This is a genomic window from Plesiomonas sp. PI-19 (assembly GCF_021368255.1).
Taxonomy (GTDB): Bacteria; Pseudomonadota; Gammaproteobacteria; order Enterobacterales; family CAMTGL01; genus Plesiomonas; species Plesiomonas shigelloides.
The window spans coordinates 1-115,343 of record NZ_JAJNMQ010000001.1 but is presented as its reverse complement, the minus strand read 5'-3'; the positions used below and the strand labels follow the sequence as shown (position 1 = coordinate 115,343).

The following is a 115,343-nucleotide window of genomic DNA, read 5'->3' as shown; positions in this document are numbered from 1 at the left end:
ATCTGTACGCCAACGAAAAGCTCAAAGCGGCATTGCAAGCCCGTGGTGAAGTGGCCGGGATCGCCTCCGAAGAAGAGGATGACATCGTGGTGTTCGACGGAGATCGCGGTCGTAACGCCAAGTATGTGGTGCTGATGGATCCGCTCGACGGCTCCTCCAACATCGATGTCAACGTGTCGGTCGGTACCATTTTCTCGATTTACCGCCGCATCACGCCGATTGGCACTCCAGTGACCCGCGAAGACTTCCTGCAACCAGGGAATTGCCAAGTTGCGGCCGGCTATGTGGTTTACGGCTCATCCACCATGTTGGTGTACACCACCGGCTGTGGCGTGCATGGCTTTACCTACGATCCGAGCCTCGGGGTCTTTTGCCTGTCACACGAAAGTATCCGCATCCCGCACACCGGCACTATTTACTCGATCAACGAGGGTAACTACATCAAGTTCCCACTCGGGGTGAAAAAGTACATTAAGTACTGCCAAGATCACGATGCGCCAACCAAGCGCCCGTATACCTCACGCTATATCGGTTCACTGGTTGCGGATTTCCACCGCAATATGCTCAAAGGCGGGATCTACATCTACCCAAGCACCGCCAACAGCCCGAAAGGGAAATTGCGCCTGCTGTATGAATGCAACCCAATGGCCTTCTTGGCGGAGCAAGCCGGTGGCCGCGCCAGTGATGGCGAGCGGCGGATTTTGGATATCGTGCCGTCCGAATTGCACCAGCGCTGCCCGTTCTTCGTCGGCTCACACGCCATGATGGACGATGCTGAGCGCTTTATGCGCGATTTCCCCGATGCGCCGGCGCCACTCTAAATAAAATGCATAACCTGTTAGAGCCGGTCACCGCCTAACTAGTGTCCCCGATGCATTCCCCCGCAACAGGCTGCGCACGCAGCCTGTTTTGCCTCTGTCTATTTTAACCGGCCTCGCTATAATATTTTCGCTAACGATAACATTTTACAGCAAGGAATTTGACATGAGCTTAAGCAACGTGCCTGCCGGTAAGAGCCTGCCGGATGACATCTATGTAATCATCGAAATCCCGGCCAATGCCGATCCGATCAAATACGAAGTGGATAAAGAGTCCGGCGCGCTGTTTGTCGACCGTTTTATGTCCACCCCGATGTTCTACCCATGCAACTACGGCTATGTGAACCATACCCTGTCGCTGGATGGCGATCCGGTGGATGTGCTGGTGCCAACCCCGTATCCATTGCAACCAGGCTCAGTGATCCGCTGCCGCCCCGTTGGCGTGCTGAAGATGACTGACGAGTCAGGTGCCGATGCCAAAGTCGTGGCGGTACCACACAGCAAGCTGACCAAGCAGTACGATCACATTCAGGATGTGAACGATCTGCCTGAATTACTGCGTGCCCAGATCACTCACTTCTTCGAGCGCTACAAAGAGCTGGAAGCCGGTAAATGGGTGAAAGTGGAAGGTTGGGAAGGCGTGGACGCAGCCAAAGCGGAAATCCAAGAGTCTTTCGCACGCGCGCAAAAATAAGTCTTTCGCACGTAAGCTAAAAACAAAAACACCGCCAGTAGGCGGTGTTTTTTTATTGTGGCCATCCGCTCGATGCGCAAGCGGATGGCGGCGACGGTGAATGTTAGAACTCAAACTGGTAGATCAAATCCACCGCCTGATTCAATCCCGACACGGCTTGCAGATACAGACTTGGCATCAAGCGATAACGCAAGGTCAGCTCTGCCAGCGAGTCAAAGATCCCGACCCCGTACTTAATCTGCAGACCCGGCATGATATAGCCACTGATCACCACTTGGGAGTTATCTCCCACCCCTTGCGTATCCAGTGCCAGATCGCTGATCCCAAACGCCTGACCAATTTGCCCTACTAGCTGACTGCTTTGTGACAAGCCAATCCCAATCAAGGCAGAGGTCATCGCGCCGTTATCATTGGAGTTACCGTCATCCAATGGCTCGCCGCGCAGAATGTAAGACAGCGCTTCGGCCTGTGACATCGACGGCTCCGAGAAGATAGTCATCAGCGGGTTATCCGCCATGCCGGTGACTCGGATCCCGGCCACTACATCGTTTTGGATCGATTCTGGGTTACGGATCGCTTCGATGTTCAGCATCGGCTGCGTTGGCGGGCCAACAAACAGCAACTGCCCTTTACGAATCACCAAATCCTGCCCGAAGGAGCGGAAGCGGCCATCGGCCAGATACACCTGCCCACGCACTGATGGCCCTTGGGCATTTTGCAGTACGTGCAAGCTGCCTTTGAGCTGCGCCTTGAGACCAAAGGCATTCAGGCGCACATCATCGCCCAGCCGCACCATCAAGTCGGTATTCACCGCCATCGCAGGATTGCTTTCGTTGATGGGCTGCAGCTGGTTATTCAGCAACACCAAATCTGACGAGCTATCCACCGCACTTTCCGGCAGGCTATCAACTTCGATACGCGCCCACGGGATGCGCACCGAGCCAGTCAGCTCCATCGCTTTTGGCGTCGCTCGGAAGGTGAGATCGGGATTAACGTCCAGCCGCACCATCGGTGGCAATGCGATCCGCAGACGATTGGCGTTCGCGTTCAGCATCGCGCTCCACTGCTCTGGACGCTGCCAATCCGCCTCACCGGTGAGGTTCAACACCCCTTCCGGCGTTTGCAGCGCACCGTTCAAGTTCGAGCGCGCACCAGCAAAGCGAATGGTCAGGTTACCGCCGGTAATATCCACCGGCAGCCACGCACCAGTCAGCTGTGGATTTTGCAGCGCCAACTGACCTTGCAGCAACGGTCTATCCAGCACCCCGCCCAATTGCAGCTGGGCACCGATCATCCCTTCCGCTTTTTCGGTTTTCTCTAGCATCGGCGACAACAACGCCAGCGACAGCTGATTAATGTTCACATTACCGCTCAGGCGACGACGTCCCGCCAAGTCACTGATGTTGATTTGGCTATTGAAGCTGCCGTTGTCTTTAAGTTGTATGTCATTGCTCAGTTGCAAACGGCCATTTTCCAGGCGCAGATTAAGCCCCAACTGACTGATATCAATCGGTAAACGGCGGCCCATCAACCACTGGATCACCCGCAGATTGCTGCTACTCAAGTTCGCTCGCACCGTTGGTAAGCCACCATTGGCCTGCCAACGGAACTCCGCTTGGCCCTGCACCACACCTTTAACGCGGGTCTCATCGCCGAGTAGCTCTTTGAACATCGCCAGATCCAAACGGCGCAACTGCACGCGCCCTTGGCCGCTAACACCCGCGGTCATGGTCTGCGGGATGCACACTTCGGCATTCGGGTTAGTCAGACACAACGGACTGATGCTCACTTGCTGGCGGCTATGGGTGTACGCCAGCGCCACCGGCGCTTGCAGTGTCCATGGCCCCAACGGGGTCTGCGCCTGAGTCTGGCTCAAGGTACCGCGCCAGTTCATGCTATTGCGATCGAAGCTGCCGGTTAACCGCAAGCCGGCCGATACCGGTTCGCCTTGCAGGGTAAAGCGCAGCTGATGTTGCCGCTCACTACCGCTGGCATCCAGCTGAGCGCGGCTAACGGTCATGTCACCTTGGACCAGATTCTGCAAGTTGATGGCTACGCTACCCTGAATTTGCGACTGGCTCTTCACATCAGCCTTAGCTTGCAAACGGCCAATGGTCAGGTCTTGCCAACGTAATCCATTAGCTTGCAGATCCAGATTCACCGCCGGTGTCATCAAGGCTCCGCGTAGCACCACGTTACCATTCACCTGTCCACCGAGGCCCGGTAACAGGCCATCTAAGCGCGGTGCGTTAATCTGCGCATCCAGCTTCCACGTATCGCTGATCACGCCTTTGGCCTGCAGACGGTTGCCGCCGACATTCATGCGCAAATCAGAGATATTCCACCGGCCAGTGCTGCGGCCACTTAAGACGGCGTTGACGTCCAGCGGCTTATTCAGTGCCTGTCCGGTCAGATTTAAAATCGGTAAATCCACCGCCCATGCATCGCCTTGCAACTCCCCTTTGGTACTTAAACGACCATTGATGCGTGCAGGCCACTCTGGCCACTGCTGCGCAGTGTTGATGCCGGACAAATTCACATCCGCGCGCCATTTGAGCAGCTTACGCCAAGCCAAGGAGCCTTTGAGCTGCGCCGAGCCTTGCAAGGTATCGAGGCGCAGCAGCGAGATAGCCACGTGCTCCAAATCGCCGGCCGCTTTAAGTGCCACTTTACCTTGTGGAATGTCTTTGCCGCTGTAGCTGGCATTGAGGCTAGCGTTGTAATCACGCGCACTGCCAGAAAGCGCCAATGCCAGCCCTTGCACCCGATAATCGGGCTCACCTTGCAGCGGCCACGCCAGTTTAGGGCTACGCAAGGTCAGCTCTAGCGGCAAGCCGGCGGTCGCCAGCTCGGTCTGCGCATGCAAGTTAGCTTGCAGCGCGCCACTTAACTCCGCCTGCAACACCAACTTGTCATACAGCGCACCGCTCAAGGTCGCTTGCAGCTTTTGCGCTGGCCAGTCCGGCAATTTGAGCGAGCTCGACAGCTTCAGCTCCAAGGGCCACTTTTGCTGTAACCGAGCATAACCGGTCAGTTGTACGTCCCCTTGCGGAGCGCTGACCTGCAATTGCTTGAGGGTGACTTTATTACCTTGGGTACTGGCGCTGATCAGCAGATCATCGATGGTCTGCGGTGTGCCGGTATCAATCCGCAAATTTTTACCGTGGATCTGCGCAACCTCGATATCCAGCGGGATCACCACTGCCGGTAACTGTGCTAACAGCGGGGAAGCAAACAGCTGTTGCAACATCACCGCCGGATCGTCGCTCGTCGCCGCTTTCGCATCGCTTGGCGGTGTGGCAGCTGACTTGGCGGCAGCGGTTTTCTCTGCAACCGAACCCTCTTTTCCCTCTTTCGCGCTGCTCGCCGTATCGGCGGCTGGCGTGGCGAGGATCACCGCCAGATCGTTAAACTCGGTCGGTTGCAGGCTTAATGCTTCGCCGCGCCACTGGGCGCCACTGGTAAAATGGCCCAGAGAGATGCGAGTGCCATCCACCGTCACCTCAACATCATTAAGTTGTAGCAGACGCAATAACAACGGATACGGGGTACTTAGGCGGGTCAGAGGCTCAGAAGGAGTCGGCTCACTGGCGGGCAACAAGGCGGTATCCACCGCAACGCGCACTTTATCCACCGTCACCTGACGGATACACACTTCACTACGGCGCAAACAGCCCAATTGCAGTTGGAGCATGGCATCATCCACCGCCACATCGACGCCCGGCATCGTAAAGGACACCTGCTGCAGATGCAGACCACGACCCCAGTTACCGGAAAACTCGCCAATATGCAGGCCCGGCACCCAACGGTTGGCCCCATTAACCAGCAAACGTAAGCCAGACTCGGTGCCCAGCAACCCCGCCAGCGCCGCAATCAGCACCAGCAGCGTGATCAAAAAGCCAATACTCAGCTTCTTTAACGGATTCATAACTCAGGCCCCAGTGCTATGTAAATTTCCACGCCAGAGCTACCTTTGGCTAACGGATGGGCAATATCAAAACGAACCGGACCGAGTGGTGAGGCCCAACGCACCCCCATCCCGACCCCTGATTTCAGATCTTCTGGAATAAACTTGTTAGTGGCATAACCGGTGTCATAGAACATCGCGCCCCACCAGTTGCCGGTAAAGTTGTACTGGTATTCCAGTGAGCCGGTCGCCATACGCGATGCACCGGTGAGCTTGCCTTCGCTATCGACCGGAGAGATGGATTTGTATTTATAACCGCGAATACTGCGATCGCCACCGGCAAAGAAACGCAATGACGGCGGGACTTTGTCAAAATCGCTGCTCTCTAACCATCCAGCTTCCGCTCTTGCCACAAAACGGTGCTTAGAGGCATAGGTGCGGATCCACGTACTGCGCGCTTGTAACTGCAGCATATCGATATCGGACAACCACGCGGTGTTAGCATAGTTAATGCTGAACACTTCCGAGTCCCCCCAATACGGCATCAAACCACCGCGCGAACGGGTGCGGGCAAACTGAACGCCTGGGTACAGCAAGAAGGTATCGTGCTCTTGCAGACCTTGTTCGAATCGGCTGTAACTGACGTTCATGGTCAAGTTACGCTGCCAGCCCGAAGAGACATTCCAGAACGCGCCAACCGAAGCCGACAGCGACTGTTCATTGGTATCGTTATGGTTTTCGGCGTTATAGGCGGTAGTTAAGGTATAGAATTTTTGCAGCGGGCTCTCTTTGGTCGGAATACGGTAACCAAACTCCACTGATTGCTCTGGCTGGGAATAACGCACCAGCGTTTCCATGCTGTGTCCAAGAGCATTCACCCACGGTTTACGCCAGCGCATACTGGTTCGTACCCCGATATCGGTGGCAAAGCCCAAACCCAATTCCACGTTGTTCGGCGCTCTTGGCGTCACCGTCACAAACAGCGGTAGCTCCATGTTCTCACCCACTTTGGCAAACTGTGGGTCAATCACAATGTTGCGATACCAGTTGGTTTCCGACAGATTCTGGTTAAATTGCGCCAACGTCGCCGCCAGATACGGCTCGCCCACTTTGAACGGGATCAAGCCCTGCAGACGGTTTTCCCGGATTTGCGAGCCGGTAAAGGTCACCTCACCAAAGCGATAACGTCGGCCACTGTCAAATTGGATATTCCAAAAAGCCTCGTGCAGACCAGTAGCCACTTTTAGCTGGCTGACTTTTAAATCCGCCTTAAAGTAGCCACGCTCTAACGCTAACGAACGCAAACGGCTACGAAAGGCATCAAAATCGCCCTGATTTAAAATCGAACCAATTTTGGGTGTCGTCGTCAGCAGTTCGGTAAACGCCGGGTCTTGCCGCGCTTCCCCGATCAATTCGATATTGATGGCTTTAATTCTGACCGGCTCACCCGGATTGACGTGCGCCACCAGCAAGGAGCGCAAAGGGGCACTGCGCGGGATCAGCTCGAAGCGGATTTCGGGGTCAAAATAGCCCAGCGCTTTCAGACCATCTTCAATCCCAGTGCGAACTCGCCGTTTAAAGCGCGCATTGGCCGCGACCTCATCATCTTTAATGGTGGACAAGTGCGCACGCACGTTACGCTGCAACTCTCCGCTCAGCCCCTCTATCTGCAGTTTCACGGCGGCCATCGCCGGCACCGAGATAAGAGACAAGAATAAGAAGGTCCATAATTTTTTGCGCACAAATACCCCAACGGTGATAACGTTGATTAAATAAAAGTCAGCCGATGCCTTGTCGACAGCGCCCTGCGCACTCCCGCGCCGCTTTAGCGATGTCTAAAATAAACAACAATGTCATAACGAAAGTTACGGGGAATTTTATGACTTATGCACACCAACACACAATCATTAATCCAGAACAGGCGTTACCCGGCCGCTCACAGCCACTGCCGCATCATCAGCAGCACGCCATCTTAGGTCTTCCGTTACAACCTATTATCCCAGAACATTATGCCACGGCTTATTTTGCGATGGGCTGTTTCTGGGGTGTTGAACGCTTATTCTGGCAGCAACCGGGGGTGTATCACACCAGCGTCGGCTACATGGGCGGCTATACGCCAAACCCGACCTATCAAGAAGTGTGTACCGGCTTAACCGGTCATGCCGAGGCGGTACGGGTAATTTTTGATCCCGCCAGCATAAGTTACGCCGAGCTGCTGCAATTGTTCTGGGAGCGCCATGATCCCACTCAGGGAATGCGCCAAGGCAATGATCTCGGCACCCAGTACCGCTCAGCCCTCTATACTTGTGATGAGGCCCAGCAACAGCAAGCCGAGCAAAGTGCGCGCCACTATCAGCAAGCGCTAGCTGCTGCGGGACATCCCAATGCCATCAGTACCGAAATTCGCGCCGCAGGCCCGTTTTATCTGGCGGAAGATGAACACCAGCAATATTTGTTTAAACATCCGCATGGATACTGTGGCCTAGGTGGGACCGGCATTTGTTTTCCGGCAGGCGGTTGACAGCGCGCCTAGCTTCTGACTCGGCGGACAGCTATACTGCTTAGGTTGTTTAAGTTGGTTACTTTGTCTACAAAGTGGCTGCGATACTGGATCTTGTAGTAGGGATCATGGTGCGCATGACTTTAGTATCGACAACTATAAGGCCCGGTCATGCGGGCTATCATTACAGTTAAGGTCTCGTGAGAATGCTAGAAAATATACTGGCCATCGCACTGTTGATCGCAGCAAGTGCGTTTTTTTCGATCTCGGAAATCTCTCTTGCTGCATCACGGAAAATTAAATTAAAAGTTATGGCTGACGAAGGGAATATTCGCGCAGCCAAAGTGATTGCATTACAAGAGCAACCCGGCAACTTCTTTACCGTGGTGCAAATCGGCTTGAACGCCGTGGCCATCCTCGGCGGTATCATCGGCGACACCGCGTTTTCCCCGTATTTCGAAAGCTTGCTGGTACATTGGATGTCACCGGATCTAGCGGGAAAAATCGGCTTCCTGCTGTCTTTCTCCGTAGTCACCGGTGGTTTTATTCTGTTCGCTGACTTAATGCCAAAGCGTATTGGTATGGCCTCACCTGAAGCCGTTTCAACCCGAATTGTCGGTCCAATGCAATTTTGCATTAAGCTCTTCAAACCGCTGGTCTGGTTTTTCAACGGTTTGGCTAACTCCATCTTTAAACTGCTTAACGTACCGACCGCTCGTAAAGAAGACATCACTTCCGATGACATCTATACCGTGTTCGAACAAGGTGCCTTGGCAGGGGTGCTGGGTAAGCAAGAGCACCATCTGATTGAAAACGTGTTTGAGCTCGAATCACGTACAGTGCCATCTTCGATGACGCCACGCGAAGACATCATCTATTTTGATATTCGGGAAAGCGAAGAGAGCATCCGCGAGAAAATCTCCACCCACCCACACTCTAAGTTTTTGGTGTGTGACACCACCATCGATAACGTGGTCGGTTATGTCGACTCCAAAGACATGCTGATGCGGATTTTGAACGGCCAGAGCATTGCCCTGCATCAAGGTCTGCCGATGCACAATCCACAGTTTGTGCCGGATTCTCTGACCTTGTCGGAAACGCTGGAAAGCTTTAAAGGCAGCAGCGAAGATTTCGCGGTGATCTTAAACGAATACGCGCTGGTCGTCGGTATCATCACCTTAAATGACGTGATGAGCACGCTGATGGGCGATCTGGTCAATCAGAATCAGGAAGAGCTCATCGTTAAGCGCGATGAAAATACGTGGCTGATTGAAGGCACTACGCCGATTGATGACGTCATGCGTGCGCTGGATATCGATGAGTTCCCAGACTCCGATAACTACGAAACCATTGGCGGCTTCATGATGTATATGCTGCGTAAGATCCCGAAACGCACCGATTACACCATCTACGCCAACTACAAATTTGAAGTGGTCGATATCGATAACTTCAAAATTGATCAAATGCTGATCACCCGTCTGCCAAAAGATGTACCGCAAGACGAGCAGCACGAAGAAAGCAGTGATGGTGCGGAACAAGCCAAGGCAGCAGATAACGATTAGTTAGCTTATCGGCGCGGGTTTTCACGGCGCCGGTCTTTCTGCCCTAACGCAATGTCGGCTAGCACAGCATCGCGAACATAATCGGTTTACTACGCAAAAAGGCCATCCTCTCGGATGGCCTTTTTTATATTCGCGGGTGTTATCTACTGTCTGCTACCGCCAGCCTATTCTCTATAGGCTAGAAAGAGGCTCTCACGCCGCTTGCGTCTGCAATTCGGTGATCTGGCGGTTCACTTCATTCATCACCGTCAGATGCTGTTTGTCTTTGGTCTTGGGCAGCAAAATCTTGCCGTTATCAAACTCGAATGCGCCTACCCCCTTGATATACATGCGGCCGCGGAAAAAAACCTTCACATGGCGAGCAATCATTAAAGGATTGTAGCGTTGGAAAATGCGCATCATAGTTGACCTCCGTTCAAGTCTACCCAGTAACTGTCCTGCGGTGTGCCGAAAATCATTCTCAGCAACGGATAACATAACAGTAACACAAATGGTGTAAGTCGTCATCATGACCCCCGTAGGATAGTCATAATGAGCTGTCAGGTCTTTGATGATAGTCGGAAAATATTGCTGAAATTTTTCACTAAAACGATATTTTGTGAAGATTAACAAATTTCATGCCCAATTTTATCATGCAAAGAACGTCTCCTTCGACCGCCGCTGAATAAGAAAGTTGCCGCATAGCCACCTGCAATACCATTGCGGAATGTAACCTTTGCATAACCTTTTGTCGGATTTGCTGCCGAGGCATCGCGACAAATTTCCCCTCGCCTTCTATGCTATTCACAGGTCGGAGTAGTTGCCGAAAGATTGACATCCCGTGTCAAACAGGCAGAGTACCGGCTGAAGAGCATGTACAGAATTAATAAAATAATCTTTTATTTCATAAGGATAAGATAAGATGAAACTCTCTACTCTGCTGATGGCCTGTGTATCTTTGCTGCCTGCGCTGGCACTCGCCACACCGGTACAACTGAATCAGAGCTTGCCGGCAGCCACCGTCATCGACCAAGGGGAGCTGGTATTGCAAGGCAAAGAGATCAGCTACACCCCGTGGAACACCAACATGCTGCCGGGCAAAGTGCGAGTGGTGCAGGCGATTGCCGGTCGCACCGCCGCTAAAGAGATGAATGCGCCGTTTATCGAAGCCATCAAAGCCGCCAAGTTGCCGCATGACCGCTACCAGACCACCACCATCGTGAATGCGGACGATGCCATCATCGGTACCAGTGCCTTTGTGCGCAGCAGCCTGAAAGACAGCAAACAAGAGTTCCCATGGTCACAATTTATCTATGATGCCAACGGCGTAGTGCAACAAGCGTGGGAATTAGCGCCGAAGAGCTCCGCCATCATGGTGCTCAACCCTCAAGGTAAAGTGCTGTTCGTCAAACAAGGCGCGATGAGCAAAGCCGAAATTGACCAAGCCATGGCCCTGATCAAAAAAGAGTTGCAGCAGTAAGCTGACGCTCTTCTCCTCCATTAACATGCCCTCGCCGGTTGACGTTAACTATGGCGAGGGCGTGTATGCGTTACGCATGCAACGCCATTTCCATGTACTTAAAACACCCCATCATCAAGACGGTCTATTAACGCAGCAACGCTTAGCCAAGAAACTATTAACGAAGCAATTCTCGATAAAGGTGTTTTCGATGAAATGGTTTTTGTGCAAGTGAGTAGGTGATAAGGCGATTGGCTACAGCACTCAGGAAGGTGGCGCGATAAAATACGTGACAGGCATCAGCATCATGACATGGCTGACTATCAAGAAACGTCAGGCTATCAAGAAACTACGCGCATGGCCGCTACCTTTAACAGATAGAATCTAACCGATAGAATCGAGTCAAGCCGCTCTTGTAGACGGGTAGCCAAACTCAATAATTGAAATGCTGGGCCAGCATGACCAGTGAAAACACATACCCCAGCGCAATAGCAACGCCCCAAATATGCTTTTTCATTCTATCCACCCGTAATAAAACCATTTTTATTAGCAATTAATTAACATTAAGCGGATTTCGGTCATTTGACAACTTATTGTCAATGCAAAAATCCGGCAGGAAGCAAAGGACATGACCAGCGCAGAGCAGGCTGCCGGGCAGGAAAGCTCCGCATCCGCTAACGAACATACTGACAATAGCCGCCTTATCAGCGCACGCCAGCGCGCCATTGATCTTGCCATCAACCGGCATATCGACGGGAAAATATATCCGCAGCAACCGACTAAACTGGAACAGCGTCTGCAGCGCCGTCTGCAACAAGAGCAGCTACAGCGACAAGAAAATCTCGAGAAGATCATGCAGATTGCCGCCAGCTTGTGTCAGGACACCTTGGCGACAGAAAGCGATCCAGACTGGATCAGCAGCTTTTTACAGCTAGCACAAGAAACCCGGGGCGCGCCGATGCAGCGCCTGTGGGGGCGAATTTTAGCCCAAGAGATTGTGCAGCCGGGCAGCTTTTCGATTAAGGCGCTACGCACCTTGCGTGATATGACGCACCGCGAAGCCATGCTGTTTCAGCGCGCCTGTGCGGTTGCCTGCAGCTTTGGCGCCGATCTCTCGGCCAAGCGTATCATCACCGGGATCCGCCCGGGCAAAAACGGTCTCAAATCCCTCTTTCGCGCGCCCGCGCCTGAGCAGCTCAATTTGGGCAGCTTCAAGCTGCCGTTCAGCGCCCTGCTATTACTGCAAGAGCTGGGCTTATTGCTCGGCGGAGAGCTAGAATCAGGCAGTTTACTGCCAGAGCAGAACTATTCACTGCGTTTTGCCAGTACCGATTTGACGCTGACCACCCACGACACCGGCCATCGCCTTACCTACTACCGTTTCAGCCCGGTGGGTGAGGAGTTGTCACAATTGCTGATTGGCACATCACTGCCCGAGTACATTCAGTGCTTGAGCAGCTTGCTGGGTGCCCACCTAACGGTGACGCCACGCAGTGCCAATGTGAGTGTCTAAGCGGTGGCTGTATACATGGTGAGAGTGTCAGAGGCTCGAGTGTAAAAAACCGAGTGTGAAAAACTAAATTTAAAAATCGCAGGGTAAGTTGCCGGAGTGTAGAGCCGACATCGCCAAAGCATGCTCAACGATGCGCAACTACGCGCTCCGCTCACTCCACTCTGAGCTCTGGGCGCGTACCGTAAAACGCACTGAACGCCGCCCGCCAAGCGCGAACTTAGCGAGCGCATCCCCATGGCTTACTCGTGTGTAACCCGCAGCCGGTTAACAACAACCGCGTGCCCACGCCACCCGAACAATAAACGGTGGATTGGTTAAATCCTCTTGCTGGTTGTAGCGCAGCGGTTGGTTATCCAAAGTTTCCACCACCGCCCCTGCCGCTTCGGCAATGCAGTGACCGGCCGCGGTATCCCACGCCATGGTGCGACCAAAACGTGGATACAGCTGCGCTTGCCCTTCGGCCACCAGACAGAATTTCAAGGATGAACCGACCGAGGTCAGCTGATGCGGACCAAGCTCAGCCAGATAGGAGGCCAAACGCGGGTCTTGATGTGAACGGCTAGCTACCACCACCGGCGGCATCGCTTGCTGTACCTGCAACGGTTCACGCACGCCTTGCACGACGCGCCACGCTTGGCCACCTTCGGCCATGTACAGCTTATCCAGCGCCGGGGCATACACCACCGCCATCACCGGACGCCCCTCTTCAATCAGGGCAATATTGACGGTGAACTCACCGTTATGTTTGATAAATTCTTTAGTGCCATCCAGCGGGTCTACCAGCCAAAAACGTGGCCAGAGCCGACGCACCGACCAATCAATGTTGGCCGCTTCTTCGGATAACACCGGAATGGACGCCGTTAGCGCGGTCAATCCACGCACGATGATCTGGTGTGCGGCCAGATCCGCTTCGGTCAGCGGGGAGTCATCGGCTTTCTGTACCACAGTGACCTCACGCTGATAGGCTGCCATGATGGCATCGCCAGCTTCACGTGCGATCTTCTCCAACGCCTGTAACATAACTGTACCTCGCCTACCTGATGATGCCGCGCGCGCTCAGGGCCTCCAGCAAGGTCACCACCAGTTCATCCACGCTATGTTCAGCGCTCTGCAGATGAACCTCCGGATTTTGCGGGGCCTCATAAACGGCATCGATGCCCGTAAAGTCTTGAATCTGACCCGCGCGCGCCTTTTTGTACAGCCCTTTCACGTCGCGGCGTTCGCATTCCGTGAGCGGAGTATCGACAAACACCTCAATAAATTGATCCGGATCGACCTGCTGGCGCACACTATCGCGTTCCGCCCGTTGCGGCGAGATAAAGGCGGTCAGCACCACCAAGCCGGCATCCAGCATCAATTTACTCACTTCGCCAACGCGCCGGATATTCTCCTGCCGCTCGGCCAGTGAAAATCCCAAATCGGCGCACAGGCCATGACGCACGTTATCACCGTCCAGCAGATAGGTGCGAACTCCTTGTCGATACAGCGCCTGCTCCAACGCCCCCGCCAGCGTCGATTTCCCAGCCCCAGAAAGACCGGTAAACCAGACGATCGCCCCGCGATGGCCATTTAACTGCTCGCGCTGGCGGCGATCTATCACGTGAGCTTGCCAGATAGCGCCATGCGCGGTGGCAACGCCGGTCGGCAAGGTGGCGGCTAGATTAGGGGAAGGTTCGGTCGCGGACATCGCGCGCTCCTTGTGACAAAGTAATCCCATGAATTAAATCGCCGATATACCACACCCGGTGACGTGGCATATCGGCCATTGACGGTCTAATCAGGTCTGCTGATTGCCAGCGTTAATCCTGACTGATATCACGCACCTGCCAGTGCGGGTATTGACGGCGGATCAGTGCATTGAGCTCTAACTCAAACGCGCTGTAGTGCTGGCTACCACGTGCCGGCTCACCCAATACGCTATCCACCAACCCCGCGCCTACCGTGACATTGCTTAGGCGGTCAATAAAGATAAAGCTACCACTGTCTTGGCTGTGTCCATACGGCTCCAGCGCCAAAGGTTCACTGAAGACCAGTTCGACCTGCCCAATGCCATTTAACGGTAATTCGCTGGCGGCGTGGCGTTCATGGTTATTGATATCCACCTGATGACGAATGGCGGTGACCCGCGCTTGGGTCTTACGACCAGCCAGCTTGATGTCATAAATATCGCCAACTCGTAGCGGTTGCTCGGTCATCCACACCACATCGGCCGCCACCTGACGACTGACGCTTAGCGGATCGTCGGCCGCCACCAACAGATCGCCGCGGCTAATATCGACTTCGTCGCGCAGCACTAACGTCACCGCTTGCCCCGGCACCGCGTGGGTCAGGTCGCCGTCAAAGGTCACGATGCGCGCCACTTCGGTGCGCACCCCCGAGGGCAGCACTTTCACCGGCTGACCGACCCGCACCACACCTGAACCGACAGTGCCGGCATAGCCGCGAAAATCACGATCCGGGCGATTGACATACTGCACTGGGAAACGCAGCGCCGCCGCTGCCCGCTCGCGACTGACCTCAACGTTCTCCAGCACTTCCAGCAACGTCGGGCCATCAAACCAGCTCAACGCTTGCCCGCGCTGGACGACGTTATCGCCATCCAGTGCCGACAGCGGCAGTAAGGTGATCTGCAGCTGCGGATTGAGGCGGGCGGCAAAGGCTTGGTAATCGGCACTGATCCGCGCAAATACGGCTGGATCGTAACCCACCAGATCCATCTTATTGACCGCCACCACCAGATGCCGGATCCCCAGCAAATTGGCAATAAAGCTGTGGCGGCGGGTTTGTGCCAACACGCCTTTTCGCGCATCGATCAATAAGATCGCCAGATCGCAGGTGGACGCGCCGGTGGCCATATTACGGGTGTACTGCTCATGGCCAGGGGTATCGGCAATGATGAACTTACGCTTTTCGGTGGAGAAATAGCGGTACGCGACATCAATGGTGATCCCCTGCTCGCGCTCGGCTTGCAGGCCATCGACCAGCAGCGCCAGATCCAATTTTTCACCGGCAGTGCCTAAACGGCGGCTATCGGCATGCAGCGTATTGAGCTGATCTTCATAGATCTGGCGGGTATCATGCAGCAAGCGGCCGATTAAGGTGCTTTTACCATCATCGACACTACCACAGGTCAAAAAACGTAATAAGCCTTTGTGCTGCTGAGCCAGCAGGTAAGCCTCAACGCCATGCTCGGCAATTTGGGCGGCAATTGAACTGTTCATGCGTGGCTCCTTAGAAATATCCCTGGCGTTTTTTCAGCTCCATCGAGCCGGCCTGATCGCGGTCAATCAAGCGCCCTTGGCGCTCACTGCTGGTCGACAGCAGCATCTCTTCGATAATGGCAGTCAGCGTATCGGCCTGCGATTCAATGGCGCCGGTCAGCGGCCAGCAGCCCAAGGTGCGAAAGCGCACTTTACGCTGTTCGATGGTTTCACCCGCTTGCAGCTCAATCCGCTCATCATCCACCATCATCAGCATGCCATCGCGCTCCAGCACCGGGCGCTCTTTGGCCAGATATAACGGCACAATGTCGATGCCTTCCAGATAGATGTATTGCCAGATATCCAGCTCAGTCCAGTTAGAAAGAGGGAAGACCCGAATGCTCTCGCCTTTGTTAATTTGGCCGTTGTAATTGCGCCACAGCTCTGGGCGCTGGTTTTTCGGATCCCAGCGATGGAATTGATCGCGAAACGAGTAGATCCGCTCCTTGGCGCGCGATTTTTCCTCATCACGACGTGCGCCCCCGAAGGCGGCATCAAACCCGTATTTGTCCAGTGCTTGCTTAAGACCTTCGGTTTTCATCACATCGGTATGCTTGGCACTGCCGTGGGTAAACGGGTTGATGCCCAGCGCCACGCCCTGTGGATTACGGTGCACCAACAGTTCAAATCCGCACTCGCGCGCCATGCGATCGCGAAACTCATACATTTCACGAAACTTCCAACCGGTATCCACGTGCAGTAACGGAAAGGGAATTTTGCCCGGATAAAAGGCCTTACGCGCCAGATGCAGCATTACCGAGGAGTCTTTGCCGATGGAATATAGCATCACCGGATTGGCAAATTCGGCGGCCACTTCACGCAGGATATGGATGCTTTCGGCTTCCAGCTGCTGTAAATGCGTCAGTTGTGTTGCGTTCATGAGTTCGTCCTACCCCAGATTAACTACCGCAGGCCACAGCTCGCTGTGCGGCCGGCTGCCGAACCAGTGGAGAGAATCGGCCAAGGCCGCCACTTCTCCGATAATAATCAGTGCCGGTGCGCTGGCTTGCGCCGCCAACTGCGGCAACTGTTGCAGCTCGCCGCGCAATACCTGTTGGCTGCTACGCGTACCGTTGACGATAATCGCCACCGGGGTCTGCGCCGCACGGCCATGAGCCATCAGCTGCTGACTGATCTCTGCCGCTTTGAGCGTCCCCATATAAATGGCGAGCGTTTGCCGTCCACGCGCCAGTGTCGACCAGTCCAGTGCATCGCCATCTGGGCGACAGTGACCGGTAATAAACATCGCGGTTTGGGCATGTTCGCGGTGAGTCAGTGGAATCCCAGCATAGGCGGTAGCTCCTGCCGCCGCGGTGATCCCCGGAACCACCTGAAACGGGATCTGATGTGGCAACAGTGCTTCCAGCTCTTCGGCGCCGCGGCCAAAGATAAACGGATCGCCGCCTTTAAGACGCACCACGCGTTTTCCCTGTAGCGCCAAATCCACCAGCTTTTGATTGATCTCTGCTTGCGGCACCGAATGATCACCTGCCCGTTTGCCGACACAGATCTGCTCGGCATCGCGGCGGATCAAATCGCGGATCTCATCGGAGACCAGATAGTCGTACAGCACCACATCGGCCTGTTGCAGCACCTGTAAGGCGCGCAGCGTCAATAAACCCGGATCGCCCGGCCCAGCCCCAACCAAAAACACTTCCCCGCGCCCTTGCTCACGCTGGGCATGGGCCTTCAGCGCACGTGCCAGCTCTTGCTCGGCATCATCATCCCGCTCTTGCTGCACCAGTGAGGTAAAACGGCCACCAAACAAGGCTTCCCAAAAACGACGACGTTCGGTAATACCGTGCAGCGCCTGTTTCACCGGCTCACGCCAGCGATCCGCCAGTTGCGCCACGACGCCAAGACGTGAAGGCAGCAAGCTTTCCAATTTTTCGCGGATCAAACGCACCAGCACCGGCGCACTGCCGCCCGACGACACCGCGACCACAAACGGCGAGCGATCAATGATCGACGGCATGATGAAAGAGCACAGCGCCTTGTTATCCACCACATTGATCAGCACCGCGCGCGCCTCTGCAGCGCGACTGACGCGGTGATTGAGCAGCTCATCATCGGTCGCTGCCACTACCAGATACACATGTGCTAACTGCGTATCCGCAAACTCTTGCGCGATCCACTGCAGCGCGCCCTGCTCGGCGTGACGCTGCAATTCGGCCGTCAGGGTGCGGCTGACTATCTGCACTTGTGCGCCTGCGCGTAGCAATAACGCCACTTTGCGCTCAGCCACTTCACCGCCGCCCACCACTAACACCTTACGCCCTGCTAAGCGGGCAAAAACCGGTAAAAACTCCATCACTGCGGCCCCTGACATCCCTACGTATGCAAGCAATATAGAGGCTTATTGAGAGGCTCATAAATGATGATTTCATCTTTGCAATTCCGTTTTGTTCTAATACCGTTCGCCTTTAGTCAGCCCGCACGGTCACACGGCCAATGCGCTTCGCAAGACGCGCGCCCCATGCCACGATTCACGACAGAGTTACAGGATTGTTCGCGACCAACTTCACACTCCTATCGCGAGAAAACGCGGCATACATTGAGATTTGTTACCCTGTTCCGAGTTTTACCTTCCCTTATCTCAACAACCTACTGACTGACAGAGGAATCGCTATGTCTTTGTCCCGTTCTCCGCTGGCACTGGCCATTGCAGCCGGTTTGTTCTGTGCCGCTTCTGCCAATGCCGCCACCGTTGAACTGCGGGTGCTGGAAACTACCGACCTGCACAGCAACATGATGGATTATGACTACTACAAGGATAAGCCGACCGAGAAGTTCGGCCTGACCCGTACCGCTACGCTGATCGGTGAAGCCCGCAAAGAGGCCAAAAACAGTGTGTTGGTGGATAACGGCGACCTGATCCAAGGCAGCCCTATGGGGGACTATCAGGCCGCGAAAGGTCTGAAGAAAGGCGAACAACACCCCGTTTATAAGGCGATGAATCTGCTGGATTACCAAGTGGGTAACTTGGGTAACCACGAATTTAACTACGGTCTGGATTACCTGAAAACGGCATTAGCGGGCGCCGCCTTCCCGTACATCAACGCCAACGTGTTTGATGCCAAAACCGGTAAGCCACTGCTGCAGCAATACCTGATCAAAGACACCGAAGTGGTGGATAACGAGGGTAACAAGCAGACCATCAAAATCGGTTATATCGGCTTTGTACCGCCACAGATTATGGTGTGGGATAAAGCCAATCTGGAAGGCAAAGTCACTGTTAAAGATATCAAGCAGACCGCAGAAGAGCTGGTGCCGAAGATGCGTGCCGAAGGCGCGGATCTGGTGATTGCGATTCCGCACTCTGGCGTTTCAAGCGATCCGTATAAAGCGATGGCTGAAAACTCGGTCTATTACCTCTCTCAGGTTAAAGGTATCGATGCCATCATGTTCGGCCACTCCCATGGCGTGTTCCCGAGCAAAGATTTTGCCGCCCTGCCGGGCGTGGATCTGAGCAAAGGCACCATCAATGGCGTACCGGCGGTCATGCCGGGTCAGTGGGGTGACCATCTGGGCGTGGTCGATTTAACCCTGAACAACGATAAAGGCCAGTGGAGCATCACTGACTCCCGCGCCCAAGCGCGTCCTATTTTCGACAAAGCGGCCAACAAACCGCTGGTCGCAGCCGATGCCAAACTGACTGCCGCACTGGCTGCCGATCATAAAGGCACCCGTGATTTTGTCAGCAAGCCGATTGGTAAAGCCTCGGATAACATGTACAGCTTCTTGGCGCTGATTCAAGATGATCCAACCGTGCAGATCGTCAACAACGCTCAGAAAGCCTACGTTGAACACTTCGTGCAAGGCGATCCAGATCTGGATGGGATCCCAGTGCTGTCTGCCGCCGCACCATTTAAAGTGGGCGGACGTAAAAACGATCCATCCAGCTTCGTGGAAGTTGAGAAAGGTGAGCTGACCTTCCGTAACGCGGCCGATCTGTATCTGTACCCGAACACACTGGTGACCGTGAAGGTCAACGGTGCGCAGCTGAAAGATTGGCTGGAGTGCTCCGCCGGACAGTTCAACCAAATCGATCCGAACTCCAGCAAACCACAAGAGCTGATCAACTGGGACGGTTTCCGCACCTACAACTTCGACGTGATTGATGGCGTGAACTATCAAATTGACGTGACCCAACCGGCTCGTTTCGATGGTGAATGTAAGTTGATCAACCCAAGCTCGGAGCGAATTAAGGCACTGACCTTCAACGGCAAGCCGGTCGATCCAAAAGCGCAGTTCCTGATTGCAACCAACAACTACCGCGCCTACGGTGAGAAATTTGCCGGTACCGGTAGCCAGTATGTGGCCTTTGCCTCACCAGATGAAAACCGTCAGGTGCTGGCGAACTACATCAGCGAGCAGAGCAAGCAACAAGGTCAAGTGGTGCCAACAGCCGATAACAACTGGCGTTTAGCGCCAATCAACAGCAAAACCAAGCTGGATATCCGCTTTGAAACCTCACCAAGTGACAAGGCTAGCCAGTTCATCAAAGAACATGCGCAGTATCCAATGCAGCAAGTGGGTAAAGATGAAAACGGCTTTGCCCTGTATCAAGTGGATCTGAATGCCTCTGCGGCCAAGCAGTAAGCGAATAGGCTGACGAGCACTGACAAACGTGAGTCGTCGCCAGTAACAAAAAGGCCTTCCATGATGGAAGGCCTTTTTTATATTTCGATGTTCAATTACAGCGACATTCAATTACTGCGACTGGGCAAACGAGCCATCGGCCAGTCGGACAAAGACTACTGGCTTGCTGCCCGCCACCGCATCGAGCTGCAGCGCTTCCACCTCGCCCTTGGCATTGGTTTTCACCCGTACCGTTTGACCGGCTTTGACATTACTCAGCGGCTTATCCGCGGCCTGTGCCCGCGTCATGGCCATCAAATCCGGTAGCGGCAGGTTGCCGGAGCGGAACACTTGCGCCAAGGTTACGCCCTTACCCACTTGGTAGCTTTGCCAGCCAGCGCTGCTGGTTTTGGCGGCGCTTTCCACCGGCTTTTTCTCCGCCACTTTTTCAGGGGCTTTTTCCGGTGCTTTTTTGGCTACTTCACGCACTGGCGTTTCTTTTACTGAAGTTTCTTTGACTGCCGGTTTACTAACGCTACGCTCAGGCGCTCTTTCTGCCACCCGCGTAGGCGCTTTACTTTCCGCTTCACGGCGCACCGTGTTGCTTGGCGCCTGTGCCGCACGGGTTACCGGCGGTGAGCTCACCGGCACCGCTTCGCTGCGCTGCTCCAGATCTTCTGGCATCTCTTGCGGGATGCGACGATCCGGTTGCCGCTCAGACAATGCTTCCGGCGTCAGGGCCACCGGGGTGTTATCTTGCACACCCTCGGCCCCCGCCACCGGCAAAGCCGCTTCGCTTTGCTCTGGCGCCGATGAACCCGACGGCAACACAATCCCAAGCAGCACCACTAGCGCACTGACGGTGATCCAGCGGCGATGAAACGGCGATACCGGCCCAAGCCAGTTAAAGCGATCCGGCACATGCCACAACGCGACCAGCGCTGCACGCAACACGCCCGATAACCCCATCTCTGCCGGTGGGAGTTTGATATTCAGCGTCGGCCATTGCCAATCGGGCAACGACAATTTTTCCCGCCAATTAAAACGGGGCGCGCGCTGCTTGGGCGCGGCCTTGGCGGGGCGTTTTTTTCCCGGTCTTCCTACCGGTCCGCTATCTGTACGCAGGTCCACTTCATCTCCATGCACTAGACAAACCGCGATCGATTTATTTTTTCCTTTTCACAGAGAAAAGTCACGGTATTTACTATTAAAAATCGCATTTGCGACGCCTATTTTTGCCGGAATGCACCGGTACTGATATGCTCGCACCTCTGTGAGCAGTTTATCTGTAAGGAAAAGAAATGACAGCCTCAACCCTTAATACTATGGAAGCTCAGGCCAGCTATGGCATCGGTCTGCAAATTGGTCAGCAACTGGCCGAAAGCGGTCTGACCGGACTGGAGCTGGATGCCCTGACTCAGGGTCTGCGCGACTCACTGGAAGGCAATGCTCCGGCTGTTGCTGTCGATGTGGTTCACCGTGCGCTGCGTGAAATGCATGCTCGCGCAGATGAGGCGCGTCAAGCCAAGTATCAAGAAGCCGCGGCAGAAGGCGAAGCGTTCTTGGCGCAAAACGCCTCTCGCGAAGGCGTAACCTGCACTGGTAGCGGCCTGCAGTTCGAAGTGCTGCAGCAAGGCGACGGCCCAATCCCTGCGCGCACTGACCGTGTTCGTGTACATTACACCGGTAGCCTGCTGGACGGTACTGTATTTGATAGCTCGGTACAACGCGGCCAGCCAGCCGAGTTCCCAGTCAACGGCGTGATCGCCGGTTGGATTGAAGCGCTGACTCTGATGCCGGTTGGCTCTAAGTGGCGTTTGTATATCCCGCATCAGCTGGCCTACGGCGAGCGCGGTGCTGGTCACTCGATTCCGCCATGCAGCATGCTGCAGTTTGATGTAGAGCTGCTGGAGATCCTGTAAGGATCAGCAAGCGACATCGCTACGTTAAAAGCGATACTGCAAAAAAGCCGTGTGACTCACACGGCTTTTTATTGGTTTCTTTATTGGGAGTGAATTACACCACTGGCTCGACGTTTTCCGCTTTTTTCCCACGCTGGTCACTGACTTCGGTATAAGTGACCTGCTGACCTTCTTTTAGCGTGCGAAAACCGTTGCCCTGAATCGCAGAAAAGTGCACAAACACATCTTCCCCGCCAGCATTTTGAATAAACCCAAACCCTTTACTGTCATTGAACCACTTCACGGTTCCTTGCAACTTCGACATTGTCTTTCCCTATGTTCAAAACGGCATTTCTAAACGACATTTCTAAACGGAAGTGCTAAACGGTGCGTAGACTATCGTGACGCCCTACCATTCCGCAGCCACACATCGGCTGTCGGATGGGGCGCGCAAGCTTACATAGCAGCAAAGCGAAGATAGCCAAACAGAGTGTCATCCTAGCAACCTTGGTTAAAAAATACGCCGCGTCGCATCGCGTTTTACCGGTAAGTTCACTCCCCGCCGCCGAATTTGTGATCGCGTTAGATCCCCGAGCCTTGATCTTCCCCTGATTCATGCAGGCCGCACTCACGTTTCAAACCGAAAAAGCGCGTCTCTTCTTCGCTCATGCCCGGCTCCCATTTGCGCGTGGTATGAGTATCACCCACCGACAAATACCCTTGCTCCCACAGTGGATGATAGGGTAAGCCATGTTCAGTCAGATAACGGTGCACCTGCCGGTTATCCCAATCGACAATCGGCAAAAACTTAAAGCAGCCGCGCTGCACACTCAGCACCGGCAAACTGGCGCGGCTACTGGCCTGCGCGCGGCGTAAGCCAGCAAACCACGTCCCGACCTGCAATTGCTCGAGCGCGCGTTGCATCGGTTCGACTTTATTCAGTTGGTTATACTGCGCTAACCCATCCAAGCCTTGCTCCCACAAGCGGCCATAGCGCGCCTCTTGCCACGCCGGCGATAAGGGGCTGCGAAACACCTGCAAATTCAGCTGCAAGCGTTCGGTCAGGCTATCGATAAACTGGTATGTTTCGGCAAACAGATAGCCGGTGTCGGTGAGGATCACCGGAATAGTAGGCTTCTGCTGCACCAATAAGTGCAAGCTAACCGCCGCCTGAATACCAAAGCTGGAAGAAAGGACATGCGCTCCTGGCAGATGCTCAAAAGCCCACGCCACCCGCGCCGCTGCGGGTAACGCCAATAGAGCCTGATTGAGCGCCGCCAGTGCCTGTTCGCGCTCAGGCGGCGTTAAGGCCAGTAACTCAGCCAACGGCGGCACCGTCAGCTCAGTCAGGGTCGGCTGGCGCTCAGGCGACGTAGAAGATGAGTTAGACATAATGACCTGCGTCTCCTCACTCATAAAAAATTAATCATAAAAGTCACGAGCCGGATCGAGCACCGGGCGGATGATGCCTGTGCGGACAGTAAAATCGCCGAAACCTTCATCGTGCGTACGCTCAGCCGCCCAACGGGCAATCAGCGTATCCAAAATCGTTAAAATTTCGCTGTCGGTAATATTCTCGCGGTACATACGCGGAATACGGGTGCCTTCACGATTACCGCCCAGATGCAGGTTATAACGCCCCAGCGCTTTACCCACCAAGCCAATTTCGGCCAACAAGGCGCGGCCACAGCCATTCGGGCAACCGGTGACGCGCAGCACAATGCTCTCTTGCGCCACGCCGTGACGGGCCAAAATGGCTTCCACTTCACCGACCAAGCGCGGTAAGAAACGTTCGGCTTCCGCCATCGCCAATGGGCAGGTCGGGAACGAGACGCACGCCATCGCATTTTGCCGCAGCGGCGTTAAGCTATCGCTCATCAGGCCATGGCTACGCGCCAACTGCTCAATCTGCGCCTTATCGGCTTCCGCAACCCCCGCCACAATCAGGTTTTGATTGGCGGTGAGACGAAAATCACCGCGGTGAACGCGGGCAATGGCCGCCAAACCGGTTTTCAGCGGCTTTTGCGGATAATCCAAAATCCGCCCATTTTCGATATACAGCGTCAGGTGCCATTTGCCATCAATGCCTTGCACCCAACCGATGCGATCGCCGCGTCCGGTAAACGCATACTCGCGTGACGGCGCAAACTGCACCTGCGCGCGTTTTTCCACTTCGGCGCGAAAGTTATCCACTCCCACACGCTCGATGGTGTACTTGGTTTTGGCATTTTTGCGATTACTGCGGTTACCCCAATCGCGTTGGGTGGTCACCACCGCCTCGGCCACCGCCAAGGTTTGCTCGGGAGTGATAAAACCCAGATCGCTAGCTGTGCGCGCATAGGTCGATTTATCCCCAAAGGTAATGGATAAACCACCGCCGACCAGCACGTTAAAGCCCACCAACTTTCCTTGCTCGGCGATCGCCACAAAGCTCAAGTCATTGGCGTGCACGTCCACATCGTTTTGTGGCGGAATGACAACCGCAGTTTTGAATTTCCGCGGCAAATACGTTGCACCTAAAATCGGCTCAACATCCGTCGTAGCGACTTTCTCCTCATCCAGCCAGATCTCGGCATAAGCGCGAGTTTGCGGCAGCAGATGCTCGGAGATTTTACGTGCCCAATCCCACGCTTCTTGATGCAGCTGCGATTCAATCGGGTTGGAGGTGCACAGCACGTTACGGTTAACGTCATTGGCGGTTGCCAGCGCATCCAGCCCCAGCGCATGCAGCATCTGGTGCATCGGTTTGACGTTCGGCTTTAGCACGCCGTGAAACTGAAAGGTCTGGCGGTTGGTCAGTCGGATACTGCCGTACAGAGTGCTGTCGGCAGCGAAACGGTCGATCCCCAGCCACTGCTGCGGGGTAATCACGCCGCCCGGCAGACGGCAGCGCAGCATCATGGCATGACGCGGTTCGAGTTTTTGTTCAGCGCGCTCGGCGCGGATATCGCGGTCATCTTGCTGATACATGCCGTGAAAGCGGATCAGCAGGAAGTTATCGCCGTTAAAGCCACCGGTCAGGCCATCATGCAAATCGGCGGCAATGCTGCCACGCAGGAAATTACTGTCGCGCTTCATCCGCTCGGCATCGCTCAGTGGCCCATCGACCACCAGAGGGCCAGGATGCTTGCTGCTAAATTGATAGTCACTCATCAGTATACATCTCGCTGATAACGCTGCGCGGCGCGCAGTTCGTCCAGATACGCTTCACTCTGCGCGGCGTCCATGCCACCGTGCTGAGCCACTATGTCCAATAACGCTTGCTGTACATCATGCGCCATCTTGCTGGCATCGCCGCACACATACAGGTGCGCGCCTTGTTGTAACCACTGCCAGATCTCAGCGCCCTGCTCACGCAGGCGATCTTGTACATAAATTTTCTGCGCCTGATCGCGTGACCACGCCAGTGAGATGCGGCTGACGACGCCTTCTTTAACCCAACGCTGCCACTCCACCTGATACAAGAAATCTTCCGTAAAATGGGGGTTACCGAAAAAGAGCCAGTTTGGACCGCCGGCCCCCTCCGCCGCACGCTGCTGCATAAAGGCCCGAAACGGGGCTATCCCGGTACCAGGCCCTATCATGATCACCGGCGCATTCGGAGAACTGGGTAGGCGAAACTGATCATTGGGTTCGACAAACACCCGTAGGCTGTCCCCTTCTGATAAGCGCTCGCCCAGATAACCGGACGCCGCGCCCGTGCGGGTTTTATCCCCCTCCGCGTAACGCACCACGCCGACGGTCAGGTGCACCTCTTCCCCGACTTCGGCTTGCGAAGAGGCAATCGAGTACAGACGCGGCGTTAAGCGGCGCAGCAGCTCGACTAATTGCTGGGCGCTCAGCGCGGCAGGTATAGCGGCCAGCATGCTCGGCACCGAGTGACGCTGGGCATACGCTCGCAGCGCCGCTTTATCGTCGCGCAGTGCCAACAAGGTCGCATCGCCACTCAATTCGGCATAGGCGGCCACTACGGTGGGCGCATTTTGGCTCAGCTCCAGCTTTTCCCGCAGGGCATCGGCCAAGCGCAAAGGTTGTCCATCAAGGGTGACGAGTGCATCGGCAGGCAAGCCGGTCAGCTGCAAGAGCTCCGCTACCAGCGCCGGATCGTTATGTTGCCAAACACCTAAGGCATCCCCCGGCTGATAAGTCAGTCCGGTGCCAGCTAAATCCAGCTCGATATGCTGGATATCTTTGCTGGAATTACGCCCTGTGATTTTCTGCCGCGCTAGCAGCGACACCGTGCAAGGATTATCGCGCTGATAAACCGCACCGACTGCCGCCGATACTGGTGTTACCGCGCTAGACGGCGATTCGCCAGCAGCAGCGGCTAACGGCGCCAAGGCAGCTAGCACCTCTTGCTGCCAATGGCTGGCGGTAGCAGCAAAATCCACATCCGCATCCACCCTAGCAAGCAACGGCTGCGCACCTAACTCGCTTAAGCGGCGATCAAAGTCTTTGCCGGTCTGGCAAAAATGCTCGTAAGACGAATCTCCGAGCCCCAGCACCGCATAACGCAGATGCTCAAGCTTAGGCGCACGCGCCGAGAGTAAAAACTTGTGCAATCCCAACGCTTCTTCGGGCGGCTCGCCTTCACCATAGGTTGCCGCCACCACCAGCAATACCGACAGCTGTGCCAGCGTTTTGGTTTTCACGTCGCCGCTGCGCCAGTGCTCCACCTGCCAGCCTTGCGCTTGCAGCTGTTGCTGTAACTGCTCGGCCACACGGCGTGCATTGCCGGTTTGTGAGGCTGACCACAAGGTGATCAGCGGGCGAGCCGCGGCGGTCGTCACCGCGCCCTCGGCGGCCAGTGTTACAGAGGAAGATTGGCTGAGCGCCCATGTATAGCCTGACAGCCATGCCAGCTGCAGAGGAGACGCCTGCGCCAGCGTTTGTTGCAGTCGGCTTAGTTGTTCCGGAGGAAACGGCGCTCCGGTCGTCAGTAAATCCTTGGCACTCATGATCACGACATTCCTTATGAAGAGATGTCGTCAGATTACTCACTATTTAAAAGCGCGATAAAGAATCGATAGCAATGGTTAATAACCAAAAGAAATAAACGCGGAATAAGGAAAGGGAGACAAAGAACAGCGTCGAAGAAGGAGTGGGAGATACCCGTTGCCATAGGCGGAAAAAAACAGGGCGCTTGCACCAGCAAACGCCCTGTTCACGCATCGAGCGCGATGGCATCGTTAGAGATAACGGAGCCAGTCGCGACTAGGCGATAAAATTCTCGTGATCGGCGATTAGAAGCCGAAAGTCAGGCCGCCGTACCAACCGTTGGTATCCACGTCGCCCGCTTTGTTGCTTTCGTTGAAGTCCATCTTAGCCCACTGGTAACCGGCTTTCAGGTTGATAGCGCCCATGCGCATCGCCAGACCCAGCTGACCGTCGTAGCCCCAGGTGTTGTCGTAGAATGGCATGTTCAGCTCACCGGTCACCGCCAGTGGTGTGCCAGGAATGCGCAGTTCACCGGCAGAATAAGCCAGGAACATACCGTGCTCAACGTCATAACCACCAACGGTGTTGGTCTGCTTACGCCAGCCAGCACCCAGATCCACGTTGATCAGGCCGTTATCCAGCAGCTGGTAGTAGCCGATCGCGTCCAGCTTTTCTTGCTCCAGCACCATGCCATTCGAGCTGCCATCCAGATTCTGGTAGCGTACCAGCGCATTTGGCAGCAATGGAATTGGATGAACCACTTCCAGACCTACACGGTAGCCGTCAGCGCTGTTATCTTTGAAGCCGTGACCAGCGTCCAATGTGGCACCGGCGATAAATTCGGCACTACCACGAACAGCCAGAGAGTCGGCCATGGCCGGCGCGGCTACCAACATGGCAACCAGAGCTAAACTTTTTTTCATTTTACTTCCTTTACCCAACAACCAATCACCGCCACGCCAACACCCCTGTGCCGGCGTTTTTGCGGGAATCACACAAAAGTCCCCAAATTACGATTTTGGATGATGATGGCCAGCGGGTTTAACCTCGCGAGCGGTTGCCTGAATCTGAACCTGCTGACCGTTATCAAAGGTCAGGGTCAAGGGAACCTCAGTTCCTGCCGGCAACGGCTGGGTGAGCTGCAACAGCATGATATGCAAACTGCCCGGTTTGAGCATCAAGGTGCCCTTGGCCGGAATGGTAATTTGCTCCACCTTTTGCATATTCATCACCCCGTCTGGGCTGACCACCATATCGTGAAGCTCCACCTGTTTCGCAACCGGTGAGCTGACCGCAACCAGATAGCGCTCATCATCTTCCGGATTAAACAAGGTGGCAAAGGCCGCCGACATCTGCGCGCCCGGCACCGTCGCTCGAACATACGGTTCGGCAACCTGTACCTCGGCCTGCGCAAATCCAGCCGCCAGTAATAACAGCGAAATCAGTCCTGCTCGCATGATGAATTCCTTTTCCAGAATGTACGGTACGGTATTGGCGACGCATTTACCTATCGGTAGCGCTCTGTCATCGGCCAATCGTCTTCTGCCACTATTTTGTTTGGCAAATCAATGATGTTGCAAAATCAATGTTTGTCGTTCTGCATTGCTCGCTCCGTGTTTACAGAGCTACGTATGATGCCCATAGCCGCAGGGTCGCCATCATGCCATTAATGGTCAACCTCGACTAGCCGTGGCGTGCACAAAAACGGTGAAAAAACCACCGCAATCACTGCCTTAATCGATTAGCGTCGACGAAAATAGCGCTGGCTGGCCGGAGCTTTACTGCGCAGTAGCCAAACCACCACCACCGCCAGCAGTAACCACGGCAGCAGTTTCAATGCCAGCGCCAGCATGCCGCCCAGTAGCATCAACGCAAAACCGGCCAGCAACGCCAGTAACGCGCCCAGCACCGATAAACCGGTGGCCAGCAACACCACAAAAAAGCCTAAAACAAATAACAGTTCTAACATCATTGACCCCTTGCTGTACTCACAGCATCACCTGATGACCACGTGGGAAAGACAGCCTCGACGGCGTGCTTCCCATTCTCTTATCCATCTAGCTCTTATCCATCTAGGCAATCAAGTTTCATGCCAGCTAGAAGCTGGCATGTTAGTTTATCAATTCAATTAGTAATTCAATCAGTTAGCGTTATTCGCTGCGCACGGTCGCCGCTCGCGCTGCGCAATTTAACCACCTAGCGGTCAACTTGCTGCGCCATATCGTCAATTTCACCACCGCATAGCGTGTGGCAATCGCAGCTTAGCGGCGCACCATCGCCAGCGCTTGCTCCAACACAGGGATACCGGCCCCCGGCTTATGCGCATTTTCACTTAAGTGACGACGCCACTGACGCGCACCTGGAATGCCTTGGAAAATCCCCAGCATATGGCGGGTAATGTGGCCCAGATAAGTGCCTTTGCTCAGCTCGCGCTCGATGTACGGGTACATGGCCTCCACCGCGGCAATGCTGTCGGTGATCGCCGCACTCGGGTCAAACAGCTGTTGATCCACTTGCGTCAGAATGCTCGGGTTTTGGTACGCTTCGCGCCCCATCATCACGCCGTCGAGATGCTGCAGATGCTCGCGCGCCTCATCCAAGGTTTTAATACCGCCGTTAATGCCGATTTTCAGCTGCGGGAAGTCTTTTTTCAGCTGATAGACACGCGCGTAATCCAATGGCGGGATCTCACGGTTTTCTTTCGGACTCAGCCCTGACAGCCACGCTTTGCGCGCATGCACGATAAAGTTATCGCACTCGCCCGCACCAGCCACGGTCTGGATAAAGTCCACCAAAAAAGCATAGCTGTCTTGATCGTCAATCCCGATCCGAGTTTTGACCGTGACCGGAATCGAGACCTGATCGCGCATCGCTTTCACGCAATCGGCCACCAGCTGTGCATTGCCCATCAAGCAAGCACCGAACATGCCGTTTTGTACCCGATCCGATGGACAACCCACATTCAGGTTAATCTCATCGTAACCGCGTTGCTCGGCCAAACGTGCACACTGCGCCAGATCGGCCGGATTACTACCGCCCAACTGCAACACCACCGGATGCTCTTCCTCGTTATAGGCCAGATAGTCGCCCTTGCCATGAATAATGGCGCCCGTGGTGACCATCTCGGTGTACAGCTGGGTATGCTGACTCAGCTGACGATGGAAATAACGGCAATGACGATCGGTCCAATCCAGCATCGGGGCGACGCTGAAACGGCCAGCCCAATATTGAGGGTTGCCTTGCGGCTGTTCACGGTTTGACAAAGTCTGCGGCTCTCTTTCGGGTGGATAAAATAAGCGCGACAGTATAGCCCGAATTACCGCCATTGGGGAGGGAAGCACAAGGAAGTCCAGATCACGTCCCGATGTCGCGACCTAGCCGTGCTACACCCTGTCGCAGCAGGCCAGAGCACATACGGTCACAACGTGCCTAACTCCACAAAACTCACGGACTTTTCACCGCTAGCGGTCACTATTGCAGGCAGCGCCGTGCTACACTGGAAAGCGGTATCACTAGCGCAAATTGCAGATCGCAGGCATGAATCAGCAAGCCATTCAACGTTTACTTCAAAAAGCCCAGCAGTTATGTGAGCAACGCGGGGTGCGTTTAACCGCCCAGCGCCAGCAGGTGCTGCGCCTGCTCGCCGAGCAACCCGGCGCCATTACCGCTTACGATCTGCTCGACCGCCTGCGCGCCCGCGAGCCGCAAGCCAAGCCGCCGACCGTATACCGCGCACTGGATTTTCTACTGGAACAAGGCTTTGTGCACAAAGTGGAATCGGTGAATGCGTTTGTGCTGTGCAGTGGTTTTGAAGAGCATGTCCATCACAGTCAGCTGTTTATCTGCGATCAATGCGGCTCGGTGGATGAAAGTCGTGGCGGGGTGATAGAACAGGCCCTGAGCGAAGTGGCCGACAGCCTCGGATTTCAAATCAAGCACCGGATCGTCGAGGTGCATGGCACCTGTGCCCGTTGCCGCGCCCTTGGCTAACTCTCTTCGATGTCAGTTTCACCGCCCGCATATCCACCCGGCTCGGTATCACCAGACAGATAAAAAAAACCGGTCGACTGACCGGTTTTTTGCATCTTCCTTCTTGCGCTCGCTTCTTACGTTCACAAGCTAAGTGCAGACCTTAGATGCGCCACTCTTTGAAACGGTTAATCAAACCGTTGGTGGAAGAGTCGTGGCTATTGATGGCGTCTTTATCTTGCAGCTCAGGCAGGATGCGGTTCGCCAGCTGTTTACCCAGCTCTACGCCCCACTGATCGAAGCTGTAGATATTCAAAATAGCGCCTTGGGTGAAGATCTTGTGCTCATACAGTGCAATCAGCGCGCCTAAGCTATATGGCGTGATAGATCGCAGCAAGATGGAGTTGGTTGGGCGGTTACCTTCAAACACCTTGAATGGCACGATGTGCGCCACGTCCGCCGCCGATTTACCGGCCACAGCAAACTCTTCTTCCACTTCCGCAGCCGTTTTACCAAAGGCCAGCGCCTCGGTCTGGGCAAAGAAGTTAGACATCAGCTTAGCGTGGTGATCACCCAGCGGATTATGGCTCACCGCTGGCGCGATAAAGTCACACGGGATCATCTTGGTGCCTTGGTGGATCAGCTGATAGAACGCGTGCTGACCGTTGGTTCCCGGCTCACCCCAGATAATCGGGCCAGTTTGGTAATCCACCGGCTGACCGTTGCGATCCACATACTTACCGTTGGACTCCATGTTGCCCTGCTGGAAGTAAGCTGCAAAACGGTGCATGTACTGATCGTATGGCAAAATCGCTTCAGTTTCAGCGCCATAGAAATTGTTGTACCACAGGCCAATCAGCGCCAGCAGCACCGGCAGGTTGTGTGACAGCTCAGTTTCGGCGAAGTGACGGTCCATGGCGTGTGCGCCAGACAGCAGTTGCTCGAAATTATCAAAACCAATCGACAGCGCAATCGACAGACCGATCGCCGACCACAGGGAATAACGGCCGCCGACCCAATCCCAGAACTCGAACATGTTGGCGGTATCGATACCGAATGCCGCGACCGCGCTGGCATTGGTGGACAACGCAGCAAAGTGCTTGGCCACATGCGCTTGCTCATGGGCGCTTTGCAAGAACCACTCACGGGCGCTCAGGGCGTTGGTCATGGTCTCTTGCGTGGTGAAGGTCTTAGAGGCCACCAAGAACAGCGTGGTCTCGGGATCCAAACTCTTCAGCGTTTCGGCGATATGAGTGCCGTCCACGTTAGAAACAAAGTGCATGTTCAGGTGATTTTTGTACGGCTTAAGCGCCTCGGTCACCATGTAAGGGCCCAAGTCCGAACCACCGATACCGATATTCACCACATCGGTGATCGCTTTGCCGGTGTAACCGGTCCACTGACCGCTGATCACTTTGTCACAAAACGCTTTCATCTTAGCCAGTACCGCATTGACTTGCGGCATCACATCCTGACCATCGACCATGATTGGCGTGTTGCTACGGTTACGCAGCGCCACGTGCAGCACCGCCCGATCTTCGGTGCGGTTAATTTTGTCCCCACGGAACATGGCGGCAATCGCCTCTGGCAGCTTGGTCTCGTGCGCCAACGCCAACAGGTGCTGCATAGTTGATTGATTAATCAAGTTTTTTGAATAATCTAACAAAAACTGATCTTCAAATGTCGCGGAATATGCGTTAAAACGGAGGGGATCGTCAGCGAACAAATCGCGTAATGTTACATTACGCATGGATTGATAATGTTGCGTTAGTGCCTGCCACGCCGCAGTCTGAGTAGGATTAATCGAGTTCATTGTGATGCATCCATGTAGTGCTTGGTCGTTTATAACCATAGATTGGTTTAATTAAATAACAAATTCCGACGGATGACAGCTCAAATCACAGCTATGCAGCCGGGTTTGACGAAAGTTTACTACTCTGAGCGCAATCAATAACCAAGATCCCCCCAGACAGAGATTAGGATCACAGTTTTATTACTACAATTCGGTCCCGACCGCTTTGCAGCAGACAGGCGCAGGAGAAAAAAGCATGGGATCAGAAGACAGCGAGCATTTGCTGGATACCGAAATACAACTCTTTACCGGCAAAAAAACCGAAACCTTGCACGGACTGTGCAGCGCGATTTACAAAATGCCCAGCCAAGAGGCGGTTTACCTGAGCGAAACCGGCTTTCAAGGCGATGAACAAGCCGATCTGCGCCATCACGGCGGCCCTGATCGCGCCTTGCACTATTATCCGGCCGAACATTACGCCTACTGGCAAGCGTGCTACCCCGAAGTACCGCACTTCCATCCGAGTGGATTTGGCGAAAACCTCTCCGGCATCGGTCTGACTGAAGAAAACTGCCACGTTGGCGATATCTTTCGGCTCGGCGAAGCACGCGTGCAGATCAGCCAACCACGCTCACCGTGCTACAAACTGAATCTGCGCTTTGATGTGGTCGATTTGGCCTGTCAGATGCAAAAAAGTGGCCGTACCGGCTGGCTGCTGCGGGTACTGCAACCGGGTTGGGTCAAACCGGGGGATAAACTGATCCTAGAAGCCCATGGCAGCACACCGCTATCGCTGTACCACATGAACCACATCTTCTTTAATGAGCCGCTCAATCACGTCGGTTTAGTCGCGATGGCTGATTGCGCCGAACTGTCGGCCAGTTGGAAAGATAAAGTGGTGCAGCGCCTGCAAACCGGCTGGGTGGAAGATTGGAACCGCCGCTTATTCGGTCATGCCCTGTGGGCGCGGGAGCCGCACTCACCGCTCTGACGTGCTCAGCGGCACTGGGCATAAACCCTAAGCCACATGACCCGTGGCTCGTGACAACAAAAACAACACGCAGGAACAAAAACAAAAGCGCGCCCCTTGGAACTTGGGACGCGCTTTTTCTCGATATCTACGCACAGCTATCAGGAATTAGTCACCGACATACTGCATCTGCACTCGCGAGGTCAGCTTGGTCACCAGCTCATAGGTGATCACGCCGGTATGCTCGGCCACCTTTTCGCACGGTAAGCCTTCGCCCCACAGCGTGGCTTCATCGCCCACTTTGTCTTGCGAATCCGGCCCCAAGTCTACCGTCAGCATATCCATCGACACACGGCCCACTAACGGCACGATCCGGCCATTGAGCAGCACTGGGGTGCCGGTAGCCGCATCACGCGGATAGCCATCACCGTAGCCAATGGCGACCACGCCAATGCGCGTATCCCGCTCACTGATCCAGCAACCGCCGTAACCGACCGCCTCACCCGCTTTGTGCTCACGCACCGCAATCAGGCTGGATTTCAAGGTCATGGCCGGACGCAACCCATAATGAGAGGCATACGGCGTGCTAAATGGCGACACACCGTACATCACGATCCCAGGGCGTACCCAGTCGCGATGCGAGTCTGGCCACAGCAAAATGCCCCCCGATGCAGCAATCGACTGTGCACCGGGCTTACCAATGGTCAGACTGTCAAAGCAGGCCATCTGATCCAAGGTGGTGCTCACATGCGGCTCATCAGCGCGGCTAAAATGGCTCATGAAGCGCACCGGCTGCACCACATTCGGGCAGCGTGACAGGCGCAGATAGAACGCCTCAGCATGCTCTGGACGTACGCCTAAACGGTGCATGCCAGTATCGAGCTTCATCCATACCGTCACAGGACGCTCTAACTCAGATTGCTCCAGCGCTTCGAGCTGTTCAATACTGTGCACCACGGTATCGATGTTATTGGCGACCAACACCGGCAGGTCTTCGGCCGAGAAGAAACCCTCCAGCATCAAGATAGGTTTGACGATGCCACCAGAGCGCAGCGCCAGCGCTTCTTCCAGACGCGCTACCCCAAAACAGCCGGCTTGTTCTTTTACCGTATGCGCCACTTCCAGCAGGCCATGCCCGTAACCATTGGCCTTTACCACCGCAATAATGTTGCTGTTAGGAGCAAACGCTTTCACCTGCTCCAAATTATGTCGCAAAGCGCCGCGGTCAATCACTGCGGTAGCTGCTTTCATCTTGTCTAATCCTTAATACTCATCGTCATAGGCTGGGCCGGCATAGTTATCAAACCGCGACCACTGCCCTTGGAAAGCCAGACGTACAGAGCCAATCGGGCCGTTACGCTGCTTACCGATAATGATCTCGGCCACGCCTTTCAGATCACTGTTCTCGTGATAAACCTCATCACGATAAATAAACATAATCAGGTCGGCATCCTGCTCGATGGAGCCTGATTCACGCAAGTCCGAGTTCACCGGGCGCTTATCGGCCCGTTGTTCCAGACTCCGGTTCAGCTGCGACAGTGCCACCACCGGAACCTGCAACTCTTTCGCCAGCGCTTTGAGGGAGCGGGAAATTTCGGCAATTTCCAGCGTCCGGTTATCCGATAACGACGGTACCCGCATCAACTGCAAGTAGTCGACCATGATGAGGCTCAGGCCCCCGTGCTCACGGAAAATCCGCCGTGCTCGGGCGCGCAATTCGGTCGGGGTCAGACCGGAGGAGTCATCGATATACATGTTGCGCTTTTCCAGCAGCAGCCCCATGGTGCTAGAGATCCGCGCCCAATCCTCGTCATCGAGCTGGCCGGTACGGATCCGGGTTTGATCCACCCGCGACAATGACGCCAACATACGCATCATGATCTGTTCGGCAGGCATCTCCAGACTGAAAATCAGTACCGGTTTTTCCTGCATCATGGCCGCGTTTTCACACAAGTTCATCGCAAAGGTGGTTTTACCCATCGATGGACGCGCCGCCACGATAATCAAGTCTGACGACTGCAAACCGGCGGTCTTCTTATCCAGATCGGTAAAGCCGGTCGATACTCCTGTCACCCCGTCATGCGGGCGCTGATACAGCTGCTCGATACGGGATACGGTGTCTTCCAAGATTTGCTCGATGCTCTTCGGGCCATCATCTTTACTGGCACGGTTTTCGGCAATCTGGAACACTTTGGACTCAGCCAGATCGAGCAGATCTTCGCTGTTACGCCCCTGCGGATCGTAACCGGCATCGGCAATTTCGTGCGCTACCGCAATCATCTCACGCACAATCGCGCGCTCACGCACGATATCGGCATACGCGCCAATGTTGGCCGCACTCGGGGTGTTTTTCGACAGCTCCGCCAAATAGGCAAAGCCGCCCACATCTTCCAGCGAGCCTTGTAACTCTAACGATTCCGATAAGGTGATCAAATCGATAGGTCGGCTGCTCTCCAGCAAACGCTGCATCTGCTCGAAGATCAAACGATGGGGTTTGCTGTAAAAGTCCCGTGCGACCACGCGCTCGGCAACGTTATCCCACCGTTCGTTATCCAGCATCAATCCGCCCAGCACTGACTGCTCGGCTTCGAGGGAATGAGGTGGCAACTTGATGCCGTCAACCTGTGTATCTTTACGCGAGGGTTTTATTTGTTTGACCGCCATAGACGTTCGCTGTATCTGAGAGCGCCAGCCGCTGGCTGACAAAAATAGACTGAGCCTGCGAGTATAACGCGCGGACGCAGGATAGAAAATCCGTAATTAATGACGGATTGCAGACAAAGAAAAACGCCGGCATAAGCCGGCGTCTTCTTTAAACGAGGGAGCGAAACAATTAAGCTTCAGCTTCTACGTTTACAACTACAGTAGCGAATACTTCGCCGTGCAGTTGGAAGCGGATTTCGTGCTCACCAGTGGTACGCAGGGCACCATTGTCCAGACGAACTTCGCTCTTGCAAACTTCAACGCCTGCTGCGGTTACGGCATCAGCGATATCGCGAGTACCGATAGAACCGAACAGTTTGCCACCGTCACCAGCTTTAGAAACGATGGTTACGCGAGCCAGGTTGGTCAGAGCTTCAGCGCGTGCAGATGCAGCAACCAGAGTCTCAGCCAGTTTGGCTTCCAGTTCAGCGCGACGGGCTTCGAAGAACTCGATGTTCTTCTTAGTTGCCATCACTGCTTTACCCTGAGGCACCAGGTAGTTACGAGCGTAACCAGCCTTTACGTTTACCTTGTCACCAAGGCTGCCCAGGTTTGCAATTTTATCAAGCAGAATAACTTCCATTACCGTGTCCTCTTTAGAGTCTCAAAATACAGACAGTCGCCGATTACTGATGAGAATCAGTGTACGGCAGCAGAGCCAGGTAACGTGAACGCTTGATAGCGCGTGCCAGCTGACGCTGGTACTTAGCACGGGTACCTGTGATACGGCTAGGAACAATCTTGCCGCTTTCGGTAATGTAGTTCTTCAGAGTGAAGGTATCTTTGTAGTCGATCTCTTGAACGCCTTCCGCTGTGAAACGGCAGAACTTACGACGACGGAAATAACGTGCCATGTGGCTTGTCTCCTGAATCTATAAATTCGATCTGCTCGGCATGCAACACTAATTGGTTTAGCCCGTTTCGGGTCTGATGTTGGGTGATAAAACCACTTGCCATCAGGTTGCTGCCAACCGCTAATCTGTGAGTATTGGCTTGTGACGCTTGCCCACTGAGTACCACGACGATGCGGCACCAAGCTTGACGTTGAAATCCCGCTTCCTGCTGTACTGAACGATGTTCAAGTACGAACTGACAATGCGGAATTCCAGCGGGGCTGACGGATCGCTTGGGCGCCTTGCACACTGTGCCGGACAGAACCAGACGATTCGTTGTCATAGCGATAATTACTCAGCAGCTTCCTCTGCGCTGTCATCAGCACCAGCGAAATCTTCACGACGCTCACGACGCTCTTCTTTCGCTTTAGCCATTGGAGACGCTTCAGTTACTGCATGCTTAGTACGCATGATCAGGTTACGGATAACAGCGTCGTTGTAGCGGAAGTTGGTTTCCAGCTCGTCAATCACTTCCTGAGTCGCTTCTACGTTCATCAGAACATAGTGAGCTTTGTGCAGTTTGTTGATTGGGTAAGCCAGCTGACGACGACCCCAGTCTTCCAGACGGTGGATAGTACCACCAACTGCTTTGATAGAGCCGGTGTAGCGCTCGATCATGCCTGGAACCTGTTCGCTCTGGTCAGGATGAACCATAAATACGATTTCGTAATGACGCATCAATTGCTCCTTACGGATTATTCAGCCTCCGATCCGGGTCAGTCGCCAAGCCCGCGGAAGCAAGGAACGATTTTAAAGTACGACTGAATTTAAGCCGCAGAAGTGTACTGAACCAGGCGGGGGAATACAAGGATATTCGCGCTGCGCCAACAGAAAAGCGACAAAACAACGGCGGCGAAAACGTAAACCGACTGCGCAACAGTTGTACCGCGCGGCAGACAGCTACCGATAAATAAAAAATGCCGACGTCACCCTAAGGTCACATCGGCATCAGTTCCGGATTTAGCACGTGGCCAAAGACCGATTATTTAGCCGCTAAACGCTGACGCACCGCTTCAAACAGGCATACACCGGTTGCCACGGACACGTTCAGAGAAGAGACAGTACCAGCCATTGGGATGCTGATCAGCTCATCGCAGTGCTCACGGGTCAGACGGCGCATGCCATCGCCTTCCGCGCCCATCACAATCGCCAGCGGACCGGTCAGTTTGCTGTGGTACAGGTCATGAGTAGCTTCACCCGCTGTTCCCACCAGCCACACACCGCGCTCTTGCAGCATCCGCATGGTGCGCGCCAGATTGGTGACGCTAATCAGCGGCACGTGCTCTGCCGCACCACAGGCCACTTTACTAGCAATGGCGTTGAGCTTGGCGGAACGATCACGCGGGGCAATCACCGCGTGCACACCGGCCGCATCGGCGCTACGTAAGCAGGCGCCGAGGTTATGCGGATCGGTAACGCCATCCAAGATCAGCAGGAAAGGCACGTCAACGCGGTCGAGCAAATCACCCAAGTCATGCTCATCATACTGCTTGGCCTCGGTCACGCGCGCCACAATACCTTGGTGCACCGCACCGTCGGATTTGTTGTCCAGCACGGCGCGGTTGGCCAGCTGGATGCTGATGCCCAAACGACGCAGCTCGTTGAGCAGTGGACGCATGCGCTCATCTTCACGCCCCTTGAGCACGAATACATCGATAAAGCGCTCCGGATCAGACTCCAGCAGGGATTTGACGGCATGAATACCGAAAATAACATCACTCATGAACGATTATTTCTTCTTCCGGTTAGGTTTCTTGCTTCCGCCGGTACGGGACGGGCGGGATGACTTGACCACTTTGGACTTTTTCGGTCCGCGGCCTTCCGGTGCCTTGGTCGGTTCAAAGAACGGCGTCCCTTTGCCACCGCGGCTTTCTGCTTTGCGGTCAGCAATTTTCTTCAAGGCGTCTTTGGCCGCCTTACGGGCGGTCTTTCCAGCACCGCGCGGCTGGCGCTCAGTCTGGGTTAGCATAAAGTCTATCTTACGTTCATCCAGATGCACAGCCGCCACCTTGACCTGCACCGCATCGCCGAGGCGATAGATGTTGCCAAGGTTCTCGCCAATCAAGCGCTGACCGATAGCATCGTACTGATAGTAGTCGTTAGCCAGTGACGACACATGCACCAGACCATCGATAAACAGCTCATCCAGACGGACAAAGAAGCCAAAGCCGGTCACTGCTGCAATCACGCCGCGGAACTCTTCGCCCACGTGATCTTGCATGTACTCGCACTTGAGCCAATCGGAAACATCACGGGTGGCATCATCGGCACGGCGCTCGCACATCGAGCAGTGCTCGCCGAGCACATCCATATCGCTGTCGAGGTAGTGCCAGCCGCCTGTTGGCGTCCAACGCTCTTTGGCCTGTCCAGCTTGTTTAGCCAGCAGGTACTTGATCCCGCGGTGCAAAGACAAGTCCGGGTAACGGCGAATTGGCGAGGTAAAGTGCGCATAGGCTTCTAACGCCAAACCGAAGTGACCGCGGTTATCCGGATCGTAAATCGCCTGCTTCATGGAGCGCAGCAGCATGGTCTGGATCAGCTCATGGTCAGTACGCTCACGCACATCTTCCATCAGCTTGGCGTAATCGGCCGGCTCCGGTTTGATGCCACCGCCAAGGCTCAGTCCCAGCTCGCTTAAGAAACTGCGAAAACCGGTCAAACGCTCTTCGCCTGGCAAATCATGCACGCGGTACAACGCCGGCTCTTGGTATTTCTCCATAAAGCGCGCCGCCGAGATGTTGGCCAAGATCATGCACTCTTCGATGATCTTGTGTGCATCGTTACGCACCAGCGGCACAATGCGCTCAATACGGCGCTCAGCGTTGAAGATGAACTGGGTTTCTTCGGTTTCAAAATCAATCGCACCGCGTTGGTTGCGGTTTTTGCGCAGCATCTTGTACAGGCCATACAGCTCTTCCAAGTGCGGCACCAACGGCGCGTAATGCTCACGCAGCTCTTCATCCCCTTCCAGCATGCGCCAAACCTTGTTGTAGGTCAGACGAGCGTGGGAATTCATCACGGCTTCATAGAAGGTGTAAGAAGTGAGCTTACCGCGTGCAGAGATGGTCATTTCACACACCATACACAGGCGATCGACCTGCGGGTTAAGTGAACACAGACCGTTCGACAGCACTTCCGGCAGCATCGGGATCACTTGTGATGGGAAATACACCGAGGTGCCGCGGTTACGCGCTTCGTCATCCAGCGCGGTTTTTGGCCGCACATAGTAGCTGACATCGGCAATCGCGACCCACAGACGCCAACCCCCAGACGGGATCTGCTCGCAATAGACCGCGTCATCGAAGTCGCGTGCATCTTCACCATCGATAGTCACCAGTGGCAGCTCACGCAGGTCGATACGCCCTTGCTTAGCTTCTTCGGGGACTTCTTCGGTCAGCTTGCTGACTTGCTTTTCCACTGCCGCCGGCCAGACATGCGGAATATCGTGGTTACGCAAGGCAATTTGGATTTCCATGCCGGGTGCCATGTTCTCCCCCAGCACTTCGACAATTTTACCCACGGCATTGATGCGACGACCTGGACGCTGAGTCAGCTCGACCACCACCACGTGCCCCATGCGAGCACCGTGACGATCGTCAGGCGGGATCATAATATCTTGGCAGATCCGCTGATCATCCGGCACCACAAAACCGATGCCCTGATCCATAAAATAGCGCCCCACGATCTGCGCTTTGCGCGGCTCTAATACCCGCACCACACGCGCTTCGCGGCGACCACGGCGATCCATGCCCATCGGTTGGGCCATGATCACATCACCGTGCAACACCTGGCGCATCTGATCGTTAGGCAAGAACAGATCATCGCTCTGTCCTTCAACGCGGACAAAGCCATAGCCATCGCGGTGGCCAATCACCGTGCCACGCACCATATCCAGCCGCTCAGGCAAGGCATAGCATTGACGACGGGTGAACACCAGTTGTCCATCGCGCTCCATAGCGCGCAGACGACGGCGCATAGCTTCTTGTAATTCGTCGTCAGTTAGCCCAAGTTCTGCGCATAACTCATCGCGGGAGGCTGGCGCGGCGCGCTCGGCAAGGTGGGCCAGAATAAATTCTCGGCTTGGGATCGGATGCTCGTATTTTTCGGCTTCTCGTTCCAGAAATGGATCCTGCGACATAATCACTGTCCGGTTGGGGAGGGGTGTTCCGAGTATACCCTATTCTGACAAGTGTAACAGCTGACGTAACGGCAAGTTTTGACTGACCAAATCCGCCAACGTGAATTTGTCTAACTCAGCTAAAAACGCCGCTGACGCCTGCGCCAACACCTGCTTTAACCGGCACGCTGGGGTGATATGACAAAACTCGCTGCTACAGTTGACCAGCTGCAATGGCTCTAAACCACGCACCACATCGCCGACCCGAATTTGCTCGGCCGGTAGCCCTAATCTGATCCCGCCATTTTTGCCACGCACCGCTTCAACAATCCCCAACCGGCTGAGCTGGTTGATGATCTTCACCATATGGTTACGCGATACCCCATACACCTCGGTCACTTCCGTAATATTGGTCAGCTGGCCTTGTGGCAGCAACGCCATGTAAATCAATGCCCGCAAACCGTAATCGGTAAAACTGGTCAGTTGCACTGCATTTTTCTCCTGCGGCAAACGCATGTTAACCGGCGCACAAAGTTGCCCCGTTTCTGCGGATAATGATTGACCTTAAAGATATATTTAATATACAACTTACTCAGCATAAGTTGCATTATAACTATACCTTCATTAATTAGCTTCAATAAACGACACCTGCAGAGACAGACGTTATGTTAGATCCCAACATCATCGCTACCATCAAAGCCACCGCGCCCGCCGTGGCGGCCACCGGCCCAGCCCTGACGGCACACTTCTATGATCGCATGTTTGCTCACAATCCTGAATTGCAAAATATCTTCAACATGGCGCACCAATCCAGTGGCCGCCAGCGTGAAGCGCTGTTCAATGCGATTGTGGCCTATGCCAATAATATCGATAATCTGGCCGCCCTGCTGCCCGCGGTAGAGAAAATCGCGCAAAAACATGCCAGTTTCAACATTCAACCGGCGCAATACCAGATTGTCGGCGAGCATTTGCTGGCGACCATTCGCGAACTGCTCAATCCTGGCCAAGAAGTCTTGGATGCGTGGGGCGCGGCCTATCAGCTGCTGGCCGATATTTTTATCCAGCGCGAAAGCGCCATTTATGCCGAGCGCGCCACCGCGCAAGGCGGCTGGCACGGTACCCGAACGTTTCGGATCAGCCGTAAACACCCGGAAAGTGACGTGATCACCAGCTTGGTGCTGACGCCGGTTGATGGCCTGCCGGTGGTGGATTTCCTGCCAGGTCAGTATCTGGGGATTTATCTGCAGCCAGAATCGTTTACTTACCGCGAGATCCGCCAGTATTCGCTGTCGGCGGCGCCAAATGGCCGCGATTACCGCATCGCGGTCAAGCGTGAGCCGGGCGGCGTGGTCTCCAATTATTTGCATGATCAGGCGCAAGAAGGCGACTGTATCGACGTCGCGCCGCCATACGGCGACTTTTTCCTGCCGGCGCAAAGTGACACACCAGTGTGCTTGCTCTCGGCCGGTGTCGGACAAACGCCAATGCTGAGCATGTTGCAACATCTGGCGGCACGTGGTCATCAGCAACCGGTGCACTGGCTGCATGCGGCGGAAAACGGTGCCCAATTGGCGTTCAACGACGAAAGTCGCGCCCTATGCCACGCGCACGGCTTTTCCCACCATGTCTGGCTACGTGAGCCACTGGCCAGCGATCGTCAGGCGGAAGATTATCAGCATCAGGGCTTAATGGATCTGCAACCGCTGCGTGCAACACTGGATCAAGCGCAGATGCACTACTATTTCTGCGGTCCACTGGGCTTTATGCAGCATGTGGCGGCGCAACTGCAGCAATGGGGCGTGCCAGAAGAACGTATGCATTACGAGTGTTTTGGCCCGCACAAGGTGCTGTAACGTAACGCTGACCACGGTGGCGACAACACACTACGCACGACAACCACAGTAAACAAAACGGGAAGCTGCACGCTTCCCGTTGTTTTATCTCGGCATTGCTCGTAGAGCGCTCACCAAAAACCGTTCTGGCGGGTCGCGCGCTGGACCGCATTGGCCGGCATTCGAGCTGCTAAGGCAGCGCGCAGACGGCTGATCAGCTGATGCTGCGCTGGGGCTTGTACGATGGTTTCCGACAGCCAGCGGTAGGTATCTTCATAGTCGAGCGGACTGCCCTGATTGGCCACCAGCATTTGCGCAAGTTCAATACGCGCATGGGTATTGCCTAAACTTGCCGCTTCGCGGAAAAAACGCACCGCTTTATCGGCGTCGGCCTGCACAAAGCGCCCCTGTCGGTACAATTGTCCCAAACGCAAGAACGCAGCCGGCAGTGCTTGCTGCGCCGCTTGGCGCAAGTAATAAACGCCTAATTCGGGGTTTTGTGGGATGCATACCCCTTCGGTCAGCATGTCGCCCCACAAGAACTGGTAAGCGGGGTATTCGGCCTGACGCGCGCGCAGCTCGATATCCTGCACCAGCTGGCACTGGTCGGCCTGCACCTGTTTCAAGTGCTGCTCACTGTCAATTTCACGCAGTAATGCCTCTTGCTGATACACCTCAACCGGTGAACCACCATCGGCATACACTGCCGTGCTCAGCAGCAAACCTGCTGGCCACAACCACGCTAACCACCTGCGTTTCATGATCTGATCCCGTCACTGTTACTCTTTGCTTGTATCGGCCACTACACGCCAAACTTTACTGAACGGGCGCGCAATTCCCCCGCCCCTAAAACGCAACAAGCCGACCCGAAGGTCGGCTTGGAAACCAGGCAGTCTGTTTTACCGTGCCCGTTACAGCACGAAGCAAACCACCAACATCCTATTCTGTGAACGGATGATTATTCTGCGAATGGATGGCGCAGGATCATGGTCTGGTTACGATCCGGGCCAGTAGAGATGATGTCGACTGGCACTTCCGTCAGCTCTTCCAGACGGCGGATGTAATCGCGCGCGGCCTGTGGCAGCTGCTCAACGGAAGTGGCACCAAAGGTGCTCTCACTCCAACCTGGCATGGTTTCGTAGACTGGCTCGATACCTTCCCAGCCTTCAGCAGCCATTGGAGGAATGTCGGTCACACGGCCATCCGGCATGCGGTAGGCGGTACAGATCTTCACTTCTTTCAGGCCATCCAGCACGTCCAACTTGGTCAGACAGAAACCGGACATAGAGTTCAACGCAGCAGCACGGCGTACCGCAACAGCATCGAACCAACCGCAACGACGACGACGACCGGTGGTAGCGCCAAACTCGTTACCCTGCTTGCACAGGTACTCGCCCACGTCATCAAACAGCTCAGTTGGGAATGGACCGGCGCCCACACGGGTGGTGTACGCTTTCACAATCCCCATCACGTAGTCCAGATAACGCGGACCGAAGCCAGAGCCGGTCGCCACGCCACCGGCAGTGGTGTTGGAAGAGGTCACATACGGATAGGTACCGTGGTCAATGTCCAGCAGGGTGCCTTGCGCCCCTTCGAACATGATGAATTCACCGTTCTTACGCGCTTTTTCCAGCAGATCGGTGACATCCACCACCATGCTGGTCAGGATATCAGCAATCGCCATCACATCATCCAGCACGGTCTGGTAATCAATTGGCTCAACCTTGTACAGGTTCACCAGCTGGAAGTTGTGGTATTCCACCACGTCTTTCAGTTTGGCGGCAAAGCTTTCTTTGTCGAACAGATCGCCAACACGCAGGCCACGACGCGCCACTTTATCTTCGTACGCTGGGCCGATACCACGACCGGTGGTACCGATAGCTTTCGCACCACGCGCTTTCTCACGCGCCATGTCCAGTGCCACGTGGTATGGCAGGATCAGTGGGCAGGCTTCAGACAGCAGCAGACGCTCACGCACAGGAATACCGCGCGCTTCCAGCTCTTTCATTTCACGCATCAGCGCATCCGGTGCCAGCACCACGCCGTTGCCGATAATACTTTTCACGTTCTCACGCAGGATCCCAGACGGGATCAGATGCAGTACGGTTTTTTCACCGTCAATTACCAGAGTATGGCCTGCATTGTGACCGCCCTGATAGCGGACCACGTATTGTGCTTTTTCGGTCAGCAGGTCAACGACCTTACCTTTCCCTTCATCACCCCATTGGGTGCCGAGTACAACAACGTTTTTGCCCATGGTTCTTTATTCACCTGCAGTTAAAAGAGAAGTTTACCAAACTGAAAACCGGTATCCAGCATTAAAATACCGCTTCCGCGTTTTTGCACAATGTTTTGTCGACCAGTCACCGCTCGCGGCCATCACCGCAGCCGCGCAGTACTCAACGGCTGCACATGACATAAATGACCACGCCAGCCACCACCAGCGCGCCACCAATGCGGCGCAACATGGTCTGCGGCTGTGCCGCCAGCTGGGTCACCATGCTACGCCAGCGCTCTGGCCATAACATCGGCCCTAAGCCTTCGATAATCAGCACTAAACCCAAGGCCAACCAGATACTTTGATTCATTGCTCAAGGCTCCTACCTACCGGCCACCCCATCTCAATCGGTGACCCATAAGCGCTAAAAAAGAGACATAAAAAAGGACAAGACCCTGCGATCTTGTCCCCCTGTTAAGCGCCGTATTATGGCTTATTTTTGCGGCTGTGGCTGCGGTGACTGCATATATTGGAAGAAGTCACTGCCTGGCTTGATCACCAGCAAATCTTGCTTGCCACGGAAGCTATTTTCATACGCTTTCAAGCTACGAATGAAAGAGTAGAACTCCGGATCTTTGCTATACGCATCGGCATAGATCTTGGCGGCAGTAGCATCACCTTGACCGCGCAGCGTACGGGATTTACTTTCCGCTTCGGCTTGCATAACGGTGACTCGGCGATCCACATCGGCACGAATGATCTCAGCCTGCTCGCGGCCCTGTGAACGGTGTTCACGCGCCACGGCAGTACGCTCCGCACGCATCCGCTGATAGATGGAGTTAGAGACTTCAGCCGGCAGGTTAATTTGCTTCACCCGCACGTCTACCACCTCAATACCCAGATCTGCGGTGCTGTCAGCGCCGGTATTCAGCGCGGTACGCGCATCATCCATCAACTCGCCACGTGAACCGGAAACGATATCCTTAATGGTACGGCTACCGATTTCCGAGCGCAGACGGTCGCTGATTTTGCGTTTCAACAGCGCTTCCGCTTGCAGCATGTTGCCGCCGCCGGTCGCCAGATAGTAACGGCCAAAATCTTTGATCCGCCATTTGACGTAAGAGTCGACGATCAGATCTTTTTTCTCCGCGGTCACGAAACGATCAGCTTGATCGTCCATGGTTTGGACCCGCGCATCGAGCAGTTTCACGCTATCGATAAACGGCATCTTCAGATGCAGGCCCGGGTTATACACCTGCACCACATCTTGCCCATCACGCTTGACCTTGCCAAAGCGCAGCACGATCCCGCGCTCGCCCTCTTTCACCACAAACAGTGAGGAGGAGCCCAACAGCACGGCCACAATGACCGCCGGGATGATAAACTTCTTCATGCTTAGAATCTCCCCTGACGGTCTTGGCTGTTGACGTTGGTTCGGCTGTCTTGTCCTTGTCCTTCGGTACTGTTGTAAGTACCGGAGTTACGGCCGATCTCGTTCAACGACGGGACGCTAACGGCAGCGGCGGCAGCATCAGCTGCGCTTTGAGCACCGTCTTTCTTCATCAGGGAATCCGTTGGCAGCATCAGCACGTTATTGGCATTGGTATCCACCAACACCTTGTTGCTGTTGCTCAACACTTTTTCCATGGTATCGAGGTACATACGCTCACGGGTTACCTTAGGCGCCGCCTGATACTCTGGCAGCAGTGCATTGAAGCGATCCGCATCACCCTTGGCTTCCAGAATCACGCGCTCTTTATAAGCTTGTGCTTCTTCTTCAACCCGCTTCACGTTACCACGCGCTTTTGGCTCAACTTCACGCGCATAGGCTTCCGCTTCGCGGATGAAACGCTGTTCATCTTCTTGCGCCGCGATAGCGTCATCGAAAGCTTCTTTCACTTCTTCTGGCGGACGCGCTGACTGGAAGTTCACATCCAGCACCTGCAAGCCCATGTTGTATGGCGCGATGATTTGATCCAGCAGCACCCAAGTATCTTGACGAACCTTGGCACGGCCTCGGGTCAGCACTTCATCCATTTTGGTGTGACCGACGACATAACGCAGGGCGCTGTCAGTAGCCTGACGCAAGCTGTCATCAGGGTTGCTGACGCTAAACAGGTATTTGGCCGGGTCGGCGACTTTGTACTGCACGTTCATTTCCACGCGCACCACGTTTTCGTCCTGAGTCAGCATGAAACCCGATGCCGGTAACTCACGTACCGCCTCCACGTTCACCGGGGTGACCGATTCGATGAAGGTTGGCTTCCAGTTCAGGCCAGGCTGCACAATACGGTCATATTTGCCCAAGCGGGTGACTACGCCCCGTTCGGCTTCTTTAATCGTATAGAACCCGCTGACGCCCCATACCAAGACCGCAGCGGCTACCGCCAGCCCCACCAAACGCGGGGTGAACTTAAAGCCCTGACTGCTGCCCGGATTATTCGGGTCATCGTTGTTGTTCTTCCCGCCACCTAATTTCTTGCCAAGCTTGCGGAATACATCGTCCAGATCCGGAGGACCCTGATCGCGGCCACCACTGCGGTTACCCCAAGGGTCGCGGTCCTGTCCGTTGTTACCGGGCTGATTCCACGCCATCTCTTACTCCATTAACTAAAACGTGCCGTCAGGCACTACAATTTAAGCAGATACCTCGGTATGAATTGTCGCTTCCAACTCGGTTTCCTGCTTGCATAAACGACGCCAGTCTACCGCCGGCATTCGGATATTTAACCACAGGCTTCCGTCTTCCTCATCGATGCGTTCATCCACTAACGCGTCGAGCTGATACAGACGGCTGCGCAGACGCCACAGGCGCGGCGACAAATGCAGCTGATACTCCACAATATCCTGTGCCAGTAATTCACTGATCGCCTGAAACAGCAAATCCATACCGGCACCGGTATGGGCTGACACCCAGACGTGGGTTGGAACACCTTCGTCATTACGAGCAATGCGCGGTACGACCTCATCAATCAGGTCAATTTTGTTCATCACGCGCAAGACCGGAATTTCGTCGGCCTCAATCTCGTGCAGCACATGCTCCACGGCCTGAATGTTATCATCGATCCGCGGGTCGGCCGCATCAATCACATGCAGTAACAGTGTAGCTTCCTGCGTCTCTTGTAGCGTAGCTTTAAATGCGGAGACCAGATCGTGCGGCAAGTGACGGATAAAGCCCACCGTATCGGCCAATACCACCGGTCCAACATCGGTTACGTCAATCCGGCGCAACGTCGGATCCAGCGTGGCAAACAGCTGATCCGCTGCGTACACCCCAGCTTCGGTGATGGTGTTAAACAGGCTCGATTTACCGGCGTTGGTATAGCCAACTAACGACACCGTAGGGATCTCGGCACGATTTCGTGCGCGACGTCCTTGCTGGCGCTGCTTAGCGACTTTCTCCAATCGGCTCAAAATCACACGGACCCGCTCTTTAAGCAGACGACGGTCCGTTTCCAGTTGCGTTTCCCCCGGCCCACGTAGACCGATACCGCCTTTTTGTCGCTCCAGGTGTGTCCAACCGCGTACCAGACGTGTGGCTAAGTGGCGTAGCTGAGCGAGTTCAACTTGCAACTTACCTTCGTGAGTACGGGCGCGCTGGGCAAAAATATCCAGGATCAGACCGGTGCGATCAATGACGCGGCATTGACACAAACCTTCAAGGTTACGTTCTTGGGCGGGAGAGAGTGCGTGGTTAAACAGGATGACCGATGCACCAGTGGCGGCTACCGCCGCCGCGATCTCTTCGGCTTTACCTTCGCCGACGAAATACTTGGAATGCGGCGCACGGCGGCTACCGGTGATCACCTGCACCGCCGTAACACCCGCAGAGGATACCAGAGTCTCGAACTCTCTGAGATCCTCTACATCCCGCTCTTGCGGGAAATTGATGTGCACCAATATCGCCTGTTCACCAGCTTCATAACGATCAAACAAGCTAATGGCTCCTAAAGCCGGAATTATTCAGTGTCAGTCAGTTCTTGCGGTGCTGGAGTAGAACCCTGCGCGGCATGAGCTGTACCGGTGTGGCCACTGTTGCTGTGATGCGATACAGGGCGAGCCGGAACTACCGTTGAAATAGCATGCTTATAAACCATCTGGCTGACTGTGTTTTTCAGCAGGATCACAAACTGATCGAAAGATTCGATCTGGCCCTGCAGCTTGATACCGTTAACTAGATAAATAGAAACCGGAACGCGCTCACGGCGCAGTGCGTTCAAAAACGGGTCTTGCAGAGATTGCCCCTTAGCCATTTTCTCTTTTCCTTATTTGTTTGTTGTTGTAGCAATTATTCAATTAATTAATAGTGCACATGGGAGCATAGAAGATTGTACACAAACCATTATTCAACCTCTAATAGCTTTGATAACGATTTGTAACGCTTCTTGTGGCTGATCACTGTCTAGCCACGTTACTTCAGGCCAACCTCGCAACCATGTCATCTGCCGTTTCGCCAGTTGGCGGGTGGCACAAATACCCCGGTATGCCATTTCCTGTGCATCGTAATCACCGCGCAAATGTTCCCACATCTGCCGATAACCCACGCACCGGATCGATGGCAGATCCGGATTAAGATCGCCGCGCTCGAACAGCTTCCGTACTTCTTGTTCAAACCCTGCTTCCAGCATGTTCTGAAAGCGTATGGCGATACGTTCATGCAATTGCGCCCGCGTTGCCGGTGCAATTGCAAATTGCTGAACGCGATACGGGAGTTGATCTCCCTGAATTTGCGTCAGCTCTGTTAAAGTTTTACCTGAAATGGCAAAAACTTCCAATGCCCGACTTAAACGCTGCGGATCATTGGGATGGATCCGCGCCGCAGAGACCGGATCAATACGTTGCAAATCTTCATGCAAGGCAGCCCAACCACGGGTTGCGGCCGCCTGCTCGATCTCCGCCCGCACCACCGGATCGGCCGACGGTAACGGCGATAACCCTTCTAACAGGGCTTTAAAATATAACATAGTGCCGCCAACCAGCAGCGGGATCTTACCCGCGGCAGTGATCTCGGCCATTTCGCGCAGCGCATCGGCACGAAAATCGGCGGCAGAATAAGCCTGCGCCGGATCGCGGATGTCGATCAGCCGGTGTGGTGCTAGCGCCAACTCGTCAGCCGACGGCTTAGCGGTACCGATATCCATACCGCGATAGATCAGGGCGGAGTCCACACTGATCACTTCCACCGGCAGCTGTTGCCGTAAACGGATCGCCAGATCAGTTTTGCCTGATGCGGTCGGTCCCATCAAAAAGAGGGCTGGTGGTAATTTAGTCATGATGGTCAAATGCGGCCATCGCCGCCTCAAGTTGTACAGGTTTAATCAGTGTTTGGTATTCCTGCCGCACGCGTTCAGCACACAAGTGCTCGATATCCGCCACCAGGCTCACCGCCTGCGACAAGCTCCAACGCTCCTGCTCGTCCTTGAGTTGTTCGGCCAACCACGCCACCAGCAACGCTATGTCTATGGTTGGGTCAGCACAGAGTTTATTCAATAGATGCGGAATAATTTGTTGTAAGTTGTGATGCCGTAGCGGTAATGGTACTGCGCGTACCAAGACTTTGTTACGCTCAGAGCTGTATAAATCTAGCCCTAACTGCTGCAACAGCGCCTGCTGGCTACGAATACAGGTCACGTGCTCAGCGCTGAGCGTCAGTTGTAAGGGGATCAGCAGCGGCTGCGCTTTCAGTGGCTGTCCTTCTGGGGTTAGCTGAGCCTGCACGCGCCACAAGGCGGCGCGCGGTAAGCATAACAAGGCTAGCCCTTGGCTTTGCTCCAGCAGTAAAAAACGGCCATTGACCACACTCAGCGCCCGCCCCAGCGAGCCTTGCGGCGCTCGGCAATCATTCACTTCTGGTCGCGGCTCTGGGCGTTGAGCCGCAGTCGCCGGATGACCCCCTACCGAATTGGCAGAATCTGAACGGGGATCCGCCCCGGTCATGGCCACGACAGACGGCGCACTCGGAAACAGTGTCGCGGCGGTTGGCGATGCTGCCGTGGTGTCAGAAGTGTCAACTGGCGCAGGCTGCATCAGGCGAGCATAAGCCGCTGCCTGCTCGCGCGACACCGGTGCCGCTCCAGCGTACGAGCCAGTATAGCTACCATGACCACCATAACCAGCGCTACGCTCGCGCACGCTCGCCGGATGAGCCTCTGCCGACGCCGCACGCGCCGGTGGGGTATCGGTATATTCTCGCGGTGCATGCTCTCTCGATGCATAGTCGCTCGGCGTGCTGACCGCCGTAAACTCACTGCTGCCAGCAGCGGCGCGCGGCGTGGCATCTTGCAGAGCATCACGGGCAAAGTCAGCCGCATCAGAGGCAGCGGTTGCCGCTGGGCTGGCATGTTGTAACGCGGTCAGCACCGCTTGGTAGATAAAATCATGTACCAGACGCGCCTGATGGAAACGCACTTCATGTTTAGCCGGATGCACGTTCACATCCACCTGATGCGGGTCTAACTCCAGATACAGCACAAAAGCCGGATGCTCAGAGTCTTGCAACAAGGTTTGGTAAGCTTGTCGGATCGCATGATGGATCAGCTTATCGCGCATCATGCGGCCATTGACATAGCTGTACGCCATGTCATTTTGCGCCCGCGAGCCTTGCGGCGTACACACCCAACCGCTGATTTTCAGGTCGGCATGCTCCCACTCCACCGCGAGGGCATGTTGCAAAAACTCTTGTCCACACACTGCGGCTAAACGGCGCTCACGCTGCTCGGCATTCGCGGCGGCCCGATATTGGCGCAGCACTTTGCCGTTATGGCGCAAGATAAAGCTGACATCAAAACGCGCTAAGGCGATGCGGCGCACCACCTCATCGATATGCGCCAGCTCGGTCTTTTCGGTACGCAAAAACTTGCGCCGTGCGGGGGTGTTGAAAAACAGATCCAACACTTCCAGCGTAGTACCTACCGGATGAGCGGCCGGTTTCACCGTCACCTGCATATCTCGCCCTTCGGCGTATGCCTGCCACGCTTCGCTTTGCGCTGCGGTACGTGAGGTCAGCGTCAGACGCGATACCGAGCTGATACTGGCCAGCGCTTCGCCGCGAAATCCGAGACTGACAATCGCTTCCAGATCGTCGAGCGAGCTGATTTTACTGGTGGCATGGCGCGCCAACGCCAGCGCCAGTTGCTCTTTGTCGATACCACAACCGTCATCACGAATTCGGATCAACCGAGCACCGCCCTTTTCGATGTCGATTTCAATTCGGGTGGCTCCCGCATCCAGACTGTTTTCCACCAGCTCTTTAACCACCGACGAGGGGCGCTCAACCACTTCACCGGCGGCGATCTGGTTGGCTAATTGCGGAGGCAAGATCTGGATAGGCATAGTTACTCCTGCGGAATTTTCAGGCTCTGGCCGACATTCACCTGATCCGATTTCAGGTGGTTGTATTTACGCAGCTGCGACAAACCGACGCCATAGCGATCAGCGATCCCAGATAAGGTTTCACCGGCTTTGACCTTATGGTGACTTGGCCGCGCGCTTTCTTTGGTCTTACCGCCTGCCTTGCTGTGGTCTTGGTCGCTCTCTTTTGGCGCTGCACCATCTAACGGGATCTTCAGTTTTTGCCCGACCTGCACCTGATTGTTGTGCATCTGGTTGGCAAATTTGATGGTCTCCATCGAAACGGCGTAGCGCGCGGCAATCTTGCCCAGCGTGTCGCCACGCTGCACCTGATACACCTCTAACTTGCCGCGCGACGGCGCTTTGCTGCTGTCAGGTGCCAATTTACTGCTTACCGGTGCACTGGCTGCTTTGCCGGACGGCACTTTCAGTTTCTGCCCAACATTGACTTGATCGCGCTTGAGATTGTTCAAGCTGCGCAGCTCAGCCAGTGTGGTGTCGTATTTTTCCGCGATGCGCAGTAAGGTTTCACCACGCGTGACGGTATGAACGGTCGTAGCACTGGCCGCCGCACGACTTTCGACAACCGGCTCAGGCTGATCGACTACCGGTGGGCGTGGACGGCTCTCCGTGACCTCGGCCGAACTGCTGCTAGCCGCTGACGGCAATTTCAACTTCTGCCCGACCAACAGCTCACCGGACTTCATCCGGTTCAAGCGCTTCAAGGTCGCCACATCGGTATCATACTGCTCGGCAATGCGGGTCAGGGTTTCCCCACGTTTCACCACGTGTACCTGCGCTTTTGCCGCGCTACTGCTCACTTTAACCGGCGCTTTTTCGACAATCGGCCCTGGCTGATCAATATCGACCACCGGCGCTTTACTGCTGGCACTGCTACCGGCACTACTGCGTACTGGCTCTGGCTGGCTAACGCTGCTGCTCCGAGCTGGTGGCTGTGGCGCCGGAGTACTGCGTGCTGCCGGATGGTCACGGTAGTAACTGCGGATCCCGTGATAAATCGCGGTCGCCACTTTAGTTTGGTGCGAACTGCTACCTAACAAACGCTCTTCGGTAGGGTTTGAGATAAATCCGGTTTCCACCAGCAATGACGGAATATCCGGCGAACGCAATACGCCGAGGCTCGCGTGCTCTGGACGACGCTTGTGCAGTGGCGAAATCCGCCCCATTTCGCGCAGTACCCGAGATGCCACATCGTAGCCAACACGCTGCGAATGCCCGAACTGCAGATCCAGTACGGTCTGGCTCAGATAGCGGTCATTGTTGTTACCGGAGAGTACTTCACCGGCCCCACCGAGCAATTCGGATTGCTTTTCATGATCTTCCAGCCAGCGCCCCATCTCAGAGTTAGCGCGCCGGTTAGACAGCACCCACACCGAGGCACCTTTGGCACTGCGATTGGGCGCCGCATCCGCGTGAATAGAGACCAGCAGCTGCGCATCTTTACCGCGCGCAATCTCCGAGCGTCCGCCCACCGAAATAAAGTAATCGCGCTCACGGGTCATCACGGCTTTAAAGTTGCCGTCACGGTTAAGTAAGTCGCGCAATTTGGTGGCAATCGCAATCGTCACCTGCTTTTCGCGCAGGCCATTTTTGCCGATCGCACCGGGATCTTGTCCACCGTGGCCGGGGTCAATGGCGATCACGATCCGCTCGCTGCTACGCCCTGGCGTGCTGCGCAGCTCCTGACGGCTGTTGGTCGTCGCGCTGCTGCGGCTACTGCCGCTTTGTGGCTTGATGGTCAACACCACTTGGTATTTGTTGCCACCGCGTGACTCGGTCACCGCCTTGGCGTTGACTCGCTGCGATAACTCCATCACCAAACGCAATGTGCCGCCTTGTGGCGGCGTGCTGGTGCGGATGGTCTCCACCAATTTGCCGCGATAGCGCTTCGGCAGACTCATCTCTTTGCGCGTGTTACGCAGATCCAGCACCAGCCGATCCGGCCCGCTTAAGCTGAAATAGCCATAAGTGGGTTTGCCGGAGAAGCTCAAGGTCACCTGATTGCTGCCGCCGCTGCCGTCACGTACCGCAATATCCGTTAATACTGCCGCCCACAGCGGCAAGCCGATACTCCAGAGCAACAGCCCCAGAGCGAGTGGCCAGCGAGGTTTAATCCACATCCTTATTCGTCACTCAGGTGCTCAACCAGTTGTTGTCCGTATGGCGTGTTGGCCTGTAGCTGGGCTTGGCGTCCTTCACCGTCATAACGCAGAGTCAGGCTCAGATCCGGTGGCGGCAGGAACCCTTCGCCACGTTGCGGCCATTCCACCAGACACAAGGCGCGTTCGGTGAAATAATCACGGATCCCCATGAACTCCAGCTCTTCCGGATCGGCGAGGCGATACAGGTCAAAATGGTACACATTCCACTGGGGTAAGTTATACGGCTCGACCAGTGTGTAGGTCGGGCTTTTGACATTGCCAGCATGGCCGAGGGCTTGCAGGAAACCACGGCAAAAAGTGGTTTTACCGGCGCCTAAATCGCCATGCAGATACAACACAGTAGCCTGCGAACAGTGCAGTGCCAGACGGCGTCCCAGCTCTACGGTGGCAGCTTCATCCGCCAAATCAAAAGACACAGATTTCATCGTCATTGGTTATTAATTCTGATTGGATTATTTCTGGTTGGGATTCCCCAGCTGCCGCAGAACCGGTAATAAATCACTGGCCAGCATTCCGCGCATTCCCTGTAACGCACATTGGTCAGCCGCCGCGCCATGCAGTAATACTGCCGCGCAAGCCGCATCCTGTAAGGGATCAGCTGTACCTTCCGTAGCTTCGTTATGCAGATCATAGCATTGCCGCGCGTAAATACAGAGAGTCTGTGCCAAAAGCGCTGCACAAATGCCACACAAAACATCGCCGCTGCCACCGGAAGCCATTCCCGGATTTCCGACATCGGCTAGCGCAATATGTTCCCGATCCGCAATTAAGGTTCCGGCACCTTTGAGGATCACCACGCCGCCCCAGCGCTGTTGTAACTGGCGCACAGCGGCAAAACGGTCTTGTTCAATGTCGGCAATTGAGCAGCCTAACAGACGCGCAGCCTCCCCGGGATGCGGGGTCAGTATATGGTTAGCGCGATGACGCGGCTCAATATCCGCGCTGTGCTCTCCGGCTTGATTGGCTTGATTTAAAAAACGTAATGGATTGGAAGCCAGTACATTCAGCGCATCCGCATCCCAGATCGTCGGTTTACCCGCAGCCTGCACCGCCGCCACAATCTCCTGCGCCCAGGGGCCTTGCCCTAAGCCCGGCCCGCACGCAATCACGTCTGCCCACGCTAACGCTTCTTGCAGCGCGGCGGGAGTATAAACGTGAGCCATCACTTCTGGGCAGCGGATGAGCAATACCGGCACATGTTCGGCGCGCGTCAGTACCCGCACCAAGCCAGCACCGCTTCGCAGCGCCGCTTCTGCCGTCAAACACACCGCGCCGCCGGTACCCAGCTCACCGCCAAGCACCAACACCTTGCCATGCTCGCCTTTGTGGCTACAGGGCCTACGCGCCGGTAAATAGCGCGCTAAATCCGCATGCGATAGGCGCAGCCAAGGCGAAGAGTGAGTTGCCAGCCACGCATCAAGCCCAAGCGCGGCATAATACACCGCGCCGGTATAATCGCGCGCCTGACCGGTAAACAGCCCACGTTTGAGCGCCACCAGCGTTAACGTGGCCTTGGCGCGCACCGCAACACCAGCCACCGTGCCGCTGTCGGCCTGTAACCCCGACGGAATATCTAACGCCAGCACCGGCATAGAGTGAGTATTCACCCACTGGATAACCTTGGCCAATTCAGGGCGCACTGCGCCGCGCACACCAATGCCCAGCAGGGCATCCACCACCAAATCGGCTTGGGTGTCTAACCGCGCCAAATCATGTAGCAGATGGCCGCCTTGCGCCAACCACGCCTGCAATGCTTGCTGCGCCGGTTGCACCAGCGTTTGCCCCGCAAAGGGGGGCATGTAGACACTGACACGCACTCCCGCTTGAGCAGCCAGCGCCGCCAAGACCAGCCCATCGCCGCCGTTATTGCCGTTGCCGCATACAATCACCAGACTACGCAGGTCAGGGTAATGCTGCTCAATCCACTGCCACGCCGCGGCACCTGCGCGCTGCATCAGTTGCCACAATGAGATCCCCTGCGCCGCCGCGCCCTGCTGCTCGGCCCGACGGACCCACGCGGTATCGTATAAGGAATGTGGTAAACTGGACGCTATCTGTGCTGCTGCCTCTTCACAACGAATTGATCTATCCATGACATCATCATCCGCCACGCCTGCGGCCCCTGATTTGGTTCAGTTGGCCCAATCTATCAAGCAATGGGGTAAATCGCTAGGTTTCCAGCAGGTTGGCATTTGCCTGCCAGACTTGCGTGAACACGAGCCACGCCTACAAGCGTGGCTGGATAATCACTACCATGGTGAGATGGGGTGGATGGCGAGCCACGGCATGATGCGCGCACGCCCTAGCGAATTGCATCCCGGTACGCTGCGAGTGATCAGTGTGCGGATGAATTATCTCCCGCCCGATGCCCGTTTTGCTAAAGTGCTGCGCGATCCACTGAGCGGCTACATCAGCCGTTATGCGCTGGGGCGCGATTACCACAAATTGCTGCGCCAGCGTCTCAAACAGTTGGGCGAAAAAATCCAAGCCGAAGTCGGCGCATTAGGCTTTCGCCCGTTTGTAGACTCCGCCCCCATTTTGGAGCGACCTCTGGCCGCCAATGCCGGCCTTGGCTGGGTTGGTAAACACTCACTACTACTTAATCGTGAAGCAGGCTCTTGGTTTTTCTTGGGTGAGTTATTGGTGGACTTGCCGCTGCCGGTCGATGCACCGGTAGAGCAAGAGTGCGGGCGCTGCGTGGCCTGCATGACCACCTGTCCGACCGGCGCGATTGTTGCGCCCTATGTGGTCGATGCACGGCGCTGTATCAGCTATCTGACTATCGAATCAGACAGCGCTATTCCGCTCGAACTGCGCCGCGCGCTGGGTAACCGCATTTATGGCTGTGATGACTGCCAGCTAATCTGCCCGTGGAGCCGAGTCGCACCGCTGACCGAAGAAGCCGATTTTTCGCCGCGCGCGCATCTGCACACCCCGCAATTACTAACCCTATGGCAGTGGGATGAAGCCACCTTCTTGCGCCTGACCGAAGGCTCGCCGATTCGGCGCATCGGACATCGTCGCTGGCTGCGTAATCTGGCCGTAGCACTGGGTAACGCCCCGTATCAGGCCGACATCGTGCTGGCCTTGCAAAGTCGCTTAGGGGCGGATGAATTGGTGGATGAGCACATTCAGTGGGCGCTGGACGAACAGTGGCAAAAACGCAGCGCCTTAGCCATTAGCGTGCAACCAGCAACCGAACAAAACATCAACGCCAGTTCGGTGCAGACAACCCAACAGCGCCGTCTGGTGCGCGCCATCGAAAAAGGATTGCCACGCGACGCTTAATTTTCTCTGCAACGCCACCGCCGATAATTCCTACGCTTAGCCACAACCTATGCAACGCCCAATCCGCATCGGCGCGAAACGGATCACTAATTATTACAGTCGTGATTGACGGATGCACCGTAAGGCGTTCTTACACTGGGGATATGTGGATAACAATTTAAAGCAGGGCGTAAACCGACGCGCAGGCAAGTGGCCAGTTTTAGTGATGCAGCACAGGAAAATCCCGTGATTACGCAGGATTAGCGGCTTCCACGGGCAAAGTTCAGCATAAAAAGCTGACTTTCTGCAGTGGTTCAGTAGGCGTAAAGCTGTGGATAACTCTGTTTACAGGTGCGGCAACGCCACGCGCCACAGCGCATAGACCCGCTTGTGTATAACGGTCTGAACACAGAGGAAAACAGTTAAAGAATCCGCAGACGACAAAAAGCCCTCGAGGGCTATTCAGATTCGATTTTTTGTGACGAAGATAACGTGGAACCGGTGAGACGATTGGAGCGGGAAACGAGACTCGAACTCGCGACCCCGACCTTGGCAAGGTCGTGCTCTACCAACTGAGCTATTCCCGCATAACGGTAATCGTCTTGCTGCTGACATATCTTGATTGGAGCGGGAAACGAGACTCGAACTCGCGACCCCGACCTTGGCAAGGTCGTGCTCTACCAACTGAGCTATTCCCGCACGGTATGTCGGCATGCTCATCTTACACATCAGATTGGAGCGGGAAACGAGACTCGAACTCGCGACCCCGACCTTGGCAAGGTCGTGCTCTACCAACTGAGCTATTCCCGCATCGCAGAATGTGTAATCTGAGGTTTTACGTCGTGATGGCTGTCTGGAGCGGGAAACGAGACTCGAACTCGCGACCCCGACCTTGGCAAGGTCGTGCTCTACCAACTGAGCTATTCCCGCATTCACAGATAACAGACATCGGACGGTGTAAGTTTGGAGCGGGAAACGAGACTCGAACTCGCGACCCCGACCTTGGCAAGGTCGTGCTCTACCAACTGAGCTATTCCCGCATCACTTACACGGCGTAACAGCGAAGCACTCGAACAGGTCGAATTCATCATTGCTACGGGCTGCGAATTATACGGAGATTCCCCCGCGACGCAACCCCCTAAAGCAAAAAACTTGTCATCGCTAGCGCGTCTGCTGACAAATCGGCCAATCCGGATAATTTGCCAGCAAATTTTGCCGTCACGGCGCGCAAGTCACTTATAAACGGATGAAATTCTCACGGTAATAGCGTAGCTCCGCGATAGATTCACGGATGTCATCCAACGCCAAATGGGTGCCTTGCTTGCTAAAACCCGCCAGAATTTCAGGCTTCCAGCGACGCGCCAGCTCTTTTAAGGTACTGACATCCAGATAGCGGTAATGGAAGTACTGCTCCAGCAGCGGCATGTGGCGATACAAGAAGCGGCGATCTTGACCGATGCTGTTGCCACAAATCGGTGACGCGCCCGCAGGTACCCACTGCGCCAGAAAATCCAGCGTCTGCGCTTCGGCTTGTGCTTCGCTACAGGTGCTGGCGCGCACGCGGGCCACCAGACCACTTTCGGTATGGGTGCGGGTGCACCAGTCATCCATCCCCGCCAGAACATCGTCAGGCTGATGAATGGCAAGTACCGGCCCTTCGGCTAAAATGTTCAAGTGCTTGTCGGTCACAATGGTAGCGATCTCCAGCACTTTATCGGTATCCGGATTGAGTCCGGTCATTTCCATATCAATCCAGATTAAATTTTCTTTATCAGCGGCCATGGGCACTCCTGCATTTTTTCTCGCAAACTGCGTGTATGATACAGGGTTTAAACTCCCTGCGTGTAATTACCAAAGAGCAAATCACTTTGAGTAAGAAAAAGCTAACCCTCGGCCAACAACGCCGAGTCAATGCCAACCAGCAACGCCGGTTGAAGCAAAAAGACCAAAATCCGGAATGGGATGATGCCCTGCTCGGCGATGCCCAAGAAGGGGTAGTCATCAGCCGTTTCGGTATGCATGCCGACATCGAGGCCGCAGACGGCAGCCTGCACCGCTGTAACCTGCGCCGCGCCATCAACAGCTTGGTGGCCGGTGATAAAGTGGTTTGGCGGCCAGGCAAGGAGCATATTCACGGGATCAGCGGCGTGGTCGAGGCAGTGCATGAACGCCACTCGGTGCTCACCCGTCCAGATTTTTATGACGGCGTCAAAGCGGTCGCTGCCAACATCGATCAGATTGTGATCGTCTCGGCGGTAGTCCCTGAGCTGTCTACCGATATTATCGACCGTTATCTGGTAGCCTGCGAGCAGGTCAACATCGCGCCGCTGATTGTGCTGAACAAAGTCGATCTGCTGAGCGCCGAAGATCGCTTATGGGCGGTCGAAGCACTGGAGCAATACCACAGCATCGGCTATCGCATCTTGTGGGTGTCTTCCCATACCGGCGAAGGCATGGATGAGCTCAATGACGCCCTGCGCGAGCGCATCAACATTTTCGTGGGTCAATCAGGGGTAGGAAAATCCAGCCTGATCAACGCATTGCTGCCAGAGGCCAATGCCGGTACCGGCGCGGTATCAGATAACTCGGGTCTCGGTCAGCACACCACCACCGCCGCGCGTCTGTATCACCTGCTGGAAGGCGGCGACCTGATTGACTCCCCGGGGATCCGCGAATTCGGTCTGTGGCATCTGGATCCGGAGCAAGTTACCGAATCTTTCATCGAGTTTCGTGACTACCTCGGCCTGTGCAAATTCCGCGACTGCAAGCATGATAACGACCCAGGCTGCGCGATCCGCGAAGCCGTGGAGGCAGGCAAAATCAGCCAAACCCGTTACGACAGTTATCACCGCATTTTGGAAAGCATGCTGCTGGCCCGTGCCCGCCGCCATTTCCCACAGCGCGATAATTGACTCGGTGCGCCTCACCCTGCGCGGTGAGGCTGTCCTCTGCGTACGCTAAGCGGTGCGACACAGCGCTTAGCCGCGCGCAGTGTTAGCGCTGTCGCCTAAGTCGCATGCCATGCGCATCAGCATGACGTGATAAGAGAAATGGCGGGTATGACGCAGCTGACCGGCGCGGTCAACCTGCATCAACACTGACAAGGCGGCGGATTACGGGTAAAATGCGCGCCTTTTATGCATACGCACTGCGCACGCAGTCAGGCAACCTCGGATACATAACGAGGTTTCGCCCCATGACACTGCCCGCACAGACTCTAGGTGAACGGAGAAGCTACAGGTGTTCAACCAAGTAAAAATTGCACTGCAGTATCTGCTGCCAAAACAGCGGCTGACCCAACTGGCCGGCTGGGCGGCGGAAAAAAACGCCGGCGCGCTGACACACTGGGTGATCCGGCTGTTTGCCCGTCATTACGGCATCAACATGCAAGAAGCGCAAAAGAGCGATCTGAGCGCCTATGCCAGTTTCAACGAATTTTTCACCCGTCCGCTAAAACACAGCGCGCGTCCGATTGATTTTACGCACAACAGCCTGTGCCTGCCCGCTGACGGCATGATCAGCCAGATTGGCCCGCTGCGTGACGATCTGCTGCTGCAAGCCAAAGGCCACTACTATTCACTGGATGCGCTGCTGGCCGGCCAAACCGAGTGGGTACGACGTTTTCGTCATGGCGCCTTTGCCACCACTTACCTGTCTCCGCGCGATTATCACCGCGTGCATATGCCTTGTGACGGCACTCTGCGCGAGATGATTTACGTGCCGGGTGAGCTGTTTTCAGTGAATCCACTGACCGCGGAAAACGTGCCGGGGTTGTTTGCCCGTAACGAGCGAGTGATCTGCTTGTTTGATACCGCCGCCGGCCCAATGGCGCAGATTCTGGTTGGTGCCACCATCGTCGGCAGCATCGAAACCGTGTGGGCGGGAACCATTACCCCACCACGCCGTGGCGAGTTGCAGCGCTGGACCTATCCGGCCGCCGGTGACGAGCAAGCGGTACATCTGACCAAAGGTCAGGAAATGGGCCGTTTTAAGCTCGGCTCCACGGTAATCAACCTGTTTCCTGAAGGCAGTGTTGCATTTGAGTGCACATTACAGCAAGGTGTTACCACCCGCATGGGCGAGCGTTTTGCCCGGCTGCTGAGTGCCCCGAGTTCTGCTGAAGGTGACACCACCCTCGCATCCCCGCACTCCGGAGCCTGACTAACGCCAGCCTGCGGCTGAACGTTAACAGTATTTAGACCGTCGTTCGCGGCGGTCTTTGTTCCGCGAGGTCGCGCATGTCACGACACCCTTTACAGCGTTATTGTTCCCTCTTTTTGCTGCTGTGTGCCTTACTAGTCAACAGCCTGCCGCTACAGGCAGAGGTGTTGCAACCGGCAGACAAGCTGCAACAATCCATCGACACCACCGAAGCCGGTAATCTGCCCGATAAAAAAGCGATTTTAGAAAATCTGCAGACGGCACTGACTTGGCTGAAAACCCGTGATGAAGCGCAAAAGCGGCGCACGGAATATCAGGCGGCAATTGATAACTATCCCAACCTCACCAGCCAATTGCGCCAGCAGTTACAACAGCTACAGCGCAGCGCTAACAGTACCAGCCATACCCACAATGGCGCGGGGCTGACGACTGCCGAGCTTGAGCAGCAAATTTTGCAAACCAACAGCAAATTGCTGGGGGCGACGCGCGATCTGCAACAAGAAAGCGATCAAATTCAGGCCATCATCGATTCGCTGAACGATATTCCGACGCGGCAAAGTGAGGCGCGTACCGCCCTCAATCAGGCTGAGCAGCGCCTATCGACGCTGCCGCCAAGCAGCAATACCCCGTTGCAGCAATCGCAAGAGCAAGCGCTACGCGCCGAGGTAACTGCGCGCAAGGCGCAAGTAGATACCCTGGAGCTTGAGCAGCTGTCGGCCAACAACCGGTTGGAATTGGCACGCCTGCGCCAAGAGATCTCGCGCACGGAGCGCGATCAACTCGACAGCCGCCTGCAAGCCCTGCGCAATGCCTTTAACGAGCAGCGCCAGCAAGAAGCGCAGCAAGCGCTCAAGCAAAGTACTGCCTTAATTGAGCAAAGCGCCGATCTGCCTGCCTTTGTCACCGAACTGATTAACCAAAACCAGCAGTTGTCACAGGCGCTCAATCAACAGGCCAGCTTTTTAGAGCGCACCGCGGAAGCGCAGCGCAGCACCCAAGCGGACATCAATCAGGTCAAACAAGCGCTGAGCAGTATCCGTGAACAATCGCAGTGGTTATCGGTTTCCAACGCCCTCGGCGAGAGTTTGCGCTCACAAATTGCCAAACTGCCGAAAATGCCCAAACCACAGCAATTGGATCGGGAAATGGCGGATATTCGCGCCCAACGGCTGCAATATGATGAGATGCAAAATACGCCCCTGAGCGAAGAGCAGCTCACGCAAATTGAGGCGCTCCCGAAGAACCTGCGTAACATCTGGAACAGCCAGTATCAGACCCGCCATGACTTACTGACGTCGCTGATCACCGGCACCGATACCAGCATTCTGGAGCTGGCCAAACTGAAAGTGGCCACTAACCAACAAATCGATGTGCTGCGCGAAATTAAAGTCGCCACCAATCGCTATCTGTTCTGGTTGCCAGACTTGAACCCGATTGGCCTCGGCTTCCCACTCGCGGTGCTACACGATGTGCGCCAACTGGTGGCGATGGATGTGTTCGGTCAGATAGCGCAGGGTTTTGTCGCCAGCTTACATAGCGAAAGCCTCTTGTGGTTGCTGGCCGCTATCGGCGTGAGCATTGCCAGCCGTTACAGCATGGGCAACTACCGCCGTTTTCTGGACAAAGCCGCCAGCCGGGTAGGCAAAGTGACCTTAGACAGCTTCGGTCTGACGCTACGCACCTTGCTGTGGTCGGTGTGGGTTTCCCTACCCGCGCCGGTGCTGCTGGCTGCGGTGGGTTACAGTCTGCTCAATGCGTGGGCCTATCCGGTGGCCATCGCCTTTGGTGAAAGCCTGATCAATTTGGTTATCGTGATCAGCTTGTTCGTGATCACCGCCAATTTTGCCCGCGCCAAGGGGCTGTTCATCGTCCATTTTGGTTGGGACAGCAAGAAAGTGGGCCGCGCGATGCGCTATTACGCCGTGTCGCTGGCCAGCTTTGTGCCGCTGTGGTGTGTCGCCGATACCTTAAGCTCGCTTAACGATCGCCAGTTTAACGATACGCTGGTGCGACTGGCCTTTATTGGCCTGTGCATCGTGCTGATGGTGCTGACCGCCAGCTTGCGGCGCACCAAAGTGCCGCTGTACCTCAACGCACAGGGCTCGGGGCAGAACCTGATTAACTACTTGCTGTGGGGGGTGGTGTTAGCCACACCGCCACTGGCGATTTTGTTCACCTGCTTAGGCTATCTATCGACCTCACGGGCGCTGCTGGCGCGGGTGGAGGTCTCATTGGTGGTATGGCTGTTCTTATTGCTGTTCTACTACCTGACCCGTCGCTGGATGTGGATCCAACGTCGGCGCATCGCCTTTGAGCGAGCCAAGCAGCGCCGCTCTGAAATCTTGGCGCAACGAGCGCGCAATAACGATGATGAGCATGCCACCAGCAATGATGGTGCGCAGGACATGATTGAAGAGCCGGTGATCGATCTGGATGTGATCAGCGCCAAATCCTTGCAGCTGATGCGCTCGATGATCTCGCTGGCCGCCCTCGGCTCGCTGATGTTGATTTGGTCTGAGCTGCGCTCGGCGTTTGCCTTCTTGGATAACATCAACCTGTGGAATGTCATCGACATCACTAACGGCGTTGAAAGCGTCCAGCCGATTACGCTGGGCTCGCTGCTGCTGGCCGGTCTGGCGCTGATCATTACCGCCAAGATCATCCGTAACCTGCCAGCGCTGATGGAGCTGGCACTGTTACAGCATCTGGATCTGACCCCGGGAACCGGTTATGCCATTACCACTTTAACCAAGTACTCGATCATTTTATTCGGGGTGATGATCACCGCCTCGATGATTGGGGTGGATTGGGCTAAATTGCAGTGGTTAGTCGCGGCGCTCGGTGTTGGTCTTGGTTTTGGTTTGCAAGAGATCTTCGCCAACTTTATCTCTGGCCTGATTATTTTGTTTGAAAAGCCAATCCGCATTGGCGATACGGTGACGATTCGCGATCTGACCGGTACGGTGACCAAAATCAACACTCGAGCCACTACTATTGCCGATTGGGATCGCAAAGAGATCATTGTGCCGAACAAGGCCTTTATCACCGAGCAGTTCATCAACTGGTCGCTGTCCGATCCGATCACCCGCATCGTGCTGCGGATCCCCGCCCCGCAACATGCCGATACGCAACTCGTCACCAGTTTGATTGAGCAAGCCGCGCGAAATACACCGAATGCCTTGGAAACCCCAGCGCCCGAGGTGTATCTGGTCGACTTGCAGCAAGGGATCCCGCTCTATGAGATCCGCTTGTACGCGGCGGAAATGGGCCATCGGATGCCTATTCGCCATGAGCTGCACAAGCAGATCTTGGCTCTGTTCCACGCCCATGAACTGGAACTGCCGTATCCGCCAAGTCAGATTCGGGTTGAGAAGATGCCGGCCAGTGAAGCACTACGCCGCAGCGCGGTGAGTAATGTGATGACGATCTAACGGGTTGCCTTGCTCGCTAATTAGATTCACCAGCAAATGATAATGAGAACTCATTGCATTTAAGTAAGTTCTCCTTTATTGTACAAGGACTGCACAGAAATCGGTTTCAGCCCTTCCGTTTTCTGCCACGCTCTCCCCCGCATATTGCAATGCCAGACCACAGGTTTTTGCACCAGCTGGCACGGCAAAAATAAAAAAAACGGCGGTCCTGATGGACTGCCGTTTTTGTCTGCTCGCTATCAATAAACGATAAATTATCGCGCTTCAGCAACACTCACGCGATCGAAACCGGAAACGCCATCACTTCGCTGATATCTTCGGCATTTACTGCCACCATCAGCAAACGTTCAACGCCCAGCGCAACCCCTGAGCAATCCGGCATACCGGCGGCCACGGCGGCCATCAGACGCTCATCAATGGGGTAAGTCGGTAAGTTACGTGCCGCCCGCTTGATATTTTCCTGCTCTAAGCGTTTGCGCAGCTCTTCAATGTCACTCAGCTCATGGAAGCCGTCTGCCAGCTCCATGGCGTGATAAAACACCTGAAAACGCTCAGCAACGCGGTGATCTTCCGAGCTGATTTGCGCCAGCTCCGCCTGATTGGCTGGGAAGTGATACACAAAAACCGGTTTCTCTTGGCCCAGATTCGGCACCACTTCGCGCTGGAACAGCACGTGCAGCAGGCAATCGCGCTCTTCCCCTTCTAGCAGATCTGTTAGCCCTTTAGCTTCAACCAGCTCAGCCAACACCGCTTTATCTGCTGACAGCGGGTCAATATCCAAATGACGCAAGAAGGCTTGTTGATAAGAAAGACTTTCCGCCGGTTCACAGTCGAGGATCTGCTGCAGCAGATCGTCCACTTCATTCATCAGACGGTACATATCAAAGCACGGCCGGTACCATTCCAAGATGGTAAATTCCGGATTATGTCGGCTATCGGCATCCTTGTTACGAAATGAGCGACCTAACTGGAAAATCGGACCGCTTCCCGCGGCCAGCAGGCGTTTCATGTGATATTCAGGATTGGTGACCAGATACAGTTTCTGGCTTTCACAATCATCACAGCCTTGGTATTCCAGTTGAAACGGAAATTGGTATACATCCGCTAAGGTAGTCTGACTCATTGCCGGCGTTTCGACTTCCAGCACACCCCGATCAGCAAAGAAACGACGCACATCTGCCAGCATGGAGGCACGCTTTAGCAGATTGCTCATTGGCGCTGAAGGCTGCCAGTTCACCGATTCGCTCATGATTTCCTCTGGATAAACACTCGTAATTGGTGCCGCAGTCTACCCGCGAGTCCGTCATCAGACAAATCCTTGGCGGCATTTCCTCTGTCTGACCATCATTTAAATGTAAAAATTCCGCCGTGGGGTTTCGCTTTAGTGAAAAAATGAAGCGCTAATGTAAATTAATTCTTAAATTCACTATTTTTGTGACTCCGTGCGGTTTTTTGCGCTCGATCACGAAATCAAATCTTGCTCACTCTTTCGAGTGAGTAAACTCTCAAAACAGGTAACTAAATCAAGTTTTGTTACAGGTGCGATGACTACAATAGCCGCGCTGAAACCGAGGATTTCCCCCTTATTTATTTTTTTTAATCCCGACGACTATAATTTGTCCAATATTTCGGAGGAATGCTGTGCAGACCTTTACCGCAGACATCGCTATCATTGGTGCGGGTGGTGCGGGCTTGCGTGCCGCAATTGCCGCAGCCGAAGCCAACCCTAATCTGAAGATCGCGTTGGTATCCAAGGTATACCCTATGCGCAGTCACACCGTTGCAGCCGAAGGTGGCTCCGCAGCGGTAGCACTGGATCATGACAGCTACGACAACCACTTCAACGATACCGTATCCGGTGGTGATTGGCTGTGTGAACAAGACGTAGTCGAATACTTCGTTAAACACTCACCGATTGAGATGACCCAACTGGAGCAGTGGGGTTGTCCGTGGAGCCGTCGTCCGGATGGTTCTGTAAACGTACGTCGCTTCGGCGGTATGAAAATTGAGCGTACTTGGTTTGCTGCGGATAAGTCCGGCTTCCATATGCTGCATACCCTGTTCCAGACGTCTATCCAATATCCACAAATCCAGCGCTTTGACGAGCACTTCGTACTGGACCTGCTGGTAGACAACGGCGAAGCCCGTGGTCTGGTCGCAATGAACATGATGGAAGGTACACTGGTACAGATCCGCGCCAACAGCGTGATCCTGGCTACCGGTGGTGCCGGCCGTGTTTACCGTTACAACACCAACGGCGGTATCGTAACTGGTGATGGTATGGCGATGGCTTACCGTCATGGCGTACCTCTGCGTGACATGGAATTCGTTCAGTACCACCCAACCGGTCTGCCGGGCTCAGGTATCCTGATGACCGAAGGCTGCCGTGGTGAAGGTGGTATTCTGGTGAACAAAGACGGCTACCGTTACCTGCAAGACTACGGTCTGGGACCAGAAACCCCAGTCGGTCAGCCGAAGAACAAGTACATGGAACTGGGTCCACGTGACAAAGTTTCTCAGGCGTTCTGGCACGAGTGGCGCGCAGGCCGCACCATCTCTACCCCTCTGGGCGATGCGGTACATCTGGACCTGCGTCATCTGGGTGCTAAGTACCTCAACGAGCGTCTGCCGTTCATCTGTGAACTGGCGAAAGCTTACGTGGGCGTGGATCCGGTTAAAGAGCCAATCCCAGTACGTCCAGCCGTACACTACACCATGGGTGGTATCGAAACCGATAACCAGTGCGAAACCCGCATTAAGGGTCTGTTCGCCGTGGGTGAGTGTTCTTCTGTGGGTCTGCACGGTGCGAACCGTCTGGGTTCTAACTCACTGGCTGAAATCGTGGTATTCGGTCGTCTGGCCGGTGAAAATGCCGTGGCACGCGCCGCTGAAATGGGCGAAGCCAACGATGCAGCTCTGAATGCACAAGCCAAAGACATCGAAAACCGTCTGCACAGCGTTCTGAATCAGGAAGGTAATGAGTCCTGGTCGAAGATCCGTGACGAGATGGGCATGTCTATGGAAGAAGGTTGCGGTATCTACCGTACCGAAGATCTGATGCAAGCCACCGTTGATAAGCTGGCTGAGCTGAAAGAACGTATCAAGAAAGTGTCTATCAAAGACCGCTCCAGTGTGTTCAACACTGATCTGCTGTACGCCATCGAAGTGGGTTACAGCCTGGACGTGGCCGATGCCATGGCGAACTCTGCGCTGGCGCGTAAAGAGTCTCGTGGTGCGCACCAGCGTCTGGACGAAGGCTATACCGAGCGTGATGACGTGAACTTCCTGAAGCATACTCTGGCCTTCCGTAGCGAAGACGGCGGCGCGCCGCGTCTGGAATACAGCGATGTATGCATCACCAAGTCCCAGCCTGCCAAGCGTGTATACGGCGCTGAAGCAGAAGACCAAGAAAAGCAGAAGAAGGAGCAGGCATAATGGCAAGCCGTACTCTGAAGATGGAAGTGATGCGCTACAATCCTGAACAGGATACCGCGCCTTATTTCCAGACCTTTGATGTACCTTACGACAACGCCACTTCCCTGCTGGATGCGTTAGGCTATATCAAAGACAACCTCGACAGCGATCTGTCTTACCGTTGGTCCTGCCGTATGGCCATCTGCGGCTCTTGCGGCATGATGGTTAACAACGTGCCTAAGCTGGCTTGTAAGACTTTCCTGCGTGACTACGCCGACGAAGGCATGCGCATCGAAGCGCTGGCCAACTTCCCGATCGAGCGTGACCTAGTGGTTGACATGACTCACTTCATCGAGAGTCTGGAATCCATCAAGCCATACATCATCGGTAATGACCGTAAAGTGTCTGAAGGTCCAAACGTTCAGACCCCGGCTCAGCTGGAGAAATACCGTCAGTTCTCTATGTGCATCAACTGTGGTCTGTGCTACGCAGCCTGCCCACAGTTTGGCCTGAACCCAGAGTTCGTAGGTCCTGGTGTACTGGCACTGGCACAGCGTTACAACACTGACAGCCGTGACCACGGTCAAGCTGAGCGTATGCCAGTTCTGAACGGCAAAAACGGTGTGTGGAGCTGTACGTTCGTCGGTTATTGCTCTGAAGTGTGTCCGAAGCACGTTGACCCAGCCGCTGCTATCCAGCAGGGCAAGGTAGAAAGTGCCAAAGACTTCATGATCGCCATGCTGAAGCCACAGTGAGGAAAGAAATGAGCACTATCTCCAAACGTAAACCTTATGTTCGCGAGATGAAAGCGAACTGGTGGCAGAAACTGGGCTTTTACAAGTTCTACATGATCCGTGAAGGCAGCGCTGTACCAACCGTATGGTTCGGTCTGGTTCTGCTGTACGGCATGTTTGCTCTGCGCGGTGGTGTAGACAGCTGGTATAGCTTTGTCGGCTTCCTGCAAAACCCTATCGTTCTGCTGCTGAACCTGATTGCTCTGGGGATGACCCTGCTGCACACCGCAACCTGGTTCAACCTAGCACCGAAGGCACAGATGATCATCATTAATGATGAAAAACTGCCTGAGAGCAAAATTGTTAAAGCACTGTGGGCAGTAATGGTGGCATTCACTATTTTTGCCCTGGCTATCGTACTGATTTAAGGAAGGAAGAGGATGAAACCATCAATCCCTCAGCGTTCTGACGAACCGGTATTTTGGGGCCTGTTCGGTGCGGGCGGTATGTGGAGCGCCATCGTTTCTCCGGTGATCATCCTGCTGGTCGGCATCATGCTGCCACTGGGTATGCTGCCGGATGGCGCGATGAGCTACGAGCGCGTACTGGGCTTTGCTCAGAGCATCATCGGTCGTCTGTTCATGCTGGGTATGCTGATCCTGCCTATCTGGTGTGGTATGCACCGTATCCACCACGCGATGCACGATCTGAAAGTGCACGTACCGGCGGGTAAACTGGTGTTTTACGGTCTGTCTGCGATCTACAGCCTGCTGGCGCTGATCGTGGTATTCACGCTGTAATCCTACCTGCGAGGCGAAACGTGCTGGCCACGGTTCGCCTCGACATGCGTTCGATATCCGCGCGCTCTCCGTGAGAGATAAAAATACCCGGCGTTGCCGGGTATTTTTTTATCCTTATCCTTGCTATACCTAAACCAGAGATACTGAAAGCTGTACGGCACTGATGCTGTGCGTGACTCTCATCTTGCTTAGGCATTTTGCTAAGGATAGGCCAATGCTGTCACCTCGCTCCCTGCTCTCCGCCGCCACCTTGTGGTTAACCGCACTGTTAACCGCCTGTACGCAAGTTCCGCCCGGCGCCAAGCCGATTCAACAACTGGATCTGACGCGCTATCAAGGTACGTGGTACGAAATTGCGCGCCTCGACCACTCGTTCGAGCGCGGCCTGACCCACGTTACAGCCGACTATCTGCCGCGTGATGATGGCGGGATCCGCGTCATCAACCGTGGGTTTGACCCCGCGAAACAGCGCTGGCAAGTTGCTGAGGGCAAAGCCTATTCACTGGCGCCCGATATGCCGGGCTCACTGAAAGTCTCCTTTTTCGGCCCGTTTTACGGCGGCTACCATATCCTTAAGCTGTCTGACGACTACCGCTATGCGCTGATCAGCGGCCCAAGCCATGAATACCTGTGGATCTTGGCCCGCACGCCAACTCTGCCCGCCGCCGAGCTCGACGCACTCTTACAGCAAGCCAAAGCGGCCGGTTTTGCCACCGACGCCCTGATTTTTACCGACCAGCGCACTCCGCGACCACAAAGTGAACCGGCAAGCACACCAGCATCCTAAACCAAGCGACAGCGCCGCGCGCCAGTCATCCCTTGCCAGACAAGGATAAAACAGGCATCGCGGCGCACTCACCGACATCAATAATAAAGTTCAGGAATGGTGGCCATCAGCAGTGGGGAATCCACCACCGGACCGGTCAACGAAGATATTCGCGCAACTCAACTACTGAATTTCAGCCCCAAGATCCCGCACACAATCAGCACCAAACTGCCGACCCGCACCAAAGAGGCGGACTCGCCAAACAAAATGATGCCCATGATGGCCGTTCCGACCGCGCCGATACCAGTCCACACCGCATAAGCGCTGCCTGCCGGTAACTGACGCATCGCCATCGCTAGCAACACCATGCTGCCACTGATGGTTAAGGCAAAAATCACCGTCGGCAACGGACGGCTAAACCCATGGCTGGCTTTTAAGGCCAGCGCCCAACACACTTCAAAGATACCTGCAATCACCAGGTATACCCACGCCATAGTCCTACACTCCTCCATGGCATTCTTCGGGGTCGTCCCCATACGAAAGGCAGTCATACCGGGTCGTCCCGGGACTGAATAGACAACGTGCGACTCTGGGCCGCACGAGAAAGAAACTAGCAATGCTGACGCGAAGAGTCGAGGTCGCTAGGTAGATTGCGCCGGCGCAGCGCATAAAGCAAGCCGGGGATCAGTAACAAGGCGGCCACCGCTGCGGCCACTACTGCTGGCCAGTTGCCGCTTCCCCACCAGTACAGCAGATAAAAACCGCCAGCGGCAGAGCCAAAATAGTAGAACATTAAATACAGCGCGCTGGCCATCGCACGCCCTTCACCGGCATGCTTACCGACCCATGCGCTGGCTAATGAGTGCAGCAGGAAAAAACCGATACTATTAATCAACAGTCCGGCAATGATCACCCACAGCTGCAAACTCAACGTCAGCAATGTGCCACCCAGCAAACACCCTACGCCCAGCGCCATCCCCGCCGGAACTGAATAACGTACGCTCCAATGGCCGGCTAAACTGGCCGACACCGTGCCGCTTAAATAGCATAAAAACAGCAATGACAACGCACTGGCTGGCAGATGCCACGGCGCGCCGTGTAAGCGAAAAGTCAGTACCGAAAACAGATTGATGAAAATACCAAACGCCAGCATGCTGATTAAAAACACCGGCCACAGATAAGGATTGCGTAGGTGGCGCAACAAGGTGCCAAACAGTGCGCGCGGCCGTAAGGCTTGTGCACGAAAATGCTGCGGTTTAGGTAATAACATGGCCACCAGCGACACGCCAGCCGCGGTGAGTAGCGCCAGAGTCCACACCGTGGCTTCAATGCCAAACCACTGTGACATCCCTCCGCCAATCAAACGCCCCGCAATTCCGCCCACCGAATTGGCGGCCACATAACTGCCCACCGCCCGCATAAAGGCTTTGGACTCAAACTCTTCGGCCATGTAGGCCACCGCCACGGCAGGAAAACCGGCCAGCCCAATGCCTTGAATCACCCGCAGCACAATCCAGCTGCTGAGACTCTGCGCCAACAGCAGCGCCAGCGCCGTCCCTAACGACAGCCCTAAGCTACACAGCATGATGCGACGCCGACCGAGCGCATCGGCGGCGATCGCCCACGGCAGCAAACTCAGGCTTAACCCGAGCGACGCGCCAGCAAAGATGCCATTCACCTCGCTAGCACTGGCACCGAACTGCGCCGCCAGCAGCGGCAACATCGGTTGTGGTGCGTACAAATTACAAAAGACCAGAAAAGAGGATAACGCCAGCGCGGCGGTGGCGCGCCGGTAATCGCGGCTTCCCTGCGTGATCATGTTGTGTCCTTACCTCGGGGCGACCGATACTTTCAGTGCGCCAAATCACTGCACCCAGTCCGTCACTATAATGGTTATAATCTCAGCAGAATATGCGTCAGGGCAGATTTTACCGATTCCGCTCTCACCACAAGGAACGATGATGCCACACACGACTCCCGTGACCACGCCTGAACAAGACGAACGGCCACGTCCGCTCACGCCGCAACTGCTGAGCGCGGCCGAGCAGCAACAGATCCTGCAACCCGGACAAGCCGCGGCGCTATGGCAGTTTGTCTGCCAACAAGCACCGACGCCGAGCCCGCGTTTTACTATCGCGCAGGTGCTGTACACCTTAGGCGGCTTGCTGGCGATTGGCGCGATGACCGTCTTTATGCAGCAAAGTTGGTCACGCTTTGGCCCACTGACCTACAGCGCGTTGTCCGCCGCTTTACTGCTGATTGCGTTACTGTTAGCTGAAGTGCTGCACCGGCGTCGCTACCCATTGCCAGCGGCCTTATGCGCTACGGTCGTGATGCTGACCGCGCCGCTGATTTTACTCGGATTACAAATGCATTGGGGATGGTGGGATGATCCGCACACCCGTCTACCGCTGTTTTATCTCGATTATCCGGGCATGGCCGATCAGCGTTGGTTATCGTTGGAGGTGCTCGGTTTGCTGGCCGGCCTTGCGATGGTGTGGCGCTACCGCGCGCCACTGTTGATGCTGCCACTGAGTTTACTGCTGTGGGTCACGCTGCTGCATAACGCGCTCGATCTGTTGAGTTGGTGGCATAGCGGCTGGCGTCGTCAGTGTCTGCTGTCACTGCTGATTGGCGTGGGTATGTTGGGGATCGCCGGCTGGCTGGATCATCGCTATCGGCGTCAGCCCGATTATGCTCACTGGTGGTATGTCAGTGCGCTGACCATCAGTTGGACTAGCCTGACCTTGCTCGACAGTCACAGCGAGCTGGGGCGCTTTATTTACTGCTTGCTGAATTTAGGCCTGATGCTGCTGGGGCCGCTGTTGAATCGACGGGTATTTACCCTGTATGGCACGCTGGGTGTGTTTGCCTATTTTGGCTATCTGGCATGGTCACTGTTTGCAGACAGCACGCTGTTCCCGTTTATTCTGTGCGCGGCAGGGCTGTTGGTGATTGGCCTTGGCGTCAAATGGCAGCAGCATGAGGTGGCGATTGCCAATTGGGTGCGCCGCCGCTTGCATCTGGATGCCTAAGCGCGACTAGACCGTAAATTGCTACAGACGCTGCAAAAATTATAGCCCCGCGTATGCGGGGCTATGCAATCGAGCCACTATCGTTTATGCGAATCGGTCTGTATCTCGGCGTGTGTATCTAGACGTATGCCACGCTCATTGGCGCGGCTTATCAGATGACTAGTGACTCGCTCATGACTTGTTGCATTGCTCAGCTCAGCTTAGCCACCAAACTGGCACAAATAGGCAGTATCTTGCGCCACTTGCAGATCAAAGGCGCTGTCACCAGGGACATGAAACTCACTGCCGGCCGCAAAGGTCTGCCACACATCGCTACCCGGCAGACGCACCGTCAGCGCGCCACGCAGCACCACCATCACTTCCGGCGCGCCGGTATTAAAGCGGTACTCGCCCGGTGCCATCACACCAACGGTAGCCCGACGCTCACCATCTTGAAAACCGATGGATTTAACCTGCCCAGCAAAATAGTCGTTCACTTCCAGCATGTTGTTACTCTCCCTGTCAAAATGGCTCGGCTAATCCCAAGCCTGCAGTCGGCAGCATACCGGTGATTTTTTGTTCTGACTAGATAAAAACCACGCCGCAAAACCCGTGTCCGGTTAGCCCATAATCTTATCGCGAAACATGAAGAACACCGCCCCCAGCAGACATAAACCGGCCCAGACAAAGTCCATCCGAAACGGCTCTTTCAGGTAGTACAACGAGAACGGCACAAATACCGACAGCGAAATCACCTCTTGGATGATTTTAAGCTGCCCAGGCGATGCGACGGTATAACCAATGCGATTAGCCGGCACTTGCAGCAAATATTCAAACAAGGCAATGCCCCAACTAATCAGTGCAGCAAACAACCAAGGTTTATGGGCGAAGTTTTTCAGGTGGCCATACCAAGCAAAGGTCATAAAGATATTGCTCAGACACAACAGGCCTATGGTTGTTACCAGCGGCGGCATAACATTCCTTTTTTAACGGTGTACTTCAACAATTAACGGCCTTAATCGACAGCGCGCTGAATAGAGCTACCTAATTTTTGCACATCACGACCAAACCCTTTGGTGGTCTCACAACCGGAGGTCAAAAATGCCAGCAGTAACGGTACAACTAGCCAGATCATACGTGGTTTCATGGTTATCCTCACGCGTTCACTCTGGCCGGTGGCCAGATTCAAGCTCTACAGACGTCTGATTTTATTATAACCGACCCCACCTTCCCATCCTGTCGGCGTGAATTTGCTTGGTCTGACAATACGCCAGCTTCCAGCAAAAAGCGCAATCGCTGCCACAAAACCGCATAAAACCAGAGGTAACTCGCACAAAATCACAGCGTCGACGCCAAAGATCGACTAGCCTCAAAGAAAGGTGTTCACGAAGAACGCCGCCAATAGCCGTGAGCCCAATGCGCTCATCATGCTAACGGCACTTTTCAGGGCGGACGGATTTCTCCCTGCCAGCGATAGCCGATGCCAGCGTAGATACCCACCCTGGATTCCACAGTGCATCGTCTGTCATACACCGTGATACCGAGCATCAGCAGTGCCTGCCAGAGCAGGCCGAACCTACACAAGGACGTAGCGCATGTTGAACAACCCCGAACAAATTCTGCATCAGATCCAGCACCATCTATGGCAAACCCTGAATCAAGCCACTACGGTAGACGATTTTATTTTGCGCCAACCTCGCCAGCAGCGTAGCCCACGCCGCGCCCTATTCAGTCTGCCGCAAGGCTTTCACAGCCGTAGCCAGCGCTTTCGTCCGTATGTGGAAGAGTTATTGTATGAGCTCGATGGTCTGAAAATGCAGGCCGATAGCCCACTGATTGACGTGCACATTTCAACACTGGCGCACAAGCTGGAGCTGTTACGTAGCGAGCTGCGCTGTCAGCTGCGGGGAATCCAGCAAGCGAGTTAACGCGGTATTGGCTCCATCGCCCGTAAGTGCTTTCTTGTATACGAAACATGCACGAGAAATAGACGAAGATCCGGCGATAATAAGCTCAGACAGATACAACCATAAACAGTGATAGCAACAGATAGCGCGGCGCACCGCAGTAATGACTCTTACGCCGTATTACTGCGCACAGAGCTTCATAAATCACAGAGCACCATAAATAATGGGCTCCATAAAAATAAGCGCCATAAAAAAACCCACCTAACGGTGGGTTTTTCTTTTTTATACACTGAACAGGTCAGGTATAGGCATTACATCATGCCCATGCCGCCCATACCGCCCATGCCGCCCATACCGGCGCCCATGTCAGCTTTCTCTTCCTTCGGCATGTCAGTAACCATGCACTCGGTAGTGATCATCAGACCGGCTACGGAAGCTGCGTACTGCAGTGCAGAACGGGTTACCTTGGTTGGATCCAGGATACCCATTTCCAGCATGTCGCCGTACTCTTCGGTCGCCGCGTTGTAACCGTAGTTACCTTCGCCCGCTTTCACGTTGTTCGCAACCACAGAGCCTTCTTCACCCGCGTTAATCACGATCTGACGCAGAGGCGCTTCCATCGCACGCAGAGCTACGCGGATACCCACGTTTTGCTCTTCGTTTTGACCAGTCAGGCCAACCAGCTTGCTAGCAACACGCACCAGAGCAACACCGCCACCAGCAACCACGCCTTCTTCTACCGCAGCACGGGTTGCGTGCAGGGCATCTTCTACGCGCGCTTTCTTCTCTTTCATTTCCACTTCGGTAGCAGCACCGACTTTGATCACAGCAACACCGCCAGCCAGTTTCGCTACGCGCTCTTGCAGTTTTTCACGGTCGTAGTCAGAAGTGGCTTCTTCGATTTGCTGACGAATCTGCGCTACGCGGCCTTGGATAGCGGCTTCATCACCCACGCCATCGATGATGGTGGTGTTGTCTTTGGTGATAACAACGCGCTTAGCTTGGCCCAGGTCTTCCAGAGTCGCTTTTTCCAGCTCCATACCGATCTCTTCAGAGATCACGGTACCGTTGGTCAGGGTCGCGATATCTTGCAGCATTGCTTTACGACGGTCACCGAAACCTGGCGCTTTAACAGCAGCCACTTTCACGATACCGCGCATGGTGTTCACTACCAGCGTTGCCAGCGCTTCACCTTCGACATCTTCCGCGATGATCATCAGTGGCTTACCAGACTTGGCCACCGCTTCCAGAACTGGCAGCAGTTCACGGATGTTGGAGATCTTCTTATCTACCAGCAGGATGAATGGGTTATCCAGCTCAGCAGAGCCAGTTTCTGGCTTGTTGATGAAGTATGGAGACAGGTAACCGCGGTCGAACTGCATACCTTCTACCACATCCAGCTCGTCTTGCAGGCCGGTGCCGTCTTCTACAGTGATCACGCCTTCTTTACCTACGCGCTCCATAGCTTCAGCAATCAGGGTGCCCACAGTCTCATCAGAGTTAGCAGAGATGGTACCTACCTGAGCGATAGCTTTGGTATCAGCACAAGGAACAGACAGCGCTTTCAGCTCTTCAACCGCAGCAATCACCGCTTTGTCGATACCGCGCTTCAGATCCATTGGGTTCATACCCGCAGCAACCGCTTTCAGACCTTCGTTCACGATAGCCTGCGCCAGTACGGTGGCAGTGGTAGTACCGTCACCGGCAGCGTCGTTCGCTTTAGAGGCAACTTCCTTCACCATCTGCGCCCCCATGTTCTCGAACTTGTCTTCCAGTTCGATTTCACGTGCTACAGATACACCGTCTTTAGTGATAGTTGGCGCACCGAAAGATTTATCCAGTACCACGTTACGGCCTTTCGGGCCCAGTGTTACTTTTACCGCGTCAGCCAGTACGTTTACACCACGCAGCATTTTTACGCGTGCATCATTGCCAAACTTCACGTCTTTTGCAGCCATGACAGATTCTTCCTTCAAAAATTGTGTTAAGGGTTAAAAGCAGTGAGCGATTATCAGGCCTGAACGATCGCCAGGATGTCGCTTTCGGACATGATCAGCACTTCTTCGCCGTCAATTTTCTCGCTCTTCACGCCGTAGCCATCGTTGAAAATAACGATGTCACCTACTTTTACGTCCAACGGCTTCACTTCGCCGTTGTCCAGAATGCGGCCGTTACCGACAGCCAACACTTCACCCCGGGTAGACTTACCCGCTGCTGATCCGGTCAATACGATGCCGCCAGCAGACTTGGATTCAACTTCTTTGCGCTTAATGATTACACGGTCATGCAGTGGACGAATGTTCATCGTTTCTACTCTCCAGATAACAAATTTAACACCCGGAATTCCATACCGGCTGTGTAGTTTCATATGTAGTTTCAAAGGTGGCGACCGGCCTAACGCCTGCCGCGCTTGTGGTAATTGAAATGGGGGACACCCGCGCCGGCTTCAAGGGGGCAAACAAAAAAATTTTTATTCCGGCATAAAAAAGGGATGAATGGCGAAAGCGATCACATTCATCCCTGAGAGCTTTACAGCGTTACATGCCCAGCTTACGCCTTCATGCACATAGCGATGAAGGCCGCATCACGATGCCGACAGACATGCCTACATTCATGATTAATGTAGGCGTGGCGGCTGATCGTGGTCATCTGGCCCTTGCTGGCTGTTATCGCCCTGATGAGTCGGCGGGTCTTTACGCTCAAACTCACCATCAAAGGTGCGATGACCGCTGCGGTTATCCTCACCACCAAACGTGCCAAAGCCTGCACTGCCGGTGCCAATAATTTGCATGCGCGGCAGCACCCAATGCGCCAGCGCCTTTTGTACCCACGGCAGCAGCAGAATCAACGCCACAAAATCGGTTAAAAAGCCGGGGATAATCAGCAAAATACCGGCGATAACCAGCATACCGGCCTGCACCACTTCTTGGGCCGGCATTTCACCCTGCGCCAGTTTTTGCTGGATAAGCATCAGCGTCTTGACCCCTTTACTGCGGATCAGCGATACCCCCACCATCGATGCCAGCAAAGCCAGTGCCAGCGTTGTCCAGCCGCCAATCTGATCAGCGACCTGAATAAATATCGTTATCTCAATAAACGGCAGAAATAACAGCAACAGCAGAAAGAAAAGACGCACTATGTGCTCCTCGATGCGTAATAGCGTTAAATAGTAAGATGGGGGCGATTGACCGTAATTTCAATCCGCCGCTCACTGTAGAGGGATTTCACCCTCGATGACACGTGAGTGGGATCACATTTATTAACTCTATTTAGGTAACATGCAACAAAAAGTGATCTAGGTAAATTTTTCCCCCGGCCATTCCAATAAGATCACCTACACTTTCAGGGAAGAACGGTAATTTTTCCTGCCGTTTTGCATAAAAACGACACACTATACTTTAACAAACTCATTACCCGTACATTCAAGGTTTACCTATTATGGCTAACAATATTCGTATCGAAGAAGACCTGCTGGGTACCCGCGAAGTTCCTGCTGATGCTTACTACGGCATCCATACTCTGCGCGCTATCGAGAACTTTAACATCTCCAACACCACTATTTCTGACGTACCAGAGTTCGTACGCGGCATGGTGATGGTGAAGAAAGCCACTGCGCTGGCCAACAAAGAACTGGGCGCAATCCCAGCGAATGTCGGCGACATGATTGTTAAAGCCTGTGATCTGATTCTGACTACTGGCAAGTGCATGGACCAGTTCCCAACTGACGTATATCAGGGCGGCGCCGGTACTTCCGTAAACATGAACACTAACGAAGTTGTAGCTAACGTTGCGCTGGAACTGATGGGTCTGGAAAAAGGCCGTTACGACGTTATCAACCCATGCGACCACGTAAACGCCAGCCAGTCTACCAACGACGCTTACCCAACCGGCTTCCGTATCGCTGTGTACAACAGCATCATGCAGCTGATTGAGAAGATCGAATACCTGAAAGTGGGCTTCGATAACAAAGCGACCGAATTTGCAAAAGTACTGAAGATGGGTCGTACCCAGCTGCAGGACGCGGTTCCAATGACTCTGGGTCAGGAATTCCACGCGTTCTCCGTACTGATGCAAGAAGAAATCCGCAACCTGAAGCGTACTGCTGAGCTGCTGCTGGAAGTGAACCTGGGCGCGACTGCGATCGGTACCGGTGTGAACACGCCAGAAGGTTACTCTTCAACCATCATCGGCCACCTGTCTAACGTGACTGGTCTGCCATGCGTGATCTCTGAAGACCTGATCGAAGCCACCTCTGACTGTGGCGCTTACGTCATGGTTCACGGTGCTATCAAGCGTACTGCCGTTAAGCTGTCTAAGATCTGTAACGACCTGCGTCTGCTGTCTTCCGGCCCACGCGCTGGTCTGAAAGAAATCAACCTGCCAGAACTGCAAGCCGGTTCTTCCATCATGCCAGCTAAAGTTAACCCAGTGATCCCAGAAGTGGTGAACCAGGTTTGCTTCAAAGTGATCGGTAACGACACCGCTATCACTTTCGCTGCCGAAGCCGGCCAGCTGCAGCTGAACGTAATGGAGCCAGTAATTGGCCAAGCGATGTTCGAGTCCATCTCTATCATGGCGAACGCGTGCGTGAACCTGCGTGACTTCTGCGTTGATGGCATTACTGCTAACCCAGAAAAATGTGCTGCCTACGTGTTCAACTCTATCGGGATCGTAACTTACCTGAACCCGTTCATTGGCCACCACAACGGTGACATCGTAGGTAAAATTTGTGCTGAAACCGGCAAGGGCGTACGTGAAGTCGTTCTGGAGCGCGGTCTGCTGACTGAGGAACAACTGGACGACATCCTGTCCGTTGAAAACCTGATGAACCCTCAGTACAAAGCAAAACGTTTCACGGAAGAAGAGGCGTAATCAGCTCGAACGTACAATAAAGCCGGCTTCTGCCGGCTTTTTGTAGTTCAGTTGGTGTCGTTATTACAAATAAAGGATTCTTGTCGTCCGACACCTTTTGGAGAAGATATCACTATGATGTGGATGGAGTTAGCCGTTGTTCTCATCGGCATTTTTATTGGTGCGCGTATTGGTGGCATCGGGATCGGCTTTGCAGGCGGTCTAGGTGTTCTGGTTCTCGCGTTAATGGGCGTGAAGCCGGGTAATATTCCTTGGGATGTTATCCTGATTATCATGGCGGTAATTTCTGCCATCGCAGCAATGCAAATCGCTGGCGGTATGGATTATCTGGTGAGCGAAGCAGAAAAACTGCTGCGTAAGCACCCAAAACAAATCACTTTTTTAGCACCGCTGGTAACCTATTTCATGACGCTGCTGGCCGGTACCGGTCACACCGCGTTCTCTACTCTGCCGGTCATTGCTGAAGTGGCGAAAGAGCAGGGAATTCGTCCGTCTCGTCCACTGTCTATCGCAGTAGTGTCTTCCCAGATTGCAATCACTGCCTCTCCAGTATCCGCTGCCGTGGTGTTCTTCTCTGGCATCATGGAGCCGCTGGGTGTGAGCTACCTGCAAATTCTGGGGATCTGTATCTCCACGACGCTGGCAGCGGTGATCCTGACCTCTTTCGTGACCAACTTCTTAGGTTGTGAACTGAAAGATGACCCGGTATACCAAGAGCGTCTGGCTAAAGGCCAAATCAAACTGCGTGGCACTAAAGAAGTGACCCTGCTGCCAGGTGCCAAGCTGTCTGTGGGTATCTTCCTGGTCGCTATTCTGGCGGTAATGGCTTACGCCACGGCAATCTCCCCAACTGTGGGCCTGATTGAAACCCCTGTAATGCCACGTAACGATGCGATCATTGCGTTCATGCTGACTGCAGCAACCGCGATCACCGTACTGTGCAAAGTTGACTCAGGTAAGATTGTTAACGCTGCGACCTTCAAATCGGGTATGTCTGCCTGTATCTGTGTGATGGGTGTGGCTTGGCTGGGTGATACCTTCGTTGCTGCGCACTTAGACGGCATCAAGGAAACCGCAAGCTCAATCCTGAACCAATATCCTTGGATGCTGGCTGTGGTTCTGTTCTTCGCTGCGATGCTGCTGTACTCCCAAGCGGCAACGGCTAAAGCTCTGCTGCCTGCAGCGCTGGCGCTGGGCGTAGCACCAGTTACTGCTATCGCCTCTTTCGCGGCAGTTTCTGCTCTGTTCGTTCTGCCAACCTACCCAACCCTGTTGGCGGCGGTAGAAATGGATGACACAGGTTCGACTCGTATCGGTAAAGCGGTATTCAACCACCCGTTCATGATCCCGGGTGTGCTGTGTATCGGTCTGTCCGTACTGTTCGGTTTCCTGGTCGGTGGCATGGTGCTGTAATCGCACTTAGCGCCACAGGTTAAACCTGACAACAGGCACCCATGCGGTGCCTGTTGTTGTTTTAGCGCCCATACGCTGGTTCGCAGTCTTCATCATCTTCTCTTCCCTCCAAATACCATACTGACCACATGCAATACGAAACCGCCTCACGCGACCACGCCGGTAGACCATGCCTTCGCCGACATTGGACAGCGGTTTTCGGTATATTTCAGGTATAGTACGCCGGTATATGTTTTATCCACGTGAGAGCCTGATGTGATGAATTCCGTAACTGCGGCGGTTTCTGCCCGTCTGGTGCTGTGCACCGCTCCGGATCAGGCCTGCGCCCAGATGCTGGCGCGGACCTTGGTCAACGAACAATGGGTGGCCTGCGCCAATCTGCTGCCTGGCATGCTGTCGGTCTACCGCTGGCAGGGCGAAGTCCATGAAGATGCGGAAGTGCAACTGATTTTGAAAACCGACCGCCAACATCTGGCCGGCATGCAAGCGCGCCTGCGTGAGCTGCATCCGTACCAAACCCCAGAGATCTTGGTGTTAGCAGTCGAGGATGGCGACAAGGAGTATCTGGCATGGCTCAGCGCCTCATTACGTTAATCAGCCTCCTGCTGCTCAGCACCAGTGCGCTGGCGCTGAATCTGTTTCCCAAAGCCAATCCGCAGGGTTTTGTGCCGGTGGATGAGGCATTCCCTTTTGATTTTCACCAGCAAGGCAACCAATTAGAGCTGCACTGGCAAATCAAGGATGGCTATTACCTGTATCGCCACCAGCTGAGTGTCAGCGCCAACGATGCCACGTTAGGTGACTTCACTCTGCCACCCGGTAAAGCTCATCGTGATGAGTTTTTTGGCGAAACCCACATCTTTACCGCGCCGCTGACCTTGAACATCCCGATTGCAGCCACCGGCCAGCAACCAAGCGTCAGCGTAACCTATCAGGGCTGCGCCGCCGCGGGGCTATGCTACCCGCCAGAAACGCGCGTGGTGCCATTAAATGCGTTAGTTGCGCCAACCCCAAATACTGTCGCCAACACACCAAGCGCCACGCTTGCCGAACCGACAGCGGCGAAGTCCGCACCGTCAACGACTGACACGGCCAACAAGCCGTCGTCAGCTACAAACCAGAGCAACGCCGAAGCCGTGAGCACGGCAAGCTCAGGCGCACGGAATAACAACGCACCAGAACAAGAACAACTGGCATCACGGCTGGCCGATAACCGCTGGGCGCCCCTGCTGTTCTTTGTGCTGGGATTAGGGCTGGCCTTTACCCCCTGCGTACTGCCGATGTTCCCCCTGCTCTCCGGCGTGGTCTTGGGCGGCGGTCAGCGTCACTCGCATGGCCGCGCGCTGGCGTTATCGCTGGCCTATGTGCAGGGAATGGCACTCACCTACACCTTGCTCGGACTGGTGGTCGCCGCCGCCGGTTTGCAATTTCAAGCCGCGCTACAGCACCCTTACGTACTGATCGGCTTGTCGGTATTGTTTACCCTGCTGGCGCTATCCATGTTTGGCCTGTTCAGTTTGCAACTGCCTTCGGCGCTGCAAACTCGTCTGAGCTTACTCAGTGGTCAGCAGCGTGGCGGCAGCTTGCCGGGGGTGTTTTTGATGGGGGCGATTGCCGGTCTGATCTGCTCGCCTTGCACCACCGCGCCGTTATCGGGTGCGCTGCTGTATGTGGCCGATAGCGGCGATCTGCTGACCGGCGGGCTGACGCTGTATCTGCTGGCCTGCGGGATGGGCTTACCACTGGTCGGCGTCGCCTTATTTGGCAACCGGCTGCTGCCGAAAAGCGGTCCGTGGATGAATCAAGTCAAAACCGGTTTTGGTTTCCTGCTGCTGGCGATGCCGGTGTTCCTCCTGTCTCGCTTGCTGCCCGAGGTTTGGACTTTACGCCTGTGGAGCCTGCTGGCGCTGAGCGCGTTAGGGTGGCTGTTCAGCACCCTGCCAGCGCACCGCCGCGGCTTTTTAGTGCTGCGGATCGCGGCGCTGATTGGCATGATCTTGCTGGCACGCCCGCTGCAAGATTGGGTCTTCCCGCCACAATCGGCCACGGCTGCACGTGAGCTGACATCCACACCGCACTTTATCACTATCCGTAATCAGGCCGAGCTGCAACAAGCGTTGCAGCAAGCGGCCGGTAAACCGGTGATGTTGGATCTGTACGCCGACTGGTGTGTTGCCTGTAAAGAGTTCACCAAATACACCTTTAGCGATGCCCAGGTACAAAACGCCTTCTCTGAGATGGTGTTACTCAAAGCCGATGTAACGGCTAACAATGCCGCCGATCAGGCCTTGCTGCGTGAGCTCAATGTACTGGGTTTACCGACACTGCTGTTCTTTAATCCGCAAGGCCACGAGATCCCGCAAAGCCGAGTGACCGGCTTTATGCCAGCCAGCCCGTTCTTACAGCATTTGCAGCAGCGGGTACTGCAATAATTTTGTTGCGTGCCGCACAGATGGGCACGCAATAGATTGCTCAATCGCATCCCCTGTGATTAACGTAATGGAAACATGTTCTCACAGGGAATGCTATGGACAGCGCCTATACCCTTCTGATCGCCGACGACCATCCGTTGTTTCGTGCCGCCTTGCATCAGGCCTTGGCGCTTAGCGTCAGCAGCGCCGAGCTGTTCGAAGCCGACTCGCTCGACAGCTTGCTGCAACTGCTCGAACTGCACCCCGATCCAGACTTGTTGCTGCTGGACTTAAAAATGCCCGGCGCCAACGGATTTTCCGGCCTGCAAACCCTCCGTCAGCGTTACCCCTTACTGCCGATAGTGGTGATCTCCGCCAGCGACGATCCGGCCATTATCCAGCAAGTCCGCCAGCACGGTGCGCTGGGCTTTATTCCTAAATCCGCTCAACTGAGTGTCCTGATTGATGCCATTGGGCAAGCGCTGGCCGGCGATACCATCTTCCCTGCCGATCTGGATACCTTAGCCCCGCAACCCGACCCACAGGCGCGCATCCTACAAGAGCGCCTCAGCAGTTTGACCGCTCAGCAACAGCGAGTGCTGGAAATGCTCAGTGCCGGCTTACTGAACAAACAGATCGCCTATGACCTCAATGTGTCGGAAGCCACGGTCAAAGCGCACATGACCGCTATCTTTCGCAAGCTGGGGGTAAAAAATCGCACCCAAGCGGTGATCCTGCTGCAACAAAGTGAGCTGAAAAGCCAAACGGGGTTATAATGCCCACGCCCCGTTTAACCAGGAAGTGTGCATGTTTGAATCATTGATCGTTCAGTTTGTTGTACTGTGGGCAGTCATCGATCCGATCGGCTCGATCCCCGTTTATCTCTCAAAAACCGCCTCACTCTCGGCATTGGATCGCCGCCGTGTGGCCAGCAAAGCCATCTTGGTCTCAACCGGAATCTTGCTGTTTTTTCTGGTTGCCGGCCAGTTGCTCTTGGAAGCAATGCAGATCCCGCTTAGCGCCTTCCAAACCGCCGGAGGATTGGTGCTGCTGCTGTTTGCTCTGACCATGATTTTTGGTGAGAGTAAACCCGAGCAAGAGATGCAGATGGATTATGACATCAGTGATTTAGCTGTCTTCCCGATTGCCGTACCGTCGATTGCCTCGCCGGGTGCCATGATGGCAGTGGTCATGCTGACCGATAACCATCGTTACTCGTTGATCGATCAAGCCCTCACCGCCTTGGTTATGTTGGGGGTATTGCTGATCACGTACTTGCTGCTGCGCAGTGCCTCGCGCATTCAGAAAGTGATTGGGCGCACCGGTGCCTCGGTGATCAGCCGCGTGATGGGTCTGATTTTGGCAGCGGTGGCCGTCAACAACCTGCTGGTTGGGTTGCGCGATTTCTTCTTACCGCTGACCCACTAAAGCGACCGCGCACTGAGTATCGCTCACCATTTCCTCACCGGCTGCCACGGCGGCCGGTCTTTAGCGCCTCTCCTTTCTCCTCATTGTTCTTTTCATCACCCTGTCAGCTCGCTCACCCACACCACCCCACCAGCCATACACCTAACTCCTTGAAGATCACCACCCAATATAACCGCCGACAAAAAAACGCTCCCCTGACGCAAACGTTTTCGTATAGAATGGCCGCGCACAACGGCGCAGGGTCATGAACGACAGGTTGTTTGCGCAAGCCACACTCAAGGCTTGCGCAAACTACTTTCTGCTCACTGCAAGGGGATGTGATCTACAATGGAACAGTACCGTCCTGTACGCCGAGCGCTGCTCAGCGTGTCTGATAAAACCGGCATTGTCGAATTCGCCCGTGCGCTGGCCGCACGCCACGTCGAACTGCTCTCCACCGGCGGCACCGCGCGCCTACTCAGCGAAGCCGGACTGCCGGTCACCGAAGTCTCCGATTACACCGGTTTCCCGGAGATGATGGACGGACGCGTTAAAACCCTGCACCCGAAAATTCACGGCGGCATTCTCGGTCGTCGCGGCCAAGACGACGCCATCATGCAGCAGCATGAAATCGCCCCGATCGACATGGTAGTCGTCAACCTGTACCCGTTTGCCGCCACTATCGCGCGCCCTGACTGCACACTGGAGCAGGCGGTGGAAAATATCGATATCGGCGGTCCAACCATGGTGCGTTCGGCGGCAAAAAACCACCGCGATGTAACCATCATCGTCAATGCGGCCGATTACGACCGCGTACTGACCGAGATGGATGCGCATCAAGGTTCCTTAAGCCATGCCACCCGTTTTGATCTGGCCATCGCTGCCTTCGAGCATACCGCCGCTTACGACAGCATGATCGCCAACCACTTCGGTACTTTGGTTCCGGCCTATCACGCCGAGCATCGCGAGCCTGCTGGCCGCTTCCCTCGTACCTTGAACCTGAACTTTGTTAAAAAGCAGGATATGCGTTACGGCGAAAACAGCCATCAAGCGGCCGCGTTTTATGTTGAAAGTGAGCTGCACGAAGCCAGTGTCGCCACCGCCGAACAGCTACAAGGCAAGGAACTGTCTTACAACAACATCGCCGATACCGATGCCGCGCTAGAGTGCGTCAAAGAGTTCAGTGAGCCGGCTTGCGTCATCGTCAAGCACGCCAACCCGTGCGGCGTGGCACTGGGTGCCAATATCCTTGAAGCTTACGATCGCGCATTTCGTACTGACCCAACTTCCGCCTTTGGTGGCATCATTGCCTTTAACCGTGAGCTGGATGCCGATACCGCGCAGGCCATTATCGAGCGCCAGTTTGTCGAAGTGATCATCGCGCCGACCATCACTGTACGCGCCGCCGCCATCCTCTCCACCAAGGCCAATATTCGCGTACTGGCTTGCGGTGAATGGAGTGCGAAAACCCACAGCCTAGACTTCAAACGTGTTAACGGCGGCTTGTTGGTGCAAGACCGTGACCAAAGCATGATCAGCGCCGCCGATCTGACCGTGGTCACCACCCGCCAGCCAAGCGAAGACGAACTGCGCGATGCACTGTTCTGCTGGAAAGTGGCCAAATACGTCAAATCCAACGCCATCGTGTATGCCAAAGGCAACATGACCATCGGCGTCGGTGCCGGTCAAATGAGCCGCGTCTACTCGGCCAAAATTGCGGGCATCAAAGCCGCGGACGAAGGGCTGGAAGTCAAAGGCTGCGTCATGGCCTCCGATGCCTTCTTCCCGTTCCGTGACGGTATCGATGCCGCCGCAGCCGCTGGGGTAACCTGTGTGATCCAGCCGGGTGGCTCGATTCGTGATGAAGAAGTGATCCAAGCCGCCAACGAACATGGCATGAGCATGCTGTTTACCCACATGCGCCACTTCCGTCACTGATACAGCAAAACCGGCGGGCTTGTCCCGCCGGTCCATTTTTGGCCGACCGGTGCCGCGCACCGAAACATTCAATCTCTGGAGTCATGCATGAAAGTCCTGATTATCGGCAGTGGCGGTCGTGAACATGCCCTGGCATGGAAAGCCGTACAATCCCCACAGGTCTCGCACGTTTATGTCGCCCCCGGCAATGCCGGTACCGCCACCGAAGCGGGAGTCAGCAATGTGGATATCGCCGTTACCGATCTGCACGCCCTCGGCGCCTTTGCTCAGCGTGAAGGCATCGAACTGACCATTGTCGGCCCTGAAGTCCCACTGGTACTGGGCGTGGTCGACCATTTCCGCGCGCTGGGTTTGCCCATTTTTGGCCCAACTCAGGCCGCCGCTCAGCTGGAAGGCTCTAAAGCGTTCACCAAAGATTTCCTCGCCCGTCACCAGATCCCCACCGCTGAATACCAAAACTTCACCGAAGTCGAGCCAGCACTGGCTTACATTCGCGCCAAAGGTGCCCCGATCGTGATCAAAGCCGACGGTCTGGCCGCTGGCAAAGGGGTGATTGTGGCCATGACCTTGGCCGAAGCCGAAGCGGCGGTCGAAGATATGCTGGCCGGCAATGCCTTTGGTGATGCAGGACACCGCATCGTGGTAGAAGAGTTCCTCGATGGCGAAGAAGCCAGCTTTATCGTGATGGTCGATGGCGAGCACGTCTTGCCGATGGCCACCAGCCAAGATCACAAACGCGTCGGCAACCAAGACAGCGGCCCGAATACCGGCGGCATGGGCGCTTACTCCCCCGCACCAGTGGTCACCGCAGAGATCCACCAGCGCGTCATGGATGAAGTGATCTGGCCAACCGTGCGTGGCATGGCCGCAGAAGGCAACGTCTACACCGGCTTTTTGTACGCCGGCTTGATGATCATGGCTGACGGCACCCCGAAAGTGATCGAGTACAACTGCCGCTTTGGCGATCCGGAAACCCAACCGATCATGCTGCGCCTACGATCCGATCTGATCGAACTGTGCCAAGCCGCTGTCGCAGGTCGTTTAGATCAGTGCCGATCGGAGTGGGATCCGCGCCCAGCGCTCGGCGTAGTGCTGGCTGCCGGCGGTTATCCCGGCGATTACCGTAGCGGTGATGTCATTCACGGCCTCGAGCACGCCGCCGCCAACGCAGGCAGTGACAGCAAAGTGTTCCACGCCGGAACCCGCAGCAATCCTGGGCAGCCCGCGCAAGCGCTGACCGCTGGTGGCCGCGTACTGTGCGTCACGGCATTGGGCGACAGCGTCAGTGCTGCCCAGCAGCGTGCCTACCAGCAAGCGGCCTTGATTCAATGGGATGATATCTACTACCGCACCGACATCGGTTTTCGCGCCATTGCCCGCGAACACGTGGTAGAAAAATAAGGGTGTAATCAGCGCCGTTTTTAGACTTTATCGGTATATCTTTAGCGCGCTTTGTCGCGGATAACGTTAACGTGAACGTCAATAAACGTACTTCACCGCTGCGTTATCCGCGCTCTTTTCCCACCAAGCGCGACGCTCCTTCCCGCCAAGCCAGTTCATCTTAATCAGTTAACCTTTACGCTAACGTTAAGCTACAACTCTGACCACTTAGTGACCCTGTTTTTACACAAAAGCTTCGTTACACTGCAATACAATGCACATATAAATCAGGGTACTGTGTGCTGTAAAAGGTATGTGTGCCACCAACGGTATGTTTGCAGCACAGCACACGATGTGCGTTATTCACAAGGAGCAGATAGAAATGAGTACGGAAATTTTCAAAACCTTCGCCGATCAGGCACAAAACTTCTATGCACCGGTTTATAAATACAACCGTCTGCTGACTGAAAATCTGGAGCAACTGAGCAAAGTGCAGCTGTCGGCCGCCAAAGCTTATTCTGAGCTGGGTCTGGAGCAGATCAAAGCCGTGGGTGACATCAAAGACCCGCAATCTCTGGTGGCCTTTGGTAACAAGCAGCTAGAGCTAGTGAACAAAATCTCCAAGCAGCTGCTGGACGACACCCAGAAGCTCTCTTCCATGAACGAGCAGTTCAAAAAAGAACTGGAAACGCTGACCAAAGATCAACTCTCTCATTTACAAGTTAACGCCAACTAAATTTGGCTGCCGACACGCCTGCGGGCGTGTCATTCTTTCATGATGGTGTTACAGGGAGAAAACCATGGCTTCTGCAAATCAGTTCAACGGAGCGCTGGATGCGCTGGCTGATCTGAACCGTAAGCTGGTTGAGCTGTACCTGTCGCGCTCTACGGCTCAAGGTCCGCTGAATCAAGTATTGATGCAGGCCAACATGAACGATGCGAATCGCTTCTTTGAGCATGCATTTGGGCAACCCAATGCACTGGTGGAGCAGCAGCTCAAGTGGTGGCAACAGCAACTTGAATTATCCCAACACGCGGTATTGCGCCTGTTTGGCCAGCCGAGTGAACCGGTGATCCAACCGGATCGCAGCGATCGCCGCTTTACCTCTGATGAGTGGCAACAAAACATCCTGTTTGATTACCTCAAACAATCTTATCTGCTGACGACGCAAAATGTGCTCGGCAGCATCAACCAGCTCGAAACGCTGGATGAAGAAACCCGCAAGCGACTGGAGTTCTTCACCCGCCAGTATTTATCCGCCCTGTCGCCAAGCAACTACCTGCTGAGTAACCCTGAGCTGCTCAAGGTAACGCTGGAGAACAACGGCCAAAATCTGGTTAAAGGGATGGAGTTGCTAGTCGAAGATATGGAGAAAAGCGCTGACACGCTGAATATCCGCATGACCGATCAAAGCTCCTTTCGCCCCGGTGACAATCTGGCCACCACCCCGGGCAAGGTGATTTTCCGCAATCACCTGTTTGAGCTGATTCAGTATGTGCCGACCACCGAAGAGGTGTTGCAGCGGCCACTGTTGATCGTGCCGCCGTTTATCAACAAGTTCTATATTCTGGATCTGCAGGCACAAAACTCATTTGTCCGTTGGGCGGTTAGCCAAGGGCATACCGTGTTTATGATGTCATGGGTCAATGCGACTCCTGAACACAAAGACATCACCTTTGAAGACTATGTGATTGATGGGGTGCTGGCCGCGCTGGATGCGATTGAAACCGCCACCGGCGAAAAAGAGGTTAACGGTATTGGTTACTGCATCGGCGGTACGCTGCTGTCGGTCACCATGGCCTATCTGGCTGCACGCCGCATGAAGCAGCGCATCCGCACCGGCACCTTGTTTACCACCTTGTTGGACTTCGCCAAACCCGGCGATATCGGGGTCTTCATCAATGAAGAAACCGTCAGCGCGGTGGAAACGCAAAACCAGATCAAAGGCTACATGGATGGTCGGCAAATTGCGGTGTCGTTCAGTCTGCTGCGGGAAAACTCCCTGTACTGGAACTACTTTGTCGATAACTACCTCAAGGGCAAGAGCCCGATGGCGTTCGACATCCTGTACTGGAACTGCGACAGCACCAACGTACCGGCCGCCTGCCACAACTTCCTGCTGCGCCAATGCTATCTGGAAAACCAGCTGATCATGCCTGGAGGGATCTCGATTCGCGGTACGGCCATTGATCTGAATAAGATCAAATTACCGCTGTATTTCCTCTCGGCCGCCGAAGATCATATCGCACTGTGGGATGCGACCTATGACGGCGCTAAGGTGATTGGCAAAGACAACAGCCATGTGACCTTTGTACTGGGCGAATCCGGCCATATCGCCGGCGTGGTCAATCCACCGGAAAAAGGCAAATACGGCTACTGGTGTAATCCGGATAACAGCTTCCTGCCGGATGACTCGCAAGCTTGGCTGAATGCCGCAGAGCACCATAAAGGCTCATGGTGGCCACACTGGCAACAATGGCTGGTCAGCCATCTGCCAGAAGGCAGCAAACCGGTGCCCGCTCGTCAGCCGGTCGCACGTGAAAATCAGCCGCTGTTAGGTGATGCCCCGGGTGAGTATGTCAAAGTGCGCATCAGCGACATTGACCAGCAAATCAAAGCCAGTTTGCTGCATCCGAGCAGTGAAGAAAGCGCTGAGGAAAATGCTGCCTAAGCGTTATCAACAACGCTATCAGCCGGAAAGCGGTGAGTAAAAAAACAAGCGGTCAATACGAGTCAGCGCTAACAGTAACAGCGCGTATGAGGGTTAGCCGCTGTAATACTCAGCGCCAACAGGTCAGGCAGAAAGTCAGTACGGTAATAGCGTACTAGATATACAAAATGATAGATAAACAAAGTGATAGATAAACAAACGGGGAGTCCATGGACTCCCCGTTTTTTGTATCTGGCGCGATAAATTACTTCACGGAATCTTTCAGCGCTTTACCGGCTACGAACGCAGGCACGTTGGCTTCTGCGATCTGAATTTCTTTACCGGTTTGTGGGTTACGACCTGTACGTGCCGCGCGATGGTTCACTTTGAAAGTACCGAAACCGACCAGCTGTACTGGATCACCATCCTTCAGTGATTCAGTAATTGCAGACAGCGTGGATTCCAGTGCTGCTTTTGCTTGCGCTTTAGACAGATCCGCTTTTTCTGCAATCGCGTCGATCAGTTGAGTCTTGTTCATAGGTTGTCCTTACGTTTTATTTATCACGTTACTCGTAGCTATACAGGTCTCATACCCGTCTAGTGTACTTCGCTATGACGCGCCCTGATCCGTTTGAGATCACCACGCCAACATGCGCTTACCCACGTCGCCATGGGGCCAATGCAAACCAATCCAAATGTAGAACACTTTGCCCCGCAAAGGGATCGGATTCGCGAGAATTCCGGCGTTAAATCACGCTTCTCGCACGCCACTCACTGCAGCGATACCAATATTACTGATACCCGCTTCACGCAAGTCAGCCCGCAGGCCCTTGATCAGCTCTAGGTCACGCTCTTCGCAGGCTGCCAGCAGACGATAAATCTCCCACTGCACATCCAGCTCATTTTGGATATTTGGCAACGCCTTGAGCTCCTCTTCGGACAGCTCACGGTCTTGATCATGCATCTCCAGCATTGCCACGGTGTTAATCGAGATCCGGCTGATGCTTAACGCAAATGCCAGCTCTTCACCGCTCAGCTGTGAATGCAACAAATCACTTAAACCGACACACGCATCGATAGCCGGGAAAACACCGTACATATCAAAGTCATCGGCCGCAGGGATTTGTTCTTCAAATTTTTCTAGCTGGTTTTCGAAATTAACTTTGGCGCCTTTTACTGTCAGGACTTCCCACGCCAAATCCAGCACCGTACGGTACAGTACAGGGTTACCAAAGCCACTTGCTAAAGCAAAGGCTTGATAGTTCGGGTACATCCGCTCGCACAGGCACACCATAAAGGTTTGCAGCTGCCAAGGCTCCAGACGTTCCAAACGTTTGTGAATCGGATTACGTAACATACCCAGTCCTCTATACTGTTTCAGCGCCTGAGTGTAACTGATCTTCTACGCTGATCGATAGAAATAAGCGGCCACCAGCAGGGAGATTGCACTGATTTGCAGCAATTGATCACCTTGCCCCCTTATGAAGAGGGATCGGCTGCGCAAGAAGCCACCGCCTTTGCCTCTACCTTGGCTTCTCCGTTCGCCGCATGCGCCGCCAACAGCGCCTGCCACGTAGGGCGCGCCGAAGCGATACCATCGGCAAAACGGGTCGGCTCCGGCAAGCGATAACCGCGGCAACAACGTTGCACCCACTGCAGCGCCGAATCAGGGCTGATCCGATGCCCAGCCGAAATAAACAGCGGACGACAACGCACTTTACTGCGCCACACATAGCCTAACAAGCTTTCACCCGCCCACAACGCCGAACTTGCGCCAACGCCGTCAGCCAGTGGTGCATAACTGCCATACAGGTGACTTTTCGCCACACCAATGGTCGGCACATCCACCAGTAAACCAAAGTGACTGGCGACGCCAAGGCCACGCGGATGGGCGATCCCCTGCCCATCCACCAGCAGTAAATCGGGCCGTTGTGGTAGCATCTGCCACGCGGCTAACAGGGCCGGACATTCGCGAAAAGACAATAACCCGGGAATGTACGGCAACATCGTCGGTACCCGCGCAATGCGAAAATCCAACAAGGTCAGTTCGGGATAGCGCAGCAACACGATGGCGGCGCGAGTGACCGCGCCGCCTTGCTCAAAACCAACATCCGCACCGCCAATAACGTGCACCGGCCCCACACGGTCGGTACGCTCCACCGCGGCCGCTAAGCGGCGCTGCTCATCGCGCAGCGCGGCATAATCGGTGGTCGGTACCTTCATCTCTGGCGTTACCTCTTGGTTCTCATTCACCATGGCATTTGGCATGGTAATGGCTCCTGATTGCCGCTGAGCGCAGCATATACGCACTCAGCGCGCGTGATATGGCTGAGACAAACGGTGTACCGCTTCCACGAATCCCCCAGCATGGGCCGGATCGACATCCGGATGAATACCGTGGCCTAAGTTACACACATGACCGGTGCCGGCGCCGAACTCTGCCAACAGGCTAGCCACTTCCTGCTCGATACGAGCAGGCGGCGCATACAACATGGACGGATCCATATTACCCTGCAGGGCAACGCGCGAGCCAATGCGCGCACGCGCGTCAGCCAAACTGGTGGTCCAATCCAAGCCCACTGCATCACAGCCGGTATCGGCAATCGCTTCCAGCCATTGACCGCCACCTTTGGTGAACAAGGTCACCGGCACGCGACGGCCATCATGCTCACGCAGCAGCCCATCGACAATTTTGTGCATGTAGTGCAGCGAAAATTCGCGGTAATCACGGCCAGTCAGCGCGCCGCCCCAGGTATCGAACACCATCACCGACTGTGCACCGGCGCGGATCTGGGCATTCAGATACACAATCACGCTATCGGCCAATTTATCCAGCAGCAGATGTAGGGTCTGCGGCTCGGCGTACATCATCTTTTTAATGCGGGTAAACGCCTTGCTACTACCGCCTTCGACCATGTAAGTCGCCAGCGTCCACGGGCTACCGGAAAACCCGATCAGCGGCACCGCGCCCTTGAGCTCACGGCGAATGGTGCGTACCGCATCCATGACATAGCCCAGCTCTTGCTCTGGATCGGGCACCCCGAGCTTTTGTACATCGGCCAAGGAGCGCACTGGACGTTCAAAACGCGGACCTTCGCCGGTTTCAAAGTACAGCCCCAAGCCCATCGCATCAGGGATAGTCAAAATATCGGAAAACAAAATTGCCGCATCCAGCGCAAAACGGCGCAGGGGCTGCAAGGTCACTTCACAGGCCAGCTCCGGATTTTTGCACAGAGACATAAAATCCCCGGCTTCGGCGCGGGTCGCCCGATACTCCGGCAAATAGCGCCCCGCTTGGCGCATCATCCAAACCGGTGTCATGTCTACCGGCTCGCGCAGCAGGGCACGTAAATAGCGATCGTTTTGCAGTGTGGTCATCTTAGGCTTCCTTTTTATTCTATTGCGTCCGATTGTAACACCGTCCAGCGCAGATACACCTGTCGTGCGGCGGCCTTGCCAGCGCGCTCATTGATTGTCGGCGGCGGCCGTTGCCTGCGCTTGCTGACACAGCGGTAAAGTCAGATTAATCAGATGCCGCGCTACCGTCCCAACAGGCGGTAATGGCGGTAATGCTTCGGGGCTAAACCAATCAGCGCTCACCAATTCCTGATGATCAACGCACAACTCACCGCCAGCATATTCAGCCACAAAGGCCGCCATCAACGAGTTCGGAAACGGCCACGGCTGAGATTTGATGTAGCGGATATGCTCAATCTCAATGCCGGTCTCTTCACGCACTTCACGTGCAACGGCTTGCTCCAACGTCTCGCCCGGCTCGACAAAGCCGGCCAACACGGTATGCATGTTGCCCTGATGACGTGGATGCTGCGCCAGTAAAATCTGGTGCCCACGGCGAACCGCAACAATCACGCATGGCGCGATCACCGGATACACCGTTTGCGCACAGGCGCTGCACTGCATCGCCCACTGAGTCGGTACTTTTTGGAGCGGAGCTGCGCAAAATCCGCAAAAACGGTGACTACGCTGAAAATGCGCCAACTGCACCGCACGCCCAACCAGCTGAAACAGTGCCTCGGGCTGCGCCAGCAAACTGCGCAATGAACCTCGCTCACTGGCCGGTTTAGCCGGTATATCCTCGGCCATCAGCAGGTATAGGGTTTGTCCTTGCCACTGCCCGACGGCCTGCGCCGGTTGTCCGGCAAGCCCCCAGCTAGACGCTTCTCCGTGTGGTAATTCTCCACCGGGCAGCCATAACTGCCCCTCTTGCATCAGCAACCAAAACCCCTGCTGCTGCGGATCAAGAAATTGTTCCATAGCACTCCTTGCAGCTATGCAATTTTACTGGCATCTTTTATAACAAGGTTGTCACAATATGTTTCACCATGAGTCGCAACCTTGCCTTGAATGTATCTGCGGAGACAGACCATGCTTACCAAACTTGCACGCGATCCCGCTCCCACACAGGGACAGGCAAAACAAGGTCAAGCCAAGATCATCGATCTCTGGCTACACGAACGCAAAGCGCTACTGATCCATTACTGCCAACTGGCGGGCTTGCCCCCATTTCACCGTGAGAAACAGGCACTCCCGACACTGGAACAGATCACCGCCTTCAACGCCCGTTTGGTAGATTACCTCTCCGCCGGTCACTTTGAAATCTATGATCGCATCATCAGCCAAGCCGAACAGCATGGCGCAGGCAAACTCAATCTGCACCCATCGCTGTATCCACGCCTGACGGCCAATACACAGCAATTACTGCACTTTCACGATTGCTATACCGATATCAGCGAAGATGATGACGCCCTGCTGGAGCTCGATCAAAATCTTTCGACGCTCGGTGAGTTACTAGAGCAGCGCTTTGCCCTCGAAGATCAACTGATCAAAGCCGTGGTACTGACCACTGGGCAAAGTTTCTAACGCGCGGAGAAGACAGTAACCTCTAGCCGCGACGCAGCATGTACGGGGAACAGGATGTTCCCGCGCCTTTCTACGCGTAACTTTTTCCGTGTGACTTCCACGCCCTAATGGTCTACCAGCGATACCGCCGTTGCCCATCGATTAACCATCTCTCACGCGCAATACCACAACACTCTCTAATCTAAGTTAGACCAAGCCGAGCTGCGCAGCCCTATCGGTCACTCGCTACCCTTTTTTATTCCGCTTTTTATTCCGTGTTTTATTAAGCTTGGAGTATCACGCGTCAAGCCCGTCGCCATGCATGGCCTACCCATCGGCTCGGTAACTGCCGCATGCTAAGCAGCAATAAAAAAAGGGCACCGTCTCCGGTGCCCTTTTCACGCTTAAGATGTCACGACCTTAGTCGTCACGCGAGGAACGACTTATTCGTCGTCACCCAGTGCGCCCAGACCGCTCAGCAGACCGGCCAGGTTAGCAGAAGCCTCTTCTGCGCTCACTTGTGGCGCAACTGGAGCTTCAGCCTTCTGACGACGACGGCTGCGATCTTGGTGGTACGCATAACCGGTACCCGCCGGGATCAGACGACCTACGATAACGTTCTCTTTCAGACCGCGCAGTTCGTCACGCTTACCAGCAACGGCCGCTTCAGTCAGCACGCGGGTGGTTTCCTGGAAGGACGCCGCGGAGATGAAGGACTCAGTTGCCAGAGACGCTTTGGTGATACCCAGCAGTTCACGTTCGAAGGTCACTGGCTCTTTACCTTGAGCTTCACGCTCACGGTTGGTGATCTTCACGCGAGCCACTTCGGCTTGCTCACCTTCCAGGAACTCAGAATCGTAAGCGGCAGTGATGGTACCCTTACGCAGCATCTGACGGATGATAACTTCGATGTGCTTATCGTTAATCTTAACGCCCTGCAGACGGTAAACGTCCTGCACTTCGTTAACGATATAGTTAGTCACCGCATGCACACCGCGCAGACGCAGGATGTCATGTGGAGTCTCTGGACCATCGGAGATCACATCGCCACGCTGTACCAGTTCGCCTTCGAACACGTTCAGCTGACGCCACTTCGGAATCATCTCTTCGTAAGCATCGCCACCGTCGGTTGGTGTGATCACCAGACGACGCTTGCCTTTGGTTTCTTTACCGAAGGATACGATACCGGTGATTTCCGCCAGGATCGCAGGCTCTTTCGGCTTACGAGCTTCAAACAGGTCCGCAACGCGTGGCAGACCACCGGTAATATCCTTGGTACCGCCGGATTCTTGTGGAATACGGGCCAAAGCATCACCAGTGCCAACCAGCGTACCGTCGTCCAACTGAACGATCGCTTTGCCTGGCAGGAAGTACTGCGCTGGCATATCGGTACCTGGAACCAGAATGTCGTTACCGTTCGCATCAACCAGTTTCAGGGCAGGACGCAGATCCTTACCACCACCGGTACGCTCGGCTGCATCCAGTACCACCAGAGAAGACAAACCGGTCAGTTCGTCGGTCTGGCGGGTAATGGTCAAGCCATCCAGCATGTCGACAAACTTGATGTAACCGCCCACTTCGGTAATAACCGGCATGGTGTGCGGATCCCAGTTCGCCACGGTTTCACCCGCGTTCACTTCCATGCCGTCACCTTTCGCCATAGTGGCACCGTAAGGCACCTTATAGCTTTCTTTGGTACGACCGAACTCGTCGATCACGGTCATTTCAGTGTTACGAGAAGTGATCACCAGCTTGTTATCAGCGTTGGTTACGAACTTCGCGTTGTGCAGCTTCAAGCTACCCTTGTTCTTCACCTGGATGCTGTTCTCGGCTGCCGCACGCGATGCCGCACCACCGATGTGGAACGTACGCATGGTCAGCTGAGTACCTGGTTCACCGATGGACTGTGCCGCGATAACACCAACCGCTTCACCTTTGTTCACCAGGTGACCACGGGCCAGGTCACGACCGTAGCACTTCGCACACACACCGAAATCGGTGTTACAGGTAACCACAGAACGAACCAGGATGCTGTCGACAGATTTCTCTTCGATCAGGTCACACAGTTTCTCATCCAGCAGCGTGTTGCGCGGGATCAGAATGTCTGCAGTGCCCGGGATCAGAATGTCTTCTGCTGCCACACGGCCCAGTACACGCTCACGCAGGGGCTCTTTCACGTCGCCGCCTTCGATCAGCGGAGTCATGACTACGCCTTCCAAAGTGCCGCAATCGTCTTCGGTGATCACCAAGTCTTGCGCTACGTCTACCAGACGACGAGTCAGGTAACCGGAGTTCGCTGTCTTCAGTGCGGTATCCGCCAGACCTTTACGCGCACCGTGAGTAGAGATGAAGTACTGGAGTACGTTCAGACCTTCACGGAAGTTCGCGGTGATTGGGGTTTCGATGATGGAGCCATCTGGCTTCGCCATCAGACCACGCATACCCGCCAGCTGACGCATCTGTGCAGCAGAACCACGCGCACCGGAGTCGGCCATCATAAATACGCTGTTGAAGGAAGACTGCTTCTCTTCTTCGCCGTCACGGTTAGTTACGGTTTCAGTAGACAGGTTTTCCATCATGGCTTTCGATACTTTATCGTTGGCCACAGCCCAGATATCGATCACCTTGTTGTAACGTTCGCCGGCAGTTACCAGACCAGACTGGAACTGCTCCTGAATGTCTGCCACTTCCGCTTCCGCATCGGCCAGAATCTTGGCTTTCGCTTCCGGGATAACCATGTCGTCGATACCAACGGACACGCCGGAACGGGCTGCGTAAGCAAAACCGGTGTACATGATCTGGTCAGCAAACACGACGGTCGCTTTCAGACCCAGCACACGGTAGCAGGTGTTCAGCATACGAGAGATCGCTTTCTTACCCAGCGCTTGGTTAACGATGGAATAAGGCAGACCTTGTGGAACGATCATCCACAGGATCGCACGACCTACGGTAGTGTCGATCAGGCGAGTAGACACTTCTACTTCACCGGTATCGGTCTTCACGTGCTCGGTAATACGAACCTTAACGCGCGCATGCAGCTCAGCTTGGCCAGAGCGGTACAGACGTTCCGCTTCTTTCGGACCAGTCAGCACCATGCCTTCGCCTTTGGCGTTGATCTTGTCGCGGGTCATGTAGTACAGACCCAATACCACGTCCTGAGAAGGCACGATGATTGGATCACCCGATGCCGGAGACAGGATGTTGTTGGTTGACATCATCAGCGCACGGGCTTCCAGCTGCGCTTCCAGCGTCAGAGGAACGTGAACCGCCATCTGGTCACCGTCGAAGTCCGCGTTATACGCCGCACAAACCAGCGGGTGCAACTGCAGAGCTTTACCTTCGATCAGAACCGGTTCAAAGGCCTGAATACCCAGACGGTGCAGGGTTGGCGCACGGTTCAGCAGGATTGGGTGTTCACGGATCACTTCATCCAGAATATCCCAAACCACCGCTTCTTCGCGCTCGACCATTTTCTTGGCCGCTTTGATGGTAGTCGCCAGACCACGTGCTTCCAGTTTGCCGTAGATGAATGGCTTGAACAGCTCCAGACCCATCTTCTTCGGCAGACCGCACTGATGCAGACGCAGGTATGGACCTACGGTGATTACAGAACGGCCGGAGTAGTCAACACGTTTACCCAGCAGGTTCTGACGGAAACGACCCTGCTTACCTTTGATCATATCGGCCAAAGATTTCAGAGGACGCTTGTTAGAACCGGTAATCGCACGGCCACGACGACCGTTATCCAGCAGCGCATCAACCGCTTCTTGCAGCATACGTTTTTCGTTACGTACGATGATGTCTGGCGCAGCCAGATCCAGCAGACGCTTCAAACGGTTGTTACGGTTGATCACGCGGCGATACAGATCGTTCAGATCGGAGGTCGCAAAACGGCCACCGTCCAACGGAACCAGCGGACGCAGATCTGGCGGCAGTACCGGCAGCACGGTCAGGATCATCCACTCTGGCTTGTTACCAGATTGAATGAACGCTTCCAGCAGCTTGATACGCTTAGTGATCTTCTTACGCTTGGTCTCGGAATTCGTTTCGTTCAGCTCTTCGCGCAGCTGTTCGCACTCAGCCGGCAGGTCCATCGCTTTCAGCAGGGCCTGTACCGCTTCCGCACCCATCTTGGCGTCAAATTCGTCACCGAACTCTTCCAGTGCATCCAGGTACTGCTCTTCAGTCAGCATCTGGCCACGATCCAAGTTGGTCATGCCGCCTTCAACAACTACGTAAGATTCGAAGTACAGTACACGTTCGATATCACGCAGAGGCATGTCCAGCAGCAAACCGATGCGGGATGGCAGAGATTTCAGGAACCAGATATGCGCAGTCGGGCAAGCCAGTTCGATGTGGCCCATACGGTCACGACGAACTTTAGTCTGGGTCACTTCGACGCCACACTTCTCACAAATCACGCCACGATGCTTCAGGCGCTTGTACTTGCCACACAGACACTCGTAATCCTTCACTGGGCCAAAGATGCGGGCACAGAACAGGCCGTCGCGCTCAGGCTTGAAGGTACGGTAGTTAATGGTTTCCGGCTTTTTCACTTCGCCGAAAGACCAAGAACGGATCATGTCTGGAGACGCAAGACCGATTTTGATGGCATCAAACTCTTCGGTCTTAGTTTGCGCTTTCAGAAACTTTAGTAAGTCTTTCACGGATTGGCTCCCGTCGGAGTTAAACCAGTGGAGCGCGGCGGCGCCGCGCTCCTATTTCCTGCTGCGATGTCATTGCAACCGCAATCGAGAGAGGACCTTATTCGTCTTCCAGCTCGATGTTGATACCCAGAGAGCGGATCTCTTTCAACAATACGTTGAAGGACTCTGGCATACCCGGTTCCATACGATGATCGCCATCCACGATGTTCTTATACATCTTGGTACGGCCGTTCACGTCATCCGACTTAACAGTCAGCATTTCCTGCAGAGTATAAGCAGCACCGTATGCTTCCAGTGCCCACACTTCCATCTCACCGAAACGCTGACCACCGAACTGCGCCTTACCACCCAGCGGCTGCTGAGTAACCAGACTGTAAGAGCCGGTAGAACGGGCGTGCATCTTGTCATCAACCAGGTGGTTCAGTTTCAGCATGTACATGTAACCCACGGTTACTGGACGCTCAAACTGCTCACCGGTACGGCCATCAAACAGCGTAATCTGACCAGAACGTGGCAAGCCGCCCAGTTCCAGCAGGTCTTTGATTTCGGACTCTTTCGCACCGTCAAAGACTGGGGTCGCCAGTGGCATACCCTTACGCAGGTTTTCCGCCAGACGCAGCACTTCGTCATCAGAGAAGGTGCTCATGTCGACTTTCTGGCGAACATCGCTACCCAGATCATACGCTTTCTGGATGAACTCACGCAGCTTGGCAACTTCTTGCTGCTGCTTGATCATCGCGTTGATCTTCTCGCCGATACCTTTCGCCGCCATACCCAGGTGAGTTTCCAGGATCTGACCGATGTTCATACGAGATGGTACGCCCAGCGGGTTCAGCACGATATCAACCGGAACACCGTTGGCATCGTGTGGCATGTCTTCGATAGGGTTAATCTTAGAGATAACACCCTTGTTACCGTGACGACCCGCCATCTTATCACCCGGCTGGATCTGACGTTTAACGGCCAGATAAACCTTCACGATCTTCAGCACGCCTGGTGCCAGATCGTCGCCTTGAGTGATCTTACGACGCTTCGCTTCCAGTTTCTTCTCGAACTCAGCCTTCAGCTCGTCGTACTGCTCGATCAGCTGTTCCAGCTGATTTTGCTTCTCTTCATCATCCAGACCCAGATCCAGCCACTTGTCGCGAGACAGTTTAGCCAGTTTCTCCGCTTCCAGACCGCCAGCAACCAGCAGATCGTGGATACGAGCAAACAGACCGGCTTCCAGGATCTGCAACTCTTCAGTCAGGTCTTTCTTAACCTGCTTGAGCTGCATCTCTTCGATTTCGAGTGCACGCTTGTCTTTCTCTACGCCATCACGGGTAAAGACCTGAACGTCGATAATGGTACCGGAGGTGCCATTTGGTACGCGCAGGGAAGAATCCTTCACGTCAGACGCTTTCTCACCGAAGATCGCACGCAGCAGCTTCTCTTCTGGCGTCAGCTGAGTTTCACCTTTCGGCGTTACCTTACCAACCAGAATGTCTCCGCCCTTCACTTCCGCACCGATATACACGATACCGGATTCATCCAGCTTAGACAGCGCTGCTTCACCCACGTTCGGGATGTCAGCCGTGATCTCTTCAGGGCCCAGCTTAGTATCACGCGCTACACATGCCAGTTCTTGGATGTGAATAGTGGTGAAACGGTCTTCTTGAACTACACGCTCGGAAACCAAGATGGAGTCTTCGAAGTTGTAACCGTTCCATGGCATGAACGCCACGCGCATGTTCTGACCCAGCGCCAGTTCACCCAAATCGGTGGACGGACCGTCTGCCAGCACATCACCACGCTCAACCGGCTCACCCAGTGATACACATGGGATCTGGTTGATACAGGTGTTCTGGTTAGAACGGGTGTACTTGGTCAGGTTGTAAATATCGATGCCAGCTTCACCTGGAATGGTCTCGTCTTCGTTAACTTTAATAACGATACGGGATGCATCCACGTACTGGATTTCACCGCCACGCTTAGCAACTACGGTTACACCGGAGTCAACCGCTACAGCGCGCTCCATACCGGTACCAACCAGCGGCTTATCAGCACGCAGAGTAGGTACAGCCTGACGTTGCATGTTCGCACCCATCAGGGCGCGGTTAGCATCATCGTGCTCCAGGAATGGGATCAAAGACGCACCGACAGAAACGACCTGTTGGGTCGAAACGTCCATGTAGTCCACCTGATCTTTGCTGAACAGGCTGGATTCGCCTTTGCTACGGCACGTTACCAGTTCTTCTTCGAAGCGGCCGTCTTCGTCCAGGTTGGAGTTCGCCTGGGCAATAACGTAGTTACCTTCTTCGATAGCAGACAGGTAATGAATCTCGTCGGTCACCACGCCGTCTTTCACGCGACGGTACGGGGTTTCCAGGAAACCATACTCGTTGGTCTGTGCGTACACAGACAAGGAGTTGATCAGACCGATGTTCGGACCTTCAGGGGTTTCGATTGGACACACACGACCGTAGTGAGTCGGGTGAACGTCTCGCACTTCAAAGCCTGCACGCTCACGGGTCAAACCGCCCGGGCCCAGTGCAGAAATACGACGCTTGTGCGTAACTTCTGACAGCGGGTTGTTCTGATCCATAAACTGAGACAGCTGAGAAGAGCCGAAGAACTCTTTCACTGCCGCAGAAATTGGTTTCGCGTTGATCAGATCCTGTGGCATCAGGGTATCCAGATCGCCTAAAGACAGACGCTCTTTCACCGCACGCTCAACACGTACTAAGCCCACACGGAACTGGTTCTCGGCCATTTCGCCAACGGAACGAATACGACGGTTACCCAGGTGGTCGATATCATCGACTTCGCCTTTACCGTTACGGATATCGATGAGCTTCTTCATGACATCAATGATGTCTTCGTTGCTCAGCGTACCCGCGCCTTCGATCTCGTCGCGCAGCAGAGAACGGTTAAACTTCATGCGACCCACGGCAGACAGATCATAGCGGTCAGCTGAGAAGAACAGGTTCTCAAACAGCGCTTCTGCTGCATCACGTGTTGGCGGCTCGCCAGGACGCATCATGCGATAGATTTCAACCAGAGCGCTTAAGCGATCAGTGGTGGAATCCACACGCAGGGTTTCGGAGATGTACGGACCATGATCCAGATCGTTGGTGAACAGCACCTCGATGGTCTTGTGACCGGCTTGGCTCAGTTTAGCCAAGGTCTCCAGGGACAGCTCCATGTTGGCGCCGCAAATCAGCTCGCCAGTGGAGGCATCCACGTAATCTTTTGCCGATACTTTGCCGACAATGTATTCAACCGGCACGTCGATACGCTCAACGCTGTCTTTCTCCAACTGGCGGATATGACGAGCGGTGATGCGACGGCCTTTCTCTACGTACACTTTGCCGTTAGCTTCGATATCGAAGGTCGCGGTTTCACCACGCAGACGCTCTGGAACCAGAGTCATCTCTAACTTGCCGTGACGGACTTCGAAAACAATCTTTTCGAAGAACAGATTCAAGATCTGCTCAGTCGTGTAGTTCAGCGCACGCAGGATAATGGTGGCTGGCAACTTACGACGACGGTCAATACGTACAAACAGGTTGTCTTTCGGATCAAATTCGAAATCCAGCCAAGAACCACGGTAAGGGATAATACGTGCGTTATACAGTACCTTACCGGAGGAGTGGGTTTTACCCTTATCGCTGTCAAAGAACACACCCGGGCTACGATGCAGCTGGGATACGATAACTCGCTCGGTACCGTTGATAACGAAAGTACCGTTCTCGGTCATGAGCGGAATTTCGCCCATGTAGACTTCTTGTTCTTTAATGTCTTTTACTGTGCCTTCTGGCGCGTCTTTCTCGTACAGCGTCATGCGCAGTTTGACACGCAGAGGAGCAGAATAAGTTACGCCACGGATTTGGCACTCTTTTACATCAAAGACTGGCTCACCGAGACGATAGCTAACGTATTGCAGCTCAGAATTGCCGCTGTAGCTCTGGATCGGGAAGACGGAGCGGAACGCCGCTTCCAGACCGTACTGCCCTTCCGGATCTTGCTCGATAAACTTTTGAAACGAGTCAAGCTGGATGGAGAGTAAGTAAGGCACGTCCAAAACCTGTGGACGTTTACCAAAGTCCTTACGAATGCGTTTTTTCTCGGTATAGGAGTAAACCATAGGGTTCCTCAGCTCGCTGAATAGTCGACCCATTCTGTCCGTCCTGATAGGACAGTTCGTGCAACACTATTTTGTGACCGAAGGACGATGTACCCTTCGCAATACCTGTTTCTATCACTCTTAAACCATTTCATTGCGTTTTACACAGAGATCTGGCTCTGACGCAGTATATTAAGGCGTCGATAGAAACAAATATTGAGGATCACTTATGGCCAAACAGTGTGAAACACCACAAGCATCCTTTACAGCGCAAAAAGGCTGGTGACTAAAAAGTCACCAGCCATTAGCCTTTGCAAATCAGGCTACGAACTGGAAAGTCCGATTACTTGATTTCAACAGAAGCACCAGCTTCTTCCAGATCTTTCTTCAGAGCTTCAGCTTCTGCTTTGCTGATACCTTCTTTCAGGTTAGCTGGAGCAGATTCTACCAGGTCTTTAGCTTCTTTCAGGCCCAGACCAGTTGCGCCACGTACTGCTTTGATAACAGCTACTTTGTTCGCGCCAACAGCAGACAGAACTACGTCGAATTCAGTCTTCTCTTCAGCAGCTTCAGCTGGACCCGCAGCAACAGCTACAGCAGCAGCAGCAGAAACGCCGAACTTCTCTTCCATTGCAGAGATCAGCTCAACAACTTCCATTACAGACATTGCTGCAACTGCATCAATGATTTGCTCTTTAGTGATAGACATAGCAATTATTTCCTAAAATAAGAAGATGGTTATCTTGCAAACGACACGCTAAAAAAGGCGTAATTACGCTGCTTCTTTGGCGTCGCGAATAGCCGCAATAGTGCGAACCAGTTTGCCTGCAGAGGCTTCTTTCATGGTCGCCATCAAGCGTGCAATCGCTTCGTCGTAAGTTGGCAGAGTTGCCAGACGGTCAATTTGAGCCGCTTGGATAAACTCGCCTTCAAAGGCTGCGCCCTTAACTTCAAAGTTGGCATTGTCTTTAGCAAATGCTTTGAACAGACGAGCAGCTGCGCCCGGATGTTCGTTAGAGAATGCAACCAGAGTTGGACCAACAAACGCATCAGCCATGCACTCGTAAGAGGTGCCGGCAACAGCACGACGCAGCAGGGTGTTACGTACTACACGTACGTACACGCCAGCTTCACGGCTGGTTTTGCGCAGTTCAGTCATTTTTGCTACAGAAACGCCACGTGCATCGGCGATAACTGCAGACAGCGCACCTTTGGCCACTTCGTTGACTTCAGCAACAATCGCTTGTTTGTCTTGAAGATTCAGTGCCATTGGCTTTTGCTCCTGGATTAGCCGAGCGTAATTGCTCGGAACTCACACCACCCGAATAAACGGGCGTAATACACGGCGAGCAGAATCCAGTCAGAAAAAATTCTTTCGGTTCTGTCACCGTCTACGCAGGTTGATCGGATTAAGTACTTCGCAGTACACCTGCGGTCTTGGACGGAGGCTTGGAAAAGGCCAAGCTCCAACCATAATCAAAGGCGTTAGATTGTATAGAAATCCAACGCCTTTGTAAAGCAAAGCTGTTGATTAAACAGCAGCGCTCAGGCTGTTCTGATCCAGAGCTACACCAGCACCCATAGTGGTGGAGATGCTAACTTTCTTGATGAACACACCTTTAGCAGAAGAAGGCTTCGCTTTCTTCAGAGCTACCAGCAGAGCTTCCAGGTTCTCTTTCAGCTGCTCGGCGGTGAAGTCAACCTTACCGATGGTAGAATGGATGATACCATTCTTGTCGTTACGGTAACGAACCTGACCTGCTTTAGCGTTGTTCACAGCTTCAGCAACGTTAGGGGTTACAGTACCTACTTTCGGGTTTGGCATCAGACCGCGTGGGCCCAGGATTTGACCCAGTTGACCAACAACGCGCATTGCATCTGGAGATGCGATAACTACGTCGAAGTTCATTTCGCCTTTCTTGATCTGGTCAGCCAGATCTTCCATACCTACCAGGTCAGCACCAGCGGCTTTCGCAGCTTCTGCGTTTGCACCTTGGGTGAACACAGCAACGCGAACAGTACGGCCAGTACCGTGTGGCAGAACGGTAGCACCACGAACGTTTTGGTCAGATTTACGAGCATCGATACCCAGATTAACTGCAACATCAACACTTTCAACAAACTTAGCGGTCGCCAGCTCTTTCAGCAGAGCAACGGCTTCGTTGATTTCGTACTGCTTAGTAGAATCAACTTTGTCACGGATCACGCGCATGCGCTTGGTCAGCTTAGCCATTGTCTTAATCCTCTACCAGCAGGCCCATGGAACGTGCAGTACCTTCGATAGAACGCATCATCGCGTCTACGTCAGCACCAGTCATATCAGCCGCTTTGGTTTCAGCGATTTCGCGAACTTGAGCGCGAGTAACTTTACCGCATTTCTCTTTGTTCGGCTTACCGGAACCTGACTTGATACCAGCTGCTTTCTTCAGCAGAACTGCTGCTGGAGGAGTCTTGGTAACGAAGGTGAAAGAACGGTCTGCGTAAACAGTGATAACCACTGGAATTGGCAGGCCTTTTTCCATGCTCTCAGTACGAGCATTGAACGCCTTACAGAATTCCATGATGTTAACACCCTGTTGACCCAGAGCTGGACCAACTGGTGGCGACGGGTTAGCCATACCAGCTGCAACTTGCAGCTTAACGTAGGCTTGTACTTTCTTAGCCATTGATATTTCCTCAGTTTGGGTTCGAGCGCCTCAGAATTAAGGCTCCCCGATAACAAAAAGGCGCGAAATTGTAGTTTAATTTCGCGCCCTTTTCAAGCATTAGACTAAAATCTGATCACGCCTTTTCGACTTGGCTGAAGTCCAGTTCAACTGGAGTCGCTCGGCCAAAAATAGAGACCGACACTTTCAGGCGGCTCTTCTCGTAATCGACTTCTTCCACCACGCCGTTGAAATCAGCGAATGGACCGTCATTAACCCGTACCATTTCACCCGGTTCAAACAGGGTTTTCGGACGTGGCTTATCACCCACTTGCTGCAGGCGATTCAAAATAGCATCCGCTTCTTTATCGCTGATTGGTGCTGGACGATCAGAGGTTCCACCGATGAAACCCATCACGCGTGGAATGCTACGCACCAAGTGCCAGCTGCGGTCTTCCATCACCATCTGAACCAGCACATAGCCAGGGAAAAACTTCCGCTCGCTCTTACGGCGTTGACCACCGCGCATTTCAACGACTTCTTCGGTCGGTACCAAGACCTCACCGAACAGCTCTTCCATGTTGTGCAGCTTGATATGCTCACGCAGCGATTGAGCCACGCGGCCCTCAAAACCGGAAAACGCCTGTACAACGTACCAACGTTTTTTAGGAGCCTCAGTCATGTTAGAACCTCAAGCCTGTAATAAAGGACACCAGGTTAACCAGAATTGTATCCAGTCCCCACAGTGCCAGTGCCATAACGACAGTAACAGCCGCAACAATCAGGGTTGTATGCGTGGTCTCCTGACGGGTTGGCCATACGACTTTGCGCACTTCGATCCGGGATTCGCGAGCGAATTCCAGGAAAGATTTACCCTGACGAGTAAAGGCAGCAAGACCTAATGCCGCAGCCACCATCAAAATAATCACCAAAGCGCGGAGCACGACTGCGACATCATCAAATACAGCATTACCGACCACGGTTGCTATCAGGATAGCGAAAACGCCAACCCATTTAACGATGTTCAAGCTGCTTCCACTGCCTTGGGTTTCGGTATTCGCATTCATACAACCCACCTGTTACTCTCGAACGAATAAAAATAAACTTGATACAAATAACTCAACCTCGCAAGGCGAGGTAGTCAGTAAGGCGTATATTACCCTATATACGCTTATCAACCGAGACTTATTGTAATCCCTGCTGATAAACGTAGAAAAAGGGCATCATAAAGATGCCCTTTTCTGCGTATCAATCAGGCCTTAGGCGATGATCTTAGCAACCACGCCCGCACCTACAGTACGGCCACCTTCACGGATAGCGAAGCGCAAGCCTTCGTCCATCGCGATTGGTGCAATCAGGGTAACAACCATTTGAATGTTGTCACCTGGCATTACCATCTCTACGCCTTCTGGCAGTTCGATGGTACCGGTCACGTCAGTTGTACGGAAGTAGAACTGTGGACGGTAGCCTTTGAAGAATGGAGTGTGACGACCACCTTCATCTTTGGACAGAATATAAACTTCTGCTACAAAGTTGGTGTGTGGGTTGATTGAGCCTGGCTTAGCCAGAACCTGACCACGCTCTACGTCATCACGCTTGGTACCACGCAGCAGAACACCTACGTTCTCGCCCGCACGACCTTCGTCCAGCAGCTTACGGAACATTTCAACGCCGGTACAAGTAGTCTTGGTAGTCTCTTTGATACCAACGATTTCTACTTCTTCACCAACTTTGATGATACCGCGCTCTACACGACCAGTTACTACAGTACCACGACCGGAGATAGAGAATACGTCTTCGATTGGCAGCAGGAATGGCTTGTCGATAGCACGCTCTGGCTCAGGGATGTAGCTGTCCAGGTAGCCTGCCAGTTCAACAATCTTCTCTTCCCACTGAGCATCGCCTTCCAGCGCTTTCAGTGCAGAACCGCGAACAACTGGAGTATCGTCGCCTGGGAAGTCGTACTGAGACAGCAGCTCACGTACTTCCATTTCTACCAGTTCCAGCAGCTCTTCGTCATCAACCATGTCACACTTGTTCAGGAACACGATGATGTAAGGAACGCCTACCTGACGACCCAGCAGGATGTGCTCACGAGTCTGAGGCATTGGGCCGTCAGTCGCAGCTACTACCAGGATAGCGCCGTCCATCTGAGCAGCACCAGTGATCATGTTCTTCACGTAGTCGGCGTGACCTGGGCAGTCAACGTGCGCGTAGTGACGAGTTGGGGTGTCGTACTCTACGTGAGAAGTGTTGATGGTGATACCACGAGCTTTTTCTTCTGGCGCGTTATCGATCTGATCGAATGCACGAGCCTGACCACCGTATACTTTAGACAGTACGGTAGTGATAGCTGCAGTCAGGGTAGTTTTACCGTGGTCAACGTGGCCGATAGTACCAACGTTAACGTGCGGTTTAGTACGTTCAAATTTCTCTTTAGACATTGAATTGTCCCTCTAGACACGGTTATCGGTGGCAATAGTTACCACATCAACCAAGCGTAGTGCTTGCTGAGTATACATCAACGGTGAAAATGGGATAGAAGAGTTCAGGAAGAAATGGTGCTGATACCCAGAATCGAACTGGGGACCTCACCCTTACCAAGGGTGCGCTCTACCGACTGAGCCATATCAGCACTTTGTTGGAGCGGGCAGCGGGAATCGAACCCGCATCATCAGCTTGGAAGGCTGAGGTAATAGCCATTATACGATGCCCGCATCCTGAAACTCGGCTACCACATATGGTAAAATTTGGTGGAGGGAGAAGGATTCGAACCTTCGAAGGCTGAGCCGTCAGATTTACAGTCTGATCCCTTTGGCCGCTCGGGAATCCCTCCGGATTCTTTGTTATGGTGCCGGCTGCCGGAATCGAACTGGCGACCTACTGATTACAAGTCAGTTGCTCTACCTACTGAGCTAAGCCGGCGTACCACAAGTGCTGCGCATTCTATGGTGACTCTGGAAAGGATGCAACACCTTTAGCGCAAAAAAATTGCCGAAATGCGTCGTTCGCCTAGATTTTGTTCAGAACATATGCCTATAACGCTTTATACTATGCGCTTTGCGACAGGTGCGCTCTGTACCGATCTCTTTTTAGTGGTCGGACATTCGTTTGTTCGACCCCGGATTGGCTATGACAAAACATCAAGATATAACCACGCCTTTTGTGTCGTTTGAGCGGCAAGAGTGGGCTGACCTGCGGGATGCGATCCCGCTGACGCTGACCGAGTCAGATTTGGAGCGTCTGAAAGGGATTAACGATGAGCTCTCGTTAGATGAGGTCATTGAGATTTACTTGCCCCTTTCCCGCTTGCTCAACTTTTACATCCGCTCCAATTTACGTCGTCAATCGGTGCTGGATCAGTTTTTAGGACGCGAAGGACAGCGCATTCCGTATGTGATTGGTATTGCCGGCAGTGTGGCGGTTGGTAAAAGTACCACCGCGCGGATTTTGCAGGCGCTGCTCAGCCGCTGGCCGGAGCATCGTCATGTCGAGTTGGTCACCACCGATGGTTTTTTGCATCCGAATGCGGTCTTGCATGAACGTGGGATCATGAAAAAGAAGGGCTTTCCGGAGTCCTATGACATGCGCCGCTTCGTGCAGTTTATTTCCGATGTTAAATCGGGCCAACCACGCGTCAGTGCACCGGTGTATTCCCACCTGATCTATGACATTGTGCCGGATGGTGAGAAGGTGATTGAGCAGCCAGATATCTTGCTGCTGGAAGGGTTGAATGTACTGCAAAGCGGGATGGATTATCCGCACGACCCCCATCGGGTGTTTGTGTCTGACTTCGTCGACTTCTCTATCTATGTGGATGCCGATACGGCGCTGCTGAAAAGTTGGTATATCGAGCGGTTCTTGAAGTTTAGAAAAGGTGCCTTCTCTGATCCAAACTCCTACTTCCATAACTATGCCAAGTTAAGTGAAGAGGAAGCCGTCAGTATCGCCAATCAGATTTGGGATGAGATCAACGGGCTCAATCTGCAGCAAAATATCTTACCGACGCGTGAACGCGCCAGTCTGATTTTGACGAAGGGCAAAGAGCACGCGGTCGAGCGTGTTTGTCTGCGCAAATAAGCCCAGCAACCTAGCTTAGAGACCATCGCGAGGCCTAATGCCTCGCGATTTTGTGGCCAGACTACGCAATGCCCCCTTACTGAGCGGCGGTGACCGGGCGCAGTGAGATCTCACCGCCGATAAAACTTTTCAACGTACCGTCTGCTAACCGTAAACGCAGTGCGCCATGGCTATCGATACCGCACGCCACCCCTTCCACGCAGCGCTCGCCCATCAACAAACGCACCTGTCGGCCCGCGAAGTTATCCAGCTCATTCCAGCGCTCATAAAACGCCCCTAAGCCCGCTTGCTCATAACGCGGCAGTTGCTGTTGTAACGCTTGCAACAATGCCGCAGCCAGTTGATTGCGCGATAACTCCGGACACACATCTTTCACGCAGGCGCACGGCTGATCAATTTGCTCACGCACCGAGGCCGGTAACGCTACATTAATCCCCATCCCCAACACGATATGTGCCGCATCGCCGGTTTGTCCGGTCAGCTCGACCAAAATACCGGAAAGCTTTTTGTCGTTCAGGTACAAGTCATTCGGCCATTTGACCTTAACATCCCCCACGCCAAGCGAGGTCAACACATCCGCCACAATCACGCCAATAGCCAGACTCAAGCCAACCGCGGCCGCCGGCCCTTGGTCTAGCCGCCAGTACATCGATAAATAAAGATTGGCCCCAAACGGCGATTGCCACACCCGCCCACGGCGCCCACGCCCCGCATGCTGGTATTCCGCCAGACAGGCATAGCCCGATGGATATTGCCCAATCCGATCCAGTAAATACTGATTGGTTGAGTCAATCACCGGTAACAGCGCAAACTGGGCTTCTGGTGCTAAGGCCTGCAAACGCTCGGTCGTCAATAGCTCCATCGGCTCGGCTAAACGATAGCCTTTCCCAGGAACAGTAAACACATCGATGCCCCAGCTTTGCAAGGTACGGATATGTTTGCTGACAGCGGCGCGAGAGATCCCGAGCCACTCGCCTAAACGCTCGCCGGAGCGAAATTCACCGTCCGCTAACCAGCGAACGATCTGCAGTGGAGTCTCACTGTTCTTCATGCAATCGCCTGTACTGCGTTAATTTCCCCATCGGCGCCCATGAAGCGAACTTCCGGCTCCAACGCGACGGCAAAGCGCGCCAACACCTGCTGACGCACGGTATGTGCCAGTTGCACCACATCACGAGCAGTAGCGTTGCCTTGATTGACCAGCACCAACGCTTGTTTATCATGCACCGCCGCACCGCCAATACGGTGTCCCTTCAAGCCACACTGATCAATCAGCCAGCCCGCCGCCAATTTATACTGGCCGTCCGGTTGTGGGTAACACGGGATGCTCGGGTATGTTTGGCGTAGATCGGCCAACGTTTCACCGCTGACCAACGGGTTTTTGAAAAAGCTACCCGCATTGCCCTGCTGCGCCGGATCCGGCAATTTACTCTGGCGCATCTGGCACACGATGGTGAAAATCTGCTGTGCCGTTACGCTGCGCGGATCCAGCTTAGCTAAGTCACCATAGCTGAGCACCGGCTGCCAAGCTTTTGGCAAGCGCAAACCAACTGCGGTGATCACATACCCATGCTGATAGCGATGTTTGAAGATACTGTCGCGATAACCAAACTGGCACTCTTCGCGCGATAAACGCACAGTCTCGCCACTCGTCAGGTCCAACACCTCCACGTACTCGCACACTTTTTCAAACTCTACGCCATAAGCGCCAATGTTCTGAATCGGTGCCGACCCGCAGCAGCCGGGGATCAATGCCAGATTCTCCATTCCTGGTAAGTTGTGCGCCAGCGTGTACTCCACCAATTGGTGCCAATTCTCCCCGGCCGCCACATGCAGATGCCATGCCTGCTCGCTTTCGCTACAACAAATGCCACGTAAGCGGTTCACGATGACATGCCCAGCAAAGTCTTCAGTAAACAACATATTGCTGCCACCGCCTAAAATCAGCAGTGGCTCATTAGCCTGCAATGAAGCACGGCTTAATGCTAATAGCTCGCTCAATTGCGTCACTTGGCTGATTTTGCGTGCTCGTACCGGCAAACCGAACGTGTGGAAAGGCTGTAATGATGGCCACGATGCTGATGACATCGCTGTTGGCGTTGATGTAGGCATAGATGCTGATGACCTGGGTTCTATCCATTACGCACAATTGCGGCGTAAATACTCACTCAATTGCGGTCATTCTACTGGAATTTTGTGCCTACCGCGATGTAAGCAGTTGCTTAAGAGGGACTAAAAACGCAAAAAGCCCATCCGCTAGGATGGGCTCTTCACTTATTTG

99 protein-coding genes and 9 tRNA genes (1 of these 108 running past the window's edge) are annotated in these 115,343 nt (G+C 54.5%); 34 read left to right on the top strand and 74 right to left on the bottom strand.

All coding sequences use genetic code 11. The features are described from left to right. On the top strand, positions 1-821 hold the 3' portion of the coding sequence (gene fbp / locus LQ901_RS00550; protein WP_010864728.1) for a class 1 fructose-bisphosphatase. Its footprint begins 196 nt before the window's first position; the window shows 821 of its 1,017 coding nt (coding positions 197-1,017); its start codon lies beyond the left edge, outside the window; the stop codon is at positions 819-821. A gap of 163 nt (positions 822-984) precedes the next feature. Further along, positions 985-1,512, top strand: a complete 528-nt coding sequence (gene ppa / locus LQ901_RS00545; RefSeq protein WP_010864729.1) for an inorganic diphosphatase — start codon at positions 985-987, stop codon at positions 1,510-1,512. A 103-nt stretch (positions 1,513-1,615) separates the two neighbouring features. On the opposite strand, the gene LQ901_RS00540 is transcribed toward ppa, so the two are convergent. Continuing rightward, positions 1,616-5,440: a translocation/assembly module TamB domain-containing protein gene (locus LQ901_RS00540; protein WP_233671902.1), complete on the bottom strand. Its 3,825-nt coding sequence runs from the start codon at positions 5,438-5,440 to the stop codon at positions 1,616-1,618. Beyond that, entirely contained in the window at positions 5,437-7,107 is a 1,671-nt protein-coding gene (locus LQ901_RS00535) for an autotransporter assembly complex family protein (RefSeq protein WP_010864731.1), read from the bottom strand. Before LQ901_RS00535 ends, LQ901_RS00540 begins: the two co-directional genes overlap by 4 nt. A gap of 191 nt (positions 7,108-7,298) precedes the next feature. On the opposite strand from LQ901_RS00535, the gene msrA reads away from it, so the two are divergent. Continuing rightward, a complete protein-coding gene (gene msrA / locus LQ901_RS00530) occupies positions 7,299-7,940 on the top strand; it encodes a peptide-methionine (S)-S-oxide reductase MsrA (RefSeq protein WP_064978231.1) in 642 nt (213 codons plus the stop codon). Between the two features lie 185 nt (positions 7,941-8,125). After that, positions 8,126-9,481 carry a hemolysin family protein gene (locus LQ901_RS00525; RefSeq protein ID WP_047706716.1) on the top strand — a complete coding sequence of 452 codons (1,356 nt, stop codon included), beginning with the start codon at positions 8,126-8,128 and terminating at the stop codon, positions 9,479-9,481. A 192-nt stretch (positions 9,482-9,673) separates the two neighbouring features. Here LQ901_RS00525 and LQ901_RS00520 read toward each other — a convergent pair whose 3' ends face one another. After that, positions 9,674-9,880 carry a DUF1107 domain-containing protein gene (locus tag LQ901_RS00520; RefSeq protein ID WP_010864734.1) on the bottom strand — a complete coding sequence of 69 codons (207 nt, stop codon included), beginning with the start codon at positions 9,878-9,880 and terminating at the stop codon, positions 9,674-9,676. Positions 9,881-10,382: 502 nt separating this feature from the next. On the opposite strand from LQ901_RS00520, the gene LQ901_RS00515 reads away from it, so the two are divergent. Continuing rightward, positions 10,383-10,940 (top strand): YtfJ family protein, encoded by a 558-nt coding sequence (locus tag LQ901_RS00515; protein WP_039045750.1) that lies wholly within the window; start codon positions 10,383-10,385, stop codon positions 10,938-10,940. Between the two features lie 607 nt (positions 10,941-11,547). Then, positions 11,548-12,432: a TIGR03899 family protein gene (locus LQ901_RS00510; RefSeq protein ID WP_010864736.1), complete on the top strand. Its 885-nt coding sequence runs from the start codon at positions 11,548-11,550 to the stop codon at positions 12,430-12,432. Between the two features lie 264 nt (positions 12,433-12,696). Here the strand turns inward: LQ901_RS00510 and cysQ are convergent, their stop codons facing one another. The 5 genes from cysQ to cysG form a co-directional block, all read right to left on the bottom strand. Further along, complete coding sequence (gene cysQ, locus LQ901_RS00505) at positions 12,697-13,452, bottom strand: 3'(2'),5'-bisphosphate nucleotidase CysQ (RefSeq protein ID WP_064978233.1); 756 nt, start codon at positions 13,450-13,452, stop codon at positions 12,697-12,699. Between the two features lie 13 nt (positions 13,453-13,465). Then, positions 13,466-14,119, bottom strand: a complete 654-nt coding sequence (gene cysC, locus LQ901_RS00500) for an adenylyl-sulfate kinase (RefSeq protein ID WP_233671901.1) — start codon at positions 14,117-14,119, stop codon at positions 13,466-13,468. Between the two features lie 112 nt (positions 14,120-14,231). Further along, the gene (gene cysN / locus LQ901_RS00495) at positions 14,232-15,653 is read right to left on the bottom strand and encodes a sulfate adenylyltransferase subunit CysN (RefSeq protein ID WP_039045748.1); all 1,422 of its coding nucleotides are present in this window, start codon (positions 15,651-15,653) and stop codon (positions 14,232-14,234) included. A 10-nt stretch (positions 15,654-15,663) separates the two neighbouring features. Then, complete coding sequence (gene cysD / locus LQ901_RS00490; protein WP_010864740.1) at positions 15,664-16,572, bottom strand: sulfate adenylyltransferase subunit CysD; 909 nt, start codon at positions 16,570-16,572, stop codon at positions 15,664-15,666. A 9-nt stretch (positions 16,573-16,581) separates the two neighbouring features. Then, complete coding sequence (gene cysG, locus LQ901_RS00485; protein WP_233672379.1) at positions 16,582-18,003, bottom strand: siroheme synthase CysG; 1,422 nt, start codon at positions 18,001-18,003, stop codon at positions 16,582-16,584. Positions 18,004-18,320: 317 nt separating this feature from the next. On the opposite strand from cysG, the gene LQ901_RS00480 reads away from it, so the two are divergent. Continuing rightward, the gene (locus tag LQ901_RS00480) at positions 18,321-20,294 is read left to right on the top strand and encodes a bifunctional 2',3'-cyclic-nucleotide 2'-phosphodiesterase/3'-nucleotidase (protein WP_370586047.1); all 1,974 of its coding nucleotides are present in this window, start codon (positions 18,321-18,323) and stop codon (positions 20,292-20,294) included. 111 nt (positions 20,295-20,405) lie between these two features. Here the strand turns inward: LQ901_RS00480 and LQ901_RS00475 are convergent, their stop codons facing one another. Next, positions 20,406-21,404 (bottom strand): LysM-like peptidoglycan-binding domain-containing protein, encoded by a 999-nt coding sequence (locus LQ901_RS00475; RefSeq protein ID WP_152135756.1) that lies wholly within the window; start codon positions 21,402-21,404, stop codon positions 20,406-20,408. A 170-nt stretch (positions 21,405-21,574) separates the two neighbouring features. Here LQ901_RS00475 and LQ901_RS00470 point away from each other — a divergent pair, with 170 nt between their 5' ends. Next, positions 21,575-22,195, top strand: coding sequence for an FKBP-type peptidyl-prolyl cis-trans isomerase (locus LQ901_RS00470; protein ID WP_010864744.1), 621 nt, complete (start codon positions 21,575-21,577; stop codon positions 22,193-22,195). Between the two features lie 94 nt (positions 22,196-22,289). On the opposite strand, the gene LQ901_RS00465 is transcribed toward LQ901_RS00470, so the two are convergent. The 8 genes from LQ901_RS00465 to dusA form a co-directional block, all read right to left on the bottom strand. Next, a complete protein-coding gene (locus LQ901_RS00465; protein ID WP_010864745.1) occupies positions 22,290-22,499 on the bottom strand; it encodes a cold-shock protein in 210 nt (69 codons plus the stop codon). Between the two features lie 257 nt (positions 22,500-22,756). Continuing rightward, positions 22,757-23,500, bottom strand: coding sequence for a phosphoadenylyl-sulfate reductase (locus tag LQ901_RS00460; protein WP_370635671.1), 744 nt, complete (start codon positions 23,498-23,500; stop codon positions 22,757-22,759). Between the two features lie 96 nt (positions 23,501-23,596). Then, on the bottom strand, positions 23,597-25,327 hold the full coding sequence (cysI, locus tag LQ901_RS00455) for an assimilatory sulfite reductase (NADPH) hemoprotein subunit (RefSeq protein ID WP_152135758.1): 1,731 nt from the start codon (positions 25,325-25,327) through the stop codon (positions 23,597-23,599). Continuing rightward, positions 25,327-27,132, bottom strand: coding sequence for an NADPH-dependent assimilatory sulfite reductase flavoprotein subunit (gene cysJ, locus LQ901_RS00450; RefSeq protein ID WP_152135759.1), 1,806 nt, complete (start codon positions 27,130-27,132; stop codon positions 25,327-25,329). Before cysJ ends, cysI begins: the two co-directional genes overlap by 1 nt. Before the next feature lie 285 nt (positions 27,133-27,417). Further along, positions 27,418-28,035, bottom strand: a complete 618-nt coding sequence (locus LQ901_RS00445; protein ID WP_010864749.1) for a TIGR04219 family outer membrane beta-barrel protein — start codon at positions 28,033-28,035, stop codon at positions 27,418-27,420. An 87-nt stretch (positions 28,036-28,122) separates the two neighbouring features. Further along, positions 28,123-28,569 carry a copper chaperone PCu(A)C gene (locus tag LQ901_RS00440; RefSeq protein ID WP_233671900.1) on the bottom strand — a complete coding sequence of 149 codons (447 nt, stop codon included), beginning with the start codon at positions 28,567-28,569 and terminating at the stop codon, positions 28,123-28,125. Between the two features lie 284 nt (positions 28,570-28,853). Next, positions 28,854-29,081 carry an envelope stress response protein PspG gene (gene pspG, locus LQ901_RS00435; RefSeq protein ID WP_010864751.1) on the bottom strand — a complete coding sequence of 76 codons (228 nt, stop codon included), beginning with the start codon at positions 29,079-29,081 and terminating at the stop codon, positions 28,854-28,856. Between the two features lie 292 nt (positions 29,082-29,373). Continuing rightward, on the bottom strand, positions 29,374-30,438 hold the full coding sequence (gene dusA, locus LQ901_RS00430; RefSeq protein ID WP_081632904.1) for a tRNA dihydrouridine(20/20a) synthase DusA: 1,065 nt from the start codon (positions 30,436-30,438) through the stop codon (positions 29,374-29,376). A 211-nt stretch (positions 30,439-30,649) separates the two neighbouring features. On the opposite strand from dusA, the gene zur reads away from it, so the two are divergent. Continuing rightward, the gene (gene zur, locus LQ901_RS00425) at positions 30,650-31,102 is read left to right on the top strand and encodes a zinc uptake transcriptional repressor Zur (protein WP_010864753.1); all 453 of its coding nucleotides are present in this window, start codon (positions 30,650-30,652) and stop codon (positions 31,100-31,102) included. 142 nt (positions 31,103-31,244) lie between these two features. On the opposite strand, the gene pgi is transcribed toward zur, so the two are convergent. After that, on the bottom strand, positions 31,245-32,894 hold the full coding sequence (pgi, locus tag LQ901_RS00420) for a glucose-6-phosphate isomerase (RefSeq protein ID WP_010864754.1): 1,650 nt from the start codon (positions 32,892-32,894) through the stop codon (positions 31,245-31,247). 235 nt (positions 32,895-33,129) lie between these two features. Between pgi and LQ901_RS00415 the strand changes: the two genes are divergently transcribed. Continuing rightward, positions 33,130-33,864, top strand: a complete 735-nt coding sequence (locus LQ901_RS00415) for an MOSC domain-containing protein (protein WP_152136866.1) — start codon at positions 33,130-33,132, stop codon at positions 33,862-33,864. A gap of 147 nt (positions 33,865-34,011) precedes the next feature. On the opposite strand, the gene alr is transcribed toward LQ901_RS00415, so the two are convergent. From alr to nsrR, 9 genes are all read right to left on the bottom strand, one after another. After that, positions 34,012-35,094, bottom strand: coding sequence for an alanine racemase (gene alr / locus LQ901_RS00410; protein ID WP_152136865.1), 1,083 nt, complete (start codon positions 35,092-35,094; stop codon positions 34,012-34,014). A 12-nt stretch (positions 35,095-35,106) separates the two neighbouring features. Beyond that, complete coding sequence (gene dnaB, locus LQ901_RS00405; protein WP_010864757.1) at positions 35,107-36,507, bottom strand: replicative DNA helicase; 1,401 nt, start codon at positions 36,505-36,507, stop codon at positions 35,107-35,109. A gap of 169 nt (positions 36,508-36,676) precedes the next feature. Further along, positions 36,677-37,129: a 50S ribosomal protein L9 gene (rplI, locus tag LQ901_RS00400; protein WP_010864758.1), complete on the bottom strand. Its 453-nt coding sequence runs from the start codon at positions 37,127-37,129 to the stop codon at positions 36,677-36,679. Positions 37,130-37,172: 43 nt separating this feature from the next. Further along, the gene (gene rpsR, locus LQ901_RS00395; RefSeq protein WP_010864759.1) at positions 37,173-37,400 is read right to left on the bottom strand and encodes a 30S ribosomal protein S18; all 228 of its coding nucleotides are present in this window, start codon (positions 37,398-37,400) and stop codon (positions 37,173-37,175) included. Further along, complete coding sequence (priB, locus tag LQ901_RS00390) at positions 37,375-37,722, bottom strand: primosomal replication protein N (protein ID WP_071849706.1); 348 nt, start codon at positions 37,720-37,722, stop codon at positions 37,375-37,377. The genes rpsR and priB overlap by 26 nt, the downstream gene beginning before the upstream one ends. A gap of 8 nt (positions 37,723-37,730) precedes the next feature. Further along, positions 37,731-38,117, bottom strand: a complete 387-nt coding sequence (rpsF, locus tag LQ901_RS00385; protein WP_010864761.1) for a 30S ribosomal protein S6 — start codon at positions 38,115-38,117, stop codon at positions 37,731-37,733. Positions 38,118-38,421: 304 nt separating this feature from the next. Next, positions 38,422-39,162 (bottom strand): 23S rRNA (guanosine(2251)-2'-O)-methyltransferase RlmB, encoded by a 741-nt coding sequence (gene rlmB / locus LQ901_RS00380; RefSeq protein WP_010864762.1) that lies wholly within the window; start codon positions 39,160-39,162, stop codon positions 38,422-38,424. A gap of 6 nt (positions 39,163-39,168) precedes the next feature. Next, the gene (gene rnr, locus LQ901_RS00375; RefSeq protein ID WP_010864763.1) at positions 39,169-41,577 is read right to left on the bottom strand and encodes a ribonuclease R; all 2,409 of its coding nucleotides are present in this window, start codon (positions 41,575-41,577) and stop codon (positions 39,169-39,171) included. A gap of 39 nt (positions 41,578-41,616) precedes the next feature. Beyond that, positions 41,617-42,045, bottom strand: a complete 429-nt coding sequence (gene nsrR, locus LQ901_RS00370; protein ID WP_010864764.1) for a nitric oxide-sensing transcriptional repressor NsrR — start codon at positions 42,043-42,045, stop codon at positions 41,617-41,619. Positions 42,046-42,221: 176 nt separating this feature from the next. Between nsrR and hmpA the strand changes: the two genes are divergently transcribed. After that, positions 42,222-43,409 (top strand): NO-inducible flavohemoprotein, encoded by a 1,188-nt coding sequence (gene hmpA / locus LQ901_RS00365; protein WP_112866614.1) that lies wholly within the window; start codon positions 42,222-42,224, stop codon positions 43,407-43,409. A 110-nt stretch (positions 43,410-43,519) separates the two neighbouring features. Here the strand turns inward: hmpA and LQ901_RS00360 are convergent, their stop codons facing one another. The 12 genes from LQ901_RS00360 to LQ901_RS00295 form a co-directional block, all read right to left on the bottom strand. Further along, complete coding sequence (locus tag LQ901_RS00360) at positions 43,520-44,149, bottom strand: tetratricopeptide repeat protein (protein WP_039045740.1); 630 nt, start codon at positions 44,147-44,149, stop codon at positions 43,520-43,522. Between the two features lie 197 nt (positions 44,150-44,346). Then, a complete protein-coding gene (locus LQ901_RS00355; protein WP_047706696.1) occupies positions 44,347-45,645 on the bottom strand; it encodes an adenylosuccinate synthase in 1,299 nt (432 codons plus the stop codon). A gap of 142 nt (positions 45,646-45,787) precedes the next feature. Beyond that, complete coding sequence (locus tag LQ901_RS00350; RefSeq protein WP_010864768.1) at positions 45,788-45,976, bottom strand: DUF2065 domain-containing protein; 189 nt, start codon at positions 45,974-45,976, stop codon at positions 45,788-45,790. A 123-nt stretch (positions 45,977-46,099) separates the two neighbouring features. Then, positions 46,100-46,999 (bottom strand): protease modulator HflC, encoded by a 900-nt coding sequence (gene hflC, locus LQ901_RS00345; protein ID WP_010864769.1) that lies wholly within the window; start codon positions 46,997-46,999, stop codon positions 46,100-46,102. A gap of 2 nt (positions 47,000-47,001) precedes the next feature. Continuing rightward, positions 47,002-48,201 (bottom strand): FtsH protease activity modulator HflK, encoded by a 1,200-nt coding sequence (hflK, locus tag LQ901_RS00340; protein ID WP_010864770.1) that lies wholly within the window; start codon positions 48,199-48,201, stop codon positions 47,002-47,004. Positions 48,202-48,243: 42 nt separating this feature from the next. Continuing rightward, positions 48,244-49,542: a ribosome rescue GTPase HflX gene (hflX, locus tag LQ901_RS00335; RefSeq protein ID WP_010864771.1), complete on the bottom strand. Its 1,299-nt coding sequence runs from the start codon at positions 49,540-49,542 to the stop codon at positions 48,244-48,246. Between the two features lie 23 nt (positions 49,543-49,565). Then, the gene (gene hfq / locus LQ901_RS00330; protein ID WP_010864772.1) at positions 49,566-49,859 is read right to left on the bottom strand and encodes an RNA chaperone Hfq; all 294 of its coding nucleotides are present in this window, start codon (positions 49,857-49,859) and stop codon (positions 49,566-49,568) included. A 93-nt stretch (positions 49,860-49,952) separates the two neighbouring features. Beyond that, positions 49,953-50,879: a tRNA (adenosine(37)-N6)-dimethylallyltransferase MiaA gene (gene miaA / locus LQ901_RS00325; protein ID WP_039045738.1), complete on the bottom strand. Its 927-nt coding sequence runs from the start codon at positions 50,877-50,879 to the stop codon at positions 49,953-49,955. Continuing rightward, positions 50,872-52,938 carry a DNA mismatch repair endonuclease MutL gene (gene mutL, locus LQ901_RS00320; protein ID WP_152135763.1) on the bottom strand — a complete coding sequence of 689 codons (2,067 nt, stop codon included), beginning with the start codon at positions 52,936-52,938 and terminating at the stop codon, positions 50,872-50,874. Before mutL ends, miaA begins: the two co-directional genes overlap by 8 nt. 2 nt (positions 52,939-52,940) lie before the next feature. Further along, on the bottom strand, positions 52,941-55,097 hold the full coding sequence (locus LQ901_RS16815) for a LysM peptidoglycan-binding domain-containing protein (protein ID WP_152135764.1): 2,157 nt from the start codon (positions 55,095-55,097) through the stop codon (positions 52,941-52,943). 2 nt (positions 55,098-55,099) lie between these two features. Next, a complete protein-coding gene (gene tsaE / locus LQ901_RS00300; RefSeq protein WP_233672377.1) occupies positions 55,100-55,564 on the bottom strand; it encodes a tRNA (adenosine(37)-N6)-threonylcarbamoyltransferase complex ATPase subunit type 1 TsaE in 465 nt (154 codons plus the stop codon). Positions 55,565-55,591: 27 nt separating this feature from the next. Continuing rightward, positions 55,592-57,232, bottom strand: coding sequence for an NAD(P)H-hydrate dehydratase (locus LQ901_RS00295; RefSeq protein WP_152135765.1), 1,641 nt, complete (start codon positions 57,230-57,232; stop codon positions 55,592-55,594). On the opposite strand from LQ901_RS00295, the gene queG reads away from it, so the two are divergent. After that, entirely contained in the window at positions 57,231-58,427 is a 1,197-nt protein-coding gene (gene queG / locus LQ901_RS00290) for a tRNA epoxyqueuosine(34) reductase QueG (RefSeq protein WP_115150129.1), read from the top strand. The two genes, LQ901_RS00295 and queG, sit on opposite strands and share 2 nt — an antisense overlap. Before the next feature lie 490 nt (positions 58,428-58,917). Here queG and LQ901_RS00285 read toward each other — a convergent pair. From LQ901_RS00285 to orn, 6 genes are all read right to left on the bottom strand, one after another. Further along, positions 58,918-58,993, bottom strand: a tRNA-Gly gene (locus tag LQ901_RS00285). Between the two features lie 36 nt (positions 58,994-59,029). Continuing rightward, a tRNA-Gly gene (locus LQ901_RS00280) sits at positions 59,030-59,105 on the bottom strand. Positions 59,106-59,140: 35 nt separating this feature from the next. After that, a tRNA-Gly gene (locus LQ901_RS00275) sits at positions 59,141-59,216 on the bottom strand. Between the two features lie 44 nt (positions 59,217-59,260). Beyond that, positions 59,261-59,336 (bottom strand) — tRNA-Gly (locus LQ901_RS00270). A 34-nt stretch (positions 59,337-59,370) separates the two neighbouring features. Beyond that, positions 59,371-59,446, bottom strand: a tRNA-Gly gene (locus tag LQ901_RS00265). 196 nt (positions 59,447-59,642) lie between these two features. Then, entirely contained in the window at positions 59,643-60,188 is a 546-nt protein-coding gene (gene orn, locus LQ901_RS00260; protein ID WP_039045735.1) for an oligoribonuclease, read from the bottom strand. Between the two features lie 86 nt (positions 60,189-60,274). On the opposite strand from orn, the gene rsgA reads away from it, so the two are divergent. From rsgA to mscM, 3 genes are all read left to right on the top strand, one after another. Continuing rightward, entirely contained in the window at positions 60,275-61,318 is a 1,044-nt protein-coding gene (rsgA, locus tag LQ901_RS00255; protein WP_010864782.1) for a small ribosomal subunit biogenesis GTPase RsgA, read from the top strand. A gap of 328 nt (positions 61,319-61,646) precedes the next feature. Then, positions 61,647-62,567: an archaetidylserine decarboxylase gene (gene asd, locus LQ901_RS00250; RefSeq protein WP_152117772.1), complete on the top strand. Its 921-nt coding sequence runs from the start codon at positions 61,647-61,649 to the stop codon at positions 62,565-62,567. Between the two features lie 77 nt (positions 62,568-62,644). Further along, positions 62,645-65,998 carry a miniconductance mechanosensitive channel MscM gene (mscM, locus tag LQ901_RS00245; protein WP_064978250.1) on the top strand — a complete coding sequence of 1,118 codons (3,354 nt, stop codon included), beginning with the start codon at positions 62,645-62,647 and terminating at the stop codon, positions 65,996-65,998. Positions 65,999-66,272: 274 nt separating this feature from the next. Here mscM and epmA read toward each other — a convergent pair whose 3' ends face one another. Further along, positions 66,273-67,247, bottom strand: a complete 975-nt coding sequence (gene epmA / locus LQ901_RS00240; RefSeq protein ID WP_010864786.1) for an elongation factor P--(R)-beta-lysine ligase — start codon at positions 67,245-67,247, stop codon at positions 66,273-66,275. Positions 67,248-67,639: 392 nt separating this feature from the next. Between epmA and frdA the strand changes: the two genes are divergently transcribed. From frdA to LQ901_RS00215, 5 genes are all read left to right on the top strand, one after another. Then, positions 67,640-69,433, top strand: a complete 1,794-nt coding sequence (gene frdA / locus LQ901_RS00235) for a fumarate reductase (quinol) flavoprotein subunit (protein WP_010864787.1) — start codon at positions 67,640-67,642, stop codon at positions 69,431-69,433. After that, the gene (locus tag LQ901_RS00230; protein ID WP_010864788.1) at positions 69,433-70,167 is read left to right on the top strand and encodes a succinate dehydrogenase/fumarate reductase iron-sulfur subunit; all 735 of its coding nucleotides are present in this window, start codon (positions 69,433-69,435) and stop codon (positions 70,165-70,167) included. The genes frdA and LQ901_RS00230 overlap by 1 nt, the downstream gene beginning before the upstream one ends. An 8-nt stretch (positions 70,168-70,175) precedes the next feature. After that, positions 70,176-70,574, top strand: a complete 399-nt coding sequence (gene frdC, locus LQ901_RS00225) for a fumarate reductase subunit FrdC (RefSeq protein ID WP_010864789.1) — start codon at positions 70,176-70,178, stop codon at positions 70,572-70,574. A gap of 12 nt (positions 70,575-70,586) precedes the next feature. Continuing rightward, positions 70,587-70,946: a fumarate reductase subunit FrdD gene (gene frdD / locus LQ901_RS00220; RefSeq protein ID WP_010864790.1), complete on the top strand. Its 360-nt coding sequence runs from the start codon at positions 70,587-70,589 to the stop codon at positions 70,944-70,946. Positions 70,947-71,160: 214 nt separating this feature from the next. Next, entirely contained in the window at positions 71,161-71,733 is a 573-nt protein-coding gene (locus LQ901_RS00215) for a lipocalin family protein (RefSeq protein WP_152136862.1), read from the top strand. Between the two features lie 158 nt (positions 71,734-71,891). Here LQ901_RS00215 and sugE read toward each other — a convergent pair whose 3' ends face one another. Both sugE and LQ901_RS00205 read right to left on the bottom strand, forming a co-directional pair. Further along, the gene (gene sugE / locus LQ901_RS00210) at positions 71,892-72,206 is read right to left on the bottom strand and encodes a quaternary ammonium compound efflux SMR transporter SugE (RefSeq protein WP_010864792.1); all 315 of its coding nucleotides are present in this window, start codon (positions 72,204-72,206) and stop codon (positions 71,892-71,894) included. Positions 72,207-72,322: 116 nt separating this feature from the next. Next, positions 72,323-73,531, bottom strand: coding sequence for an MFS transporter (locus LQ901_RS00205; RefSeq protein WP_064978252.1), 1,209 nt, complete (start codon positions 73,529-73,531; stop codon positions 72,323-72,325). A gap of 142 nt (positions 73,532-73,673) precedes the next feature. Here LQ901_RS00205 and LQ901_RS00200 point away from each other — a divergent pair, with 142 nt between their 5' ends. Next, the gene (locus LQ901_RS00200) at positions 73,674-74,747 is read left to right on the top strand and encodes a DUF2157 domain-containing protein (RefSeq protein ID WP_082935566.1); all 1,074 of its coding nucleotides are present in this window, start codon (positions 73,674-73,676) and stop codon (positions 74,745-74,747) included. Between the two features lie 200 nt (positions 74,748-74,947). Here the strand turns inward: LQ901_RS00200 and LQ901_RS00195 are convergent, their stop codons facing one another. The 3 genes from LQ901_RS00195 to LQ901_RS00185 all read right to left on the bottom strand — a co-directional run bounded on the left by LQ901_RS00195 (position 74,948) and on the right by LQ901_RS00185 (position 75,873). Then, the gene (locus LQ901_RS00195; protein WP_010864796.1) at positions 74,948-75,232 is read right to left on the bottom strand and encodes a pyrimidine/purine nucleoside phosphorylase; all 285 of its coding nucleotides are present in this window, start codon (positions 75,230-75,232) and stop codon (positions 74,948-74,950) included. Positions 75,233-75,346: 114 nt separating this feature from the next. Then, positions 75,347-75,700 carry a DMT family protein gene (locus LQ901_RS00190; protein ID WP_010864797.1) on the bottom strand — a complete coding sequence of 118 codons (354 nt, stop codon included), beginning with the start codon at positions 75,698-75,700 and terminating at the stop codon, positions 75,347-75,349. A 41-nt stretch (positions 75,701-75,741) separates the two neighbouring features. Beyond that, positions 75,742-75,873 (bottom strand): entericidin A/B family lipoprotein, encoded by a 132-nt coding sequence (locus tag LQ901_RS00185; protein ID WP_064978253.1) that lies wholly within the window; start codon positions 75,871-75,873, stop codon positions 75,742-75,744. Positions 75,874-76,321: 448 nt separating this feature from the next. On the opposite strand from LQ901_RS00185, the gene LQ901_RS00180 reads away from it, so the two are divergent. Next, positions 76,322-76,654: a hypothetical protein gene (locus tag LQ901_RS00180; protein WP_039046340.1), complete on the top strand. Its 333-nt coding sequence runs from the start codon at positions 76,322-76,324 to the stop codon at positions 76,652-76,654. 290 nt (positions 76,655-76,944) lie between these two features. On the opposite strand, the gene groL is transcribed toward LQ901_RS00180, so the two are convergent. From groL to LQ901_RS00165, 3 genes are all read right to left on the bottom strand, one after another. Beyond that, on the bottom strand, positions 76,945-78,591 hold the full coding sequence (gene groL / locus LQ901_RS00175) for a chaperonin GroEL (protein WP_010864800.1): 1,647 nt from the start codon (positions 78,589-78,591) through the stop codon (positions 76,945-76,947). 53 nt (positions 78,592-78,644) lie between these two features. Then, on the bottom strand, positions 78,645-78,938 hold the full coding sequence (locus tag LQ901_RS00170; RefSeq protein WP_010864801.1) for a co-chaperone GroES: 294 nt from the start codon (positions 78,936-78,938) through the stop codon (positions 78,645-78,647). 312 nt (positions 78,939-79,250) lie between these two features. Beyond that, entirely contained in the window at positions 79,251-79,772 is a 522-nt protein-coding gene (locus LQ901_RS00165) for an FxsA family protein (protein ID WP_370635670.1), read from the bottom strand. Between the two features lie 299 nt (positions 79,773-80,071). Here LQ901_RS00165 and aspA point away from each other — a divergent pair, with 299 nt between their 5' ends. The 10 genes from aspA to phaC all read left to right on the top strand — a co-directional run bounded on the left by aspA (position 80,072) and on the right by phaC (position 92,726). Then, on the top strand, positions 80,072-81,505 hold the full coding sequence (gene aspA, locus LQ901_RS00160; protein ID WP_010864803.1) for an aspartate ammonia-lyase: 1,434 nt from the start codon (positions 80,072-80,074) through the stop codon (positions 81,503-81,505). Between the two features lie 114 nt (positions 81,506-81,619). Then, complete coding sequence (locus tag LQ901_RS00155; RefSeq protein ID WP_010864804.1) at positions 81,620-82,918, top strand: anaerobic C4-dicarboxylate transporter; 1,299 nt, start codon at positions 81,620-81,622, stop codon at positions 82,916-82,918. A 258-nt stretch (positions 82,919-83,176) separates the two neighbouring features. Then, positions 83,177-83,512: a divalent-cation tolerance protein CutA gene (cutA, locus tag LQ901_RS00150; protein WP_010864805.1), complete on the top strand. Its 336-nt coding sequence runs from the start codon at positions 83,177-83,179 to the stop codon at positions 83,510-83,512. Then, entirely contained in the window at positions 83,488-85,350 is a 1,863-nt protein-coding gene (locus LQ901_RS00145; RefSeq protein WP_064978255.1) for a protein-disulfide reductase DsbD, read from the top strand. The genes cutA and LQ901_RS00145 overlap by 25 nt, the downstream gene beginning before the upstream one ends. 95 nt (positions 85,351-85,445) lie before the next feature. Next, positions 85,446-86,105, top strand: a complete 660-nt coding sequence (locus LQ901_RS00140; protein ID WP_064978256.1) for a response regulator transcription factor — start codon at positions 85,446-85,448, stop codon at positions 86,103-86,105. A 31-nt stretch (positions 86,106-86,136) separates the two neighbouring features. Next, positions 86,137-86,757, top strand: coding sequence for a MarC family protein (locus tag LQ901_RS00135; protein WP_010864808.1), 621 nt, complete (start codon positions 86,137-86,139; stop codon positions 86,755-86,757). 327 nt (positions 86,758-87,084) lie between these two features. Further along, positions 87,085-88,674 (top strand): bifunctional phosphoribosylaminoimidazolecarboxamide formyltransferase/IMP cyclohydrolase, encoded by a 1,590-nt coding sequence (purH, locus tag LQ901_RS00130; RefSeq protein ID WP_047709318.1) that lies wholly within the window; start codon positions 87,085-87,087, stop codon positions 88,672-88,674. Between the two features lie 87 nt (positions 88,675-88,761). After that, positions 88,762-90,075 carry a phosphoribosylamine--glycine ligase gene (gene purD, locus LQ901_RS00125; RefSeq protein ID WP_233671899.1) on the top strand — a complete coding sequence of 438 codons (1,314 nt, stop codon included), beginning with the start codon at positions 88,762-88,764 and terminating at the stop codon, positions 90,073-90,075. A 361-nt stretch (positions 90,076-90,436) separates the two neighbouring features. Further along, positions 90,437-90,790 carry a phasin family protein gene (locus tag LQ901_RS00120; protein ID WP_010864812.1) on the top strand — a complete coding sequence of 118 codons (354 nt, stop codon included), beginning with the start codon at positions 90,437-90,439 and terminating at the stop codon, positions 90,788-90,790. A gap of 64 nt (positions 90,791-90,854) precedes the next feature. Further along, positions 90,855-92,726: a class I poly(R)-hydroxyalkanoic acid synthase gene (gene phaC, locus LQ901_RS00115; protein WP_052242339.1), complete on the top strand. Its 1,872-nt coding sequence runs from the start codon at positions 90,855-90,857 to the stop codon at positions 92,724-92,726. A gap of 244 nt (positions 92,727-92,970) precedes the next feature. Here the strand turns inward: phaC and hupA are convergent, their stop codons facing one another. The 5 genes from hupA to nudC all read right to left on the bottom strand — a co-directional run bounded on the left by hupA (position 92,971) and on the right by nudC (position 96,980). Continuing rightward, a complete protein-coding gene (gene hupA / locus LQ901_RS00110; protein WP_010864814.1) occupies positions 92,971-93,243 on the bottom strand; it encodes a nucleoid-associated protein HU-alpha in 273 nt (90 codons plus the stop codon). 213 nt (positions 93,244-93,456) lie between these two features. Beyond that, positions 93,457-94,062, bottom strand: a complete 606-nt coding sequence (locus tag LQ901_RS00105; RefSeq protein ID WP_010864815.1) for a YjaG family protein — start codon at positions 94,060-94,062, stop codon at positions 93,457-93,459. A gap of 122 nt (positions 94,063-94,184) precedes the next feature. Then, entirely contained in the window at positions 94,185-94,928 is a 744-nt protein-coding gene (gene nfi / locus LQ901_RS00100; protein WP_233672376.1) for a deoxyribonuclease V, read from the bottom strand. 87 nt (positions 94,929-95,015) lie between these two features. Continuing rightward, the gene (gene hemE / locus LQ901_RS00095; protein WP_152135784.1) at positions 95,016-96,083 is read right to left on the bottom strand and encodes a uroporphyrinogen decarboxylase; all 1,068 of its coding nucleotides are present in this window, start codon (positions 96,081-96,083) and stop codon (positions 95,016-95,018) included. 87 nt (positions 96,084-96,170) lie between these two features. Beyond that, positions 96,171-96,980, bottom strand: a complete 810-nt coding sequence (gene nudC / locus LQ901_RS00090; protein WP_064978259.1) for an NAD(+) diphosphatase — start codon at positions 96,978-96,980, stop codon at positions 96,171-96,173. Positions 96,981-97,091: 111 nt separating this feature from the next. Here nudC and LQ901_RS00085 point away from each other — a divergent pair, with 111 nt between their 5' ends. After that, positions 97,092-97,586: an Rsd/AlgQ family anti-sigma factor gene (locus LQ901_RS00085; protein ID WP_010864819.1), complete on the top strand. Its 495-nt coding sequence runs from the start codon at positions 97,092-97,094 to the stop codon at positions 97,584-97,586. A 422-nt stretch (positions 97,587-98,008) separates the two neighbouring features. On the opposite strand, the gene rpoC is transcribed toward LQ901_RS00085, so the two are convergent. The 13 genes from rpoC to LQ901_RS00020 all read right to left on the bottom strand — a co-directional run bounded on the left by rpoC (position 98,009) and on the right by LQ901_RS00020 (position 111,907). Next, on the bottom strand, positions 98,009-102,232 hold the full coding sequence (rpoC, locus tag LQ901_RS00080) for a DNA-directed RNA polymerase subunit beta' (protein WP_010864820.1): 4,224 nt from the start codon (positions 102,230-102,232) through the stop codon (positions 98,009-98,011). A gap of 97 nt (positions 102,233-102,329) precedes the next feature. Beyond that, positions 102,330-106,358, bottom strand: coding sequence for a DNA-directed RNA polymerase subunit beta (gene rpoB / locus LQ901_RS00075; RefSeq protein ID WP_010864821.1), 4,029 nt, complete (start codon positions 106,356-106,358; stop codon positions 102,330-102,332). A 322-nt stretch (positions 106,359-106,680) separates the two neighbouring features. After that, the gene (gene rplL / locus LQ901_RS00070) at positions 106,681-107,046 is read right to left on the bottom strand and encodes a 50S ribosomal protein L7/L12 (protein ID WP_010864822.1); all 366 of its coding nucleotides are present in this window, start codon (positions 107,044-107,046) and stop codon (positions 106,681-106,683) included. A 63-nt stretch (positions 107,047-107,109) separates the two neighbouring features. Then, positions 107,110-107,607: a 50S ribosomal protein L10 gene (gene rplJ, locus LQ901_RS00065; protein ID WP_010864823.1), complete on the bottom strand. Its 498-nt coding sequence runs from the start codon at positions 107,605-107,607 to the stop codon at positions 107,110-107,112. Positions 107,608-107,868: 261 nt separating this feature from the next. Continuing rightward, positions 107,869-108,570: a 50S ribosomal protein L1 gene (rplA, locus tag LQ901_RS00060; protein WP_010864824.1), complete on the bottom strand. Its 702-nt coding sequence runs from the start codon at positions 108,568-108,570 to the stop codon at positions 107,869-107,871. Between the two features lie 4 nt (positions 108,571-108,574). Then, entirely contained in the window at positions 108,575-109,003 is a 429-nt protein-coding gene (gene rplK / locus LQ901_RS00055) for a 50S ribosomal protein L11 (RefSeq protein WP_010864825.1), read from the bottom strand. Between the two features lie 115 nt (positions 109,004-109,118). After that, complete coding sequence (gene nusG / locus LQ901_RS00050; RefSeq protein ID WP_010864826.1) at positions 109,119-109,664, bottom strand: transcription termination/antitermination protein NusG; 546 nt, start codon at positions 109,662-109,664, stop codon at positions 109,119-109,121. 1 nt (position 109,665) lies between these two features. Beyond that, on the bottom strand, positions 109,666-110,049 hold the full coding sequence (secE, locus tag LQ901_RS00045; RefSeq protein WP_010864827.1) for a preprotein translocase subunit SecE: 384 nt from the start codon (positions 110,047-110,049) through the stop codon (positions 109,666-109,668). 192 nt (positions 110,050-110,241) lie between these two features. Next, positions 110,242-111,426, bottom strand: a complete 1,185-nt coding sequence (gene tuf, locus LQ901_RS00040) for an elongation factor Tu (RefSeq protein WP_064978262.1) — start codon at positions 111,424-111,426, stop codon at positions 110,242-110,244. A gap of 115 nt (positions 111,427-111,541) precedes the next feature. Next, a tRNA-Thr gene (locus LQ901_RS00035) sits at positions 111,542-111,617 on the bottom strand. Between the two features lie 7 nt (positions 111,618-111,624). Continuing rightward, positions 111,625-111,699: transfer RNA gene (locus LQ901_RS00030), tRNA-Gly, on the bottom strand. Positions 111,700-111,733: 34 nt separating this feature from the next. Beyond that, positions 111,734-111,818, bottom strand: a tRNA-Tyr gene (locus LQ901_RS00025). Between the two features lie 13 nt (positions 111,819-111,831). Beyond that, a tRNA-Thr gene (locus tag LQ901_RS00020) sits at positions 111,832-111,907 on the bottom strand. Between the two features lie 207 nt (positions 111,908-112,114). On the opposite strand from LQ901_RS00020, the gene coaA reads away from it, so the two are divergent. After that, positions 112,115-113,062, top strand: coding sequence for a type I pantothenate kinase (gene coaA, locus LQ901_RS00015; RefSeq protein ID WP_010864829.1), 948 nt, complete (start codon positions 112,115-112,117; stop codon positions 113,060-113,062). 76 nt (positions 113,063-113,138) lie between these two features. Here coaA and birA read toward each other — a convergent pair whose 3' ends face one another. Both birA and murB read right to left on the bottom strand, forming a co-directional pair. After that, a complete protein-coding gene (birA, locus tag LQ901_RS00010) occupies positions 113,139-114,113 on the bottom strand; it encodes a bifunctional biotin--[acetyl-CoA-carboxylase] ligase/biotin operon repressor BirA (protein ID WP_039046779.1) in 975 nt (324 codons plus the stop codon). Further along, complete coding sequence (gene murB, locus LQ901_RS00005; protein ID WP_230405842.1) at positions 114,110-115,174, bottom strand: UDP-N-acetylmuramate dehydrogenase; 1,065 nt, start codon at positions 115,172-115,174, stop codon at positions 114,110-114,112. Before murB ends, birA begins: the two co-directional genes overlap by 4 nt. Positions 115,175-115,343 lie beyond the last annotated feature (169 nt).

Coding starts and splice junctions, on each gene's coding strand:
- ppa (WP_010864729.1), top strand. CDS start 985: ATGAGCTTAAGCAACGTGCCTGCCGGTAAGAGCCTGCCGGATGACATC.
- LQ901_RS00540 (WP_233671902.1), bottom strand. CDS start 5,440: ATGAATCCGTTAAAGAAGCTGAGTATTGGCTTTTTGATCACGCTGCTG.
- LQ901_RS00535 (WP_010864731.1), bottom strand. CDS start 7,107: ATGGCCGCCGTGAAACTGCAGATAGAGGGGCTGAGCGGAGAGTTGCAG.
- msrA (WP_064978231.1), top strand. CDS start 7,299: ATGACTTATGCACACCAACACACAATCATTAATCCAGAACAGGCGTTA.
- LQ901_RS00525 (WP_047706716.1), top strand. CDS start 8,126: ATGCTAGAAAATATACTGGCCATCGCACTGTTGATCGCAGCAAGTGCG.
- LQ901_RS00520 (WP_010864734.1), bottom strand. CDS start 9,880: ATGCGCATTTTCCAACGCTACAATCCTTTAATGATTGCTCGCCATGTG.
- LQ901_RS00515 (WP_039045750.1), top strand. CDS start 10,383: ATGAAACTCTCTACTCTGCTGATGGCCTGTGTATCTTTGCTGCCTGCG.
- LQ901_RS00510 (WP_010864736.1), top strand. CDS start 11,548: ATGACCAGCGCAGAGCAGGCTGCCGGGCAGGAAAGCTCCGCATCCGCT.
- cysQ (WP_064978233.1), bottom strand. CDS start 13,452: ATGTTACAGGCGTTGGAGAAGATCGCACGTGAAGCTGGCGATGCCATC.
- cysC (WP_233671901.1), bottom strand. CDS start 14,119: ATGTCCGCGACCGAACCTTCCCCTAATCTAGCCGCCACCTTGCCGACC.
- cysN (WP_039045748.1), bottom strand. CDS start 15,653: ATGAACAGTTCAATTGCCGCCCAAATTGCCGAGCATGGCGTTGAGGCT.
- cysD (WP_010864740.1), bottom strand. CDS start 16,572: ATGAACGCAACACAACTGACGCATTTACAGCAGCTGGAAGCCGAAAGC.
- cysG (WP_233672379.1), bottom strand. CDS start 18,003: ATGGAGTTTTTACCGGTTTTTGCCCGCTTAGCAGGGCGTAAGGTGTTA.
- LQ901_RS00480 (WP_370586047.1), top strand. CDS start 18,321: ATGTCTTTGTCCCGTTCTCCGCTGGCACTGGCCATTGCAGCCGGTTTG.
- LQ901_RS00470 (WP_010864744.1), top strand. CDS start 21,575: ATGACAGCCTCAACCCTTAATACTATGGAAGCTCAGGCCAGCTATGGC.
- LQ901_RS00465 (WP_010864745.1), bottom strand. CDS start 22,499: ATGTCGAAGTTGCAAGGAACCGTGAAGTGGTTCAATGACAGTAAAGGG.
- cysI (WP_152135758.1), bottom strand. CDS start 25,327: ATGAGTGACTATCAATTTAGCAGCAAGCATCCTGGCCCTCTGGTGGTC.
- cysJ (WP_152135759.1), bottom strand. CDS start 27,132: ATGAGTGCCAAGGATTTACTGACGACCGGAGCGCCGTTTCCTCCGGAA.
- LQ901_RS00445 (WP_010864749.1), bottom strand. CDS start 28,035: ATGAAAAAAAGTTTAGCTCTGGTTGCCATGTTGGTAGCCGCGCCGGCC.
- LQ901_RS00440 (WP_233671900.1), bottom strand. CDS start 28,569: ATGCGAGCAGGACTGATTTCGCTGTTATTACTGGCGGCTGGATTTGCG.
- pspG (WP_010864751.1), bottom strand. CDS start 29,081: ATGTTAGAACTGTTATTTGTTTTAGGCTTTTTTGTGGTGTTGCTGGCC.
- dusA (WP_081632904.1), bottom strand. CDS start 30,438: ATGGCGGTAATTCGGGCTATACTGTCGCGCTTATTTTATCCACCCGAA.
- zur (WP_010864753.1), top strand. CDS start 30,650: ATGAATCAGCAAGCCATTCAACGTTTACTTCAAAAAGCCCAGCAGTTA.
- pgi (WP_010864754.1), bottom strand. CDS start 32,894: ATGAACTCGATTAATCCTACTCAGACTGCGGCGTGGCAGGCACTAACG.
- LQ901_RS00415 (WP_152136866.1), top strand. CDS start 33,130: ATGGGATCAGAAGACAGCGAGCATTTGCTGGATACCGAAATACAACTC.
- alr (WP_152136865.1), bottom strand. CDS start 35,094: ATGAAAGCAGCTACCGCAGTGATTGACCGCGGCGCTTTGCGACATAAT.
- dnaB (WP_010864757.1), bottom strand. CDS start 36,507: ATGGCGGTCAAACAAATAAAACCCTCGCGTAAAGATACACAGGTTGAC.
- rplI (WP_010864758.1), bottom strand. CDS start 37,129: ATGGAAGTTATTCTGCTTGATAAAATTGCAAACCTGGGCAGCCTTGGT.
- rpsR (WP_010864759.1), bottom strand. CDS start 37,400: ATGGCACGTTATTTCCGTCGTCGTAAGTTCTGCCGTTTCACAGCGGAA.
- priB (WP_071849706.1), bottom strand. CDS start 37,722: ATGACAACGAATCGTCTGGTTCTGTCCGGCACAGTGTGCAAGGCGCCC.
- rpsF (WP_010864761.1), bottom strand. CDS start 38,117: ATGCGTCATTACGAAATCGTATTTATGGTTCATCCTGACCAGAGCGAA.
- rlmB (WP_010864762.1), bottom strand. CDS start 39,162: ATGAGTGATGTTATTTTCGGTATTCATGCCGTCAAATCCCTGCTGGAG.
- rnr (WP_010864763.1), bottom strand. CDS start 41,577: ATGTCGCAGGATCCATTTCTGGAACGAGAAGCCGAAAAATACGAGCAT.
- hmpA (WP_112866614.1), top strand. CDS start 42,222: ATGTTAGATCCCAACATCATCGCTACCATCAAAGCCACCGCGCCCGCC.
- LQ901_RS00360 (WP_039045740.1), bottom strand. CDS start 44,149: ATGAAACGCAGGTGGTTAGCGTGGTTGTGGCCAGCAGGTTTGCTGCTG.
- LQ901_RS00355 (WP_047706696.1), bottom strand. CDS start 45,645: ATGGGCAAAAACGTTGTTGTACTCGGCACCCAATGGGGTGATGAAGGG.
- LQ901_RS00350 (WP_010864768.1), bottom strand. CDS start 45,976: ATGAATCAAAGTATCTGGTTGGCCTTGGGTTTAGTGCTGATTATCGAA.
- hflC (WP_010864769.1), bottom strand. CDS start 46,999: ATGAAGAAGTTTATCATCCCGGCGGTCATTGTGGCCGTGCTGTTGGGC.
- hflK (WP_010864770.1), bottom strand. CDS start 48,201: ATGGCGTGGAATCAGCCCGGTAACAACGGACAGGACCGCGACCCTTGG.
- hfq (WP_010864772.1), bottom strand. CDS start 49,859: ATGGCTAAGGGGCAATCTCTGCAAGACCCGTTTTTGAACGCACTGCGC.
- miaA (WP_039045738.1), bottom strand. CDS start 50,879: ATGACTAAATTACCACCAGCCCTCTTTTTGATGGGACCGACCGCATCA.
- mutL (WP_152135763.1), bottom strand. CDS start 52,938: ATGCCTATCCAGATCTTGCCTCCGCAATTAGCCAACCAGATCGCCGCC.
- LQ901_RS16815 (WP_152135764.1), bottom strand. CDS start 55,097: ATGTGGATTAAACCTCGCTGGCCACTCGCTCTGGGGCTGTTGCTCTGG.
- tsaE (WP_233672377.1), bottom strand. CDS start 55,564: ATGAAATCTGTGTCTTTTGATTTGGCGGATGAAGCTGCCACCGTAGAG.
- queG (WP_115150129.1), top strand. CDS start 57,231: ATGACATCATCATCCGCCACGCCTGCGGCCCCTGATTTGGTTCAGTTG.
- LQ901_RS00295 (WP_152135765.1), bottom strand. CDS start 57,232: ATGGATAGATCAATTCGTTGTGAAGAGGCAGCAGCACAGATAGCGTCC.
- orn (WP_039045735.1), bottom strand. CDS start 60,188: ATGGCCGCTGATAAAGAAAATTTAATCTGGATTGATATGGAAATGACC.
- mscM (WP_064978250.1), top strand. CDS start 62,645: ATGTCACGACACCCTTTACAGCGTTATTGTTCCCTCTTTTTGCTGCTG.
- epmA (WP_010864786.1), bottom strand. CDS start 67,247: ATGAGCGAATCGGTGAACTGGCAGCCTTCAGCGCCAATGAGCAATCTG.
- LQ901_RS00230 (WP_010864788.1), top strand. CDS start 69,433: ATGGCAAGCCGTACTCTGAAGATGGAAGTGATGCGCTACAATCCTGAA.
- frdC (WP_010864789.1), top strand. CDS start 70,176: ATGAGCACTATCTCCAAACGTAAACCTTATGTTCGCGAGATGAAAGCG.
- frdD (WP_010864790.1), top strand. CDS start 70,587: ATGAAACCATCAATCCCTCAGCGTTCTGACGAACCGGTATTTTGGGGC.
- LQ901_RS00215 (WP_152136862.1), top strand. CDS start 71,161: ATGCTGTCACCTCGCTCCCTGCTCTCCGCCGCCACCTTGTGGTTAACC.
- sugE (WP_010864792.1), bottom strand. CDS start 72,206: ATGGCGTGGGTATACCTGGTGATTGCAGGTATCTTTGAAGTGTGTTGG.
- LQ901_RS00205 (WP_064978252.1), bottom strand. CDS start 73,531: ATGATCACGCAGGGAAGCCGCGATTACCGGCGCGCCACCGCCGCGCTG.
- LQ901_RS00200 (WP_082935566.1), top strand. CDS start 73,674: ATGCCACACACGACTCCCGTGACCACGCCTGAACAAGACGAACGGCCA.
- LQ901_RS00195 (WP_010864796.1), bottom strand. CDS start 75,232: ATGCTGGAAGTGAACGACTATTTTGCTGGGCAGGTTAAATCCATCGGT.
- LQ901_RS00190 (WP_010864797.1), bottom strand. CDS start 75,700: ATGCCGCCGCTGGTAACAACCATAGGCCTGTTGTGTCTGAGCAATATC.
- LQ901_RS00185 (WP_064978253.1), bottom strand. CDS start 75,873: ATGAAACCACGTATGATCTGGCTAGTTGTACCGTTACTGCTGGCATTT.
- LQ901_RS00180 (WP_039046340.1), top strand. CDS start 76,322: ATGTTGAACAACCCCGAACAAATTCTGCATCAGATCCAGCACCATCTA.
- groL (WP_010864800.1), bottom strand. CDS start 78,591: ATGGCTGCAAAAGACGTGAAGTTTGGCAATGATGCACGCGTAAAAATG.
- LQ901_RS00170 (WP_010864801.1), bottom strand. CDS start 78,938: ATGAACATTCGTCCACTGCATGACCGTGTAATCATTAAGCGCAAAGAA.
- aspA (WP_010864803.1), top strand. CDS start 80,072: ATGGCTAACAATATTCGTATCGAAGAAGACCTGCTGGGTACCCGCGAA.
- LQ901_RS00155 (WP_010864804.1), top strand. CDS start 81,620: ATGATGTGGATGGAGTTAGCCGTTGTTCTCATCGGCATTTTTATTGGT.
- cutA (WP_010864805.1), top strand. CDS start 83,177: ATGAATTCCGTAACTGCGGCGGTTTCTGCCCGTCTGGTGCTGTGCACC.
- LQ901_RS00145 (WP_064978255.1), top strand. CDS start 83,488: ATGGCTCAGCGCCTCATTACGTTAATCAGCCTCCTGCTGCTCAGCACC.
- LQ901_RS00140 (WP_064978256.1), top strand. CDS start 85,446: ATGGACAGCGCCTATACCCTTCTGATCGCCGACGACCATCCGTTGTTT.
- LQ901_RS00135 (WP_010864808.1), top strand. CDS start 86,137: ATGTTTGAATCATTGATCGTTCAGTTTGTTGTACTGTGGGCAGTCATC.
- purH (WP_047709318.1), top strand. CDS start 87,085: ATGGAACAGTACCGTCCTGTACGCCGAGCGCTGCTCAGCGTGTCTGAT.
- purD (WP_233671899.1), top strand. CDS start 88,762: ATGAAAGTCCTGATTATCGGCAGTGGCGGTCGTGAACATGCCCTGGCA.
- LQ901_RS00120 (WP_010864812.1), top strand. CDS start 90,437: ATGAGTACGGAAATTTTCAAAACCTTCGCCGATCAGGCACAAAACTTC.
- phaC (WP_052242339.1), top strand. CDS start 90,855: ATGGCTTCTGCAAATCAGTTCAACGGAGCGCTGGATGCGCTGGCTGAT.
- hupA (WP_010864814.1), bottom strand. CDS start 93,243: ATGAACAAGACTCAACTGATCGACGCGATTGCAGAAAAAGCGGATCTG.
- LQ901_RS00105 (WP_010864815.1), bottom strand. CDS start 94,062: ATGTTACGTAATCCGATTCACAAACGTTTGGAACGTCTGGAGCCTTGG.
- nfi (WP_233672376.1), bottom strand. CDS start 94,928: ATGAAGGTACCGACCACCGATTATGCCGCGCTGCGCGATGAGCAGCGC.
- hemE (WP_152135784.1), bottom strand. CDS start 96,083: ATGACCACACTGCAAAACGATCGCTATTTACGTGCCCTGCTGCGCGAG.
- nudC (WP_064978259.1), bottom strand. CDS start 96,980: ATGGAACAATTTCTTGATCCGCAGCAGCAGGGGTTTTGGTTGCTGATG.
- LQ901_RS00085 (WP_010864819.1), top strand. CDS start 97,092: ATGCTTACCAAACTTGCACGCGATCCCGCTCCCACACAGGGACAGGCA.
- rpoB (WP_010864821.1), bottom strand. CDS start 106,358: ATGGTTTACTCCTATACCGAGAAAAAACGCATTCGTAAGGACTTTGGT.
- rplL (WP_010864822.1), bottom strand. CDS start 107,046: ATGTCTATCACTAAAGAGCAAATCATTGATGCAGTTGCAGCAATGTCT.
- rplJ (WP_010864823.1), bottom strand. CDS start 107,607: ATGGCACTGAATCTTCAAGACAAACAAGCGATTGTTGCTGAAGTCAAC.
- rplA (WP_010864824.1), bottom strand. CDS start 108,570: ATGGCTAAGCTGACCAAGCGCATGCGCGTGATCCGTGACAAAGTTGAT.
- rplK (WP_010864825.1), bottom strand. CDS start 109,003: ATGGCTAAGAAAGTACAAGCCTACGTTAAGCTGCAAGTTGCAGCTGGT.
- nusG (WP_010864826.1), bottom strand. CDS start 109,664: ATGACTGAGGCTCCTAAAAAACGTTGGTACGTTGTACAGGCGTTTTCC.
- secE (WP_010864827.1), bottom strand. CDS start 110,049: ATGAATGCGAATACCGAAACCCAAGGCAGTGGAAGCAGCTTGAACATC.
- tuf (WP_064978262.1), bottom strand. CDS start 111,426: ATGTCTAAAGAGAAATTTGAACGTACTAAACCGCACGTTAACGTTGGT.
- coaA (WP_010864829.1), top strand. CDS start 112,115: ATGACAAAACATCAAGATATAACCACGCCTTTTGTGTCGTTTGAGCGG.
- birA (WP_039046779.1), bottom strand. CDS start 114,113: ATGAAGAACAGTGAGACTCCACTGCAGATCGTTCGCTGGTTAGCGGAC.
- murB (WP_230405842.1), bottom strand. CDS start 115,174: ATGCCTACATCAACGCCAACAGCGATGTCATCAGCATCGTGGCCATCA.